At 70.0% G+C, this 91,494-nt stretch carries 72 protein-coding genes and 6 pseudogenes; 39 read left to right on the top strand and 39 right to left on the bottom strand.

Going from position 1 to position 91,494, the window contains the following annotated elements; genetic code table 11:
- Positions 1-164: 164 nt before the first annotated feature.
- Positions 165-455 (top strand): annotated as a pseudogene (locus ABIA33_RS32805) (transposase); the annotation flags it as partial.
- A 133-nt stretch (positions 456-588) separates the two neighbouring features.
- On the opposite strand, the gene ABIA33_RS32800 reads toward ABIA33_RS32805, so the two are convergent.
- From ABIA33_RS32800 to ABIA33_RS32780, 5 genes are all read right to left on the bottom strand, one after another.
- On the bottom strand, positions 589-1,215 hold the full coding sequence (locus ABIA33_RS32800) for a hypothetical protein (RefSeq protein WP_370086763.1): 627 nt from the start codon (positions 1,213-1,215) through the stop codon (positions 589-591).
- A 179-nt stretch (positions 1,216-1,394) separates the two neighbouring features.
- A complete protein-coding gene (locus ABIA33_RS32795) occupies positions 1,395-2,489 on the bottom strand; it encodes a hypothetical protein (RefSeq protein WP_370086761.1) in 1,095 nt (364 codons plus the stop codon).
- Positions 2,486-3,130, bottom strand: a complete 645-nt coding sequence (locus tag ABIA33_RS32790; RefSeq protein WP_370086759.1) for a plasmid partition protein — start codon at positions 3,128-3,130, stop codon at positions 2,486-2,488. The genes ABIA33_RS32795 and ABIA33_RS32790 overlap by 4 nt, the downstream gene beginning before the upstream one ends.
- A 65-nt stretch (positions 3,131-3,195) precedes the next feature.
- Complete coding sequence (locus ABIA33_RS32785; protein WP_370086757.1) at positions 3,196-3,783, bottom strand: helix-turn-helix domain-containing protein; 588 nt, start codon at positions 3,781-3,783, stop codon at positions 3,196-3,198.
- The gene (locus tag ABIA33_RS32780) at positions 3,780-5,309 is read right to left on the bottom strand and encodes a helix-turn-helix domain-containing protein (protein WP_370086755.1); all 1,530 of its coding nucleotides are present in this window, start codon (positions 5,307-5,309) and stop codon (positions 3,780-3,782) included. Before ABIA33_RS32780 ends, ABIA33_RS32785 begins: the two co-directional genes overlap by 4 nt.
- 836 nt (positions 5,310-6,145) lie before the next feature.
- Here ABIA33_RS32780 and ABIA33_RS32775 point away from each other — a divergent pair.
- Entirely contained in the window at positions 6,146-6,298 is a 153-nt protein-coding gene (locus ABIA33_RS32775) for a hypothetical protein (RefSeq protein WP_370086769.1), read from the top strand.
- Positions 6,299-6,682: 384 nt separating this feature from the next.
- Here ABIA33_RS32775 and ABIA33_RS32770 read toward each other — a convergent pair.
- From ABIA33_RS32770 to ABIA33_RS32760, 3 genes and pseudogenes are all read right to left on the bottom strand, one after another.
- Positions 6,683-6,838: pseudogene (locus tag ABIA33_RS32770) on the bottom strand (IS5/IS1182 family transposase); the annotation flags it as partial.
- A 55-nt stretch (positions 6,839-6,893) separates the two neighbouring features.
- Positions 6,894-6,947: pseudogene (locus ABIA33_RS32765) on the bottom strand (hypothetical protein); the annotation flags it as partial.
- A 351-nt stretch (positions 6,948-7,298) separates the two neighbouring features.
- A complete protein-coding gene (locus tag ABIA33_RS32760) occupies positions 7,299-8,180 on the bottom strand; it encodes an SDR family oxidoreductase (RefSeq protein WP_370086753.1) in 882 nt (293 codons plus the stop codon).
- Between the two features lie 161 nt (positions 8,181-8,341).
- Between ABIA33_RS32760 and ABIA33_RS32755 the strand changes: the two genes are divergently transcribed.
- Positions 8,342-8,935 (top strand): TetR family transcriptional regulator, encoded by a 594-nt coding sequence (locus ABIA33_RS32755; protein WP_370086751.1) that lies wholly within the window; start codon positions 8,342-8,344, stop codon positions 8,933-8,935.
- A 177-nt stretch (positions 8,936-9,112) separates the two neighbouring features.
- Here ABIA33_RS32755 and ABIA33_RS32750 read toward each other — a convergent pair whose 3' ends face one another.
- The gene (locus tag ABIA33_RS32750) at positions 9,113-10,807 is read right to left on the bottom strand and encodes an IS1182 family transposase (RefSeq protein ID WP_370086749.1); all 1,695 of its coding nucleotides are present in this window, start codon (positions 10,805-10,807) and stop codon (positions 9,113-9,115) included.
- Between the two features lie 55 nt (positions 10,808-10,862).
- On the bottom strand, positions 10,863-12,308 hold the full coding sequence (locus tag ABIA33_RS32745; protein ID WP_370086747.1) for a tyrosine-type recombinase/integrase: 1,446 nt from the start codon (positions 12,306-12,308) through the stop codon (positions 10,863-10,865).
- Between the two features lie 214 nt (positions 12,309-12,522).
- Between ABIA33_RS32745 and ABIA33_RS32740 the strand changes: the two genes are divergently transcribed.
- From ABIA33_RS32740 to ABIA33_RS32730, 3 genes are read left to right on the top strand one after another with little or no spacing between them, the layout of a single operon-like run.
- Positions 12,523-13,023, top strand: a complete 501-nt coding sequence (locus ABIA33_RS32740; RefSeq protein ID WP_370086745.1) for a transposase — start codon at positions 12,523-12,525, stop codon at positions 13,021-13,023.
- Positions 13,024-13,039: 16 nt separating this feature from the next.
- Positions 13,040-13,615: a transposase gene (locus tag ABIA33_RS32735; protein ID WP_370086767.1), complete on the top strand. Its 576-nt coding sequence runs from the start codon at positions 13,040-13,042 to the stop codon at positions 13,613-13,615.
- On the top strand, positions 13,534-14,961 hold the full coding sequence (locus tag ABIA33_RS32730; RefSeq protein ID WP_370086743.1) for an NAD(P)/FAD-dependent oxidoreductase: 1,428 nt from the start codon (positions 13,534-13,536) through the stop codon (positions 14,959-14,961). The genes ABIA33_RS32735 and ABIA33_RS32730 overlap by 82 nt, the downstream gene beginning before the upstream one ends.
- A 28-nt stretch (positions 14,962-14,989) precedes the next feature.
- Here ABIA33_RS32730 and ABIA33_RS32725 read toward each other — a convergent pair whose 3' ends face one another.
- Positions 14,990-15,868: an SDR family NAD(P)-dependent oxidoreductase gene (locus ABIA33_RS32725; protein ID WP_370086741.1), complete on the bottom strand. Its 879-nt coding sequence runs from the start codon at positions 15,866-15,868 to the stop codon at positions 14,990-14,992.
- Between the two features lie 86 nt (positions 15,869-15,954).
- Here ABIA33_RS32725 and ABIA33_RS32720 point away from each other — a divergent pair, with 86 nt between their 5' ends.
- Complete coding sequence (locus ABIA33_RS32720) at positions 15,955-16,443, top strand: MarR family winged helix-turn-helix transcriptional regulator (RefSeq protein WP_370086739.1); 489 nt, start codon at positions 15,955-15,957, stop codon at positions 16,441-16,443.
- A 178-nt stretch (positions 16,444-16,621) separates the two neighbouring features.
- On the opposite strand, the gene ABIA33_RS32715 is transcribed toward ABIA33_RS32720, so the two are convergent.
- The gene (locus tag ABIA33_RS32715; protein WP_370086737.1) at positions 16,622-17,350 is read right to left on the bottom strand and encodes a YoaK family protein; all 729 of its coding nucleotides are present in this window, start codon (positions 17,348-17,350) and stop codon (positions 16,622-16,624) included.
- A gap of 213 nt (positions 17,351-17,563) precedes the next feature.
- The gene (locus ABIA33_RS32710; RefSeq protein WP_370086765.1) at positions 17,564-19,441 is read right to left on the bottom strand and encodes an amidohydrolase; all 1,878 of its coding nucleotides are present in this window, start codon (positions 19,439-19,441) and stop codon (positions 17,564-17,566) included.
- 422 nt (positions 19,442-19,863) lie between these two features.
- Here ABIA33_RS32710 and ABIA33_RS32705 point away from each other — a divergent pair, with 422 nt between their 5' ends.
- The 6 genes from ABIA33_RS32705 (at position 19,864) to ABIA33_RS32680 (ending at position 26,101) form a co-directional block, all read left to right on the top strand.
- Positions 19,864-21,072, top strand: coding sequence for an MFS transporter (locus ABIA33_RS32705; RefSeq protein ID WP_370086734.1), 1,209 nt, complete (start codon positions 19,864-19,866; stop codon positions 21,070-21,072).
- Between the two features lie 231 nt (positions 21,073-21,303).
- On the top strand, positions 21,304-22,980 hold the full coding sequence (locus ABIA33_RS32700; protein ID WP_370086732.1) for an FAD-dependent oxidoreductase: 1,677 nt from the start codon (positions 21,304-21,306) through the stop codon (positions 22,978-22,980).
- Positions 22,977-24,449 carry an ATP-binding protein gene (locus tag ABIA33_RS32695; protein WP_370086730.1) on the top strand — a complete coding sequence of 491 codons (1,473 nt, stop codon included), beginning with the start codon at positions 22,977-22,979 and terminating at the stop codon, positions 24,447-24,449. The genes ABIA33_RS32700 and ABIA33_RS32695 overlap by 4 nt, the downstream gene beginning before the upstream one ends.
- Positions 24,446-24,802: a UBP-type zinc finger domain-containing protein gene (locus ABIA33_RS32690; protein WP_370086727.1), complete on the top strand. Its 357-nt coding sequence runs from the start codon at positions 24,446-24,448 to the stop codon at positions 24,800-24,802. The genes ABIA33_RS32695 and ABIA33_RS32690 overlap by 4 nt, the downstream gene beginning before the upstream one ends.
- 114 nt (positions 24,803-24,916) lie before the next feature.
- A complete protein-coding gene (locus tag ABIA33_RS32685) occupies positions 24,917-25,048 on the top strand; it encodes a hypothetical protein (protein WP_370086725.1) in 132 nt (43 codons plus the stop codon).
- 126 nt (positions 25,049-25,174) lie between these two features.
- Positions 25,175-26,101: an N-acetyltransferase family protein gene (locus ABIA33_RS32680; RefSeq protein WP_370086723.1), complete on the top strand. Its 927-nt coding sequence runs from the start codon at positions 25,175-25,177 to the stop codon at positions 26,099-26,101.
- A gap of 51 nt (positions 26,102-26,152) precedes the next feature.
- Here the strand turns inward: ABIA33_RS32680 and ABIA33_RS32675 are convergent, their stop codons facing one another.
- The 7 genes and pseudogenes from ABIA33_RS32675 to ABIA33_RS32645 all read right to left on the bottom strand — a co-directional run bounded on the left by ABIA33_RS32675 (position 26,153) and on the right by ABIA33_RS32645 (position 30,525).
- Positions 26,153-26,647, bottom strand: coding sequence for an OsmC family protein (locus tag ABIA33_RS32675; protein WP_370086721.1), 495 nt, complete (start codon positions 26,645-26,647; stop codon positions 26,153-26,155).
- Entirely contained in the window at positions 26,644-26,949 is a 306-nt protein-coding gene (locus ABIA33_RS32670) for a GNAT family N-acetyltransferase (RefSeq protein WP_370086719.1), read from the bottom strand. The genes ABIA33_RS32675 and ABIA33_RS32670 overlap by 4 nt, the downstream gene beginning before the upstream one ends.
- Before the next feature lie 385 nt (positions 26,950-27,334).
- Positions 27,335-27,536: pseudogene (locus tag ABIA33_RS32665) on the bottom strand (alpha/beta hydrolase fold domain-containing protein); the annotation flags it as partial.
- Positions 27,537-27,570: 34 nt separating this feature from the next.
- Positions 27,571-27,807 (bottom strand): annotated as a pseudogene (locus ABIA33_RS32660) (WhiB family transcriptional regulator); the annotation flags it as partial.
- 412 nt (positions 27,808-28,219) lie between these two features.
- Positions 28,220-28,483 carry a hypothetical protein gene (locus tag ABIA33_RS32655; RefSeq protein ID WP_370086717.1) on the bottom strand — a complete coding sequence of 88 codons (264 nt, stop codon included), beginning with the start codon at positions 28,481-28,483 and terminating at the stop codon, positions 28,220-28,222.
- Positions 28,484-28,728: 245 nt separating this feature from the next.
- A complete protein-coding gene (locus ABIA33_RS32650; RefSeq protein WP_370086715.1) occupies positions 28,729-29,379 on the bottom strand; it encodes an FMN reductase in 651 nt (216 codons plus the stop codon).
- A gap of 21 nt (positions 29,380-29,400) precedes the next feature.
- Positions 29,401-30,525 (bottom strand): LLM class flavin-dependent oxidoreductase, encoded by a 1,125-nt coding sequence (locus ABIA33_RS32645; protein WP_370086713.1) that lies wholly within the window; start codon positions 30,523-30,525, stop codon positions 29,401-29,403.
- 258 nt (positions 30,526-30,783) lie between these two features.
- Between ABIA33_RS32645 and ABIA33_RS32640 the strand changes: the two are divergent.
- The 6 genes and pseudogenes from ABIA33_RS32640 (at position 30,784) to ABIA33_RS32615 (ending at position 38,229) form a co-directional block, all read left to right on the top strand.
- Positions 30,784-31,447 (top strand): annotated as a pseudogene (locus ABIA33_RS32640) (hydrolase).
- 35 nt (positions 31,448-31,482) lie between these two features.
- Positions 31,483-31,965, top strand: a complete 483-nt coding sequence (locus tag ABIA33_RS32635; protein ID WP_370086711.1) for a DoxX family membrane protein — start codon at positions 31,483-31,485, stop codon at positions 31,963-31,965.
- 143 nt (positions 31,966-32,108) lie between these two features.
- Complete coding sequence (locus tag ABIA33_RS32630; RefSeq protein WP_370086709.1) at positions 32,109-33,479, top strand: cytochrome ubiquinol oxidase subunit I; 1,371 nt, start codon at positions 32,109-32,111, stop codon at positions 33,477-33,479.
- Complete coding sequence (locus tag ABIA33_RS32625) at positions 33,472-34,764, top strand: cytochrome d ubiquinol oxidase subunit II (RefSeq protein ID WP_370086707.1); 1,293 nt, start codon at positions 33,472-33,474, stop codon at positions 34,762-34,764. Before ABIA33_RS32630 ends, ABIA33_RS32625 begins: the two co-directional genes overlap by 8 nt.
- A gap of 67 nt (positions 34,765-34,831) precedes the next feature.
- Entirely contained in the window at positions 34,832-36,607 is a 1,776-nt protein-coding gene (locus tag ABIA33_RS32620) for an ABC transporter ATP-binding protein/permease (RefSeq protein ID WP_370086705.1), read from the top strand.
- Positions 36,604-38,229, top strand: a complete 1,626-nt coding sequence (locus tag ABIA33_RS32615) for an ATP-binding cassette domain-containing protein (protein ID WP_370086703.1) — start codon at positions 36,604-36,606, stop codon at positions 38,227-38,229. The genes ABIA33_RS32620 and ABIA33_RS32615 overlap by 4 nt, the downstream gene beginning before the upstream one ends.
- Before the next feature lie 42 nt (positions 38,230-38,271).
- Here the strand turns inward: ABIA33_RS32615 and ABIA33_RS32610 are convergent, their stop codons facing one another.
- The 14 genes from ABIA33_RS32610 to ABIA33_RS32545 all read right to left on the bottom strand — a co-directional run bounded on the left by ABIA33_RS32610 (position 38,272) and on the right by ABIA33_RS32545 (position 60,423).
- Positions 38,272-41,055, bottom strand: a complete 2,784-nt coding sequence (locus tag ABIA33_RS32610; RefSeq protein ID WP_370086701.1) for an AAA family ATPase — start codon at positions 41,053-41,055, stop codon at positions 38,272-38,274.
- 295 nt (positions 41,056-41,350) lie between these two features.
- Positions 41,351-42,310: an alpha/beta hydrolase gene (locus ABIA33_RS32605; RefSeq protein ID WP_370086699.1), complete on the bottom strand. Its 960-nt coding sequence runs from the start codon at positions 42,308-42,310 to the stop codon at positions 41,351-41,353.
- Positions 42,311-42,492: 182 nt separating this feature from the next.
- Positions 42,493-43,602: an alpha/beta hydrolase fold domain-containing protein gene (locus ABIA33_RS32600; RefSeq protein WP_370086697.1), complete on the bottom strand. Its 1,110-nt coding sequence runs from the start codon at positions 43,600-43,602 to the stop codon at positions 42,493-42,495.
- A 155-nt stretch (positions 43,603-43,757) separates the two neighbouring features.
- On the bottom strand, positions 43,758-44,705 hold the full coding sequence (locus tag ABIA33_RS32595) for an alpha/beta hydrolase (RefSeq protein ID WP_370086695.1): 948 nt from the start codon (positions 44,703-44,705) through the stop codon (positions 43,758-43,760).
- Between the two features lie 180 nt (positions 44,706-44,885).
- The gene (locus ABIA33_RS32590; RefSeq protein WP_370086693.1) at positions 44,886-47,792 is read right to left on the bottom strand and encodes an AAA family ATPase; all 2,907 of its coding nucleotides are present in this window, start codon (positions 47,790-47,792) and stop codon (positions 44,886-44,888) included.
- A gap of 146 nt (positions 47,793-47,938) precedes the next feature.
- Positions 47,939-48,754, bottom strand: a complete 816-nt coding sequence (locus ABIA33_RS32585) for a carbohydrate ABC transporter permease (protein ID WP_370086691.1) — start codon at positions 48,752-48,754, stop codon at positions 47,939-47,941.
- A 10-nt stretch (positions 48,755-48,764) separates the two neighbouring features.
- The gene (locus ABIA33_RS32580; RefSeq protein WP_370086689.1) at positions 48,765-49,679 is read right to left on the bottom strand and encodes a carbohydrate ABC transporter permease; all 915 of its coding nucleotides are present in this window, start codon (positions 49,677-49,679) and stop codon (positions 48,765-48,767) included.
- A gap of 19 nt (positions 49,680-49,698) precedes the next feature.
- Positions 49,699-50,961 carry an extracellular solute-binding protein gene (locus tag ABIA33_RS32575; protein ID WP_370086687.1) on the bottom strand — a complete coding sequence of 421 codons (1,263 nt, stop codon included), beginning with the start codon at positions 50,959-50,961 and terminating at the stop codon, positions 49,699-49,701.
- Between the two features lie 156 nt (positions 50,962-51,117).
- Entirely contained in the window at positions 51,118-53,865 is a 2,748-nt protein-coding gene (locus tag ABIA33_RS32570) for an AAA family ATPase (protein WP_370086685.1), read from the bottom strand.
- Positions 53,866-54,145: 280 nt separating this feature from the next.
- On the bottom strand, positions 54,146-54,862 hold the full coding sequence (locus ABIA33_RS32565; protein ID WP_370086683.1) for an alpha/beta fold hydrolase: 717 nt from the start codon (positions 54,860-54,862) through the stop codon (positions 54,146-54,148).
- A 121-nt stretch (positions 54,863-54,983) separates the two neighbouring features.
- Complete coding sequence (locus ABIA33_RS32560; protein WP_370086681.1) at positions 54,984-55,538, bottom strand: Dps family protein; 555 nt, start codon at positions 55,536-55,538, stop codon at positions 54,984-54,986.
- A gap of 123 nt (positions 55,539-55,661) precedes the next feature.
- The gene (locus tag ABIA33_RS32555) at positions 55,662-56,663 is read right to left on the bottom strand and encodes a helix-turn-helix domain-containing protein (protein WP_370086679.1); all 1,002 of its coding nucleotides are present in this window, start codon (positions 56,661-56,663) and stop codon (positions 55,662-55,664) included.
- A gap of 310 nt (positions 56,664-56,973) precedes the next feature.
- Complete coding sequence (locus ABIA33_RS32550) at positions 56,974-58,560, bottom strand: MFS transporter (protein ID WP_370086677.1); 1,587 nt, start codon at positions 58,558-58,560, stop codon at positions 56,974-56,976.
- Positions 58,561-58,671: 111 nt separating this feature from the next.
- Entirely contained in the window at positions 58,672-60,423 is a 1,752-nt protein-coding gene (locus ABIA33_RS32545) for a thiamine pyrophosphate-dependent enzyme (RefSeq protein WP_370086675.1), read from the bottom strand.
- A gap of 240 nt (positions 60,424-60,663) precedes the next feature.
- Between ABIA33_RS32545 and ABIA33_RS32540 the strand changes: the two genes are divergently transcribed.
- Positions 60,664-61,878, top strand: a complete 1,215-nt coding sequence (locus tag ABIA33_RS32540; RefSeq protein ID WP_370086673.1) for an IS110 family transposase — start codon at positions 60,664-60,666, stop codon at positions 61,876-61,878.
- A gap of 298 nt (positions 61,879-62,176) precedes the next feature.
- On the opposite strand, the gene ABIA33_RS32535 is transcribed toward ABIA33_RS32540, so the two are convergent.
- The gene (locus ABIA33_RS32535) at positions 62,177-62,395 is read right to left on the bottom strand and encodes a hypothetical protein (RefSeq protein ID WP_370086671.1); all 219 of its coding nucleotides are present in this window, start codon (positions 62,393-62,395) and stop codon (positions 62,177-62,179) included.
- Between the two features lie 77 nt (positions 62,396-62,472).
- Positions 62,473-63,777 carry a low temperature requirement protein A gene (locus tag ABIA33_RS32530; protein ID WP_370086669.1) on the bottom strand — a complete coding sequence of 435 codons (1,305 nt, stop codon included), beginning with the start codon at positions 63,775-63,777 and terminating at the stop codon, positions 62,473-62,475.
- Positions 63,778-63,932: 155 nt separating this feature from the next.
- Here ABIA33_RS32530 and ABIA33_RS32525 point away from each other — a divergent pair, with 155 nt between their 5' ends.
- Complete coding sequence (locus ABIA33_RS32525; RefSeq protein WP_370086667.1) at positions 63,933-64,298, top strand: nuclear transport factor 2 family protein; 366 nt, start codon at positions 63,933-63,935, stop codon at positions 64,296-64,298.
- On the opposite strand, the gene ABIA33_RS32520 is transcribed toward ABIA33_RS32525, so the two are convergent.
- A complete protein-coding gene (locus ABIA33_RS32520; RefSeq protein ID WP_370086665.1) occupies positions 64,299-65,129 on the bottom strand; it encodes a helix-turn-helix domain-containing protein in 831 nt (276 codons plus the stop codon).
- 29 nt (positions 65,130-65,158) lie between these two features.
- Between ABIA33_RS32520 and ABIA33_RS32515 the strand changes: the two genes are divergently transcribed.
- From ABIA33_RS32515 to ABIA33_RS32500, 4 genes are all read left to right on the top strand, one after another.
- A complete protein-coding gene (locus ABIA33_RS32515; protein WP_370086663.1) occupies positions 65,159-66,265 on the top strand; it encodes a DNA alkylation repair protein in 1,107 nt (368 codons plus the stop codon).
- 146 nt (positions 66,266-66,411) lie between these two features.
- Positions 66,412-66,867, top strand: coding sequence for a MerR family transcriptional regulator (locus tag ABIA33_RS32510; protein ID WP_370086661.1), 456 nt, complete (start codon positions 66,412-66,414; stop codon positions 66,865-66,867).
- Between the two features lie 13 nt (positions 66,868-66,880).
- On the top strand, positions 66,881-67,966 hold the full coding sequence (locus tag ABIA33_RS32505; RefSeq protein ID WP_370086659.1) for an NAD-dependent epimerase/dehydratase family protein: 1,086 nt from the start codon (positions 66,881-66,883) through the stop codon (positions 67,964-67,966).
- Positions 67,963-68,397, top strand: a complete 435-nt coding sequence (locus ABIA33_RS32500; RefSeq protein ID WP_370086657.1) for a PPOX class F420-dependent oxidoreductase — start codon at positions 67,963-67,965, stop codon at positions 68,395-68,397. Before ABIA33_RS32505 ends, ABIA33_RS32500 begins: the two co-directional genes overlap by 4 nt.
- An 8-nt stretch (positions 68,398-68,405) precedes the next feature.
- Here the strand turns inward: ABIA33_RS32500 and ABIA33_RS32495 are convergent, their stop codons facing one another.
- Complete coding sequence (locus tag ABIA33_RS32495) at positions 68,406-68,813, bottom strand: nuclear transport factor 2 family protein (protein ID WP_370086655.1); 408 nt, start codon at positions 68,811-68,813, stop codon at positions 68,406-68,408.
- A gap of 137 nt (positions 68,814-68,950) precedes the next feature.
- Between ABIA33_RS32495 and ABIA33_RS32490 the strand changes: the two genes are divergently transcribed.
- From ABIA33_RS32490 to ABIA33_RS32425, 14 genes are all read left to right on the top strand, one after another.
- Positions 68,951-69,892 carry a helix-turn-helix domain-containing protein gene (locus tag ABIA33_RS32490; protein WP_370086653.1) on the top strand — a complete coding sequence of 314 codons (942 nt, stop codon included), beginning with the start codon at positions 68,951-68,953 and terminating at the stop codon, positions 69,890-69,892.
- Between the two features lie 156 nt (positions 69,893-70,048).
- Positions 70,049-70,774 (top strand): DUF998 domain-containing protein, encoded by a 726-nt coding sequence (locus tag ABIA33_RS32485; protein ID WP_370086652.1) that lies wholly within the window; start codon positions 70,049-70,051, stop codon positions 70,772-70,774.
- Between the two features lie 91 nt (positions 70,775-70,865).
- Entirely contained in the window at positions 70,866-73,664 is a 2,799-nt protein-coding gene (locus ABIA33_RS32480; RefSeq protein ID WP_370086651.1) for an AAA family ATPase, read from the top strand.
- A 268-nt stretch (positions 73,665-73,932) separates the two neighbouring features.
- On the top strand, positions 73,933-74,541 hold the full coding sequence (locus ABIA33_RS32475) for a hypothetical protein (RefSeq protein ID WP_370086649.1): 609 nt from the start codon (positions 73,933-73,935) through the stop codon (positions 74,539-74,541).
- 41 nt (positions 74,542-74,582) lie between these two features.
- Positions 74,583-75,908: a carotenoid oxygenase family protein gene (locus tag ABIA33_RS32470; protein ID WP_370086647.1), complete on the top strand. Its 1,326-nt coding sequence runs from the start codon at positions 74,583-74,585 to the stop codon at positions 75,906-75,908.
- 109 nt (positions 75,909-76,017) lie between these two features.
- Complete coding sequence (locus tag ABIA33_RS32465; protein ID WP_370086645.1) at positions 76,018-78,180, top strand: MMPL family transporter; 2,163 nt, start codon at positions 76,018-76,020, stop codon at positions 78,178-78,180.
- 101 nt (positions 78,181-78,281) lie between these two features.
- Positions 78,282-78,596: a hypothetical protein gene (locus ABIA33_RS32460; RefSeq protein WP_370086643.1), complete on the top strand. Its 315-nt coding sequence runs from the start codon at positions 78,282-78,284 to the stop codon at positions 78,594-78,596.
- Positions 78,597-78,680: 84 nt separating this feature from the next.
- Positions 78,681-79,427, top strand: coding sequence for an SDR family oxidoreductase (locus ABIA33_RS32455; RefSeq protein ID WP_370086641.1), 747 nt, complete (start codon positions 78,681-78,683; stop codon positions 79,425-79,427).
- Between the two features lie 69 nt (positions 79,428-79,496).
- Entirely contained in the window at positions 79,497-80,942 is a 1,446-nt protein-coding gene (locus ABIA33_RS32450) for an aldehyde dehydrogenase family protein (RefSeq protein ID WP_370086639.1), read from the top strand.
- Between the two features lie 231 nt (positions 80,943-81,173).
- Positions 81,174-82,145 carry an alpha/beta hydrolase gene (locus ABIA33_RS32445; RefSeq protein ID WP_370086636.1) on the top strand — a complete coding sequence of 324 codons (972 nt, stop codon included), beginning with the start codon at positions 81,174-81,176 and terminating at the stop codon, positions 82,143-82,145.
- Positions 82,146-82,317: 172 nt separating this feature from the next.
- On the top strand, positions 82,318-83,160 hold the full coding sequence (locus tag ABIA33_RS32440) for a class I SAM-dependent methyltransferase (RefSeq protein WP_370086634.1): 843 nt from the start codon (positions 82,318-82,320) through the stop codon (positions 83,158-83,160).
- A gap of 56 nt (positions 83,161-83,216) precedes the next feature.
- The gene (locus tag ABIA33_RS32435) at positions 83,217-84,569 is read left to right on the top strand and encodes a helix-turn-helix domain-containing protein (RefSeq protein ID WP_370086632.1); all 1,353 of its coding nucleotides are present in this window, start codon (positions 83,217-83,219) and stop codon (positions 84,567-84,569) included.
- Between the two features lie 31 nt (positions 84,570-84,600).
- Positions 84,601-85,989, top strand: coding sequence for a tyrosine-type recombinase/integrase (locus tag ABIA33_RS32430; protein ID WP_370086630.1), 1,389 nt, complete (start codon positions 84,601-84,603; stop codon positions 85,987-85,989).
- A 733-nt stretch (positions 85,990-86,722) separates the two neighbouring features.
- Positions 86,723-89,776 (top strand): tetratricopeptide repeat protein, encoded by a 3,054-nt coding sequence (locus ABIA33_RS32425; protein WP_370086628.1) that lies wholly within the window; start codon positions 86,723-86,725, stop codon positions 89,774-89,776.
- 523 nt (positions 89,777-90,299) lie between these two features.
- Here ABIA33_RS32425 and ABIA33_RS32420 read toward each other — a convergent pair.
- Positions 90,300-91,076 (bottom strand): transposase family protein, encoded by a 777-nt coding sequence (locus ABIA33_RS32420; RefSeq protein ID WP_370086626.1) that lies wholly within the window; start codon positions 91,074-91,076, stop codon positions 90,300-90,302.
- Positions 91,077-91,494 lie beyond the last annotated feature (418 nt).

Genomic DNA, 91,494 nt, shown 5'->3' with positions numbered 1-91,494 from the left:
CACCACCTGGGACTTACTGTGCGCCGATCCATCCAGAACCTCACCTCCCAGCTATGCCTTTGGACCCGCCACAGCCTGCTGACCCGCACAGCACCAAACACCTACAAGATCACCCCGCCCGACACCTTGACACCACCCCACGGCCCTTAACTTCGCGGCATTGCGTCATCGCGGCCCACACCCAGCTCCGCCTCGCCCGCCCCCTCGCTGAGGACCTCCGCCGGCCCTGGGAGAAACCTGCGGCCCCGGGCCGGCTCACGCCGGCCCGCGTCCGCCGCGGGTTCAGGAACATCCGCCCGATCAGCGCACTTCCCGCCAGAGCGCCGAAACCCGGCAAACCCGGCCCGGGACGACCACCCGGCTCCAAAAACCGCACACCCGCACCCCGCCACGACGTCGGAAAGACCGTCAAACGCGACCTCACCATGACCGACCACCAAGATCGCCGAGGTTAAAGAACAAGCTGAGGGGGCGCCGCGAAGGAGACCTTGTCGCAGAACGGCACCGGGCCTGGGTCGGACGTTCGTCGATCTGATCTCGGTCCACCGTCGGGATCGCCGACGCAGTTACCGCTAGATTCGCCTGGCCTCACCACAGAGTGAGGGGTAGCCCGTTCTGCTCGGCTGCATGGATGCGCTCATCGATGAGTTCGCGGGTCTCGCCCAAGGCGAGCCCGGTGCGGACGGCGGCGGCGATGGCGCGGGTGCGCCCGGCAGCGCCGCGCAGGTCCGCGAGGGGGCCGCCGGGGTTGCGGTGCCGCTGAGCCCACTCAGCGCGGTTCTGCGCCGAGGTGCCCAGCCGAAGGTGCGCGGGATTGGTACAGCCGTGCGAGTCGCATGAATGGCACAGGACCGGGTCCTCGGTCCCGGACCACCCCAGGCGCGGTATCACTCCATTGGCGAGCTGGAAGGCGAAGAGGTGGGCGGGGACCGTTCCGCGTCGCGATGCTCCGGGGAGGCTGGCGGCGCGGAAGCTCCCATGACCTGTGTCGCTGACCGCGGCGAGCCACGGCCAGCACGGCTGGTGCTCGCGCTGGTAGCGCTTGGCCTCGAATCGCTCCACGATCTGCGGGTCTCCAAGCCATGCACGCCAGAGCTGGGCGGGCTGCCGGATTGGAACGGGCTGCCCCAGCAAGGAGAGCTGGATGCTGGCGTGCGCCGGCGGAGGTATCGGGGGACCGTCGACTCCGTCGAAAGCCAGCTGTTGCTCAGTCACGATGCCGCCCTCCCGCCCAGGGCGTACAGCTCCGTGGTGAGACAGGTAGGGCTAACAGCACAACGCTTCACAGAACTTCCTTGGGATAGGGCGCGCGGGCGCGGGTTGGCGTTCGGGCTAGTGGCGGCCGGGTGCACCGCAGTTGGCGACCCGGCCACCACATCGGTGTGTACGGCTGGTCAAGCGTCGTGTTCGAGGGCGTGCACCGCAGCGCGGAGTCGCTCGACGGCGTTGTCCGCCAGCTCGTTGAACTCCGCCGCCTCGCCCTCGGTGGTGGGGCCGATGGCCTCGGAGCCCAGGCACCGTTCGATGGCGCCGATGTGGTCGAGGATCTCCCGGAACAGGGCCACTGCCCGTGGCTGCGAAGCGGCTGGCGGTGCCATCTCCACCGGCGCGTGAGCGGCGTTGACGGTCGTCGGCGTGACGGCAGCCGTCACCGTGACCTGCTTGTGATCTCCTGCCAAATTTTGCAGGTCGGCATGGGATGCACCGACGGCCTGCTGCAGAAGCCCCAGGCCAGGATCCGGTGTCGTCGGCCTGGTGCTGCTGGCCAGGATCTCGGGAGCCCCATTTCGTGGTGCGGCTGACGAGATCGGCTGGGCTCGCTGTGGCGGGGGAGGCGACGGAGGTGACAGGGGAAGTGCCTGCGCCGTGATGAGTTGATGGGCGGTCTCTTTGAAGTGAACCGCCTCGGCCTGGCGTCCGGCGCTCTTGAGCACGGCCTTGACGACCTGGCTCGTCATCGCCGCGGTCAGGCGCACCTGTTCGGCCTGGGCGCGGGCCAGGAGCTGCTGGTACATCTCAGCGGCGGCGTCCAGGCCGAAGCGGTCGCCCACGGGCAGCAGAGCCCGGACGTGGGAGGCCGTGGCGGGCCTGCCGAGGACCTGATTGAGCTGCTCTGCCAGAGCCCATTCCTCGATCATGAGATAGGCGGCGCGCTCGCTGATGTCCCAGCGCTCGGTGACGTAGTCCTCGAAACGGGTGTGGGTGTGGCGGTAGAGCTTGGCGTCGCGGATGGCCTGCAGAGCTTTGCCCGCGAGCCAGGTGGCAGTGGTCAGGTTCGCCACGGCCTGCTCGCACAGTCCCAGTTCGTGCTGCTCGACCTCGCTGAGCGGTCCGCTCGCCCCGGTGACGGCGGGCGCCGGGACCATCTCGGAGGTGATCACCAGGTCGGCAGGCCGACCGGATGGCACCCGTGCGCTGGAGACCGCGACATCTGTCCGCCTGGCATTGCGGTTGCGCAGGGCGGCGCTGCGGTCGGGGGTGGGGCTCATCGCTGGTCTCCGATCTGGGGCAGGAGGCCGCGGTCGGTCATCTCGGTGACCAGTTCGTCGTAGGCGGAGCCCTTCGCGGCGACCGGGTGGAGCATCGACTGGGCATAGCGCTGGCGGCCGGGAATGGTGGTGGTGAAGACGTTCCACCTGTTGTCGGTCAGGTAGTCGCGGTAGTCGTTGGTGGCCTTGGCTCCGGCGACGGTACGGTTGAGCAGGACCCAGGTCGGTGGCGGGGTTCCGTCGGGCCGCAGGACGGCGATCTCCTCGATCAGGTCGCGCATCGGCAGGCGGTCGATGCGGTCTATGTCGGCTGTGGTGGGGGCGGTGTTGAGGATCGCCACGTCGGTCACGCGCAGCACCGACTGCACGATGGAGCGGTGGTCTTCGGCGTGGCCGCAGTCCACGATGCCGATCTGGCCGGGGGCCATGGTGGGGGGCACGTTCTTGTAGAACATGGGGGAGGCCTGCTGCTGGACGGGGAAGGGGAAGCCGCCGGCGCAGGCGTCCCACTCGGTGAGTTGTCGGCTGTAGTCCGCTTCGAAGGCGGTGACCGCATAGCCGCGCTCGTGCAGGGCGTGGGCGTGCCATCCGACCGAAGTGGTTTTGCCGCCCGTCCGGGGGCTGATGTGAGCGATGATCATGATCGTGATCCCTTGGATTGGTAGAACAGTTGCGGGGGAGGGCGTTGAACTGCTTCGGGGGGATGTCAGGGTGGCGCGGTGGCCTGGCTGCGGGTCGACCGGCCGCGAGGGCGCATCGCGGTCCCGGCACGGCGCAGGAGCCGGTAGAGGGTGCTGGTCGAGCAGTGGTGTTCGGCGGCGAGCGCGGGCACGTCTGCTCCGGCTTCGTAGCGGGAGCGCAGCTGGTCAATCCGCTCCTGCTGCAGGGCTTCGCGGCTGTTTCGCTGCAGCGCGCGGGTCTGGGCGCTGGAGCGCATCAGGGTCCCGGCTTCGCGCAGCAATCGCCGCACGGTGCGCACCGAGAGGCCCTGCCGGTCGGCCAGGACCATGACACTGGCCCCTGCCTGGTAGCCGGCACGCAATTGCTGTGCCTGCGCGGCGCGATCGGTGCCGTGGCGCAGGACACGGGTCTGCTCCTGGGTGCGCATGGGGGTGTCGACCATGCGGAGCCGACTTAGGACCGTGGCCGGGGCCAGTCCCTCTGCGGTGGCGAGTTCGCGCACGGTGGCGCCGTGGCGGTAGCGGGCGCTGAGGTCCAGGGCCTGCCGCTGGCGGGCGGCAGTCCACCGTGCACCCCGTGCGGCAGCCGACGTGGGTGTGGGTGTGGTGGTCATGCTGCTGACTCCCATTCGTGCAGGGCTTGGGTGTGGGCGGCGGCGAGCTCGGCGTAGGTGAGCTGGTCGCTGGGGCTGAGGAGGATCAGGTGTCCGTCGGTGGCGACCTGCCAGCCGGGCACGGGGAAGCCGGTGACCGGATCAAGGACGGCTCCGCCGGGGGCCTGCCAGTGCGCGGGAACCTCGTCGGCGCGCAGGGCGGGCACCAGCACGGTCCGCCCCTGCTGCACCTGGGTCTGGGCAGGACGGCGGCGCTCCGCCCACGCCTGCAGGGCGTCGCGGTAGGCCGCTCGCTCGGTGGCGTGCAGCGCCTCGCGGGCAGCCGCGATCCCGGCCGTGCCGTAGGCCAGGGCCAAAGCGCCCCAACCCGGTTGGTGGCCCGGTTCTTCGGGTGGTCCGGTAACAGCCTCCGGAAGGCTGTTACCGATGCCCTCCAGAGCGTGGGGTGTCAGGGCCCATCCGTCGCCGTCCGGTTGGACGAGCCCATGGCTGCGCAGGCGGTTCAGGGTGCGGTAGGCGGTGGCCCGGGACAGCGAGGCGGAGGTCACCAACTGGCTTGGGGTCTGGGCGGGGTGGGCGTGCAGGGCGCCGATGACCATCAGGGCGGAGCTGCCCAGGGCCCCGTGGGCGAAGGCGTCGTGCCCCATCAACAGGCCGATGACCCGGGAATCGACGTCAGCGTGGCTTTCCGTCTCAGGGGTGGACCACTCCCCAAGGTCCCCGTCGGGGGGGCACTGAATGGTCTGATCATGAGACAGGGCAGGGTCGGGGATGCCGTCGGAGAGGTACCAGGTCGAGCCCTCGGTGCCGTGGCCGACCCGCAACCGGCGCAGCCAGCCGCCGGGCTTCAGGACGTACCGGTAGGCCTGGCGCAGGGTCTGCCGGGAGACCCCCGCTGCCTCTGCTGCCTGTCGCTCGCTGGCGGCGTGCATCCGGCCGCCGGCGGCCTGCGCGAACGTCAGGTGCGCCTGCAGAACCCGCAACGCGGTCCGGCCACGCTCACCGCGCCACGGCGTGGTCTCGATCCGCTCCCGCAGCCAAGCCAGGCTCTCGAAGGCCCCGGGGCGCGAGTCGACCGCCGCGGTGGTGTCCACCAGGTTCAGGGCGCTGGCCCAGACCCGTTCGATGTAGCCCTGGGCGCGGGCCATCCCCGACCGCATCGCGATCGTCTGGGCATGGCGTCCGCCTTCGTGGTCCGGATGCAGCAGCATCCGGGCAAGGGCCTCCACGGTGCCGCCGGCGCGGGCGACGTGGCAGGCGATGGCCGCCGTGACCCGGTGGCCGTGCTCGGCCGCGCCCTGGCGCTGCTCGCGGGTGCTGAGGGTGCCGGTGGAGCTGAGGCGGGTGTAACTGCCGCTGGCGTAGCGGCCGGTGAGGTCGCCCAGCAGGATCAGGTCGGCGGCGGCGCGGGGAATCTGCTGCAGGCCGAGGGCCGGGAGGTGACTGCCTCTGACTGCCTCTGAGTGGTTTGTCCTGGGCGCAGAATCGTGCCCGGGGGAGTGCAGGGAGGGGTTGGAATGTGGCATTCTGGGGCTGTCTCGCAAAGACGAGGACACCACCACTGAGGCCGTCAAAACCGCGGGTGGTGTCCGGAGCCGACCTCCAATCGGTGCCAGCGAAGCCTCCAGGACTCCACTCCTGGGGGCTTTCGTATGTCCGGCTACGGTGGAGGCAGGTCTGCGCTCACAGCATTGACCCGGGGCCAAACGGGGGCCGGCAACCGGGGCCAATCGGGGGCCAAACAGAGTGACTGCCTCTGACTGCCTCTGATTGCCTCTGACTGCCTTCCCCGCAGGTCACAACCGGCGGGCTACCCAATAGGTGCAGGTCAGAGAGGTGGGGCGGAAATACCCGGCGTACAGGCCGACTCGTCCGCCGCCTGTATTTCCGCAGGTCACAGCCTTAATGTGTATAAAAAATGACTCTATGCAATGGCTCAGTTACGGCCCCGAAGCGGTACCGCCTTGTTGTCGCCGTTGTAGGGGCGGGGAGGAAACCGAGGTGCGGTTCGGTCGGCTGGCGAATATGGGCTGGTCAGAGGGATAGTTTGCGGAACCTCGAGTGCGTGGGGGCGACGTGGATGACTTGGGGCGGACGGCTCACACGGTCAGCACGAGTTTTGTCTTCCTTCGTCCGCCGTTCCACGTGGGTGTAGTCAGCTCCCGTCGGGTTCGCTGTCAGCGTTTCGTCCGTCCGGTGGTGAGGTGCGATGCCGCTGCGGACAGTGGTGGCCACTGGCGGAGTCCTAAGAAGCCGTTGTCGTACCGAACTTGATCGGCATGTTCTCGCAGCTCAGGCATGATGCCGGGGCTGGCGAGGCAGGCTGTGGCCGTCGGGTTGGCTCGTCGGTGGAGGTGCGGGGATGGCGTCGGTCGTGGGTCTGCTGGAGGAGCGAGAGTTGGCCGCGCGGGGGCGCGTGGAGGTCCTGCGGGAGGAGGCGGACCGGATGCTGGCCGAACTCGCAGGCGGAGACGGAGTGGCAGGAGTGGCTGATCGCGCGGCAGCGCGTAGGTGAGGTCCTGTCGGTGCCGCGAATCCGCGGGGCCTACGCGGCCGACCCGGCGTCGGCGGAGGAGCCCTCCGGGCCCGAGAGGGAAGCCGGGCCGCTTGCGCACGCGCCCGCAGCGGAGTCTGTCTCTGGGGCTGCGCGGTCGGGCTCGACCGTCCCGATGTGGCGGCCCGCGCTGACGGCGGACGTGCTCGCCGTGGACTACCGGCGCATTCTTTTCGCGCTGGCGGAACACCATTCGGATTGGGGCAGGGTGATGACGTGCCAGGAAATCACTGTCGTGCTCGGGCTGGAGCTGTGCCCGGCCGGCGTGGAGGGCGTGCAGTCGAAGATGAAGCGGCTCGCGGCTCGCGGACCGCGGCTGGGCGACGGAGCCGGCCCCGGGCCGGTTCACGCTCGCCGACGGGCCAGCCTGCGGCTCATGAGCATCGTCATCGACCACAGCAGCATCCGCTCGTGGACGGCGGGCAGCGTTTCGTAGTCGCGGACCAACCGGCGCGAGCGGAACAGCCAGGCGAAGGTGCGCTCCACGCACCAGCGCCTCGGGAAAGTCGCCCGGCATCGCCCGCCACGTGATGCCGCCCGCGACCAGGTAGCGCACGGCGTGCAACATCTGCCGGTGGCAGCCCGCCGGCTGACCGCCCTTGCCGTTCATCCACGCCGGGACCGGCATCGCCTCCCGCACGACCGCCCACTCCGCGTCCGACATGTCCGAGGGGTACCGAGGCTCGCGGTGGGGATGGTCGCCCGCATTGTCGAACCGGTGAGCGAGGCAATCACACGACGGGGGAGCCGAGTTGGACTCCACAAGCTCTGAACCGCAAGACGGCGACACAAGGGCCTCCCGGCCAGCTCGTTCGGACTTCGACAATCCCGAGCTGGACGGGAGGCCCCGCCTTCATGCACGTTGGAGCCGGAGATCACGCGACCGAGTCACCGCACTCGAACTGGCGCCTAAATGGATCGCTGCGGAAGACGGCTTCTCGCGCCTGCTGTCTGTAGTTGGTCACAGGAAGTAGTGGCCTTGTTCGATATCCTCGATGAGGCCGGGGTGGGTGGGCTTCCATCCCAGGAGTTGCTGGGTGATGGTGCTGGAGGCGGGCATGTCGGTGCTGAGGAGGCGCACGAGCATCCCGCTGAACTCCTCGGCGGGCAGGGAGTGTGCGGGTAGGTCAAGGTGTCGGCCGACGGCCTCGGCGATCTCGCGGACCGGCACGCCGTCGTCGCCGACGGCGTTGAGGACGGAGCCGGCGGGTGCCTGCTCGACGGCAAGGCGGTAGAGGGTCGCGGCGTCCTTGACGTGGACGGCGGGCCAGCGGCTGGTGCCGTCGCCGATGTAGCCGCAGACGCCCTTGGCCCGGGCTGCGGCGATGAGCTGGGGGACGAAGCCGTGACGCTCCCCCTCGCCGTGGACCGAGCGGGGCAGCATGACCAGGGAGGTGCGCACGCCCGATTCTGCTGCTGCGAGCGCTGCCCGCATGTTGGCGATGCGGGCGGCGACGGGTCCTGCCGCGACGAGTTCGTCGTGCTCGGTCGCGGGCCGGCCGGGTGTCACGAGTGTGGCGCCGGAGATCACCAGGGGCCTGCCGGAGCCGGCGAGGGCGGCGGCGAACGTCTCGATGGCCTTGGCGTCCGTCCGCGTCGCGGCCTCGCTCATGCTGGGAGTGACGAAGGCCAGGTGGATGACGCCGTCGCTGCCCAGAGCGCCGGCGCGCAGCACGTCGGTGTCGTTCAGGTCGCCGCGCAGCACCTCCGCTCCCATCGCGGCGACCGCGTGCGCGGAGGCGTCCGAGCGGGCCAGCCCGAGGACCTGGTGCCCGGTGTTGATGAGTTCGGGGACGACGGCTGAGCCGATCCAGCCGGAAGCACCGGTGACGAAGATACGCATGAGAGGGACTCCTTGGTGACGGCGCGGTCGAGGACGCGCAGCTCAGATTCGCTCGCGGGAGACTGATGCGACCCTGTTGCATCAACGGTACCGCAGCCATGCGACTAAGTCGCATCATTCGCAGGATGATGCGACCTGGTCGCTTCGGATAGACTGCGTCGGTGAGCAGATGGGCACCGGACGCACGTGAGCGCCTGGAGAGCGCGGCGTTGGACCTGTTCGTGGAGAACGGGTTCGACGAGACGACCGTCGCGCAGATCGCGGATCGCGCCGGCTTGAACCGGGCCACGTTCTTCCGCCACTTCAGCGACAAGCGCGAGGTCCTGTTCGGCGGCGAGGACGTACTGGCCGGCCTGTTCGCCGACGGCATCCGCGCCGCTGCTGCGAACGCGACGCTCGCGCAGTGCCTGCGGGCGGCGTTCGCGGCCACCGACCCGGTCATGACCCCGCAGCGGCGGGCCAAGGCCGTCCAGCGCAGGCGGGTGGTCGCGGCCAACAGCGACCTGCAGGAGCGGGGACTGCTCAAGCACACCCGGATCGCCGCGTCGATTAGTACCGCCCTGCGCGAACGCGGCACGGACGAGCTGACCGCCCGACTGGGCGCGGAGGTGGCGATGCTCGCCTTCGCCATCGCCGCCGAGCGCTGGATGAAGGCGGACGACGAGGAACCGTTCCCGCCCCTCGCCCAAGCAGCCCTGAGCGACCTTCAGGTGCGCGCCGCCGAGCTCGACGCCCGACCCCGCCCCTCCACCTGACGCGAGAATCTGGCGCACACCGTCCCGCGCATCACAATGGACAGCAGACCCTGCCTTCATGCACGCCGAAGCCAAAGATCACGCGACCGAGTCACCACGCTCGAACTCGCGTCCAACAAGATCGGTACGACAACGGCTTCTAAGCTTGACTCTGTCGGGGATCTTGGTCGGTCGGGGTCAAGTGCCGAGGGTGCGCCAGGACTTCGATCGGGGAATCGCCTGCTGGTCCAGGAAGGTCTGGAAGGCGGTGGGCGGTCTCGAGGAGGAGGTTTTCTCGGCCTCTGACCGGCTGAGCCGTTCGATGTTCACGGCGATGGCTGTGAGTACGTGTTGCAGGTGGGCTTTGGGTTGCCCTCGGTAGCGGCAGCGGCGCATGCCGTGTCCGTGGGCGAACTCGTTGACGGTGCCCTCCACTCCGGAGCGGACCGCGTAGCGGGCCTTCCATTCGGACGTCTGCTGCTCGGTGCGGACGCGGACTTGCAGGTCGCGGAGTTCTCGCGGCGGGAAGCCCACGTTGCGGGCGCCCTCGCGGGAGTTGGTGCAACGGGGGCGGTCTGGACAGGGCTGACACTGGCCTTTGGTGAACCGGGCCACGATCAGGGGTGCCGCGGTGGGCGAGGAGGTCGGGTAGGGGCCGTGCCAGCCCGCGCTGACCTGGCCCTGGGGGCAGGTGACCTGGCGGCGGTCGAAGTCGATGTGGAAGTCGTCCCGGTCGAAGCCCTCGTTATTGCGGTGCTGGCCGGTGGGGTTGCCCGGGAGTGGACCGGTGACGGTGACCTGGTGTTCGCGGGCGGCTCGTTCCAGGTGGACCAGGGAGGTGTAGCCGCCGTCGACCAGGTGCTCGGCGGGCAGCAGCCCGCGGCGCGCCAGGCGGGTGTGGATGCCGGGCAGGGCCTGGCCGTCGTTAGTGGCAGCCGAGGTCGTGGCCACGTCCGTGATCACATTGGTGCTGTCAGGGGCACAGGTCTCGGTGAGATAGGCGGCGAACCCCTTCCAGCAGATGATGTGTCCGTGACGCACGTAGCGCGCCGTGGTGTCGTAGGGGGAGACGATCGCTAAGGACGACGGTGGCAGTCCGCCGTCGTCGGCGGTGCGCCAGTTCAGACGCCCCGCCGCGTCGCGGTAGTAGTTCTGCACCACGATCTGCCGAAGTGCCCCGGCCGCTGGGCCGGGCCGGTAGCCCGGCCCGTGCTGGTGGAGGCGCTCCAGAAGCTGGCAGGCGTCGTTGCCGGCGGCCAGGATCCTGGTCTTGGGCCGGGTGGGGTTCTTGCCCAACCGGACCGGGCGGCCGTAGCGGCGCCCCCATTCTTCGCCGACCAGGCCGACCAGCAGATGTCCGGCTGTACGGGCGACTTCTTCGAGCGCGGCACGGACTGCTTCGGTGACCAGTTCGAGCCGGGTCAGGTCGCGCACCACCGCCAGGATGTGGGTGGAGTCGGTGCGCTGCGTGGTGCGCTCGCCCACGAGGCCTGCCTCTTTCAGGCGGGCGGGCGCCAGGTCCAGGAGTCGGTCGGCCCGGTCGTCCTGGACCAGGCGCTCGCGGAAGCCGGCCAGCACGCTGTGGTGGAAGCCGGGATCGTCCAGCTCCATGGCCATGGCGTACTTGAAGTCGATGCGGCAGCGGACCGCTTCCGCGGCCTGCCGGTCCGACAGGCCGAGCAGGAACTGCAGCACACAGACGGTGGCCAGTTGGGCGGGCGAGAGCCCAGGGCGCCCGTCGCGCGGGTACCAGTCGGCGAAGTCCTCGTCGCACCACAGCCCGTCCAACCGGTCCCTGATCCACATCGCCGTCGTACCGTCCGGGTTGCTCGCTCGGGCGATCTGCGCGGTCAGGGACGGGACTTGCTCACCGGAACGGGGATGGAGGGACAACGAACACCTCGGCAGCTGGATCGGTCTACGAAACAGCCCCGAGCATGCCCGCTGATCAAGCAGGCGCACCGGAGAACTCCAAGATCCCCGACAGAGTCAAGCTAAGGGATTGGAAGGCGCTGCGGAACGCGGTCACCGTGATGCCTTCGATGGCCAGGGGCGGGTGGGCGTAGGTGTCCCAGGTCTGGGAGAAGTCCGCATGCCGCGAGAGGGCTTGCACGGTCTTGGGGTCGTGCTGGCCGGATGCGCTTAGCCGCGTCGTGTAGAAATGCTTGAGGTCGTGGAAGCGCGTGTCCTTGGGGAGGCCAGCGAGTTGGAGCGCGTCGTGCCACTTGTTGTTGAGGTCGCTTCGCTGGATCGGTCGCCCGTACCTGTTGGTGGTCAGTAGTCCTTCACTGGAAGTGCCTGACCGGTCCGGGGGCAGCGGTTCGGATGAGGCATCCATGCCCCTGTCGGCAGGCGGATTGAAGCGGAGGGTGTGCTCTCGCAGGCGCTCGATCAGGAAGCCGTCCACGGGCAGGGTCGCGTAGCTCGCCTTGGTCTTCAGCTTTGCGGGCCGTCCGCGCTGTCGCTGCTCGGCGATCTCCAGCAGCGCGTTGGACCAGTCGATCCGGCTGGTCTTGAGCCCGAGGGCCTCACCGGTGCGCAGTCCTGCGCATGCGCCGAGCCACACCAGGACTTCAAAGCGGGGCTCCACTTGGTGCATCGCTGCCGCCAGCTTCACGACCTGCGCTGGTGTGAGGGGCGTGGTAATGCGCGCGTCGACGTCGGGCAATTCGATGCGCGAGACGATGTTGGCCGGCAGGGGGACGTCTTCGTTGAGCATATGGGCGATCAGAACCTTCCAGGTCTTGAAGATCTGGATGACGGTGCGAGGGGAGCTGATGCCCGGCTTGTCGAGGAGGTGGTCCACGAGCGCTGTGGAGTCGATGCGGCGCAGCATGTGGGCGGTGCGTGTTCCGGCAAACGGCACGATGTGGTTGCGCAGGTGGCTTTCGTAGGTGTCGATGGTGTTGGGGTTCTTGTTGCGCTTGCGCCTTCGCTCGATCATCTGGGCGGCGAAGTACGCGACGTTGCGACTGCCGACGTCCAGGTAGCTCCAGGTGCCATCGCGGATGGCTTCGTGGACACGCTCCAGGCACTCGCGGGCGTCGTCATAGCTGGCGAAGCCAGGGCGACGCCGGCGTCCCGTGGGGTCGGTGTAGCGGGCTTGCCAGCGTCGGCCGCGCCCGTGATCTGTAGATGGCAACAGGCCCGGGTCGTAGCTGTCGCAGCCGCAGAAGTCCTTGTCGTGCCCGAGTGGCGGGCGCTTTCGGTGCCACCGGTCAAAAGGCGCGCTGGTCTGGTCGCTCCTGGGAGAAGTCGCTGCTGCGTTGTCGTCGCTCGGTGATTCGGATGTGAGGGGACTCAACTGATGTGATTCGTTCTGCACGGCTGAGGCATATCCATTACGCAGCGTGATTATGTAAAGCTGTTCATGGTGGGTGCCGGGAACGATCAAGTCGCAGTGTGCCCTCCGCGAGCTCCGACCTCCCCGATCCCCAGTTGCTCGCCATCGGTCTGCAGAGCCGCCGCCTGTGGGTGGAGAGTGGGTACAGCCTTGAACAGCACAGCCACGGCAGCTGTAGATCGTGACCTGGTGGGTGTCGGTGCTGGTCAGCGATACCGGAAGGCGTCTGTGGGTGTGACAGTGACCGCCGCGATCATGACGAGATGTGACTCACGATCAGTCCGCGGCGGCCGCGGCAACGGTAGCGCACGAGCGGCACCTGGAGTGCCTTGAGGACCTGATGGGCCGGTTGGCCTGCTGCTTTCCTCGGCGGGAGACGCGCGGGACGTTCCGTGAGCTGGCCGAGGGCCTGCTGATGGAGCTGGAGGACGTGAACTGCTGGACCCTGGCCGAGGCGATCGGGCATCCGGGGCCGCACCGGCTCCAGCACCTGCTCTCCCGCGCCCGCTGGGACGACCGGGCGGTCCTCGGCCAGGCGGCGGCGTGGGCGGTGGAACTCCTGGACGACGGCGACGGTGTGCTGATCGCGGACGAGACCGGCGACGCGAAGTCCTCCACCGACGCAGTCGGCGCAGGCAACCAGTACTCCGGCTCGCTGGGCGGGATCGGTCTGTGCCAGGTCGCGGTCCACCTCGCCTTCGCAAGCACCCTCGGGCACACGGTGATCGACCGGGCCCTGTACCTGCCCCCGGGACTGGGCCGGTGACGAGGAACGCCGGGAACTGACCGGTGTCCCCGACGACCTGCTCTTCGCCACCAAGCCCGCCCTGGCCGCCGCCATGCTCACCAAGGCAGTGGCCGACGGGATCCGCGCCGCCTTCTTCGCGGCCGACGAGGTCTACGGCAGCCGCGAACTGCGCTCCACCTGCCGCACCCTGGGACTCGGCTACGCGATCGCGGTCCGCTCCAACCACAGGATCACCACCCCGGGCGGGGCCATGACCTGCAACAAAGAAGCACTGAAGCTGATACCGGGGCAGGGCTGGCAGCGGATGCGCACCGGCACCGGCTCCAAGGGCGCCCGCGACTACGACCGCTCCACCCGCCATCACCTCCATTCTTCCGGCGCACTGAGGTCCGGCTGTGCTTGCCGTGCACCGCAATTGCCCGGCAGCGCACCGTGTTTCCGCTGCCGGTGTGTCGCCGCTGGACGCCATCGGAACGCCACGGGAAGGATGGCGCGGGCTGGCGGTTCGGAGAATTGGAGGGATGGCTTGTGGACGAGTTCGATGTTGTGGTGCTGGGGGCGGGGCCGACGGGGGAGAACCTGGCGGACCGTGTGCGCGCGGACGGGCTGAGTGTCGCCGTGGTCGAGCACGAGCTCGTGGGCGGGGAGTGCTCCTACTGGGCGTGCATGCCTAGTAAGGCGCTGCTGCGTCCGGCCGCCGCGCTGGCCGACGCGCGGCGCGTGGCGGGTGCGCGGGAGGCCGTGGCCGGGCGCCTCGACGCGGAAGCGGTGCTCCGCCGTCGGGACGACTTCGCGTCGCACTGGAAGGACGACGGCCAGGTGCGGTGGCTCAACGGCGCTGGGATCACGCTCGTGCGGGGCCACGGGCGGCTCGACGGGGAGAAGCGCGTCGTCGTGGAGACGCCCGAGGGCAGACAGCGGATGCTGGTGGCACGGCATGCGGTGGCGTTGTGCACGGGGACCCGGGCGGCGCTGCCCGACCTGCCGGGGCTGGCTGAGCTGCGTCCGTGGACCAGCCGTGAGGCGACCAGCTCGCGAGCTGTGCCGGGGCGGCTGGCGGTGGTCGGCGGGGGAGTGGTGGCGGTCGAGATGGCCACGGCGTGGCGGGCGCTGGGCAGTGAGGTGGTGCTGCTGGTGCGTGGTTCACGGCTGCTGCCGAGGGTCGAACCGTTCGCGGGGGAGCTGGTGGCGGAGAGCCTCGCCGAGGCGGGGGTCGAGGTGCGCTTCGGTGCCTCGGTCGCGGGTGTCCGTCGCGACGGCGCGGTGGAGCTCACCCTCGACGGCGGCGAGGTGCTGACGGCGGACGAAGTGCTCTTCGCCACCGGTCGGATTCCGGCCACCACCGACCTGGGCCTGGAGTGCGTCGGGCTGTCCGCGGGCAAGCCGGTGGAGGTGGATGATACTGGGCTCGCGGCCGGTGTCCCGGGCGATTGGCTGTACGCAGCGGGTGACGTCAACGGCCGGGTCCTGATGACGCACCAGGGCAAGTACCAGGGACGGGTGTTCGGCGCGGCGATCGTCGACCGCGCGGCGGGCCGGGAGCTGGACCTGGCGCCCTGGGGCCGCAGCGTGGCCACTGCGGACACGCTGGCGGTGCCGCAGGTGGTCTTCACCGACCCGGAGGTCGCGGCCGTCGGCCTCACCCTCGACGAGGCCCTGAACGCCGGACGCCGGGCGCGCGCGGTGGACTACGACCTCGGCAGCGTCGCGGGCGCCTCGCTCTTCGCCGACGGCTACCGCGGCTGGGTTCGCGCCGTGGTGGACCTGGACCGCGAGACGCTGCTCGGCGTCACCTTCGTCGGCCCCGGCGTGGCGGAGCTCCTGCATGCGGCGACCGTCGCTGTCACCGGCGAGGTCCCGATCGCCCGTCTGTGGCACGCAGTCCCGGCGTACCCGACCATCAGCGAGGTCTGGCTGCGCCTGCTGGAGACCTACCGCGACCAGGGCACCGACTGATCTTCGACAACCGACCTGTTGCCGCTGTTCATTGCCAGGTGCTGCGGATGTCGTGCAGGAAGTCGGCGGTAGCCTGCCACAGTTCGTGCTGGACTTCCTCGTCGTGGCCCGCAGGCGGGCAGGTGAGGGGCCTGGCACCCCTGGCGGCGAAGTAGCCACCGGTGATTTCGGCGAATGCGGGATCGGTCGCGAGCTGGACGATGATGTCGGCGCCGTGCTGCGGGTTCCCGATCCTCAGCCCCTTGAGGACCTTCTCCAGCGCGCCGGCCCCCGCGAGGTCGCGACCGAGCCCGGTGACGTTGAATCCGGGGCAGCAGCAGGTGACCGCGATGCCGGTGTCCTGCAGTTGGCGTCCCAGCTCCTGGGTGAACATGATGTCGAGCAGCTTGGTCCAGCCGTAGCGCTGAGAGGACTCGCGGCGGGAGTAGGGCGCGGTGTCGCCCAGGTCCCGGATCGGACCCAGGCCACCGGCGTGCTTCGAGGCGCGGGATGCGACCGTGACGATCCTCGCCGGGGAGGACGTCTTGAGGCGCTCACGCAGCAGGTCCGTCAGCAGCCAGGGGGCGAGATAGTTCACGACGGTCATCTCGGACAGCCCCTCGGTCGTGACCCGCTGGGAGAACGCGTGCACGCCCGCATTGTTGATCAGTACATCGATCCTCGGGAAGCGGGCGGCGATCTGTCGACCCACCTGGTCGACGTCGGCGAGCAGTGACAGGTCCGCCAGGAAAAACTCAACCTCGGCTCCTGGTGCGGTCTGCTCGAGCTCCCGTGCCAGTGCGTCTGCCTTCTGCCGGCTGCGCGCGACCAGGACCAGGTGCGCGCCCTTGCGGGCCAGGTCGAGGGAGGCGAGCCTGCCCAACCCATTGGTCGCGCCGGTCATCACGATGACGGGTGGAGTCTTCATCGAACTGCCTCTCGCAACTTTTAATGAGGTACCTCATTAAAGTAGCATTGGTGAGGTACCTCAGCAAGTGGCAGGAAGGGAGGGCGATGAGCGACCGGCCAGATCCCGTCGACGTCGGGATGCACTACCTCGCGGTGGGCCACGGTCTCCGTAAGGTGGTCGACGACACCATGACAGCAGGCGGTCTCTCGCTCGCCCGCACCAAAGTCCTGGAAGTCCTCGCGCGTCGTAGCCCCTTGCAGCAGTCGGCGCTGGCTGATGCTCTCGGCCACGCTCCCCGCTCGGTCACCCAGTCCGTTGAGGCGTTGGAGCGCGAGGGTCTGATCGAGCGGACGCCGTCCGCCGAGGACCGGCGCTCCAAGCTCGTCACCCTCACCGCGGAAGGGGCCAACGCCCTGGCGGCGGGTACCTCGGCGGGCGAGGACGTCCTGCGCGAGATCTTCGGCGGGCTGCCGGACGGCGAACTGGCCCTCCTCGACAAGCTGCTCGACGCCATCGACAACGCCATGTCCGCCTCGCGTGGCAAGCCGAACGGCCAAGGGGCGCAGGGCACGGGTCAGCACGCGTTGCCGTGACCGGCCGGAGGGCGGTGCCCGCGGGTCGCCGTCAGCGGCGTCGTGGCGGGCGAGGAGGCATGCGGCGAGTGGGGGGTGTCCGTGGCCTGGCGCGGCAGGGGAGGGCGGTGCCAGGCCACGAGGTCTCAACGCCGGTGCAGGACCAGGCGCGTGAGTCCAGCACGGCCGATTCGACGGTCTACGGCCTGGTCCAGGCCGCACTCGTGGCCGACAGGCGGTGCGTGGTGACGGCGGTGACCACGAGGATCACCAAGGCCACTTGGAGCACCGTGCCGATCCCGGTGTGCCGGAGGAGTTCAGCCCCGATGAGGGCCCCGAGGAACATGGCCAGGACGGACAGCAGGCGGCGGCCCGGTCGTGGTGCCGTCCCGCCGGCGGGTGTCGAGTCTGCGGCAAGCCCCGTCAGCGTGAGAGTCAGGACGGTCGTGGTCAGATCCGGGACGCCCAGGCGTCTTGCGACCGCGTTCTGCAGACCCATGCCGAGAGCGAGCAGGATGATCAAGGTGTACTTGCCCACGGCTGTGGTTCCGTCAGCAAGCGCGCTGGTGACCACGGCCGCGGCCATCAGGAGGCTCTGAGTCGCCGTGGAGATGCTGAGCAGTCTCCCTCGGTGCTCTGCCAGCCGGACACCGAGGCGTCCACCGGCAAGCGCGCCCGCGAGGAACGCGGCCAAGGAGGCAACCGAGGCAAGGGCTGACAGACCGGGGCCACCCGCCAGGGCGAAGCCGAGGAAGACGATGTTGCCCGTCATGTTGGCGACGAAGACATGCCCGAGTCCCAGGTAGCTCACTGCGTCGATCAGACCGGTTACCACTGTCAGCGCCAGCAGCAGTGGTGGCAGCGGGCCGTGCCGGTCCGCCTTGGGCGGGACGAGGGTCTGGACCGCGTCGGTCAGCAGTCTGCGCATACCGGCACCGCGGGGTTCTCGGGGGTGAGTAGAGCGGGGGTGAGCGGCGCGTGGCTGGGAATCGCGGCGACCTCGGTGGCGGCGACCATAGTGGATCCTCTCCAGAAGTGGCGTGGTGGACGGCTGTTGGCACGGTCGGGACGCACCATCCGGCGGACGGCGAGGAACTGAAGGTGGTGTTCCGGAGGGTCCGACCCGCTCCCGCGCAGGACGTCACATCTCGAAGCAGGGGTCGAGTACCTCGGTCCGCGCATCAGGGGTGTGTCCGCGCTGGGCGCGCCACTGACGGTGCTGCTCCGATTCGGTGACGGCCTGGCCGATGAGGTCCGCCTGCCGAGCACCCGAGGTGCTCGGCCTGGGGGAGGCCTGGTAGCCGCCGAAATGTGCGACGGGGCTCCACGCCGGCTTGAGGGCGGGGAGTTCCTCGTCGAGGCCCTCGTACTCGGCCGCCGCGTAGACGATCCGGCCGCCGGTGACCGTCAGCAGGGATTCGATGTGCGGGATGTCGCTCTCCGGCACCGTGAAGTAGTCGTCGGAAAGGACAGCCAGATCGCCGTAGTAGCCCGCCCGCAGCATGCCCTTGACGGCTTCCTCGCCGGTCAGTGCGGCGCCGGACCGGGTGAACATGGTCAAGGCGGTCTCCCGGTCGACCCGGTTCGCCGGCGGATGGATGGCCATACCTCCGACCGTGCGACCGGACACGAGCCAGTGCAGGGCGACCCAGGGATTGTAGGAGGAAACCCTGGTCGCGTCGGTGCCGGCTCCCACTGTCAGACCCAGGTCGAGCATGGCTCGGATGGGAGGGGCGTCTGCGGCGGCTCCCGGTCCGTACCGGCGGACGAACGCCTCGCCCTGGAAGGACAGGCGGTTCTGTACGGACATCGCGCCGCCGAGTGCCGCGATGCGGTCCAGGCTGCTCCTGGAGACTGTTTCCGCGTGGTCGAAGAGCCATCTGTTGCCGGCCGGGAAGAGGCCCTCGGCGGCGAGCTTCTCGAATACGGCGAGGTCGCGTCGTATGGTCTCGTCGTACGTGGCGTGCAGTCGGAATCCCCAGCCGTTCTCCATCAGCAGCCGCACGGCCTTCTCGAAGTCGGTGTCAGCGCCGCCGAGTTCCGGGCGGGGTTGGGCGAAGTTCTCGAAGTCGGCGGACGCCCAGGTCAGGTTCTCGCCCGCGCCGTTGAGGCGTAGCCATTCGTCCCCGTCCTGCGGGCTGACCATCTCCATCCAGCGCGTCAGGTCGTCGAGCTCCTGGCCTCCGGTCTGCGGGAACAGGTGGTAGGCGATGCGCAGCGAGAGCTGACCCGCGGCGGCCAGCTCGACGACGGCTGCGTAGTTGTCGGGGAAGCTCTGGAAGCCTCCGGCGGCGTCGATGGCCGACGTCAGTCCGAATCTGTTCAGCTCGCGGAAGTAGTGGCGAGTGGAGGTCTTCCTGTCTTCGCCCTCCAGGGTTGGTGCTTTGGCGAGGATCGAGTAGAGGATCAGGGCGCTGGGAGCGGCCAGCAGTACGCCTGTGGGCTCACCGTTCCTGCCTCTGACGATCTGGCCCCCCTTGGGGTCGGGGGTGTCCCGGGTGTATCCCACGACCTTGAGCGCGGCCCGGTTGAGGATGGCCGACTGGTACAGGTGAAGGACAAACACCGGTGTGTCCGGCGCCGCGGCGTTCAGTTCCGCGACGGTCGGCAGCCGCCGTTCGGCGAACTGCTCGGCCGAGAACCCTCCCACCACGCGCACCCACTGGCCCTTCGGCGTGCGCGCCGCCTGCTCGCGCAGCATGGCCAGGGCCTGACGCAAGGACGTCACCCCGTCCCAGCGAAGTTCGAGTACGTAGTTGAGTCCCCCTCGGATGACGTGCACGTGGGAGTCGTTGAGACCGGGGATCATCCGGCGCCCCAGAGCGTCGACGACCTTCGTCTCCTCACCGAGGTGCGGTGCCATGTCCTTGTCGTCACCGACGACCATGATCACACCGTTGCGGATGGCGAGCGCCTCGGCCTGTGGACGGCCCGGATCTCCGGTGTGAATCTTCGCGTTGCGGACGACCAGGTCCGCAGCATCGTCGGCGGTCCTTCGAACCAACCCGCCGACCGGCATGGTAGGCACCTGAATTCCTCCAATGGGCTCTCTGCAGAGGTGACTTGGACAGGCTTCGACAGCGGGGCAGGGAGATGCTGCGAGCGCAGACCTCCCCGGGCTCTTCGCGTCGAACAGCGTTGGAATCAACCGTGCTTGCGGGACTCCGCTGCTTCGGCCAAAAGCTAGTCCAGCCCGGTTCTCGCAGATGGTCCGAGAGTGCCGAGCATCTGCTCCGTCTGCGCACTGGACAGCGACTCTCGGGGACCCGTATCCGATGGCGATGACGCCCAGGCCACCGAGTGAGCGCCGGTCGCCGACGGGCCGGGTTCCTCCGGTGCGCTGGCGGGCATCACCTCGTGCACCTTTCGACAATTGGTGCTGCAGAGCAGCGCCTAGCGTCGCCTCCGGTAACGCAGAGGCAGGCGAATAGGAAGCGGACCGTGACCACCATCCAGGCATTGCCCCGTCATTCACCAACTCGCCACCACACGGGCTTCTGGGTGATCGCGGCGGTCTTCACTCTCATCATGGCCTTCTCCACCGTGCCGACCCCGCTCTACCCCATGTACGAGAGGGCGGACGGATTCGGGCCGTTCATGGTCACGATTGTCTTCGGCACCTACGCGCTCGGCGTACTGGTGGCGCTCTTCCTTGTAGGACATCTGTCGGACTGGTTCGGCCGACGTACGACGCTGCTTCCCGCCATCGCGCTCAGTATTGTCTCCGCACTCGTCTTCGCGAGTTTCACTTCGGTTCCCGCGCTGCTCGCGGCACGGTTGCTGTCGGGATTGAGCGTGGGCCTACTGACCGCGACAGCCACGGCATACCTGGACGACCTGCGTCAGCGTGCCCGACCCGGCATCTCGTCGCGACGCCACGCCAACGTGGTGGCCACGAGCGCCAATCTCGGTGGGCTGGGAATCGGCCCGCTGGTCTCGGGACAGTTCGCCGAACATGCCGGGGCGCCGCTACGCACCCCCTATCTGGTCTTTCTCGCTCTGCTGGTCCTCGGGGCGGCAGCCGTGCTGGTGGCCCCGGAGACAGTGGACCGACCGGAGGCGAGGCCCCGCTATCGCCCCCAGCGCTTGAGTGTTCCCGAGGATGCGCGCCGTGAGTTCTACGCAGCGTCCACTGCAGCCTTCGTCACCTTCGCGGTCTTCGGGCTCTTCACGTCCCTGACACCGGTGGTCCTGCTGAGCCTGCACATCACTTCACCGGCGACCACCGGGTTCGCAGCCTTCCTGGTCTTCGGCTCCGCCGCACTGGCACACATACTGCTCGACCGACTGAGCTCCCGCACCCAGCTGCTGTCGGGGCTGTCTCTTCTGGCGGCAGGCGTGGTCGTGGTGACGACTGCGGTCTGGGCGACCGACCTGCCACTGTTCCTCATCGGCGGCGCCGTCTCCGGCGCCGCCGCAGGCACGGCCTTCAAGGGCAGCGTCGCCACCGCGCTCTCGACGGCCGCGCCGGAACAGCGTGGGGAGGCTCTTGCCGGGCTGTTCCTGGCAGCCTACCTGGGACTGTCGATCCCGGTGCTGGGCCTCGGACTGGCAGCGCAAACGGTCCCGGTACGCGACGCGTTGCTCGTTTTCGCCGGCGCGATCGTGACCGTGACGGCACTGCTCGCACGCCGATTCGCCCGCAGCTGAGCCTCTGCGCCTGCCAGGGGCGGGCCACTCGATGCTGCAGCTGTCCCAGCGCGAGCGGACGGATGACCGCGCACGCACTGTTCTGTTCCGACAGCGCACGGCTCCGCCGCACCAGCGGGCCACTCCAGTGATCGATGAGCACAATGGACGGCGGGTGCCCGTGGCGGAAGGCCCGCCGGCCAGTTCTGAAACGAGTCCCGCAGTTCTGAAACGAGTCCCAGGTGGGGAGACATGGCAGAGCCGACCGAGAGAGTGCGGACCGTCATTCTGACCGTGGACGACGATCCCGCGGTGTCCCGCTCCGTCGCCCGGGACCTGCGTCGGCGCTACGGTGACTCGTACCGCGTCGTCCGGGCCGAGTCCGGCGAGTCGGCGCTCGACGCCCTGCGCGAGCTGAAGTTGCGGGGCTCCCTGGTCGCGGTGATCGTGGCCGACTACCGCATGCCGCAGATGGACGGCATCGAGTTCCTGGAGCAGGCCATCGACCTGTTCCCGGGGGCGCGACGGGTACTGCTCACCGCCTACGCCGACACCGACGCGGCGATCGACGCCATCAACGTCGTCGACCTCGACCACTACCTGCTCAAGCCGTGGGAGCCGCCGGAGGAGAAGCTCTACCCCGTGCTGGACGACCTGTTGGAGTCCTGGCGGGCCACCGACGGCCTGGAGGCGGGCACCACCAAGGTCGTCGGTCACCGCTGGTCGGCGCGGTCCTCGCAGATTCGGGAGTTCCTGGCCCGCAACCAGGTGCCCTACCGCTGGTACAACTCCGAGGAGCCGGAGGGCCGGAGGCTGCTCTCCGCCGCGGGGCAGGACGGGCTTCGGCTGCCGCTGGTGGTCACCCCGGACGGTACGGCGCTCGTCGAGCCGCAGGAGCGCGAGCTGGCCACGCGGGTGGGTCTTTCGACGACGCCGGCAGCCGACTTCTACGATCTCGTCATCGTCGGCGGCGGGCCTGCGGGCCTGGGCGCGGCCGTGTACGGGGCCTCGGAAGGGCTGCGGACGGTCCTGGTGGAGCGCTCGGCGACAGGAGGTCAGGCGGGCCAGAGCTCACGGATTGAGAACTACCTCGGTTTCCCCGACGGCGTCTCCGGAGCGCAGCTCACGGACCGGGCACGCCGACAGGCGGCGAAGTTCGGCGCCGAGATGCTGACGACGCGCCAGGTCACCGCCCTGGAGGTGAACGGCGCGGCGCGCACCCTGCGGTTCGCGGACGGTTCCACCATCTCGGCGCACTGCGTGATCCTGGCGACCGGTGTGTCGTACCGGCAGCTGGACGTGCCGGGCGCCGCCGAACTGACCGGGCGCGGGGTGTACTACGGCTCGGCGCTGACCGAGGCGCCTGCCTGCCAGGGCCAGGACGTGTATGTCGTGGGCGGGGCGAACTCCGCCGGCCAGGCCGCCATGTTCCTGGCCAGGGGTGCCAGGTCGGTCACCCTGCTGGTGCGCGGCCCGTCGGTGTCCGCCTCGATGTCGCACTACCTGCTGCAGCGCGTCGAAGAGGCCCCCACAGTCTCGGTACGCGCCGACGCGGTCGTGTCGGCCGTCCACGGCAAGGAGCATTTGGAGCGGCTGACCCTGCGCAACACCGTGAGCGGGGAGACCGAAGAGGTGGACGCACAGTGGATGTTCGTGTTCATCGGCGCGGCCCCCATGACCGACTGGCTGGACGGCACGGTGACCCGGGATCCGCACGGGTTCATCCCGACCGGCCCCGACCTGACCGCCAACGGGCGCCCGCCGGCCGGATGGGCCCTGGACCGGCCGCCGTACCACCTGGAGACGAACGTCCCCGGCGTGTTCGTGGCGGGGGACGCGCGCGCCGAGTCCGCCAAGCGGGTCGCCTCCGCGGTCGGCGAGGGCGCCATGGCCGTCATGCTCGTGCACCGCTATCTGGCGCAGTCGTGACCTGCCGCTCGGTTCGGTGCGAGGAGCACGAACTGCGTTCCCTGTTCCTGTTCGAGAAGCTGGGCTCCGACCAGCTCGCGCTGCTGTGCCGCGAGGGCCGCGTGTACTGGTTCGACCCCGGCACGGTCTACCGGGAAGGCGATCCGGCCGCGTGCCTGTTCGTCCTGTTCGAGGGGACGGTGATTCTCTCGCGCCGCGTCGGAGGCCAGGACGTCGACGTCAACCGGAGCTCCACCCGCGGTGTGTACGCCGGGGCCTTCCAGGCCTACCTGGGCGACCAGGTGCCGCAGGTGTACAACAACTCGATGCGGGTCACCGAGCCCTCACGGTTCTTCGTCCTCCCCGCAGACACGTTCGCGGAGATCATGCACGAGTGGTTCCCCATGGCCGTGCATCTGCTGGAGGGGCTGTTCTTCGGCACCAAGAACACCCAGCAGGCGATCGGCCAGCGGGAGCGACTGCTGGCCCTCGGGTCGCTGACCGCCGGGCTCACCCACGAGCTCAACAACCCGGCCGCCGCCGCGGCGCGGGCCGCCTCGGCCCTCAGGGAGCGGGTCGCCGGGATGCGCCGCGGGCTCGGCCAGATCGCGGCCGACCCCCACCAGCGCGCCAACCTGGACACCCTGACCGAGCTCCACGCGAACGCCGCCGAAACCATCTCCCAGCCCCCCGCGCTCAGCCCGCTGCAGGCCGCGGACCACGAGGACGCCGTCGTCGACTGGCTCGAGGAGCACGACATCGCGGACGGATGGCAGCTCGCGCCCGCATTCGTGCAGGCCGGTATCGGGGCCGACTGGCTCGACCGGATCGCCCGGGCCCTGCCCACAGACATGCTCGGCCCGGCCGTGCGCTGGCTCAACTGCACCGTCGAGACCGAACTGCTCATGAACGAGATCGAGGACTCGACCAGCCGCGTCTCCGCCCTGATCAACGCGGCCAAACAGTACGCGCAACTCGACCGCGCACCGCAGCGGAGAGCCGACGTCCACGAGCTGCTCGACAGCACGCTGGTGATGCTCTCCCAGAAGATCGGCCCGCACATCCGCGTCGTCAAGGACTACGACCGCACACTGCCCAGGATCCCCTGCTACCCCGGCGAGCTCAACCAGGTGTGGACCAACCTCATCGACAACGCCGTCTCCGCCCTTGATAAAGCCGCCCTCGACAGCTCGGACGCCGACGGCACCCTGACCGTACGCACCGCACGGGACGGCGACCGCCTGCTGGTCGAGATCCGCGACACCGGACCCGGAATCCCTCCCGGCATCCGCGACCGCGTCTTCGACCCGTTCTTCACCACCAAACCCGTCGGTGAGGGCACCGGACTGGGCCTGGACATCTCCTGGCGCATCGTCGTCAACCGCCACAGCGGCGACCTGAGAGTCGAGTCCGTGCCCGGCGACACACGCTTCCAGGTACGCCTCCCACTCACCCCTACCGACCCCGACACCCCGCAGGAGACGTCATGACCACACAGAACGCGATCGACCCCACGGTCCCGCCCAGCGGTACCGGCTGCCTCGAGTGCGACGCCACCGACGGATGGTGGCTGCATCTGCGCCGCTGCGCACTGTGCGGGCACATCGGCTGCTGCGACGACTCGCCGTCGAAGCACGCCACCGCTCATGCGAAAGCCACCGGACACCCGGTGATCCGCAGCTTCGAACCGGGAGAGACGTGGTTCTGGAGCCACGACACCTCGGAGATGTACGAGTCGGGTCCGCGACTGGCGCCGCCGGAAAGCCACCCCGCCCACCAGCCCGTCCCGGGCCCGGCCGGACGGGTGCCCGCCGACTGGGCCGAGCGCCTGGGCACCCCGTAGCCGGCAACTCGCCCTCTTCCTCGTCCCGTTGGGTCCCGAACCTGGCGGGCCGCGCTGTGCGGCCCGCCAGGCCATCGAGGGTCCCCGCACTCTGGGCCCGACCGCCGCCGGGTTTTGCGGCACGGCGACTTCTCCAGCCGCGATGATCTCATCGACAAGCTGGAGAGCTTCGTGGTCAACCACAACACCACCGCGAAACCGTACAAGTGGACCTACGACGGCACCGCGCTCAAGGTCGGCTGCTGAGGGCCCGGGCAGGGAGATCCTGGGGCGATACCTGTAAATCCGTTGCTGCTTCCGGGATGGAGCGGCTAATTTCTCCGGGCCGCCGGTCGCCCCGGCCGACGCCGTCGCCAGGGAGGTGTGCGGCACATGCGCACGAACAGTCAGCAGTCGACCCCAGGCCCTGACACCTTCCCCCTCGTTCGCATCACTGCGCTGACCGAACCCGACGGCACCCTGTCCAGCTACCGCCTGGCGTGGCTGGCATCCGACACCGACGGAATCCCCGTCGGGTCGGCGTTCCTGCGTCTTTTCACCAGGACCGGGCAGGAGCACCTCGCCGAATTGGACCTCCACGTCCATCCGGCCGAGCGGCGCAACGGTACTGGCTCCCGGCTCCTGGACGCGGCCATCGCCGCCGCACGCCAGCACGGCCGGCGCTGTGTCATCACCCAGGCCGAGGCCGGCTCGCCCGGCGACTGGTTCCTGCCGGCCCGGGGCTTCCGCAGGGTCCTGACCCTGACCTTCACCCGGCTGCCGTTGGCCGAGGCGGACATCCCCGCTCTCGCTGAGATCACCGAACACCCCCATCCCGGCTATCGGCTGGCGTCGTGGGAGGGCACGGTCCCTGACGGGCTCGCCGAGACGTTTGTCGCGTCGCGCCACGCCATGGACGACATGTCGATGGGCGGCACCGACTTCGGCACGGTGACCTGGGACCTGGACCGGGTCCGGGCCGCAGCGGCGGCCATCGAAAAGCGTGGCGACCTGCTGCACACCGTTGTTGCCATCGACGAGTCGGACGGCTCGATCGCCGGGTTCACCGAACTGGTCGTCCCCGGCGACGGCCAGGGCGATGGCCAGCACTACGGCACCGGCGTCCTGCCCGAGCACCGCGGGCACGGCCTCGGCCGCTGGATGAAGGCCGCCTCGATCCGACAAGCCCACGAGCGGCACCCGGACCTCGGCGGCCTGCTCACCGACACCGCCGACAACAATCCGCACATGCGGCACATCAACGACACGCTCGGCTATGCGCCGACGCACACGACATTCGAGTATCAACTCGATCTCTAGGAACGACGGGGGCCGGGCCATCGTCCTGACCCGACAGGCGGGTGGTCGGGCTTACTTATGGCCTGCGGGCTCCCATGGGACCGCTGTGTCGGCGGTGGTCGGCAGGTGCGGATCGACGGGCACGACGGGCGTCCCGCCGGTCACGGCCCGGGTGACCGGCGTCCGTTCGGCGATGTCCAGCAGCCGGGCGCGCTGGGCGTCGTCCAGGTCGCCGAGTAGGTCGATGTGTCGCGTGATGCGGGTCGCCTTGTCGGGGCCCTTCTCGTAGCCGAGGTGCACTCGGACGGTCTCCAGTGGCCATCCCTTGCGCTGCGCGTACATTCTCAGGGTGATCGCGGTGCAGGCACCGAGCGCGGAGAGGAGCAGGCCGATCGGCGTCGTGGCGCTGTCGGTGCCCCCGGCTGACTCCGGCTCATCGGCGGCCAGGCGGTGTCGGCCGGAGCGGATGTCCACGTGGTAGTCGTCGCTCGTACTGGTGGCGACGGCGGCGGCTGCCCGGACGAACCTCGGGGCGGCCGGGGCGCCTTCGGCCGGGGCGGTGGTCACAGGCCGAAACGGCTGTGCTGTGCCTGGGGCACCAGGTCGGCGTAGTCCGGGTGCTTGGTCATCCAGCTGCGGATGAAGGGGCAGTACGGGAGCACGGTCAGGCCCTGGTCCCGGGCGGCGTCGAGCGCGGCGCGAGCCAGCTGGCCGCCGAGGCCCCGGCCCTCGAAGGCCGGGTCGATCTCGGTGTGGATGAAGGCGATCTCGGTTTCGTACCGGTTGTACTCGGCGAATCCGGCGAGTGTGCCGTCGTCCGTGATCTCGAACCGGGACCGATCGGGGTTGTCCGCCACGCTGGTCGTCATCGTTCCTCCTGCTGTCGTACGACGGGCCGGTTGGCCCGGGCCTCGAATTTAATTTATCTTCAACAAGATTGCGATCAAGGAAGTGACTCCGCCGGGATCACCGGCGGTCGACGCCGGGTGCCGTCGACTCGACATGAACCGGAGGCACCGGCACACCTCCGGTCGGCGGGGCTTCCGTGTCCGTCGGTGTGCGGAGCTTCGAGCACCATGAGCAGGGTCGGGACGGGTGCACCGCGCGGCCTGGAGCCGGGCGGCCGTGGTCTACGACACGACCCGGCCCGGCCCTGCACGCTCGACCGGCCGACCAACCCGATCTGTTCCGCATGCCTGTCCCGCTGTCCTCTAAGGGCGATCGTCGCCCACCACTACATCTCGGTCCGCTACCTGCCTGCTGCACGTTTCCCTTGGCGGTGTGAGTGTCGCGCAGGGCATTGACCATGACGAAGTCGTGGATGATGCCGCTGATAGCGGACCACGGTGGCGGGCACGTCCACCTCGCGCAGCTTGTTCGCGTAGGTCTCGCCCTCGTCGCGCAGCACGTCGGTCCGAGCGGCGATGACCAGGGCCGGGGTGAGGCGGATCAGCTCCAGCGCAGAGGGGAATCCCGCACCGCGAGTGCGCTCAACCCGCGAGCGTCACGGCCCGCGACTGCTGGGTGATCTCTTCGCGTTCCGACTCGGTCAGCCCGCCCCACACGCCGTGCCGTTCCCCGAGCGCCAGGGCGAACTGCCGGCACTGTGCGCGGACCGGGCAGCCCAGGCACACGGCGCGAGCGCCGGCCTCACGCCGTCGCTGCTGGGCGCCGCGCTCGCCGGTGGGGGAGTAGAAGACGGAGATGTCCATGCCGCGGCACGCCGCCCGGCGCTGCCAGTCTCACAGGTCGGCGATTGGCCTCGGCGCTGTTCGTGCTCTCATCATGCTTCTCCGTTCTGTTCGGGATTGGGCCGCCTCAAGGCCGCGCTGTACAGGTTGTGGGTCGGAGGAAGCACGGGTCGTCGAGGGCGGACCCGTCTTGACCCGGCATCAGTTGCCGTCACGCCCGGTACCACTCGCGCCGCTCGTCCGAGGCCGCCGCCTCGACCACGAGGCCGGCTTGCCGGGCACCGGCGGAGTCGGGGCAGCTGCGGAAACGGGCGACCGGACTCCACAGCGGGACGGCCGCGGGTTGTATCGGGGCGAACCCGCGTGCTCCTGGATGCCTTGGCACTGCCGGGTCACTCGGCGATGAAGGCGAGGATCTCCTTGTTGACCTCCACGGCGTGCGTCCAGATCAGCCCATGCGGGGCGCTCTCGACCACGAGCAGGCCGCGCGCCTGCGGAAGCTCTGCGACAGCGAGAGCATCGGCAGGGTCGGGTCCGCGTCGCGGTGCGTGATCAGCACCGGGACGTTGATACGAGGCAGGTACTCGCGGCAGTCGGTGAGCCAGGCCGGGACAAAGTCCAGGGTGGCCTTGGGCGAGGCAGCGACGCCGACGGTCCAGCTGTACTGGACCGCCTGGTGGCTCACCCGCTCGCCGCCAAGTACGGGGATCACCCGGTAGCTGGCCGCGAGCAGATCCGCGACCTGCCTTCTCCCAGGATCCTCCGTTCAGGCGCCAGCCGTGGATCAGCACGACGGATCGGCCGGAACCGTGCTCCTTGTAGCAGAGCTCGATCGCGGCGGAGTTCTCCTCGCCGACCTCGATGGAGGGCATGCTGGTTCCTCCCTATTCAGGGGCGCTCCCGGCGGCCTCCTATCCGTGCCTGCACCGGGCTCTGTCCCGTGCTGGCGACGGCGCGTCAGCGCGGCTTCAGGGCCGCGAGTTGCTGCTCGAAGGGGATCACCTCCTGCTGTCGCGCGGCCCGGTGGCTGCCGTCTGTGGGGGCGGCGCCCGCGGGGTTGGCGTCCATGAGTGCGGCCAGCTCCTGGCCTGCCCGCTCGATGCGCAGGTCCAGCTCCTCGCTGCCGGCATCCCCTGCCGAGCCCCAGTCCTGCGACGCGGCGTAGACCGCGGTGGGGACGACCACCGCGCGCAGATAGGCGAACAGCGGGCGCAGGGCGTGTTCCAGGACGAGCGAGTGGCGCGGGGTCCCGCCGGTCGCCGCAATCAGCACCGGAGTGTCCCGGAGGGTGTCCTGTTCGAGCACGTCGAAGAACGACTTGAACAGGCCACTGTAGGAGGCGGCGAAGACAGGTGTGACAACGATCAGGCCGTCCGCCCGGGCGACCGCGGTGACGGTCTCGCGCAGGGTGCTTCCGGGGAATCCGGTGACCAGGTTGTCAGCGATCGCCCGGGCGTGCTCGCGGAGTTCCACCACCTCGACTGAAGATACGAGTTGACGCTCAGTCAGGTAAATGGACGTGGCATGGGTGAGCCGGTCCGCGAGCAGGCGGGTGGACGAGGGCACACTGAGGCCGGCGGTGACGACGACGAGGTTCAGGGGCTGCATCGGTTCTCCTCGTGTTCGGAGTCAGGAGCTCTGGGCCGTTGCGGTTTCGGCGAGTTGGACGACGCTCTGCGCCCCGTGTCGCTCGGCGAGCAGCGACGCGTGGGTGGGTGCGTCCGGGACCTCGGCCGGGCGGCCGATGGCGAACTCCCGGCGCAGCACCGGGACGACCTGTTCGCCGAGGATGTCGAGCTGCTCCAGGACGGTTTTGAGCGGCAGCCCGGCGTGGTCCATGAGGAAGAGCTGGCGCTGGTAGTCGCCGGCGTACTCGCGGAAGCTCAGGGTCTTCTCGATGACCTGTTGCGGGCTGCCGACGGTCAGCGGGGTCTCGGCGCTGAACTCCTCCAGGGAGGGGCCGTGTCCGTAGACGGGGGCGTTGTCGAAGTAGGGGCGGAACTCGCGCACCGCGTCCTGGGAGTTGGCGCGCATGAAGACCTGGCCGCCGAGGCCGACGATGGCCTGTTCCGGGGTGCCGTGGCCGTGGTGGGCGAAGCGATCGCGGTAGAGCCGGACCATCTTCTGGGTGTGCTCCTTGGGCCAGAAGATGTTGTTGTGGAAGAAGCCGTCGCCGTAGTAGGCGGCCTGTTCGGCGATCTCGGGGCTGCGGATGGAGCCGTGCCACACGAACGGCGGGATGTCGTCCAGCGGGCGGGGGGTGGAGGTGAAGGACTCCAGCGGGGTGCGGAACCGGCCGGCGAAGTTGACCACGTCCTCACGCCAGAGCTTGTGCAGCAGGGCGTAGTTCTCCACGGCCAAGGGGATGCCCTGGCGGATGTCCTTGCCGAACCAGGGGTAGACCGGGCCGGTGTTGCCGCGTCCCATGACCAGGTCGACCCGGCCGTCGGCGAGGTGCTGCAGCATCGCGAAGTCCTCGGCGATCTTCACCGGGTCATTGGTGGTGATCAGCGTGGTCGCGGTGGAGAGGATCAGCCGCTCGGTGCGGGCGGCGATCCAGCCGAGCATGGTGGTCGGCGAGGAGGGGACGAAGGGCGGGTTGTGGTGCTCGCCGGTGGCGAAGACGTCCAGCCCGACCTCCTCGGCCTTGAGCGCGATGGCGGTCATGGCCTTGAGGCGCTCGTGTTCGGAGACCGCGCGGCCGGTGGTCGGATCCGTGGTGAGATCACCCACGGTGAAGATGCCGAACTGCATAGGGGTGCCTTTCCGGCGTGCTGGAAGGTACAGGCGTCAGGTCCCGGACGCTACGCAGGAGCCGGGCGCATCGATGTCGTGCCAGCGCACAGGTCCTTGCTCCTGCACGCACTGGAGTGGAGTGCAGTGTGGGAACGGCCTTGGGCGCGCAGGGAGAAGAAAGGTCCGGGGGTTGCCCTCTAGCGTCGTGGACGTGACGGAGCGTGTGTGGCTCCATCTGGCCCCGTATCCCTGATGCACCCTCAAGAAAGAACGGTCATGGTCGACTTCGCCGACGTGCACGCCGCCCCCAGCTCCGATCTGCTGACGCCCGAGAACTCGATGATGCTGTTCGTCGATCACCAGCCGCAGATGTTCTTCGGCACCGCCAGCGGCGACCGCACCGCGATCATCAACGCCACGGTCGGCCTGGCCAGGACCGCCGTCGTCTTCGAGGTGCCGGTGGTGCTGACCACGGTGGCCGCCGAGTCCTTCTCCGGACCGATCCTGCCGCAGCTGAAGGCGGTCTTCCCCGATCACGAGGTCATCGACCGGACCACCATGAACGCGTGGGAGGACCCGGCCCTGGTCGCGGCGGTAAAGGCCACAGGCCGCAGCAAGATCATACTTTCCGGGCTGTGGACCGAGGTCTGCCTGGTACTGCCGGCCCTGTCCGCGCTGGGGCAGGGCTACGAGGTGTACGTGGTCGCGGACGCCTCCGGTGGTGTCACCCCCCCCGGCCCACGAGCACGGCCTGCAGCGGATGACCGCGGCCGGCGCCGTTCCGGTGACCTGGATCCAGGTGCTGCTGGAGCTGCAGCGTGACTGGGCCCGCAGCGAGACCTACCTGCCGGTCATGGACGTGGTCAAGGAGCACGGCGGCGCCTACGGCCTCGGCGTGGTCTACGCCCAGACCATGATCAGCGAGCACGCGGCCGGCTGACCCGCCAACCACGGATCCGAGAACGGGAGTTCACCATGAACGCAGGTCTCCTCCTGCTCCGGCTCGTCGTCGGCCTGCTGGTCGCGGGGCACGGTGTCCAGAAGATCAGCTTCCACCTGGGCGGCCGGGGACTGGCCGGCGGCACCGAGGAGTTCCGCGGGGACGGCTTCCGCGGCGGGAGGCTCACCGCGCTCACCGCGGGAGGCAGCCAGATCGGGGCAGGGCTGCTGCTCGCCCTCGGTCTGCTCACCCCGCTGGCAGCCGCCGGGACGATGGGCGTGATGTCCGTGGCGCTGACCGTCAAGTGGCCGCACGGCCTGTGGGTGCAGAACGACGGCTTCGAGTACCCCTTCGTGCTGATCACCAGCGGCGCCGTACTGTCCGCCACCGGTCCCGGGAACTGGTCCCTCGACGCCTCGCTGGGGCTGCTGCCCTGGCCCTCCTGGTGGCTGCCGGCCGCCGTGGTGGCCGGCGTCGGAGGCGGGTTCGCCACCCGTCTGGCCCTGCACCGGCGCTGAACAGACTGCCGACGGCCCCCCGCCGGCAGCCGACACGCCACCGCGTGCTCCGGCACGCCGCATACCGCTCGGGCCCCGACCTCTCCCCGTCGGGGCCCGAGCCTGACCGCCCATCACCCGCCCCCTTCCGCCCGGGAGTTCCCATGGCTTCGCCGGCCGCCGTCGAGCTGTCCCGCTGGCAGTTCGCCATCACCGCGATCTTCCACATGTCCTTCCCGGCCCTGACCGTCGGGCTGTCCGTGCTGCTGGCCGTCGTCTACACGGCGTACGTGCGCACCGGAAACCCCCTGTACCTGCAGATCTTCCGCTTCTGGAAGAAGATCTTCGCGGTCGGCTTTGGTCTCGGAGTCGTCGCGGGAACCGTGATGACCTTCGAGTTCGGACTCAACTGGGGCGTGTACGCCCATGCGGTGGGCCCGGTCATCGGAGTCACCATCGGCATGGAGGTGATCACCGCGTTCTTCCTGGAGGCCGGGTTCATCGGCGTCATGCTCTACGGCGACGGCCGGGTCCGCCCGCGCACCATGGCTCTGGCGAGCTGGATGGTCGCCTTCGGCACCCTGCTGTCCACCACCTGGATCCTCTCCGCCAACAGTTGGATGCAGGACCCCGTCGGCTACACCGAGGTCGCCGGCCAGTTCCATGCCACGGACTGGTGGCAGGTGCTGCTGAACCCGGCCTTCGCCTACCGGTTCCCGCACATGCTGCTGGCGGTCCTGATCAGCGCGAGCTGGTTCGTCGGCGGGATCTCCGCCTGGTACCTGGTCAAGCAGCGCGCCTTCGCCCTGCCCTTCGCCCGGCGCTGCCTGTCCATCGCCCTGGGCGTGCTCGCCGTGCTGATGCCCGTCCAGCTCTATCTGGGCGACGAAACCGCGATCTTCATGGCCCAGCACCAGCCGGCCAAGCTGGAGGCGTTCGAGGGCAACTGGAAGACCGACAACAACGGATACAACCTCGTCGTCATCCCGGACACCGGCAACGGCCGCGACAGCCTGCGCATCGAGATCCCGCACCTGGGCGCGGTGATCGGCCACGACCTCACCGGCCAGGCGCACGTGCCCGGCCTGCTGAACACCCCGCCCGACCAGCGCCCCAACATGTGGAGCGCCTTCTACGGCTTCCGGGCCATGTACCTCACCGCCCTGGCCATGTTCGCCACCGCCTTCGCCGGGCTGATACTGCGGCTGCGCGGCCGCCTGTTCACCTCTCGGCGCTTTCTGCGCTGGATGGTCTGGATGACTCCGGCAGGCATCGTCGCCATCACCGGAGGCTGGATCACCGCCGAGACCGGCCGCCAACCCTGGGTGGTCTACGGCAAGTTGCGCACCGCTGACGCGCTGTCCCAGCTGTCCACGGCCGAGGCCGCGTTCAGCCTGATCGGCTTCGTCGCCCTCTACGCCTCGCTGCTGGCCATCTGGGCCCGCTACATCGTCCGCACGGTCAAAGCCGGTCCCGAGGCGCTTGCGGGCGCCACCGGGACTCCGGCCCTCGCATCGGAGGCCCCCGTTGCTTGAGTACGCGAGCTACGCCTTGGTCCTGCTCTCGTTGGGCATGTACGTCGTCCTGGACGGCTACGACCTGGGCGTGGGCATGCTGAGCCTGTTCGCCGCCGTCGAGCGCCGCCGCGAGTACAGCGAGTTGATCGCCACGGCCTGGGACGCCAACGAGAGCTGGATCGTCCTGGCCGGCGTCGCCATGTGGGCCGCGCTGCCCGGCCTCTACGCCACCGTCCTGCCCGGCGTCTACCTGCCACTGATCGGCATGCTCTTCTCGATCATCCTGCGCGGCATGGGACTTGAGTTCCAGGGCGCGGCGTCGGAGTACCGGCGGGGCTGGGCGCTGCTGTTCGGCACCGCGTCGGCCACGGCGACGCTCTGCCAGGGCCTGGTGGTCGGCGCGGTGCTCTCCGGCCTGCGTCAAGCGGGCGGCGTGTTCCACGGCGGTGCCTTCGACTGGCTCACCCCCTACAGCGTGCTCTGCGGGCTCGGCCTGGTGGTGCTCTACCTGCTCGCCGGTGCCGCCTGGCTGCAGCTCAAGTCCGAGGGGGAGACCCGGGACCGGGCTGCCCGCGCCGGCCGGCCCCTGCTCGCCGGCACGGTCGCCGCCGCGCTGATCCTGGCCTTCGGTCTTGAGGTGGCCGACCCCCAGCAGTTCCGCTTCGACGAACCCCTCCGGGCGACGCTGTTCTGGCTGGCCGTGACCGCAGCCGTGGCGGCAGGGGCGTACGCCTGGCACGGCTTCGGCCGCCGACCGGACTGGCGGCCGTTCGCCGCCGTGGTGACCGCCGAGGTCCTCGGGCTGCTCGCGCTGGTCGCGGCAACCGTGCCGGTGCTGGTGCCAGCTGGACTGACGGTGCATCAAGCGTCGAGTCCGCACAGTTCCCAGCTCTTCCTGGTGCTCGGGGTGGGCCTGTGCATGCCGGTGGTGTTCGGATACAACGCCTATGCCTGGTGGGCGTTCCGCGGCAAGTTCAGGCAGCCGGCCGAGCCGCCCCTCCCGCCGGTGTCCCGCTCCCTGGCGGTCGCGCCGGAGCCCGCAACCGTACCGGACCGCGGCATCCTGGCCGTGACGGTCCGGCGGATCCTGCTCACGGTCCTGGGGATCGCCCTCGCTGCCGTGTCGCAGGACGTCTTCGGCGGCGTCGCCACCTGGATCGACCCTGTGGGCATCGCCCTGCTGTGCACCGTGGCACTAGCCGCGTGGATCACCGGCGACCGCCGCGACCAGCGCGACGGCGCGTTCGACCTGCCGACCGACCTGCCCGTCGACGTGCCGATCGACCCGGCGGCGGGCCGGTGACGGCGCGTCGCGCGGGCGCGGGCTATGCCCGGGGCGAGGGGCACAACGCGGTTTGTGGGGTGGCCGGGTGAGTACCTCCACAGGGCTGCTCTCCCAGCTCGCGGACGACCGGACGCCCGACGGCGACCCGCAGGGCGGCCCGGCCCGACTGCGTGCCTGGGCGGCCCTCGGACGCGCGGATCTGCGCCGCGCCGGCACACTGCGCGGCCTGGCCCAGCTCGGCACCGTCCTGTGGGCCGCAGGCCTGGCCTGGGCCGCCGAACGGGGGCTCGCCGCCGAGCATTCGCCGGCCGCGACCGTTACGGCGGTCCTCCCGGCGGCAGGGCTCGTGGCAATCGGGCTGGCGCTGCGCGCTGCTCTGCTCTCCGCCGGTGACTCCGTGGCGGCTCGCGGCGCCCGCACCGTCCGGCAGGAGCTGCAACGCCGGCTGCTGCGGGCGGCGTTGCCCACACGGGGTGTGCTGCGCAACCGGGGAGGAACCGGCACCGAGCTGAGCGACGCCGCTGTGGCCGAGGCCGCCGACGGCGAGATCACCCATCTCACGGACTGGCTCACCGGCTACGTCCCGGCCCGCACCACCATGCTGCTCGGCAGTTCCCTGGTGCTGACCGCGATCGCCTGCCGAAGCTGGTTCGTCGCCCTGATGCTGCTGGCGGCCACCCCGCTGCTGCCGGCCAACCTCAAGGTCATCGGCCTGGGCACGCAGGCGGCTGTGCACGCCCAGCTCACCGCCGTGCGGCAGCACAGCGCCCGGCTGCTGGACCAGCTCCGCGGACTGCCCACCCTGGTCGGGCTCGGCGCCCACGAGCAGGCGGCACGCGCACTGCGTGAGGACGACGAGGAACTTGCCCGGCGGACCCAGACCGTGCTGCGGGTCGCGTTCCTCTCCACCGCCTGGATCGAGCTGCTGATCACCGGCACCCTTGCCGTGGTGGCCACCTACTGCGGCCTGGTCCTGCTCGACTACCTGCACCTGCCGGGCGTGCCGGGGCGGATGAGCCTGGGCACTGCGCTGTTCGTGCTCACCCTCACCCCCGCGTACTTCGCCCCGGCCCGGGACCTGGCCCGCGGCTACCACGCCCGGGCCCAGGCGGCAGCGGCGGCGGAACTGATCGCCCAGGCGCTGGGACCGGAGAACCCCGGCCCCACTGCCGAAGGCCGGGCTGGACGGGCCATGGCCGTCGCACGCACCGGAGCCCCCGGACTGCACCTGGACCGGATTACCGTCCGCTACCCGCACCGCGACGCACCTGCCCTGGACGAGGTCGGCCTCGATCTGGTGGCCGGCCAGGTTCTGGCGGTCACCGGTCCCAGTGGCGCGGGAAAGTCCACCCTGCTCGCGATCGTCGCCGGACTGCTGGTACCCGACTCCGGCCGCTGCGCCCTCATCCGGGACGACGGGCCGCACGCCCCGACCCCCACGCTGGTGTCCTGGGTGGGCCAGCCCGCGCACCTGCTCCCCGGCACCGTACGCGACAACCTGCTCCTGGCCCGCCAGGACGCGACGGACGACGACCTGGTGGCCGCCTTCGTCGCGCTCGGCTTCCAGGACCTGCTGGCTGCTCTCCCGCAGGGCCTGGACACGCCGCTGGGCGAACGCGGCACGGGACTGTCCTCCGGCCAGTCCCAGCAGCTGGTGCTGATCCGCGCGCTGTTGCGGGACGCGCCACTGCTGTGCCTGGACGAGCCGACCGCCCATCTGGACCCGCAGGCCGAACGGCGCGTCGTCGCGGCGCTGCGCACCCTCGTCCGCGACCGCACCGTCGTGCTCGCTACCCACAGCCCCGCCCTGCTCCTGCTGGCGGACCAGATCCGGACCCTGGACGGAGGCAGGCTGCGATGAATCCCTGGCGTCTGCTCCGGAGCTCCGTCCGCCGCCGCGACCTGGCCGCCGGTATCGCGCTGGCCGCGGCGGCGGAACTCAGCGCCGCCGCGCTGCTCGGAATCTCCGGCTGGTTCCTGACGGCCTGTGCCCTGGTCACCCTTCAGGCCAACACCACCTGGTCCTGGATGTACCCCTCGGGCGCGGTTCGGGCACTGGCGCTGATGCGCACCGGCCTGCGCTACCTCGAACGGCTGGTCAGCCATCGCACCCTGCTGACCGCCACGGTCGACCTGCGCTCCCGCCTGGTGCGTGGCGCGGCCGCGCTCACTCCGCGCGAACTGCGCGGTGAACGTGACGGCGCGTTGCTCAGCCGGCTCACCACCGACGTGGAGGCCGTCGGCGCACTGCCCGCCCAGGTGCTCGCCCCACTCGCCGCCCAACTGGTGACGGCTGCCGTCGTGGAGATCCTACTGCTGCGCGCCAGCCTCCCGCTCGGTACGGCCGAACTCGCGGTGCTGGTCGCCGGCGTGGGCTGTGCCGTGGGTGCGCACCGGCGTGCCGAGCGCCGACTCGCCGCAGCGGCCCGGGCCCGCTCGCAAGCGCGCGCCGAACTGCTGGGCGCTCGTGGCGCCTTCGCGGAACTGCGCTGCCTGGACGCCGTCCCCCGGGCACGCCGAGCAGTGGCCTCGGCTCTCGGACGTGCCGAGGACGCCGAGCAGGCCGCAGCACGGACGGAGCGTCACGGCCGCCTGTCCATGCGGCTGATCGCCGCCCTCGGCCAGGGCTCCGCACTCGCGCTGGCGCTGGAGTTCGGCGGTACGCCCCAGCCCGTGGCCGTCGCTGTCGGCGAACTCCTGCTGCTCGCGGCGGGATGGGAGCTGCTGGAGGGCCTGCCGCAGCTCCTGCAGCACTTGGCGCGAGCCGCCGACGCCGCCGGACGCCTCGCCGCCCTCGCCCAGGGCGCCCGGCCCGGCACCCCCGTGGCGTCGGGACCGCTGCAGGTGTCCGACCTCCCGATCGGCAACGGCGCGCATCGGCTGTCACTGACCGTGCGGATCCCGGAGCTGGTCCTGGTCACCGGCCCCAACGGCAGCGGAAAGAGCACCCTGCTCGGCCAGTTGGCAGGCCGGTTGCCGGTCCCGCCCGGCAGCGTGCGGCTCGGCGCCACGCCGGTGCACGCGCTGGCGTCCGGCGCGGTGGCGGAGGTGCTCACCCTGGTCGAGGCCGACGACTGGCTCGCCGACGCGAGCGTGTCCGCGAACCTGCTCCAGGCCGCCCCGGACGCCGACACGGCCGTCCTGCGTGCCGCGCTGGCCGTGGTCGGCCTCGATGCCCTGCCCCTGGACGCACCGGTCGGCTCCGGTGGCGGCGCCCTGTCCCAAGGACAGCGACGACGCCTGGCCATCGCCCGCGCGGTGCTGCGCCAACCGCCCGTGCTGCTCCTGGACGAGCCCACGGCCGGTCTGGACCGTCCGACCGCGACTGCCCTGCTGCACGGCCTGCGCCGGGCGCTGCCCGACTCCGCGCTGGTCATCGCCCTGCAGGAGCAGGAGCTCGAACTCCTCCCCTGGCCCGCCGACGCGACGGTGCGGGTCGGCACGGCAGCGGAGTATCGCGAACGCGCCACAGCGGCCGGGTGACGGGGGGCCGGGTGACGGACGGTCAGGCGACGGCGGGATCGGTCACAGGTCGTCGAAGAAGTCGCGCAGCTGGTGGCGACTGCTGACCCCGAGCTTCGGATACACCTTGTAGAGATGCGCGCCGATGGTGCGGGGGGACACCATGAGCTGCTCGGCGATCTCCCGGTTGCGCAGTCCCTGCGCCGCCAACCGGACGATCCGCCGCTCGTGCGCGGTCAGCTCGGACAGCGGATCCGCGTCGGTGAGCGCGGAGCCGGGCGTCGAAGTGGCGAAGCCGGCCGCCCGCAGTTCGCCCCGCGCCTCCTCGAGCACGCCGACGGCGCCGAGCCTGGTGAACGTCTCCATCGCCGGCAGCAGTAGCTCCCGGGCCTCGGAGGGCCGTCGGCGGCGACGAAGCCACTGGGCGTAGTGCAGCCGGGCCTGGGCCCGGGCCAGCGGCCACTGTTCGGCCACGGGGTTCACCACGGCCGACCGGAAGTGCTGTTCGGCGTCGTCGGGCTCGCTGATCAGCGCGGCGGCGTGGTGGAGGAGCAGAGTCATCCGGGTCGTCGGCCGGGCCCCCACCGCCTCGCGCACGGCGGCGAGGACGGGCGCGACCTCCTGCTGCCGGCCTGTCCGTTGCGCGAGGGCGGCGAGGTCGGCGATCGACCGGTGCGACAGGAAGTAGTGCAGGGGTGCGCCCTCGCCGTCGAACAGTTGCCGGAAGTGGCGGTACGCGCCGTCGTAGTCGCCCGCGGCCGCGGCCGCCGTGCCCGCGGCCCGCAGCAGGGAGGCGTGTGTCGCCCGGTTCTCCTCCAGGCTGACAGCGGTCCACGAGGGATTCGCCGTCTCGCCGCCGTCGGTGTGGCCTCCGCGCAGAGCGTGCAGCAGCATCCGCAGCGCGTCCACGGCGACCTCGAGGTGGGTCAGCTTGTGGATGGCCGCGAGCGTCCACATCTCCGTCAGTAGTTCGTCGGCCTCGGCCCACCGCCCGGTGTCGATCAGCGTCAAGGCCATCGGCGCGAGCGCGTTCGCCCCGGTGCCCATCGCCCCGTACGCCCGGAGCAGGGCGAAGGTCTGCCGGAAGGCGTCGACGGACAGGTCCGACTCATCGGCGTAGAACGCGACGGCTCCGACGACCTGGAGCCGGGCCACGTCGGCGGGGCCGGGCAGCGGATCCAGCAGCGACGGCTGCCGGGTCGGGCTCAGCAGGGCGGGGGCATTGGCGACCGGGTCGATCCCGGCGAGAACCCCTGCCCGGACCGCGTCGACGGCCTCGGTGGGCAGCAACGCGGTGTGGGCGGGCTCCACGTTTTTGATCACGACGCTGTCGAGCATGGCCGGGACCGCACGTCGGATCTCCGACAGCCCCGACTGGTATCCGAGCGTGTGAACGATCGCGGCCACCGCGAGCATGGTCCTGCCGTCCTTCGGCGGCGCGTCCACCGCGCCCTTCAGAACCTGGAACGCCTCTCGCTGACGCCCGAAGAAGGACAGGGCCAGAGCCACCCCGCACGCCGACGCGCAGAGCAGGTCACGGTCCTCGGTCAGTGCCGCGACCTTGCCGTACAGATCGCGCACCCAGGACGGGTCGCCCGCGTTGATCGCGGCCCGGATCGCGTTGGCGTAGCGCCGCGCCCGGTCCGCATCGGCGAGGCTGAACTCGGCGGCGCGCTCCAGCGCCCTGGCTGCCGCGAACAGACCACCGCGCCGTTCGACGATGCCCGCAGTGTCCTCCAGCGCCGCCGCGACGGACTCGTCGGGGAAGGGGCACGCCTCGGCCAGATGCCAGGCCCGGCGTGCGGGATCCTCCTCCAGGACCGCTGCGAAGTCCCTGTGTGCCTGCTGCCGGAGGTGTGCCGGGGCTCCCTGGTAGGAGGCGGCGCGCACGAGCGGGTGACGGAACGCGACCCGGCCGCCGGCGATGGTGATCAGTCCGGCGTCCTCGGCCGGCCCCCATACCGCGAGGTCGGGGCCGACTCCGGCGGCGGCCACGACGGTGGCCAGGTCGGTGTGGTCCGAGGAGGCGGCCGCGTACAGGACCAGGCGTTGGGTGGCCGGGGGCAGGGCGCGCAGCCGGGCGGCGAACATCGCCTGGATCCGCAGCGTCTGCGGCATTCCGCCGCCGGGGAGCCCGGAGGAGGAGTCCTCGAGGGCGGCACGGGACAGTTCGATGATGGCCAGCGGATTGCCGTCGGCCTGTTCCAGCAGGTCGATTCGAGCCCGGCCGGCGGGGGTCCGGGGCTGGGCTTTCAGGAGGCGCGCTGCGGCCTGGCCGGTCAGCGGACCCAAGGTCAGGACGGGCAGGCCCGCGGCGATGCCGTCCGGTGGCGTCAGTCCTCGGGCGGCGAGCAGCGTCGCTATCGGTTCGGTGGCGAAGCGGCGCAGGACGAAGCTGATGACGTCGCGGGAATCGCGGTCGAAGAGCTGGGAGTCGTCGAGGACCAGCACCAGCGGCGTGTGCCGTGAGACGTCCGCCAGCAGGGTGAGCACCGCGACGCGCAGCAGCATGGAGTCGGCCGGCGTGGTGGTGGGGGTCAGGCCGAAGGCCGTCTCCAGGGCTTCGCGCAGGTGCGCCGGCAGGTCGGCGAGGGTGGGCAGGAGCGGGAGCAGCAGTTGGTGCAGGGCGGCGAAGGACTGCTCCTGCTCGCCCTCGCAGCCCTGGGACATCAGGACCCTCGTGCCGATCCCGCGTGCGTGCTCGGCCGCGAGGGCGAGCAGTGCGGACTTGCCGGTACCGGCATCACCGAGCACCAGCAGCGCCTGCGGGGCGCGGCGGCCCGCCTCTACGACGCCCAGGATCCGTTCGGTCTCCGCCTCCCGGCCGATCAGGCTCCGTTGGTCCATGGTGCGTCTCCCTGGTCCGTGCGTGGCACTCGTCGGCTGTCGATCCCGGACAGCGGGACGGTTGGACCGATTCTGCCAGCACGGACAAGAGCGCAGGTCGGCGGCCATCTCTGGCCGTGTCGACGGCGTGTCGACGGCGGGAGACCGGGCGGACGCCGAGGGCGCCCCCCGCCGGCTTCGCCGGTGCGGGAGGCGCCCATGGTGATACGCGCTGCGGGGACGGCCAGCGGCCCGGGCCGCGTCGCGGGAGCTCCGGGGGAGCGTGCCGGGACGCAGCCGGGGGCTGATGCGTCGGTCAGGGGTGGAGGACGTCGTGCAGGAACTCACCGCCCTGCCGGGTGGCGGCCAGGGCGGCCTGGGTCTCGCGCATCGCGTTGACCATCACGAAGTCGTGGATGATGCCCTCGTAGCGTACGGCCGTGGTCGGGACTCCCGCCGCGCGCAGCTTCGCCGCGTACGCCTCGCCCTCGTCGCGCAGCACGTCGGCCTCGCCCACGATGACCAGCGCCGGCGGCAGGCCGGTCAACTGCTCCAGGCTCGCCCGCAGCGGCGAGGCGGTGATCTGCGCGCGCTCCTCGGGGTCGGTGGTGTACTGGTCCCAGAACCAGTGCATGCCCTCGCGGCTGAGGAAGTAGCCCTCGGCGAACTGCTGGTAGGAGCCGGTGTCGAACGAGGCGTCGGTGACCGGGTAGAACAGCAACTGCCCCGCCAGGGCGGGGCCGCCGCGCTGCTTGGCGAGCAGGGTGATGGCCGCGGTCATGTTGCCGCCGACCGAGTCGCCTGCGACCGCGATGCGGCCGGCGTCCAGCCCCTCCTCGGCTCCGTGCTCGGCGATCCACAGCAGGGTGGCGTAGATCTCCTCGATCGCGGTGGGGTACTTCGCCTCCGGCGAGAGGCTGTAGTTGACGAACACTGTCGCGGACTGCGCCCGCACCGTGAGCTCCCGGACCAGTCGGTCATGGGTGTGGGCGTTGCCGAAGACCCAGCCCGCGCCGTGGGTGTACAGCACGACCGGGAGGGGGCCGCTGCTGCCGACCGGGGTGAGGATCCGGATGGAGACGGTGCCGGACGGCCCGACGGGGATGACCAGGTCCTTCACGTCGGCGTCGGGCACCGGAACGTCGCCGTCCTGGACGCTGTCGACGGCCTTACGGCCGTCGACCGGGCCGAGGTCGTAGAGGAACGGCGGCTTGCTGGTCGCGTCCGCGAAGGCCTGGGCGGCCGTTTCGAGGACGGGCTTGATCTCGGACATCATGCTCCTTGACGAGGTTTCCGATGAGCTTCGGACCGGGCCGTACGCACGCGGCCTGGTTTCACGATCGTTTGTCTGCGGCCGGGGCGCATCAGTCGGTTGACTGACGGGCTTGGCACTCGGCCGTTCCGGTCCGGGCGGCTCCAGGCCGCCGTGGGCCGGTAGGGTCCGCTGAAAGGCGGGGATCAGGAGCCGCTGTGCAGGACGCAGGAGAGGAAGCCGTCGGCCTGGCCCACGGCGGCCTGGGCCGCGTTGGTGTCGGCGAGCGCGTTGAGCATCACGAAGTCGTGGATGACACCCTCGTAGCGAACCGCGGTGACGTCGTCGCCGGCCGAGCGGAGCTTGGCGGCGTAGGCCTCGCCCTCGTCCCGCAGCACATCGGCTTCGTCCGTGATGACCAGGGCCTTGGGCAGCCCCTTGAGCTGGTCGAGGCTCGCGCGCAGCGGCGAGGCGAGGATCTGGTCGCGGGTCTGGAGGTTGGGCGCGTAGGCGTTCCAGAACCACTGCATCGCCTTGCGGGTGAGCCAGGGTCCCTCGGCGAACTGCTGGTAGGAGGCCGTGTTGAAGGCCGCGTCGGTGACGGGGTAGAAAAGCAGTTGTCCGGCCAGGTGGGGACCGTGGCGCTCCTTGTCCATGAGGGTGACCGCCGCGGTCATGTTGCCGCCGACGCTGTCGCCGGCGACGGCGATCCGCGAGCCGTCGACGTTGATCTCGCTGCCGTGCTGGGCCACCCAGGTGGTCGCGGCGTAGGCCTGCTCGATGGCGGTGGGGAATCGGGCTTCGGGCGACGGGGTGTAGTCGACGAAGATCACTGCCACGTGTGCGCCGTTCGCGATCTCGCGGACCAGCCGGTCGTGGGTGCTCTCGTCGCCGAGGACCCAGCCGCCGCCGTGGAAGTACATCACGACGGGAAGCTTGCCGGTCGCACCCTTGGGGCGCACGATCCGGACCGTGACCGTGCCGGTGGGACCCACCGGCAGGGTGCGGTGCGAGATGTCGGCGGGCTGGACCGCGACCGGCCCTGCCTGGACGCTGTCCAGGGCCTTGCGTGCGGCGGCGTACGACAGCGTGTAGATCGGCGGGTTCTTGGCCGCCGCGTCGGCGAAGACCTGGGCGTCGTGCTCCAGGACCACCGGACTCTGCGGGGCGGGGCGCGCGGCGAGGTCCGCCGGCGAGGAGGGGGCCGCGAGTGCGTCGACAGTCACGGCGGCGCCGAGAGTGACCGCGATGGCGGCGGTGATCGCCGTCCGGCCGGTGAGGCGTCGGATACGGCCTGTGGGCATGCGCGTGGACATGGAGGTCTCCAGGATCGGCAGGGTGGCGTAACGGCTCCATGCCTGGGGTCGCGCGGGGCAGGCCCCTGGCAGAGCGCTCTGACCTCAACGTACGAGCGGACCGGCCATCGACGACGCCCGAGAAGGCACACGCCCTGCTCCCAGGACGCACACGTTCAGCGCCGTTCGGTCAGGGCGTGCCTGAGGAAGCTGCCACCCTGCCGGACGGCGGCCAGGGTCGGAGGGCTGTCCCGCATCGGGTTCAGTGACGCGAAGTCATGGACGGTCCCGAGGTATCGGACCGCGGTCACGGCCACGCCCGCCTGCCGCAGCAGGCGGGCGTACTGTTCGGCCTCGTCCCGGACGACATCGGCCTCCGCCGAGACGACCATCGCGGGCGGGAGCCCCGCCAGGTCCGTCGGGGTGGCCCGCAAGGGCGCGGCGGTGGGTTCGGCGAGCTGGTGCTCGTCGTCGAGGTACTGCTGCCAGTACCAGTCGAGGGCGTCACTGGTGAGGAGGTATCCGGACGCGAACTGCTCCCGCGACTCCGCTTCGTGGTACGGGTCGGTCATCGGGTAGTACAGCAGCTGGGCGCGGATGCGGGGACCGCCCCGCTCTTTGGCCATCATGGTGAGGGCCGTCGCCATGGTCGCGCCGGCGCAGTCGCCGGCCACCGCGAGTCTGCGGCCGTTGAGTTCGAGGCTGCCGGCCTGCTCGATCAGCCAGGTCAGCACCGCGTAGCACTCCTCGAGGGCCACCGGATACCGGGCCTCGGGCGTGCGGGTGTATTCCGGGACCACGAACACCGCGCCGCTGACGGTTGCGAGTTCGGAGATCATCCGGGTGTGGGTGTGCGCATCGCCGAGCATCCAGCGGCCGCCGTGGAGGTAGAGGACGACGGGCAGGGGACCGGTCTGTCCGGTCGGCCGGAAGGTCCAGAAGCCGACGAGCCCGGACGGTCCGACGGGCGCGGCCAGGAAGTCGACCTCCAGACCGAAGTCGTCCAGCGTCAGGCCCTGCGTCTCCCGGAGCACCTGGCGGCCGTCGAACGGGCCGAGCTGGTGCAGGTACGGGGGCGCGGCCGAGGCGTCGACGAACCGTTGGATGACAGGGTCGAGGACCACGGCAGGCCGATGGGGACCGCCTCGGTCCCCATCCGGTACCAGTCCCATACCCTCACCTCGCGTTCATCCTAGCAATCCGGTGATCGACGCCCGAGGCCCGGTGACTTCGGTGTTCAGGCGCCTGCGCAAGCGGGGTGTGGTAGCGATGAGAAGGCATCGGCCCAACGGGGCGTGCGGCGGTCACAGATCGTCGAAGAAGTCCCGCAGTTGCTGGCGTCTGCTCACACCGAGTTTGGGATACACGTTGTACAGGTGCGAGCCGATGGTGCGGGGGGACACCATCAACTGCTCGGCGATCTCCCGGTTGCGCAGGCCCCGCGCCGCCAGACGGACGATCCGCTGCTCGTGGGCGGTCAGCTCGGACAGCGGATCAGGCGTTGTCGGCGCGGTGGCGACACCGGTCGCCCGCAGCTCGCACCGTGCCTCCTCGGCCAGGCCCGAGGCGCCGAGCCGGGTGAACGCCTCCAGCGCCGTGGCCAGCAGCTCACGGGCCTCGGACGGCCGTCGGCGGCGACGAAGCCACCGGGCGTAGTGCAGCCGGGCCTGGGCCCGGGCCAGCGGCCACTGTTCGGCCGCGGGGTTCACCACGGCCAGCCGGAAGTGTTGTTCGGTGTCGTTGGGGCTGCCGATCAAGGCGGTGGCGTGGTGCAGCAGCAGCGTCATCCGGGTCGTCGGCTGCGGACCCATCGCCTCGCGCACCGCCGCGAGGACCTTCGCGGCCTCCTGCTGACGGCCGGTCCGCTGGGCGGCTGCGGCCAGGTCGGCGATCGACCGGTGCGACAGGAAGTAGTGCAGGGGCGCGCCCTCGTCGTCGAACAACTGCCGGAAGTGCCGGTACGCGCCGTCCAGGTCGCCCGCGGCGGCGGCAGCGGCACCCGCCGCGCGGAGCAGCAGAGTGTGAGTGGCCCGGTTCTCCTCCGGGTTCACCGCCGTCCAGTCAAGCTCCGCCGACACGCCGCCGTCAGGCGCGTGCCCGCGCAGGGACCGCAGCGTCACGCGCAGCGATGCTACGTCGACCTCGACCTGACGCATCGTGTGGACGACCGCGAGCGTGGCCGCTTCCGCCAGGTGCTCGTCGGCCTCGGCCCACCGTCCGGTGTCGATGAGTGCCGAGACCATCGCCGCGAACGAGGACGCCCCGATGGCGATGGATCCGTAGGCGCGGAGCATGGCGAAGGCCTGCCGCAGGGAGTCGACGCACAGGTCGGACTCGTCTGCCCACCAGGCGATGGCACCGACCACGTGCACACGGGTCATCTCCGCGGCGCCGGTGACCGGCGTCAGGAGGCCCGGCCGTCGGGTCCGGCTCAGCAGGGCGGGCGCGTTCGCGGCGGGGTCGGCGACGGCCACGGCGAGGGCCCGCATCGCCTCGCAGGCCTCGACTGCCGCCAGTTCCGCGTACGGCGAGCCCACCCCCGCGACCTCTGCGGGGTCGATCCGGTCCGGAAGGACCGCCATGGTCTCCCTGACCTCGGGCAGCCCCGACTGGAACGCCACCGCGCTGAGCGGGCCGGCCAGTGCGAGGGCGGTCCGGCCGTCCGGGGGCGGGTCCATCTCGAGTGCCGTGGTCAGCACCCGGAATGCCTCCCGCTGCCGGCCGACGAGCGACAGCGTCATGCCGACACCGCACGCGGCCATGCCGAGCGCGTCAGGGTCCCGGGTCAGCGCCGTGACGTGGGTGTACATGTCGAGCACCCAGGTGATGTCACCAGCGTTGTTCGCGGCTCTGATCGCTTTGGCGTAGCGGCGTGCCCGGTCCGCCCGATCCGGACTGCACTCGGCGGCTCGTTCCAACGCGCGTGCAGCGGCGTGGTAGCCGCTGCGCAGTTCGACCAGGTCCGCTGTGTCCTCCAGCGCCGCCGCAACCGACTCGTCGCGGCCCGGGCACGCTGCGGCCAGATGCCAGGCCCGGCGCGCGGGATCGGTGGTCAGGGCCGTGGCGAGATCGGTGTGCGCCGCCTGTCTATGGTGCGCCGGAGCTCCGTGATAGCAGGCGGCGCGCACGAGCGGGTGCCGGAATCTGACCCGGCCGCCGGCGATGGTGATCAGGCCGGCGTCCTCGGCTGGTCCCCAGTTCGCGAGGTCGGTGCCGGCTCCCGCGGCGGCCATGACGGTGGCCAGATCGGTGTGGTCCGAGGACGCGGCTGCGTACAGGATCATGCGTTGGGTGGCCGGGGGCAGTGCGCGCAGCTGGGTGGCGAACATCTCCTGGATTCGCAGCGTCTGCGGTAGCCCCCCGGACTGCCCATGGGAAATGCCCGCTCGCGCACCGCGGCACAGTTCGATGATGGCCAGCGGATTGCCGTCGGCCAACTCCAGTGCGACCGTCCGGGCCCGCCCGGCCGGAGCCGGGTGCTGGGCCTCCAGGAGGCGTGCCGCAGCATGGTCGGTCAGTGGCCCCACGTGCAGCGCCGTCAGATCCGCGGCGATGCCGGCGGGCGCGGTCGCACCACGGGCGGCGAGCAGCACCGTCACCGGCTCGGCCGCGAATCGGCGCAGCACGAAGCTGAGCACGTCGCGGGAGTCGCGGTCGAAGTGCTGCACGTCATCGGTGACCAGCAGGACAGGCGCGTGCCGCGAGACGTCGGCCAGCAGGGTGAGTACCGCGACGCGCAACAGCATCGGGTCGGCCGGTCTGGTGGTGGCGGTCATGCCGAACGCCGTCTCCAGGGCTTCGCGCAGGTGCGTCGGCAGATCGACGATGCGGGGCAGGAACGGGAGCAGCAGTTGGTGCAGGGAGGCGAAGGACTGCTCCCGCTCGCCCTCGCAGCCCTGGGACGTCAGGACCCTCGTGCCGAGCCCGTGTGCGTGCTCCACCGCGAGGGCCAGCAGGGCGGACTTGCCGGTGCCCGCGTCACCGAGCACCAGCAGGGCCTGCGGGGCACTGCGGCCCGCGTCGACGACGCCCAGGATCCGATCGGTCTCCGTCTCCCGGCCGATCAGGGCCACCGCCGGACCGGGACGCCTTGCGGCACTTTGCTCGGCATCATGCGGCGCGTTGGTCCGGGTGAGCCGCTGAGCGCGTGCACCACTGATCAGGTTGCCCGCGAGCTGCGCGGGCTCCGGTCTCGGTGAATCCGGCGACATGATCTCCCCTTCGGCAGGTGTGGCTTCGGAACACCGTGCCAGCGGGCCTGGGTTGACACATCGCGTGAATCCGCTAGATCAGCGGGTGGGATGCCGTCGAACAGTGCCGGGGTCTGCGCGACGTCGGACGGAGACGGGAGCGGCCCTCACTTGATGGCCCCGCTGGTGGCGCCGGCGGCGAAATAGCGCTGAGCTACGACGAGCAGTACGGCCGCCGGGACGGAGGCCAGAACGGCGGTGGCCATGACGGCGTTCCACTGGTGTGTCTGAGCGCCGATGTACTGGTAGATGCCCACGGTGACCGGCCGTACGGTCTCCGTGGTGGTCAGGGTGAGGGCGAAAAGGAAGTCGCTCCAGGTGAAGAGGAAGGTGAAGAGGGCGGCGGTGATCAGTGCGTTCGCGCTCATCGGGAGCACCACGGCTCGGAAGACGCGCAGTCTCCCGGCGCCGTCCACGCGCGCGGCCTCGGTGATCTCCCCGGGAATGCTCTGCATGAACGAGCGCAGGACGATGATCGCGAAGGGGACCCCTGCGGTGGAGTCGGCGAGGATCAGTCCGAGGTAGGAGTTCAGGAGTCCCAGGTCGTTGTAGGCGCTGTAGAGCGCGTTGGCCACGACGATACTCGGCACCATCTGTGTGATCAGGATGCCGAAAAGCACGAGGTTGGATCCTCGGATGGGGAACTGCGCCAGCGCGTAGGCCGCCGGGGCGGCGAGCCCGAGGCTGAGCGTCACACTGCCGAGGGCTATGACAAGGCTGGTGACGAGGTTGCGTCCCTGATCGCGCAGTGCGGTGAGGTACCCGCTGAAGTCCGGATGGCGGGGGAACCAGCCTCCCTGCAGTGGGTTGCCCGTCGGTTGGAGGGAGGTATTCACCATCCAGTAGACGGGGAAGAGCATCAGCGCGAGCAGGATGATCCCGACGATCGTGGACGGCCAGCCACGGTTGGGTGCGCGCTTCACGGATCGCCTCTCAGGCGTTCTGGGCGCGACGGTTGGCGCGCAGATAGACCATGGCGGAGGCGAGCGAGATGACGAAGAGTACGTTGCTCATCGCGGCACCGCGCCCGAATTCGAACTGCTGAAACGACAGTTCGTAGGACTGGGTGGCGACGGTCTCCGTGGCGTCGGCCGGTCCTCCGCCTGTCACGACGAGGATGATGTCCAGCACCTTGACCGTGTAGACCGTGCCCAGCACCAGCACGACGCTTACCACGGGCCGCAGCAGTGGCCAGGTGACATGGCGGAACGTCGTCACCGGGCCGGCGCCGTCCAGCTTCGCCGCCTCGTAAAGATGCGTCGGGATGTCCTGGAGGCCGCCGTACAGGATCGTGGTGGTGAAGGGGATTCCGACCCAGATGTTGATGAGGGTCACCGATACGAGTGCCTGTGAGGTGCCGGTGAGCCAGGGCACGCCGGACGGCAGGAGGTGGAGGACGCGCAGCGCGGCGTTGACGACTCCGGTGTCGCTGTCAAGCATCCATCGCCACGTCGTTCCGGAGGCGACCAGCGGCAGCAGCCACGGCAGCAGGAGGAGCGACCGCAGAACCTGGCCGAGTGGGAAGCTGCGCTGGAAGAACAGGGCGAAGGCCAGGCCGAGCACGAACTGCCCGACTATCGAGCCGGCGGTGAACAGCACCGTGGTCAGCAGGGCCTTGGAGAACAGGTCCGACGACAGGATCGTCGAGTAGTTCTGCAGCCCCACGAACGGCGGGGCACCGGTGTAGAACGTCGTGATCGTGTACTGCTGGAAACTCATCACGATGTTTTTGACGATCGGGTAACCGAAGAACAGCAGCAGGTACACCGCGGCGGGCGCGATGAACAACCATCGGGCGAGCGACTCGCGGAAGCGTGCCCGGGCCACGGCCCGGTGCCCGGTGCTCATTCGGGGGGTCCGGGACAGGTCAGGGACTGGTCGCGATCTGCTGCGCATGCTGGAGTGCTTCCTCCGGCGTCTGCTCGCCCGTCAGCGCGTACTGGATCGCGGTGTATATGCCGGTCGCCGCTTGGGGCCACTTGACGCCGAGTTCGCCGGTACGGGCCCGAGCCGCTTCGACGCTCTGGACGAAGGCAGCCATCGACGGGACCTGCTCGGCGTACTGGGCGGCCACCGCGGAGCGGGAGGGCACGGTGAAGTGCTGCTTGGCCAGGGCGAGCATGTTCGCGGAGTCGTTCAGGCAGGCGAGGACCTGGGCGGCCTTCTCCTGCCGGGCCTTGGAAGCGCTCTGCGGGACCGTCCACACCTCACCGCCGAGCGGTGTGACAGGGTTCTGCCCCGCCTGCGGGACCGGGATCGGGGCCACCCCCCAGTGCAGGTTCTTCGCCTCGTTCAGGGCGGAGATCCGCCAGGGGCCGTTGATCATCATGGCTGTCCTGCCGGCGACGAACTGATCGCTGACGTCGGACTGCGTCCAGTTCAGCACCGACTTCGACATGGATCCGCTCTTCACCAGGTCGACCCAGAGCTGGAGTGCCTGCGCGGCCTGCGGGGTGGCCAACTGCTTCTCGTCCCCGCCGTTGGACCACAGGAAGGGCAGGAACTGCCAGGTGCCCTCGAAGGTGGCGTTTGCGTCGACCGCCATGCCATAACGCCCCGGGCGGGTAAGCCTGGCGGCCCCGGCCTTCAGTTCCGCCCAGGTCCTTGGCACGGCGACACCGGCCTTGGCGAGCATGTCCTTGTTGTAGAAGAGGGCGATCGTGTTGACGTCGGGCGCCAGCCCGTACAGCTTCCCGTCGTAGGTGCTCGCCGACAGGATGCCCTTGGCGAAGCCGCTGGAGTCGATGCCGTACTGGTCCAGCGGCGTCAGCGCGCCGGTCTGCGCGATCTGCTGCAGGTCGGGGTTGTCCAGCATCAACAGGTCGGGAAGGGTCCGCGACGACGCCTGCTGAAGGACATTGGGGATCAGCGACGCCCCCGGAACGCTGGTCTGCTCGACCGTTACGCCCACGGTCCCGCCGCAGGCGGCGAGCAACTCGCCCCACTGGGCGTGTTCGGTTTGGTCGGTGTAGTAGTCGAGCGCGGTGATGGAGGTGACCTTGCCGGGGGCGGACCCGGCACCGGCTCCGCCACCACCGCCGCACCCGGTGGCAACCAGTGCCAGGGTGGCGATTCCGGCCCCCAGGCGGGCGGCGCTGCGACGCGCCGGCGGTCTGGCTGGTGTGATCATGGTGCTGCCTTACCGAGTGTCGTGGGCGGCCGGAGTGCCGGTGCAGGTAGGAGAGGGGATCCGCATCTCCCGTGGGGACCCGATCAGCGTAGGCCCGCGGGAAAAGGCCAGGCGTCTGGGGGTCGCCCCATCGCGCGAACGTACCGACAGGTCCGCTCAGTCGTCGGGCAAGGCGATGACCAGGTTGGCGAGCTGAACCCGGGAGTTGATCGACAGCTTGCGGAAGACGGAGGTCAGGTGAGTATTGACCGTGTGCGGGGAGACGATGAGCAGGTCCGCGACCGACCGGTTTGTACGGCCCTCGGCGATGAGGCGCGCGACCTTCTTCTCCGAGGCGGTGAGGGCCCCCCATCCCTGCACAGGGCGCTGCATGATCGCTGCCCTATGGCTGCCGGCTCCCGCGCCGTCCAGATCGCGCTGTGCGCGTGCCGCTGCCGCGTGGGCGCCTGACTCGGCGAACGTGCCCTGGGCATGAGTCAGGGCGGCCGCTGCCTGAGGTCTCCGGCCCGCTGCCAGGAGTGCCCGTCCGAGATCGGCGTAGGCGGCGGCCCGGACCAGCGGGCGTGGGCTTGCCTTGAGCAGTGTCACGGAGCGTTCCAGCATGTCGAGATCGTTTTTCACGAGCCCGAAGGCCTGCGCCGCGATGCCCGTGGCGGTGGGCACGGCCGGGTTGCGTTCGGCGTGGGCTTCGGCCTGTGCGGCCAGGTCCTCGGCGAGCTCGCGGTCCGCGCCTCGCAGCGCCATGCGTATCGCGGAATCGATCCGGTTGCGCAACAGCCGCCAGCGCATGAAGAAACCCTCCTGCTGCACCTGCCGAATCTTGTCGACGGCAAGCCCGATGTCCCCATCGGCCTCGGCGTGGACCGCTTCCAGGAAGCGCACCGCGGCCGTGTTGCCCGGGTTCGGTTTGGTCGCCAGTCTCTCCTGCGCTGCGGCCAGGTGCTGCCGCGCCGCTTCCCGATCGCCGCACAGAAGGGCGATCTGTGAGCGGATCACGCGAGCGTTCACCTGCTGGACGGGTACCTGTACGTCGTCTTCCAGGCGCTCCATCGTCGCGAAGTCGGCGTCGGCGTCGGCGAGCTTGCCAAGCGCCAGATGGTGCTGGCCTTGTCCCCACAACAGCATTGCCTGACGGGGCGATCCGGCACGCTCTGCTGCCCGCAGGAGCAGTCGTTCGCTGGACCCGAAGTCGTCCATGTGCTGGTGCGCGACGATCTCTTCGGGAAGGAAAGCAGAATCGACGGCGCTGAGCGTCGCGAATTGCTCCAGTGCGAAGGCGTTCTCGCCCGCGTTGAGCGCGATCTCGCCGAGCCCGCACAGGGCCAGGACGTGTGCCTCCCGGTCACCGCTCGCGGTGGCGGCACGCAGCGCGGTCTCGCCGGCCTCGCGCGCCGCGACGAGATCATCGTCGCGGGACAGAGCCAGCGCACGCAGGGCCGCCAGCCTTGCCGCGACCTCCGGGGTGGCGCCCCCGATTGCCAGGGCTGTTTCGGCCCGGCGGCGCAACTCACCGGCGAGATCCATGTTCCACAGCGTCCCGCCGAGGGCAGCCTGCAGCCGACTGAACGACTCCAGTGGCGGTCGGCAGTCCAGCAGCCGGTCGCCGGTCAACAGCGCCTCTTGATTCCTGCCGGCCCGGGTCAAGCAGACGATCGCCTGCTCACCTACTACAAACCTCAACGGCCGCGCTGACGGCACCAATTCCAGGGCGTGCGCTATCAGGTCGGCCGCGAGACCCGGCGCGACCGGCAGCACGTCGTCAGCGGCTCGCCGCAGCAACGCCACGGCTTCCTCGTCTCCGGGCAGGGCGCCCCTGACGATGTGCGGCACCGCGTCGATCGGCTGGCGGCCTGCGGAGACAAGGTGGTTGGCAGCCTCGCGGTGCAGTGCCTTCCGGGCTGACGGCGGGATGTCGACGTAGACCGCCTGGCGCAGCAGATCATGCCGGAAGACCAGATGATCGCCGTTGTCGTCCAGGAGTCCGGCGCGCACCGCCTCCTCGAGCGCCGCGATCAACGTGGTGGACGGTTGGCCGCAGAGCGCGGTGGCGTCGTGGAAGCTGAACCGGCGTCCCAACACTGCACCCATCTGAAGCAAGCGCAGTGTGCTGGGATGCAGGGACCTGAGTCTGCCGCGCACACCCACCACGAGCCCTGGGGGCACGAGTTCACCCGAGTCCTCCGCGGTCCGCAGTCCCGCGAGCATCTCGACCGCCAGAAACGGATTCCCGCCGGCTCCGTCGAGCAAGTCGCGTACCCGCTCGTCAACGGCTGTACCCAGTGTGTCGCCGGCCAGTTGGCCGATGGCCGCGCCGGACAGTGGCCCCAATGGCACGGTAAGCGTCGGGAGTGTGTCCGTTGCGGCTGCGACGACCTCTTCTGCTGGACCGGCGGGCTCCAGTCGCCCGGCCAGCATCCACAGAACCGGCGAGGTCCACAAGCGTGTCGGAAGCTGCTTCAGAGCAAACCGGCTCAGCGGGTCGGCCCACTGCACGTCGTCCAGGGCGATCAGTACTGGCAGGCTGCCGGCTCTGGCTTCGATCGCCTCCGCTATGCGCTCAACCAGCCAGATCCGCTGATCGTGATTGCGGGCAAGATCGGCGAAGGCATCGCCCGACAGCAGCGGTTGGTCGCCGTGCAGGATGCAGGCCGCCAACGACGAGAGCGGAACGATGCGATGCAGCTCATCGGCCTTGCCGACGCCGACCGAGAATCCCGCTGCCCTGGCCTTGGTGACGGCCTCGGCGAGCAGCGTGGTTTTGCCGATACCCGCTTCCCCTCGGATCAGGGCCAACCCCCCGCTTCCGGTGCGGGCCACCGAGGCGATCAGTGTCTGCAGCTCTTCGAGCTCCGCTTCTCGACCACGCAGACCGCAACGGGACAGCGATCCACCTGACCCCGCCACTCACACACCCTTCGTGTCCGTACTCGCCTGCCGAAGCCGGGTAAGCGCCGGAAGGCGCGCCGAGTGTGTCCATTATCCAAGGAATGGCAGCTCAGGGCGGTCCACGGGGCGAGTGACTCCAGCCACAGTGCTGTAGGAACGGGTTGGACAGTGGGCGGAAACGACGGAGGGCGGAGCGCGGGCCGGAGTTGGCTCGGCGCTCCGCCGCCAGTGGGCGTCGTCGCAGTGCTGTACGAGTCCGACGTTGGGCTGTGTCAGTCCGACGTTGGGCCCGTCAGGGTCAGGAGTTGGTGGAGTGGATGGCGTCGCGGATCAGGGCGGCGACCTGCTTGGGGTGCGAGAGCATCACCAGGTGCGAGGAGTCGATCTCGATGCTCTTCACACCGGCACGCTCGTATCCGAACCGCTCGACATCCGGGTTGATGGTCCGGTCGGCCGTGGACACCGAGCCCCAGGCCGGCTTCGTCTTCCACGCCGCCGCCGAGGCGGGTTCGCCAAACGCGGCGGCCGCCAACGGCCGCTGCGACACGGCCAGGACCTTCGCCAGCTCCGGCTCGACGTCCGCAGCGAAGATCGCGGGGAACTGCTGGACGTCGACGGACACGTCGGTCCCCGTCTCGGTGCTCCCCGCGATCGGATACGTCGTCTGTACGAGCGCGGCCGCCAGCGAGGAGTCGGGGAAGCGGCCCTGCAACTCGCCCAGGCTCTCGCCCTCCTCCAGGGCGTACCCGGCCAGGTAGACCAGTGCGGTCACGTTCTGCTCGGTGCCCGCGACGGTGATCACCGCGCCACCGTAGGAGTGTCCGACCAGCACGACCGGGCCCGGAATCTGGCGGACGACGGAGGCGATGTATGCGGCGTCGCCGCTGAGGCTGCGGTTGGGGACGGCCGGTGCCACGACGGGGATCCCGTCGGCCAGCAGTTCGGGGATCAGGCGGGCGAAGCTGGAGGCGTCGGCGAAGGCGCCGTGCACGAGCACGACCGTGGGCTTGGTCATCAGGGGATCTCCGGTGTTCGGGAAGGCGGCGGGAACGCCGCAGGATCGGGCCGGTCGGATCTGGCCGCTCCGATCCAGGAGCAGCGGGGCGCGGTCCCGCAGTCGTGTGTGGCGGCGGGGTTCAGGTGCGGACGAGCGGGGTGTCGACCAGGTGCTCGGCCAGGAACCAGACGTGGGCTTCTCCGGTGCGGATCACCTGGGAGACCAGGAGGTCGTTGGTTCCGTCGTCGCCGAGGGCGGTGGTGCGTGCTGCGGCGTCGTGGGCGTCGGTCAGGATGGTTTCGTGTGCCGTGAGGAGCCGGGACAGCATGGCGGGGACTTCCTCCACGCCGTCCGGGGGCCGGGGGATGGCGGTGATCTCGGCGGCGTGCCGGGGATCGCCCACCGCGACGCCACCCAGGCTCTGCACGCGCTCGGCCAGGTCGTCGACCAGGGCGAGTTGCTGCTCGGCGTGCTTGTCCAGGAGCAGGTGCAGGGGGTAGAAGGTGGCGCCGCGCATGAGCCAGTGGTGCTTCTTGTAGAGCGCGTACAGGAACTGGGTGTCCGCCAGGACCTGGTTGAGCCGTTGGCAGGAGTACATCCGGGCGTCGTAGGACAACCCGATCGGGAACTGCTTGACGGTTCCGAACTCCTGGATCTGCTGGCTCTTCTGATGCAGTAGCGGCTGACTGGCCATGGATGTCTCCTGGTCGGTTGCGGGGATGCTGCCCGGGCTGTTCCGGGCAGCAGAAGGTGCGGAAGGGTGACACCTGCGGAGTGGAGCCCTACGGCGTGCGCTTCGCACTCGTCGCGCGGGTTGTCATCGATCCGCCGGAACAGGGGTGCTGGCACCCGGGGACGGGGCCGTGGTGAGTGTCGCGGTACGCCATTCGCGGGGCGACATGCCGTACGCGGTTCGGAAGACGCGGCTGAAGTGGGCGGGGTTGACGAATCCCCAGCGCCGGGCGACCGAGGACACGGTCGGGCTGGTCCGGCCGCGGCGTGTGAGTTCGCGGCTGCACTCCTCCAGTCGGCGCTGCTGGATCCACCTGCTGATCGAGGTCCCCTCGCTCTCGAAGAGTTTGTGCAGGTAGCGGACCGAGATGTGGTGGTGCGCGGCGATCGTTTGCGGGGAGAGATCGGGATCCGTCAGGTGCTGGTTGACGTAGCCGCGCACGCGCAGTGCCATGGCGCGTACGGCATCGCCGTGGTCGGTCGGCTCGTGTCCTGCGGCCTGCTCGCTGATCAGTGTGGCCAGCAGGTCGCTGACGGTGCCCGCCAATTGTTCGCCCACGCTGGGGCTGCACTGCGCGGCGGTGGCGGCCAGCGCGGTCAGGAACGGTGCGAGCATGCCCGCCACGCCCGCGTCCGGGGGCAGTGCCGTCGCGGTGACGCGGTGGACGTCGGCCTCGGGCATTGCCAGGACGCGGTGGGGCAGTTGGAAGACGTGCATGCGGAACGGCACGGGCTGGTCGAGCGTATAGGGGCGGGTGGTGTCGTAGACCACGAGCTCACCGGGCTCCAGGTGGGCGGTGCGCCCGTCCTGGGCCAGAGTGCCGTGCCCGGAGCTCTGCACACCGACGGACACGAACTTCCCGTCGGATTGGGCGGTGTGCCGGTGGGTCCGGCTGATCCGCTGCGGGTCCGCCTCGATGGTGGAGACCTGGAGGTAACCCAGGCGATGTGAGGTGATCCGGCCCGAGAACGGCTCCCTTCCGCGGGGCGTGACCGCCTGCGGGACGAGCGTGCGGGTCAGGGCCTTGTTCCAGTAGTCGAGCTTGTCGTCGTCCGGTACGCAAGCCGTGGTCAGTACGACACTCATGTGAATTCCCTTGAGAACGGGCGGGCTTGCGGACACCCGATGGATCCGCGCCCGGCGAGGCGCGGGTGCGCGACGCCGGCTCGGTAGCCCCACTCCCAGGTGGGAGGATTGCGATGTCGGGCTCCGCAGAACTCAGCCTGGTAGGAAAAGGTGCTGGACGCGTAGGTCAAACGACTGCCCACAGCCGCCGCCGCACACAAAATGCCGCCGCACACGATGCCGCCCGTCACAGCCTGGGCGTGGGATCACAGCCCTGTCGCAGCCACGGCACCGTTGCGCGCAGCCAAGGGCGACCGCGGCGGAATCGGGTTCAGGCCGGGGGCGGCAACAGGTGGCGGACGACGGGCGGATCCGAGGCAAGAGCGAGGGCACTGTCGAGGAACGCGGCGTCGGTGACCGTGGTGCGGCCGCTGTGCTGCCGCAGGTGCTCGGACCAGGACGGGACCTGGAAGACCTCGATGTAGTGGCCCGGCTTCGCGGCGTCGTGGTAGACCGCCCAGCGCTCGGCGCCGGTGCGTCGGCGGGTCAGTCCGACCGGGCGCATGGCGGCCAGGAATGCCTGTGCGTTCTCGGCGTTGACGACGTAGCCCACTTCGACCAGGACCGGCCCGTCGTTGGGGTCGGGCTCCAGGTCGAGCACGGGTTCGGGCCAGGTCGAGGTGATGGTGCGGTCCATACCGGCCTCGTGGGAGTGCATCGGCCAGAAGGGCAGCGTCGCCGCTCCGGCGACCAGCAGGCCCCCCGCCGCGAGAAGTGCCGCCGTGAGGCCGAGGCTGCCGGCGGCGAGCCCCCAGACGAGTGCACCGATGCCCTGGCCGCCCATGAAGACCACCAGGTATAGAGCCAGCCCCCGGGCACGTACCCAGGCGGGAAGGAGGAGCTGCAGGGCGGTGTTGAGCGACGAGAGGACGACCAACCAGGCGGCGCCGGTGGGCACCAGCAGCAGAGCGACCGGTACCACGCTGTGCAGCGTCGCGCAGGCGACCGTGCCGGTGGCGAAGACGAGGGTGGCGGCGGCCAGCAGGGCGTTGACGTCGGCCACGGCTCGCAGCGGCCTGATGACCAGCGCTCCGACGACCGCGCCCAGCCCCAGCGCGGCGAGCAGTAGTCCGTAGCCTCCGGCCCCGAGGTGCAGGGTGCTGCTGGCGACCACCGGCAGCAGTGCCCACAGCGCGGACGCGGGGACCACGAACAGGGCCGCGCGGAGCAGGATCCGCCGCACCCCGGGGGCATTGCGCACGTAGCGGGTTCCCGAGCGCAGGGCGGGCAGCAGGTGCTCGGCGGTGGCTTGGTCGCCCGCGGGTCGGCGCCAGACCAGGACGGCGAGTGTGACCACGGCGAAACTGGCCGCGTTGGTGCTGAACACCACGAAGGGTCCGGTGGCCGCGATCAGCAGTCCGGCCAGGGCCGGCCCCACGGCGCGGGCGATGTTGACGGTCAGGCTGTTCAGCGCGGCGGCGGCCGGGATCAGCTCACGGGGCACCAGTTCGGGTTGGATCGCCTGCCAGGCGGGATTGACCAGGGCCTGACCGCAGCCCATCAGGAAGGTGAGGGTGAGCAGCACGGTGGGGGTGGTCAGGCCGGCCCGGGTCAGCGCGGCCAGGGTGCCCGCGAGCGCGGCCATCAGCAGGGACAGCACGAGCAGGATCCGTCGGCGGTCCAGCACATCGGCCAGCACGCCCGCGGGCAGCGACACGAAGAGCACCGGCAGGAGACTGGCGGCCTGCACCGCCGAGGTCAGGGCTGCCGCATCGGGCTGGTGTACGAGCATCCACTGCGCGCCGACGGTCTGCATCCAACTGCCGATGTTGGAGGCGGTCTGGGCGCACCACAGGATGCGGAAGATCGGGATCGCCATGGGTGCCATGGCGGTGCCCTTACGCGGTGCTGCGCTCACGTGCTTCCCCTGTCGATGCGTCAGTGTGCCGCCGTGGCCCGGATCGAACGGCGGGCGGCCGCGGTGGGGATCCGGGCTCAGGCGGTGAGCTCGGGCGGCGGCTGGGGCCGGTCACGGCCGCGGAATGTTCCGAATGTTCAGTCGGGCCAGGTTGACGATCTCGCCGACACCGCCGCCGAGGACGACTTTCCCGAGGCCGAGGGCGAAGCCGCGGGCCTGCTCGACGGTGAGGTGCGACGGCACCTCCAGCGCGTCCGGCGTCGTCACGACGTCGAGGAGGGCCGGGCCGTCGTGGCTGAGGACGGCTTGAGCGGCCTCGCGGAGATCTGCCGGATCGACGACCCGCCGGGTGAAGAATCCGGCTCCGGCCGCGATCGCCGCGAAGTCGACGGGGTCGTGGTCGGTCTCGAACGGTGGATCCCCGGCGACCAGCATCTCCAGACGGACCATGCCCAGGCTTGAGTTGTTGAAGACGACCACCTTCACCGGCAGGTGATGCGTCTTCACGGTGAGCAGCTCGCCGAGCAGCATGGCCAGGCCGCCGTCGCCGGACAGCGAGACCACCTGGCGCCCGGGGTGCGAGACCTGGGCGCCGAAGGCCATCGGCAGCGCGTTGGCCATCGAGCCGTGGACGAACGACCCCAGCAGACGGCGGTGGCCGTTCGGGGTGAGGTAGCGCGCGCTCCAGGTGCAGCACATGCCGGTGTCGGCGGTGAACACGGCGTCGTCGTCGGCGAGTTCGTCGATGACGGAGGCCAGGTGCTCGGGATGGATCGGTCGGTGCGTGCTGATGTGGGTGCTGTAGGTGTTGATGCTCTTCTCGACGGCCCGGTGGTGCGCGTGCAGCATCCGGTCCAGGAACCGCCGGTCGCCGCGCTGTTCGATCCTGTCGAGAAGTGCGGTGAGGGTGAGGCCGACATCGGCGGCGACGCCCTGGGCGATGGGCGCGCGACGGCCCAGACGAGCCGGGTCGATGTCCACCTGCACGTTGTTCTTCGTGGGCAGGAAGTCGTCGTAGGGGAAGTCGGTGCCGAGCATCAGGACCAGATCGGCCTCGTGGAGTGCCCGGTAGCAGGCCCCGTATCCCAGCAGGCCGGTCATGCCGACGTCGTACGGGTTGTCGAACTGCAGGATGTCCTTGCCGCGCAGGCTGTGCCCGACGGGCGCGTTCAGGCGCTTCGCCAGCTCCAGTACTTCGCTGCGGGCGTCCGCGCAGCCGATTCCGGCGAAGATGGCAATCCGTTCGGCTTCGCCGATCCGCCGGGCCAGCTCGGCGACTGCGTCCGCGTCCGGCGCGGGCAGCGGGCGAGTGGTGAGCGTGGTGCTGTGGGGCACGCCGCCGCTGGAATCCTCCGCGAGGATGTCCCCCGGTAGTACCAGCACGGCCGCGCCGCGCTTGCCCACGGCGCTCTGGATCGCTCCGCGGGCGAGTCGGACGACCTGGTCGGCGTGGGCGACGGTCTCGCAGAAGTGGCTGGCCTGGGCGAACAGCGCCTCGGGCTTGGTCTCCTGGAAGTACCCGGTGCCGATCTGCCGGCTGGGGATGTGCGAGGCCAGCGCGAGGATGGGCGCCCCGGAGCGGTGCGCGTCCATGACGCCCTGGATGAGGTGGGTGTTGCCCGGTCCGCAGCTGCCGGCGCAGACGGCGAGGCGTCCGGTCAACTGCGCTTCAGCTGACGCGGCGAACGCAGCGGCCTCCTCGTTGTGGACGTGGATCCAATCGATGCCGCCCGCCGCCGAACCCCCGCTGCGGCGCACGGAGTCGCTGAAGGCGTTGAGGCTGTCGCCGACGAGACCGTAGATCCGTCGCACACCCGCCTGGACGAGGACGTCGAGCAGGTCGTCGGCCACCACGTGGCTCATGAGGTGTCCATACCTTTCTTAGTGGGTTGATTCGGGTCACTCGTAAGATCGGGACACCCAGGGGTGCTGGGTGTGGCTGGCATGAGGGAGCCGTTGCGATGGCTCAAGGAGATTGGCCGCCCAGCGCCCTGCGACGACTCGACCGCTAATTGGGATACGCGAAGTGAATCGCTCGTATGGACACGTCGGCGAGGTCGTCTGCTGGGACCGAAAACAGGCACGTCGACGTAGGAGGACCTGGTGCCCGAACTGTGGGCCGGGACGGATGCGGGCAAGGCCGAGCACCACTGCACGACGATCGACACGGACGGGAAGACTCTGCTCTCCCGGCGTGTGCCGAACAACGAGACCGAGCTTCTGGAACTGCTCAACGATGTCCTGGAACTGGCCGACGATGGCCCGGTGACGTGGGCGGTCGACCTGAACGCGGGCGGGGCCGCGCTGTGGATCGCGCTCCTGGTCAGCCACGGGCAAAAGCTGCTGTACATCCCCGGCCGGACCGTGCACCACGCCTCGGCCGCCTACCGGGGCAGCGGGAAGACAGACGCGAAGGACGCCTTCGTCATCGCTGACACCGCCCGCATGCGCCGCGACCTGCAGCCGCTGCAGCAGACCGGAGAGATCGCGGTGGACCTGCGAATCCTGACCGCTCGCCGCATGGACCTGTCGGCCGACCGCACCAGGGCGATCAACCGGCTCCGCGCCCAGCTGCTGGAGTACTTCCCCGCCGTGGAACGCGCCTTCGACTACAGCGTCTCCAAGAGCGCGCTGGTCCTCCTGACGGGCTACCAGACCCCGGCCGCACTGCGGCGGATCGGCCGCAGCCGGCTGGCGACCTGGTTGAAGAACCACGGAGTACGCACCGTCGCCGCGGCGAAGAACACGGCCGATGCAGCGGTCACCGCCGCCGAGGCCCAGTACACCGTCGTCCCCGGGGAGAAGACCGCCGCGAAGATGGTCCACACCCTGGCCAGGGAGGTGATGACCCTCGACCAGGAGATCGCCGAACTCGAAGCCTTGATCGAGGCTCGGTTTCGCGAGCATCCCGACGCCGAAGTGATCACCAGCATGCCCGGCATCGGCGGCATGCTCGGGGCCGAGTTCATCGCCGCCACCGGCGGCGACATGGGCGCCTTCGGCAGCCCCGACCGCCTTGCCGGCGTCGCAGGACTCGCTCCCGTTCCCCGCGACTCCGGCAAGATCAGCGGCAACCTGAAGCGACCCCGCCGCTACAGCCGCAGACTCCTGCGAATGTTCTACCTCTCGGCCCAGGTCGCCGCCATGCACTGCCCTGTCTCGAAGGCGTTCTACCAACGCAAGCGCAGCGAGGGGAAGTCCCACAAGCAGGCGATCCTGGCCCTCGCCAGGCGCCGCCTGAGTGTGCTCTGGGCCCTCATACGCGACGGCCGACCCTTCGAGGCCCAACTGCCCCGGCCCGCTGCCGTTGCGGCGTGAGACAGCCTCCAAGAGGCTCACGCGGCAGCTTGACAGCATCATTGGGAATCTCCTTGAGGGCATCGGATCGGACATCCGCGCTGCTGCACGCCCTCATGAACAATAGGATTCCAGAACCCGGGCATTCATTGCCTTCCCTGCACACCCCTGTGCTCTGCGTGCACCGATTCGCGCCCTGGAGCCTGACTCGTGGATCGCGCGCATCTCCTGAGAGGGCGCCCGTCGAGGGTGCGAGGGCGTGGCGGCCGGGCTCCTCGGAGGTTGACGAGCCCGGCCGCCACAACGATCTGCACGAAGGTCAGGCGTCGTGTTCCAGGGAGTGGGCCGCGCCGTGAAGCCGCTTGACGATGTCGTCCGCGAGGTGGTTGAACTCGGCTTCCTCGTCTGCGGATGTCGGCCCGATGGCTTCGGACCGGAGGCATCGCTCGATCGCGCTGATATGGCCGAGGATTTCGAGGAAGAGGGCAACGGCTCGTGGCTGTGGACTGATGTCCAGCGCGGTGGCTTCCCCGGCCACGGGCACAGGGGCGGCGAGAGGTGCTGTGGCAGCAACTGCCACCGTTATCGGCTCGCTCCCGAATCGGGCATCTCTTCCTACAATGCGTCGCCCGCCTCAAGGAGTTGCCGAGCCGGTGTCGAAAGGATGTTTGCCCCGGCAGTTGTGAGGCAGAGGGTCGTGGCCAGGGCGATAGAGGCCAAGGGTGGTAGTGCCGCGAGGGCGGGGATCAGCAGGGCGCTGATGGGCGCGATGAAGAGTTGGCGGGCGGCGGTGCGTCCTGCGACTCGTGAGCCGTACAGGGTGAGGGCGGCGTGATTGAGGGTGAGGCCGCCGCCGAGGGCGGCAGCGCCGAACAGCCCGAGTGCGTGGGTGCTGCTGGCGTGGTGCATGGCAGTTCCCAGGCCCAGGGCGGTGAGGAGGATGCCGCCGACGATGCCCAGGTGCAGGTAGGTGCCGGTGGTGGCGGCCTTGGCGCGGCGAGTGCCGGTGAGTTCGCTGAGGGCTCGTTGGGCGGAGTCGGCCAGGTGGTGGAAGTAGTTCCACCAGATCGCGAGGGCGAGTGTGATCGACAGGACGGCGCCGGTGACGGTGGCCGGGCTGAGGGGGTGTCCTGCGGCGCCGGTTCCGATGGAGACGACGGACTCGCCCAGTGCGAGGATCACGACCAGTTGGTGGCGTTCGCCGTAGTGCGCGGCGGAGGGCAGTCGCCATTCGCCGTCGCGTGAGGTGAGCCAGACGGCGGTGCCTTGGACGGCGACCGCTGCCAGCCACAGGAGGATCTGGAGGCGGCCACCCAGGAGTGCTCCGGTGACCAGGGCGGGGGTGACGAGCAGGAGGGTGGCGCCCATGGTTCGCAGGACTTGGCCGCGCAGACGCGGGTGCCCGGCTGCAGCGATGAGGGTAACTGCGGTGTAGGCCACGCAGACGCCCACGTATCCGACCGCGAACACCAAGGACGCCGCCGCAGGGCCGGGGTGGGCGTGGAACGCCCCTGGAATCGCCAGCGACAGGACGAAGACCAGGGCGATGGCGCTGAGGATGGCGACGGCGCCGATGCCGCGCTGGGCGTGGACCTGGTTCGCGAGCCAGGCGTAGGAGGCCCAGGACCACCACAGCAGGCCGAACACGGCAGCGCCCTGCAGCACTCCGACCAGGTTGCCCTGACTGGCCATCAGGTGGGTGACCTGGGTGAACGCGAAGACGTACACGACGTCGAAGAAGAGCTCCAGGGGGGTAGCCCGGTGGCTCTCGCCGGTCGGGGCCGCACGCAGGAGCCGCCCGTGGCGCGGGTTCGTCGCTTGCGGCTGAGCAGGCAGCGGTTCGTCGTCCCGGGCCGGCGCGGGGGTCCCGGGCTGACGGCTGCTCGGGTGCGCGCTGGCGTGCAGGGTGCTGCCTGACACAGGGGCTCCTGGGGGTAATGGTGGTGGCGACGGGCCGTCGCCGTGCCCAGCTTGGAACCGTTCGGGCGTCCGCAGAAGGCCAGGGCTTCCTAGGTGTGCCGCACCCAGGAAGACACGGCCTTCTGCCCGCGCCGGCGGCGCGGCAGGGTGGAGGCATGACAGAGCGAATCACGGAGCAGCAGGTCAAGGACTGGGTCGCCGGCTATGTGGCGGCGTGGCGGAGCGGGGAGCGCGCGGACGTCGAGGCGTTGTTCGCCAAGGATGCGGAGTCCTACGAGTGGCCGTACGAAACCGCGTGGGTGGGCCGCAAGGCGATCGTGGAGGGCTGGCGGGAGCGGGCCCCGTGGCAGGCTGGCGGCTGGACGTTCGACTGGACGCTGCTGGCGATCAACGGTGACACGTTCGCGGTGCAGGGCACCGGGGTCTACACCGAGCTGGGCGTCTTCGACAACCTGTGGGTGGTCACTCTGGGCGGGGACGGGCGGGCGACACGGTTCCGGATGTGGAACAACGAGGCGTGATCACACCGAGGCGTACAGCGAGCCCAGGTAGGTCAGGGCCTGGGCGCTGCGGGAGCCGGGCTGCGCGGTGCCGACCAGAAGCTGCTGGCCGGGGGCGTCGCGGACGTCGAAGGTCTGGTAGGTGAGTTCGATGCGTCCGGCGTCCGGGTGCACGAACACCTTGTAGGCCCGTGCCAGACCACCCACGCTCTGGTCCTGCCACAGTGCCCGGAACTGCGGGGAGTCCGCCAGCAGTTCCTCCACCAGGGCGCTGATGTCGGGGTCACCTGGGTAGAGACCGGCGTTCAGGCGCAGCGCGTGCACGGTGGCGGACGCCACGGTGGGCCAATCGACGAAGACCTCGCGGGCGCGGGGGTGGCCGAACAGGACGCGCAGCATGTTGCGGGTGCCGTCGAAGGGCGACAGCAGGGCGTCGGCGAGGTCATTGACGGCCAGGATGTCGAACACCGGGCTGAGGACATAGGCCGCAGCGGCAGGAAATGAGTCGAGCAGTTGCAGCAGGGCGGGGTGGACCAGGTCCCGGCTGCTGCCCGGGGCGAGGTTGGGGTTCATGCCGGACACGCGGTACAGGTGGCCGCGCGCGTCGGCGTCCATCTTCAGGGCGCGGGCAATGGCATCCAGGACCTGGGCGGAGGGGTTGCGTTCGCGGCCCTGTTCCAGGCGGGCGTAGTAGTCGGCGCTGACCCCGGCGAGCACGGCGACCTCCTCGCGGCGCAGTCCCGCGACCCGGCGGGTGCCCCCGCCGCCGAACAGGCCCGCTTCCTTGGGCTCGATCCGGGCGCGCTGGGCCCGCAGGAACTCCCCGAGCGGACCCGCCGGTGCACTTCCCACGATGACCACCTTGAATGTTGGAGACGACCATGCCTTTTGCAGACGACCTTATCGGGGACCACACGGCGAAGCTGCTGGTCAACGCGATCCACGCGGCAGCCCCCGAGGCTTCTCTGACCCTGCTGCGGTCGGCGGCGCGGAACTTGGCGGGGCGGTCGCTGCGCGAACGCAGCGATCTGCTGCGCGACGCCCTGCTGGCCGACCTGCCCGGCGACTACCAGCGGTTCGCTGCCACGATCCGCGCCGCGCAGCACGGGGCGCCACCCTTCACCGGCTGGCTGATCTGGCCGGTCACCAGCGCGGTCGCGGCCAAGGCGATCACCGACGGGGGCGCCGCGGCCTTCGAAGACGCCCTGGCGCTGCTGGCCGAGCTGACGGCGCGGCTGACCTCGGAGTTCGCCATCCGGGTGCTGCTGGCGCACGACCTGGACCGGGCCCTGAAGATCGTGGAGACCTGGACCGGTTCGCCCGACGAGCACGTGCGCCGCCTGGCCAGCGAGGGGACGAGGCCGTTCCTGCCGTGGGCGACCCGGGTCCCGGCCCTGCTGGAGCGGCCGCGTGCGACGCTGCCGGTCATCGGCGCCCTGTACCGGGACGAGAGCGAGTACGTGCGCCGCTCGGTTGCCAACCACCTCAACGACCTCAGCCGCCACCACCCGGACCTGGTCGTGGAGACCGCCACCGACTGGCTGGCCGCCGCGGACGAGAACACCCCCAGGCTGGTGCGCCACGCCCTGCGCACGGTCCTGAAGCAGGGGCACCCCGGGGCACTGGCCCTGATCGGCTTCGCGCCGGCCACCGTCCAGGTCACCGGCCCGGCGCTGGACACCACCGAGGTTCCCTCCGGCGGCGACCTGCTCTTCACCGCGACGATCACCAACAGCGGCAGTGAACCGGCGACCTTGATGATCGACTACATCGTGCACCACGTGAAGGCCAACGGACAGCAGACGCCCAAGGCGTTCAAGCTCACCACTACCGTCCTGGCACCGGGCCAGAGCCTGGAGGTGTCCAGGCGCCATTCCTTCCGGCCGATCACCACCCGCCGCTACCACCCTGGGGTGCATGCCGTCGAACTCCAGGTCAACGGGCTCCGCCACGGCCGCAGCGACTTCACCCTGCTCCCCGCCTGCTGACCGCGTCCGGAAGGCGTGACCGCCGCCCGAGCTCACCTCGCGCTACGGGCCTTCGGGCCTTGCCTCGCGGCGTTTCACTGACAGGCGGCACGTCGCCCCATGGGAGAACTTGACTTCAAGCGCTTCAAGTATCGGAGGCTCCTCCTATGGCAGCAGTGACCGAAGAGCAGGCAGTGGACCTGACCGTCCAGGAGATGGCACGACGGTCGGGTTTCAGTGAGCCCACGCTGCGCTACTACGAGAAGATCGGCCTGCTCGGCGCGGTGGGCCGGGACGAGTCCAGCGGCCACCGCCGGTACGGGCCGCAGACCGTGGCCCGCGTCGAGGCGCTGTCGTGCCTGCGCTCGTCGGGGATGACGGTGAGCGGGATGCGCCGCTACCTGGACCTGCTCGCGCAAGGCGACTCGGCTGCCGCCGGGCAGCGGGACCTGTTCGCCGCCCAGGCCCACAAGCTGGCCGCCGACATCGAGCAGCTACAGCTGCGCCTGGTCTACCTGCAGCGAAAAGCAGACCTGTGGGACGCCCGCGTCCGCGAGGACACCACAGCCGAGGACCGCGCGGTCCAAGAGATCCTGCGCGTCGTAAACGAATTCACCCACTGAAGGACTGAACACCATGAACGCTGACAATTCAACTGCCCATGCCACTGCCCCTCAGAGCACAACGGTGCTGGTCACCGGCGGCTCCGGCTTCCTCGGCGGCCACTCGGTCGCCCGGCTGCTGAGTGAGGGCTGCCGGACCAGGGTGACGGTCCGCGAGACCGGGCAGCAGGCCGGGGTCCTGACGGCGCTACATCACGCCGGGGTCGATCCGGCCGGGCGCCTTGAGTTCGCCGTCGCCGACCTGAACGCCGACGCCGGCTGGGCGCAGGCCATGGACGGGGTCGGCCACGTCCTGCACCACGCCTCGCCGTTCCCGTTCACCCCGCCCGAGACGGAGGACGAACTGATCCGGCCCGCCCGCGACGGCGCGCTGCGGGTCATCGCCGCCGCCCGCGGGGCCGGGGTGCGGCGGGTCGTGATGACCTCCTCCTACGCGGCGGTCGGCTACACGCTCAAGCCCGACAACCACTACACGGAGGCGGACTGGACCGACCCGGACACCGAGGGACTGCCCGCCTACCACAAGTCCAAGGTCCTGGCCGAGCGCGCGGCCTGGGACGAGGTCCGCACCCACGGCGGCATCGAGCTGGCCGTGGTCAACCCCACCGGGATCTTCGGCCCCCAGCTGGGGGACCGGCCCTCCGGTTCGGTCGGCCTGGTGGCAGGGATGCTGACCGGGAAGATGCCCGCGGTGCCGGTGATGTACTTCGGGGTCGTGGACGTGCGCGACGTGGTGGACCTGCACCTGCGCGCGATGCTGCACCCCGAGGCGGCGGGCGAGCGCTTCATCGCGGTCAGCGGAGCTGCGGTCAGCTTCTTCGGCATGGCCCAGATCCTGCGCGAGCACTTCCCTACAGCAGCCGCGCTGCTGCCCTCCGTCGAGCTGACCATTGAGCAGGTCCGCGAGGCCGCGAAGACCCAGCCGGCCCTGCGGGACGCCGTGACGCTGCAGGGCCGGATCCCGGTGATCAGCAATGACAAGGCCCGCTCGGTGCTGGGCTGGGAACCCCGCGACGTCACCGAAACGATCGTGGCAACTGCTGAGAGCCAGATCCGTCGCGGCCTGACGCTGCCGGCGGGCACAGGCGCACGCTCATGAACGCACGCCACAAGGCCCTCTCGCCGGTGACGGGTAGCGGTGGCGTGCCGCAAGCGGGTGTGCTCGACCTGCTTTCCCGCGCCCGCACGGTCAGCCTGACGACCTACCGCGCGGACGGCAGCGCGGTCCCCACCCCGGTCTGGCATGTGGTGCAGGATGGCGAGCTGTACCTGTGGACGGATCCGGGGACCGGGAAGGTTCGCCGGATCCGCCGGGACGCCCGGGTGCAGGTCACCGCGTGCAGCCACCGGGGCACGATCCGACCCGGTGCGCCGACCTTGGAGGGACAGGCGACGCTGCTGGACCCGCAGGACACCGACCGGGTACGACGCCTGCTGGGAGGGAAGTACCTGGCGGTGCGGGTCGCTGACTGGTTCGGCCGGTCCCGACGCCCCGCCATCGCCATCGCCGTGACCTTCCCCACGCACTGATCCCCTCTTCAGAACTGGTTCCTCCACACCCGCAGCACCCTGGCGCGGCCGTGGTCGTCCAAGGTGACGACCATGAGGCTGAGGAAGGTGCCGAGCCCGGCATCGACGCGGACTTCCCGGATCGCCGCCGTGTCACCGTTGACCAGCAGGACCTCCCAGTCGAAGGATCTGCCGCCCTGCTGGACGGTGGCGCTGTCCTGCCATCCCTCGACGATGGCCGCACGTCCGATCCAGTCGGCCGGGTGGGGCCACTGGTGGTACTCGGCGTCCGGGGCGAACAGGGCCCCGATGTCCGCGGCGTGGCCGGTGCGCCAGGCGTAGACGTAGGCGCCGACCCAGCGGGTCACCTGGACCTGGGTGAGCATGTCGGTCCTCTCCTCGACGGAGCCCGACAGCAGGGCTCCTTCCTCAGCCATTGGACGTCCCGCACCTGGTCGCGGGACACGACAGGAGGTGCAGAACCGACGGCGATTCCTGCTGCCGCTGCGGCGCTGGAGGGTGTTCACCTGCGCGGGTTAGGATCATCGGACCGTACCCGGGGAGGCCGAGCGCTGTGCAGGTCTACGAGTCGCACTCGGCCGAGGAACTGGAGCAGTACGCGGCCTCCTCGTTCGCGCCGTCACTCGCTGCGGTACCCGAGGACTTCCACTGCCGCACCACCTTGGCGGACCTGGGCGGCGGCATCGCGGCCGGGACGTTCCAGACCCGTCCGCTGCGTATCCAGGCCACCCGCAAGGGCATCGCCCGCGGCGACGGTGTGGACACCCTGATGCTGTGCATCCACCTGTCCGCTGTGGGAACGCTGGAACAGCACGGGCGCGAGGCGACCATCTCGCCGGGGGTGGCGGTGCTCTTCGAGTCCGGCACCCCCTTCGACCTGCGCTACCCGCAGACGGTGGAGAGCCTGACCCTGCAGATCCCCCGGGATCTGCTGCCGCTGCGCGGCAACGAGGTCTCCCGGGGACTGGCCCAGTCCATCCCGCTGGACTCCCCGTCCCTGCAGTTGCTGCGCCTGTACCTGGACCAGCTCCACAAGGTCGCGGGGAGCTTCACCGCCCCGCAGCGCGGCGATGCCGCCCGTGCGGCCATCGACCTGCTCGCCATGACGCTGCGCGGGATGGCGCCCTCGGTGCAGGCCGATGACGTCCTGGTGGAGGTCCTGCGCGACCACATCCGGGCGAGCCTGGGCGATCCGGCCCTGACGGTGGCCGAACTCGCGCGGCGCCACCACATCTCGGTGCGCCAGGTGCACGCAGTCTTCGCCAAGGCGGGCTCCACTCCGGCGGACTTCATTCGCACCGAGCGCCTGATCGCTGCCCGGCGCCTGCTGGCCGACCCCGCCCAGCCCAGTCGCACCGTGGCTGCGGTCGCCGCCTCGGTCGGCTTCTCCGAGCTGCGGACCTTCGAGCGCGCGTTCCGCCGCGAACACGGACTGACGCCCTCCCAGTGGCGCAACGACCTGCCTCGTCCCGACGTCACCAAGGCACACACGTAGCACTGGGCTGCAGTTGGCGGTGAGCTCGCGCAGGAATTGTCGTGTGCCCTGCCGATCAGGTCGTGTCGGCCGTACTGCGCCGCGCAGTCCAATGATGATGTCCCGCCGAGGTGGCGGGGACCCGGCCCCCGCCGCACATCGCAAGGACGCCCCCTCATGGCCCGATCACCACTTTCCTCAGCCCGGCTCCGCTGGGGCGCCGCCGCGTGGATCCTGGGCGTACTGCAGTACTTCATCTGTCAGATCGTCGTCGCAGCCCAGTGGAACACCCCCTACAGCTGGACGCGGAACTTCATCAGCGACCTGGGCAACACCGCCTGCGGCCCCTTCTCCACCCCGCACGGGCAAGTGGCCTACGTGTGCTCACCGGCCCACACCACGATGAACGTCTCGTTCATCGTCTCCGGCATCCTGGCCGGCGTCGGGATCGTGCTGCTGCGCCCGTTGTGGACCGAGCGGCGCAGCGTCACTGTCGCCACTTGGCTGTGGATCGCCTCGGCGGCCGGGAAGGCCCTGGTGGGCCTGGCCCCGGAGAACACCAGCATCGCCTTGCACACCCTGGGCGCGCTGAACATCCCCTGCGGCGGGGTGGCGGTCCTGCTGCTGAGCCGTCGCGGCGGGGGACTGGGCTGCCCCTGGGAGCGCGCCGGCCTGGCGCTGGGCCGGATCGGGCTGGTCGGTGCGACCTTGTCGATCACCGGGCAGTTCACCACCCACCTGCCGCTGGGAGCGGGCCTGGCCGAGCGCCTGGCCTCCTACCCGGCCAACGGCTGGATGGTCCTGATCGGCGTTCTCGCGCTGATCCGCGCCCGCGCCGACACACCCGGCGCGGCCGAACCCCTCACCGCGGCATGGACGCCCCGGACTGAGCCTGTTCGCTGACGCGCTCGCTGTGGCACATACGCATGTGCCTTGCGTGCCGTCGATCCTGCTGTGCTCGAACCCCTCCTGCCCGAAGGGCTGTATCCCCGCCATGGACGAGACCGTGAACGCGCACAGCCTGCGCGCCCAGGAGGTCCTGCTGGGTCGGGAGCGGGAGCTGCGGGACATCGGTTCCTTCCTGGACCGTGCCGTGGAGGAGGGCCATTCGCTGCTGCTGACCGCCGATGCCGGGATGGGTAAGACCGCGCTGCTCGACGCCGCTGTCCGCGAGGCGGCCGGGCGCGGGATGCGGGTGCTGCGGCTGGCGGGCCTGGAGTTCGAGGCCGACCTGGGCTTTTCCGGACTCAACCAGCTGCTGCTGCCGCTGCGCGAGGTGCTGCCGGAGCTGGACCAGGAGTACCAGCAGGCGCTGCAGGTCGCACTCGGTCTGCGGGAGGGGCCCTCGGTCAACCGCCTGCTGATCTTCAATGCCGTGCGCGAGCTCCTGACCCGCAGCGCCGGCCCCGGGCGGCTCCTGCTGGTCGTCGACGACGTGCAGTGGCTGGACGAACCCAGCACCGCAGCCCTGGGATTCCTCATCCGGCGTCTGACCACCGGCCACGTCTCGGTGCTCGCCGCCGCTCGCACCGGACACGAGGAGGTCATCGACCGCCTCGGAGCACCCGTGATCACCGTACGACCGTTGAGCGAGGAGGCGTGCGGACAGTTCCTGCGCCGCCACTTCCCCGACCTGGCCGAAGCGGTGTACGCGCGCCTGACCGAGGAAGCCCACGGCAACCCGCTCGCGCTGCGCGAACTGCCCACCGCGCTCACCGGCCCGCAACGCGCCGCCCTGGCCGCCCTGCCCCCGGTCCTGCCCCTGACCCGCCGACTGCTGGCCCTGTACTCCTCCCGCATCGGCCCGCTGTCGCCGCGCACCCGCGAACTGCTGCTGCTCGCCGTCCTGGACGGCACCGGAGAGCCCGGCATCCTGGACCCCGACCACAGCACCACCCTGCTGCAGGACCTCGCCCCGGCCGAGGCAGCGGGATTGCTGCGCACCGACCCGCACACCCTGCAGCTGACCTTCCCCCACCCCCTGGTCACCGCCGCCATCGTGGAGATGGCCAGCAGCGAAGAACGCCGCCGAGCCCACCAGCGCCTGGCCCAGGCCCGCGCCGCCTTCCCCGACCAGCACGCCTGGCACCTGGCCCAGGCCACTCTGGGCCCTGACGAGGACATTGCCGTCCTGCTGGAAGCCTCCGCGCACCGCCTGCTGCGCCGCGGCGACGCGGTCGGGGCGGTCACCGCCCTGTCCCGGGCTGCGGACCTCAGCCCCGAACCCGCGGGCCGGGCCCGGCGCCTGGTCGAAGCCGCCTACCTCGGCGCTGACGTCACCGGCCAACTCCACCAGACCTCCCGCATGCTGCAGGAAGCCCGACGCATCGACCCGGGCGTGGACCGCTCCTGGCAGGCCGCCGTCGCCACCGCCCACGTCCTGTTCTACCGCGACGGCGATATCACCACCGCCCACCACCTGCTCACCGACGCCCTCGACACCCTGCCCGACCCCCTGCGCGCCGACGACGAACTCCTCCTGGGCGCCCTGCACACCCTGCTGATGCTCTGCTGGACCGGCGGACGCCCCGAACTGTGGCCACCCTTCCACCGGACCCTGGCCCGGCTGCGCCCGGAGCCGCCCGCCGTCCTGACCGCCTGCAGCTACACCGTCTCGGACCCGGTCCGTACCCCCGACGCGGTCCTGGCGCACCTGGAGGCGCTGATCCGCCACCTGCCCCGGGAGCAGGAGTCGACCCGGGTCATCCGCGTGGGCCTGGCCGCGATCAACCTGCACCGCACCGCCTACTGCCGCGAGGCATACCAGCAGGTCCAGCGCGACGCCCGCGCCGGCGGCGCCATCACCTCCGGCATCAAGTCGATGGCCATCATGTCCACCGAGGACGTGTGGACCGGACGCTGGGCAGACGCCGAACAGCAGGCCAAGGACGCGCTCGCGTTCTGCGACAGCCACGGCTACAACTTCCTGGCCCACACCGCCCGCTACACCCTGGCACTGCTCGCCGCAGCACAAGGCCGCCACCGCGAGGCCATCGACCTCGCCGAGGGCCTCAGCGCCTGGGCCGTGCCCCGCGACGCCCGCGCGATCACCCGCCACGCCCTCCACGTCCGCCTCCAGGTCGCCGTCAACGAAGGCGACTTCGAACAAGCGTGGGAGCACGCCACCGCCATCTGCCCGCCCGGCGAACTGCCCTCCCACGTGCCCCATGCCGTCCTGGTCACCGTCGACCTGGTCGAAGCAGCGATGCGCACAGGCCGCCAACACCTGGCCACCGCCCACGTCCGCGCCCTGCACCAGGCGAACCTGGCCCGGCTGTCCCCGCGCACCGACCTGTTCGTGCGCACCGCCGCCGCCCTGGCCGACCCCGACGACGGGGACCGCCTGTTCACCGCCGCCATCAGCGTCCCCGGCGCCGAGCACTGGCCGCTGGACCTGGCCAGAACCCGGCTCCTGTACGGCGAATGGCTGCGCCGCAACCGCGCCACCACCCGCGCTCGAACCCAGCTCACCGAGGCCCTGGACGTATTCCGCGCCCTGGGGGCCCAGCCCTGGGCGGCCCGCGCGGAGGCGGAACTGCGTGCCGCCGGACGCCCCTCGATCGCGCGTCCCGACGGGGATCCGCTGACCGCGCGCGAACGCGACGTGGCGGACCTGGCCGCGCAGGGGCTCAGCAACCGGCAGATCGGCGAGCGCCTGAACCTCTCGCCCCGCACCGTCGGCTACTACCTGGGCCTGGTCTATCCCAAGCTCGGCGTCACCTCCCGGGCCGCCCTGCGCGACGCTCTCCAGGACACCGACCCCGGCTCAGACCCGACCGGCGACAAGGTCTGACGACGTCCTGGGTTCCCAACCCGGACCGGAGGCAGCCACCCATCTCCGTTGGTCAACCACGCCCGCGCGCGGACCTGTCGGATGACAGGGGTCCTGGACCGGACCCTGTCACCGTCGCTCTCCAAGGGTCGTATTGGAGCGGGTGAGCTCCGGTCGAATGCCCGGTTCCGGGCGTCATGACAGTGGCGGCAGGCTCGAAGGGAGCCGGCGGGACAGTCCGCCGACCTGGGCCGCGGCCCGGTTCCGTCGCTGACGTGAGGACCCTCCCATGCACTATCTGCGTGGCTTCATTCCCTGGATCGTGTTCGCCGCCGTCGCCGGTCTGGGCTGGCAGTGGGGCGCGCTCAGCGCGCTGGTGATCGGCGTGTGGCTGATCATCGGCTCCCGCTCGGCGGGCGTTGCCGGTGACGCCCTGATCCTGGAGGGCAGCACGGTGGTCTACTTCGCCGCCGTCACCGCCCTGGCCTTCACCTTTCCGCACAGCGGCCTGCACCCCTGGACCGGCGTGCTCTCGTTCTGCTGGCTGGCCGCCACCGCCTGGGCCACCCTGGCCATCGGGCGGCCCTTCACCCTGGGCATCGCCCGCCGCAGCACCCCGCGCGAAGTCTGGGACACCCCGCAGTTCCTGCACGTCAACGTCGTCATCACCCGGGTCTGGGCCGCCGCGTTCACCCTGACCGCCGCAGCGCAGGCCCTGTGCCGCCTGGCCCACGCCGGGTCCGTGGCCACCACGGCCTGCCAGGTCCTCGGGTTCCTGGTCCCGGTCCTGTTCACCAGCCGCTACCCCAAGGTCATGCAGGCCCGCTGGGCCGCGGCGATGGCCGCCCAGCGCCTCCCGGCCCCGGATGCGCCGGTCCAGATGCCCGCCCACCGCTGACCCCCGTGACCTCCACAGCCCGGAACGGATCCTGATCGCCGATGACCACCACCGCACCGCACCTGCTGGGCAACTTCGCGCCCGTCGCCGACGAGGCCACCCTGACCGACCTGCCCGTCACCGGAACCATCCCGCCCGACCTGACCGGCTGGTACCTGCGCAACGGTCCCAACCCCCAGCAGGCTTCCTCCGCGCACTGGTTCCTGGGCGACGGCATGGTCCACGGCATCCGCCTGGAATCCGGCCGGGCCACCGCCTACCGCAACCGCTGGGTGCGCACCGAGAGCCTGCGCACCGGGGCCCGGCTCCACGACAGCCACGGGAACCTGGACCTGACCGCCGGCGCGGCGAACACCCACGTGGTCCGGCATGCCGGGCGCACCCTGGCGCTGGTCGAGTCCTCCTACCCCTACCAGCTCGACATGGCCCCGGGCTGCGAACTGGACACCCTGGGGGTCTACGACTTCGGGGGCCGGCTGCGCACCCCGATGACCGCCCACCCCAAGACCTGCCCCACCACCGGAGAGCTCCACTTCTTCGGCTACGGTGCGCCCGACGCCCCGTTCCTGACCTACCACCGAGCCGACGCGGCCGGGCAGCTGACGGTCAGTCGGCCGGTCGAGGTGGGCGCGCCGACGATGATGCACGACTTCCACCTCACCTCCGGCCACGTCGTGTTCATGGACCTGCCCTTGGTCTTCGACCTGCCCAAGGCCCTGTCCGGAGAACCCGGCCTGCCCTACACCTGGGATCCCGGCTACGGCGCGCGCCTGGGCGTCCTGGACCGTACCGACCCCTACAGCCCGGTGCGCTGGTTCGAGATCGACCCCTGCTACGTCTTCCACACCCTCAACGCCCACGAGGAAGGCGAACGCCTGGTCCTGCACGCGATCCGCTACGACCGGCTCGGCGACGGTGTCCAGGTCGACGCCCACGGAACGCTGTGGCGCTGGACCGTGAACCTGGCCACCTGCACCGTGCGCGAAGAGCAACTGGACGACCGCCCGGCCGAGTTCCCCCGTATCGACGACCGCCTGGCCGGCCTGCCCTCGCGCTACGGCCACGCCAGCGCCACCCGCACCCCCGGCAGCGAACAGCGCCAAGGTGCGGTACTGCGCTACGACCTGCACACCGGGGCCGTCACCAGTCGCCTCATGGGTCCCGGGCGCACCCCGGGAGAGGCCGTCTTCGCCCCGGCCGACACCCACGCCGGTGGCCCCGGCTACCTGATGGCGTTCATCCACGCCGCCACCGACCGCAGCGACCTGGAAATCCTCGACGCCGAACACCTCCACACCCTGGCCACCGTCCACCTGCCGCGCCGCGTCCCGGCCGGCTTCCACGGCAACTGGCTCCCCGACCACTGACCGCACCGCAGCCGCTGACCAGCTCCGCCTGCGGGCCTACTGCCCAGCCGCGCGGCAGCTGCAGCACGCCCCCCGCCCACCGTCCCGTTCGAAAGCAGGCCCCATCACCTTGCTGTACCGCTACGGCACCTTCATCCACCGACGCGCCAGACTCGTCCTGGTCCTGGCCGCACTGGCCCTCACCCTTTGCACCGCCCTGGGCATCGGGGCGTTCGGCCAGCTCAAGGGCGGCGGCTTCAACGACCCCCATGCCGAGGCCACCCGCGCCGAACAGGTCATCGACACCCAGTTCGGCGGCCGGACCAACCTGGTGTTCCTCCTGCACGCCACCACCGGAACCGTCGACACCCCCGCCGCAGCCGCCACCGGACGCACCCTGGCCCAACACCTGAGCGGTGAGCCGGGCGTGGACGCGGTCGTGTCCTACTGGACGAGCAACGCACCGGCGCTGCGCTCCCACGACGACACCCAGGCCATCGTCGCCGTGCACGTCACCGGCGACGACGACCAGTCGACCACCCGCGCCAAGCAACTCATCGTCCGCTACGCCGTCCCCAGCGCCGCCGCCACGATCCAGGCCGGAGGCGGCGCAGCGGCCTCGGTCGACATCAACGACCAGGTCACCACCAGCCTGCTGCGCGCCGAGGCCATCGCGGTCCCGCTGACCACGATCCTGCTGCTGTTCGTCTTCGGCAGCCTGGTCGCAGCACTGCTGCCGCTCCTGGTCGGCACCATCGCGATCATGGGCACCTTCGCCGAGCTGTACCTGGTCGGCTCGGTGACCAGCGTGTCCGAGTTCTCCATCAACATGACCACCGCGCTGGGCCTGGGACTGGGCATCGACTACTCCCTGCTGCTGGTCAGCCGCTTCCGCGAACAACTCGCCCAGGGCCAGCCCGTCCCCGAGGCCCTGGCCGCCACCGTCGCCAGCGCCGGGCGCACCGTGCTGTTCGCCGCCGCCACCGTCGCCAGCGCCCTGACCTCACTGCTGGTGTTCCCGCAGTACTTCCTGCGCTCCTTCGCCTACGCGGGCATCGGCGTCGTCCTGATCTCCGCCGCCACCGCCCTGCTTGTCCTGCCCGCGCTGCTCTCCGTGCTGGGCACCCGGGTCAACAAGGGCAAGATCCCCTGGTCGGCCGCCGCCACCCGCGGTGGCGAGTCCCGGATCTGGCGCCGCACCACCACCGCCGTCCAGCGCCGACCCGCCCGCTACGCGGTCCCGGCCGTGTTGCTGCTGCTGTTCCTGGCCTTGCCGCTCACCCATGCCCAGCTGGGGACGCCCGACCAGGGCGTGCTGCCCAAGGACACGTCCAGCCGGCAGGTCAGCGACCGCCTCGCGGCTGACTTCAGCGGGCAGGGCGACCAGGTCGACGTGGTCACCACCACCGCCGTCCCGCCGACCGCACTGGGCGCCTACGCCCGCAGCCTGTCCCAGCTGCCCGGGGTGCTGGCCGTGGACAGCAGCACCGGAAGCTTCCGCGACGGGACACCCACCACCCCCTCCCTGGACCCCACCACACTGGGGCGCCCGCACGCCCAGCGTCTGGTGCTCTCCACGTCCCTTGCGGCCAAGTCCCCGGCGGCTCAGGATCTGGTGGCGAAGGTGCGCGCGGTATCGGGGCCGGCCGGGGTCGATCGCTTGGTCGGGGGACCGGACGCGGATCTGGTCGACACGAGTGCCTCCATCGGCGCGCACCTGCCTTACGCCGCCTTGATCATCATCGCCAGCACCCTGCTGCTGCTGTTCGCATTCACCGGCAGCTTGCTGCAGCCCCTTCGGGCGCTGCTGTTCAACGCGCTGACGCTGTCGGGCACCGCCGGGGTGCTGGTGTGGATGTTCCAGGATGGCCACGGCGGAGGAGCGCTGGCGTTCACGGCCCGCCCCATGGACATGTCGATGCTGATCCTGTTCCTGTGCATCGCCTTCGGCCTGTCGATGGACTACGAGGTCTTCCTGATCAGCCGGATCAAGGAACTGCACGACCGCGGCATGCCCACCGCGGAAGCGGTCACCACTGGCCTGGCCCGCACCGGACGCATCGTCTCCGCCGCGGCCGCCTTGCTGGCGGTCAGCCTGCTGGCCTTCGCCGCCGGAACCGTGAGTTTCCTGCAGATGTTCGGCATCGGCGCCGGACTGGCCATCGTGCTCGACGCCACCCTGGTGCGCGCTGTCCTGCTGCCGGCCGCCCTGCGGATCCTGGGCGACGCCAACTGGTACTGCCCGGCCCCCCTGCGCCGACTCCACCGACGCATCGCCCTCGCCGAAGCATGACCCCCCGCCGCATCCGGGCCACCCGGGCCGGGACTGCCGCACGCACGGTGACCGGCACCAGCAACCACCCGCCCGCACACCAGAAAGCAGAGGAACCACTCATGCCCGACGTGCTTGAAGTATCCACCCTGCGGCCCGCGCCCGGACTGACCGCGCAGGACTTCATCACCGCCAACGCCGACATCAACGACTACCTGCGCAACCAGCCCGGCTTCCAGTGGCGGCGCATCGCCGTGACCCAGGACGGCACCGTCATCGACATCGTGGCCTACGACACCATGGCCCACGCCCGCGCCGGCGCCGCCGGAATCACCGGCGTCATGGGCGACTCGCCCGTGCACGCCACTATCGACCAGGGCAGCGTCGACTGGCAGCTCACCGACGTCCTGCAGCACATCGAACAGCCCGGCGGCTGACCCGCTGCCAGGGGCAGACACCCCGCCCCCCGCCGCCGCGGACGCCGCTCCACCACCCACCGCCGTACCGAACCGGAGAACCCAATGACTTCCACCACCACCGCTTCCGCCCGCAAGATCGTCCTGGTGACCGGTGCCTCCAGCGGCATCGGCGAGGCCACCGCCCGCCACCTTGCCGCCGCCGGACACCACGTCGTCCTCGGCGCCCGCCGCGTTGACCGCCTCACCCTGCTGGTCAAGGAGCTCACCGAAGCCGGGCACAGCGCCGAGTACGCCGAACTCGACGTCACCCGCCTGGACAGCGTCACCGCGTTCGCCGACGGTGCACTGGCCCGCCACGGCCGCATCGACGTCCTGGTCAACAACGCCGGGGTGATGCCGCTGTCCCCGCTGGACGCCCTCCACATCCAGGAGTGGAACCAGATGATCGACGTCAACCTGCGCGGAGTCCTGCACGGCATCGCCGCCGTCCTGCCCGCCATGAAGACCCAGGGCACCGGCCACATCATCAACATCGCCTCCACCGCCGCCTACCGCGTCGACCCCACCGCCGCCGTCTACTGCGCCACCAAGTTCGCCGTCCGAGCCCTGTCCGAGGGCCTGCGCCAGGAGAACACCGCAGTACGCGTCACCGTCGTCAGCCCCGGCTTCACCCAGTCCGAACTCGCCGACCAGGGCGGCGACGCCCAGGCCCAGGGCGCCGCACGCGCCGCCACCGCACAGATCGGCCTGCCCGCCTCCGCCATCGCCGAGGCCATCGGCTACGCCATCGCCCAGCCCCACGCCGTGGACGTCAGCGAGATCGTCGTCCGCCCCACCGTCCAGAACTGACCCCACCCCCGACCGCGCCACGTACAGCGACACAGCGGCCCGCCTCGCCGGGCCGTGACCAGGAGAACCGTGCACATCCCCGCATCCGACCAGACGTTCACCATGACCATCGACGGTCGGCCCGTCGCAGGCGCCACCGAATTCAACGTCACCAACCCCGTCACCGGCACGTTCCTGGCGCTTGCCCCGCACTGCTCCGACGAGCAGCTCGACCAGGCCGTCGCCGCCGCCCGCGCCGCCTTCCCCGCCTGGGCCGCCCTCGCGCTGGAAGATCGCCGCCAGTACCTGCGAACGATGGCCGACACCATCGAGGCCCACACCGAACTGCTCGCCGACCTGGTCGTCCAGGAGCAGGGCAAGCCCCGCCCCGTCGCCCGCGCCGAGGTCGCCGGCCTGGCCTACTGGCTGCGCGCCACCGCCGACATCCCCTTGGTCGAAACCGTCAACCAGGACGACTCCGAGCGCCGGTCGATCACACGGCACGTGCCGCTGGGGGTCGTGGCGGCCATCACGCCGTGGAACTACCCGCTAGGGCAGGCGTCGTTCAAACTCGGCCCGGCGCTGCTGGCGGGCAACACCGTGATCCTCAAGCCGTCGGCGTTCACCCCGCTGGCCAACCTCAAGCTCGGCGAGGTCCTGCGCGAGGTACTGCCCCCCGGCGTCCTGAACGTGATCACCGGAACCGGCGGCCTGGGCTCGCGCGTCACCAGCCACCCCGGCTTCGACAAGATCAGCTTCACCGGGTCCACCACGACCGGGCGCACCGTCATGGCCAGCGCCGCCGCCAACCTGGCCCGGGTCACCCTGGAACTGGGCGGCAACGACGCGGCCATCGTGCTGCCGGACGTGGACGTCAAGCAGGTCGCCCCCCAGCTGTTCTGGGCCGCGTTCGCCAACACCGGCCAGATCTGCCTGGCCACCAAGCGCCTGTACATACACGCCGACATCTACGACGCCCTGGCCCGCGAACTGGCCCACCTCGTCGCCACCGTCACCCTCGGCGACCCCGCCCAGGACGAGAACGTCGAACTGGGCCCGGTGTCCAACCTGCGCCAGTACCAGACCGTCGTGGACCTGCTGAACGACTGCCGCGACCAAGGCTACCCCTTCCTCAGCGGCGGCCTGCCCGACCCCGACAGCGCCGGATACTTCATCAGGCCCACGCTGGTCGACAACCCCCCGGACAGCGCCCGCATCGTGCGCGAGGAGCAGTTCGGACCCGTCCTGCCCCTGCTGAAGTACACCGACACCGCCGACGCCGTCACCCGCGCCAACGACAGCGAATTCGGCCTCGGCGCCTCGGTCTGGGGCGCCGACACCGAAGCCGCCTACGCCGTCGCCCAGCAGCTCCAGGCCGGAACCGTGTGGGTCAACGAGTCGATGCACCTGCACCCCCAGGTCCCCTTCGGCGGCCACAAGCAATCCGGCATCGGCGTCGAAAGCGGCCAAGCCGGCGTCCTGGCCTTCACCAACGCCCAGACCCTGACCATCAAGCACACCTCGACCGCGGCATAGCCGCACCGCTCTGATCACGTCGCCTCAGCGTGAGCTGGGGTGACGTGGTCAGCGGCCGGCTCAGGCGCACACCCTCCCCGGGGTTGGGCTCCGCCGACCACGCCGAGGGCGGTGGCCCTTCTGGCGCCCTCGGCGCGGCGACCCGCGCAAAGCACACCCGCCATTCAAGCTGCCCGCCCCGGACCTGGCCCAGGTCCGGAACGAGCTGTTCGAGCAAGAGGAGACACCCCCGTGGACTACGTCCTGGACAGCGAACTCGCCGCCGTCGCAACCTTCATCCCGAAGGTCGACTTCGGGGACGTGACGGCAGCGCGCGAACTCGCCCGCCAGTTCTCCGGCCAAGCCGCCGCCTACGAATCCACCAGGCCGCTTACCGTCCAGGACATCGCGATCCCCGGCGAGCAGGGAGCACCACCGGTAGCCGCACGCCTCTACCTGCCCGCCGACCGCTGCGGCCCGGTCCCCGGGCTGCTGTACCTGCAAGGCGGCGCCTACGTCCTGGGCGACCTGGACGGTGGCGACGGTCCAGCGCGCCGTATCGCCGACCAGACCGGCACTGCCGTCCTGAACGTGCAGTACCGCCTGGCTCCCGAGGACCCGTACCCCGCAGCCCTGGACGACTGCTACGCGGCTCTGCGATGGATGGCAGGCAGCGCCGGCCACGAGCACGGAATCGACGCGAACCGGATCGGCGTGCTCGGCGAGAGCTCGGGCGGCGGTCTGGCCGCAGCGCTGTGCCTGCGCAGCAGGGACCACGGCGGGCCGGCCCTGGCCGCCCAGTTCCTGGACGCCCCCACGGTGGATGACCGGCTGCGGACCCACTCCATGCGCCACCTGCCCGACACACCCACCTGGCAGGCATCGAACTCACCCCTCAGCTGGCAGCACTACCTGCGCGGCACCGCGCGACCGGGAGACACCGACGTACCGCTGTACGCCGCCCCCGGTCGGGCCCAGCTCACCGACCTGGTCGCCCTGCCGCCCGCCTACGTCACCGCCTACCAGGTCGATCCCACCCGTGATGAAGGGCTGGACTATGCCCGCCTGCTGATCCAGGCCGGTGTCCCGACCGAGCTGCACCACTACAGCGGCGCCTTCCACGTGGCCCACGCCATCCCCGGGACCGCTATCGGTGCCCGCATTACCGCCGACCGCATGAACGCCATCAGCCGGCTCCTGCACGGCCCGAACCCTCCCGCCTGACCGCTCGAACAGCTGTCAGGAACCCCACTTCCGCTGCGTGCGCCTGGGACGAACGCCGGAAGCCAAGGGCACAGACAGACCTGCCTCCTACCCCGCCGATCGCGGATGCCCGACGGGCCCGCGCGACCACAGCGGCGGGTCCGCGCTACCTATGACAAGGAGTTGGAATCCGATGGACAAGGTCGAGACGATCGTCAGTGCCATGGCCGCAGGAGCCGGACACCCGATGGTCCAGCGAACCCAGACACGCTTCCGGATGGACCTGGTGGAGGGCTGGGGCATCCCCGCCGGCGCGTCGGTCCTGGAGATCGGCTGCGGCCAGGGCGACATGACCGCGGTACTCGCGGACGCGGTCGGAGCGGGCGGCCAGGTGGTCGCGGTCGACATCGCCGATCCGTCCTATGGCGCCCCGGTCACCCTGGGGGAGTCCGCCGCGTTCCTGAAGGCATCGCCGCTGGGGTCGCGGATGGACATCCGCTTCGGCGTGAACGTCCTCGACGAGGCGACGCAGTTTCCGGACGACGCGTTCGATTACGTCGTGCTGTCGCACTGCTCGTGGTACTTCGCCTCCCTGGAGCAGCTCCGCCGTACCCTGGACCGCGCCCGGCCCTGGGCCCGGCGGCTGTGCTTCTCGGAGTGGTCCCTGCAGCCACAATGCGCCGCACAGCTGCCCCATCTCCTCGCCGTCCTGATTCAAGGCCAGGTAGAGGCCCAGGGGGCACGCGGGAATGGCAACGTACGCACACCCTTCTCATACGAGTCCCTGGCCCGGTCCCTTGACGCTGCCGGATGGCGGCCCACTGCGAGGCGGGACGTCGACACGTTGTCCATGCAGGACGCCGACTGGGAGGTTGACGCCTGCCTGAGGATGATCGACTCTTCCGAACGGCTCGAAGAACTCCCCAGGCTGGCCCGCGACTTCCTGGCCAGCCAAGCAGACGTGCTTCGCGCTGCGGCCAACCGACACGGAAACCAGCCGCTGCCCTCCTACGCACTGCTCGCGGAACGTGCCTGACCGATCCCCGACAGCATCGGCCGACGCCCAACTGGGGACTGCGTTAGCTTGTGGGGATGCTATTTCGCTCTCGTAGGATCGAAGGCCTCTTCGGTGGACTGCTCGATGCAGCCTCCTACCAGGACATTGCCGACCTGATAGGTAATCAGGATGCCGCGGAGGCTGAAGACCTGGACTACAAGGCGGCCCACTACACCCCCGACGACAAGGGACGAGAGGAACTGGCCAAGGATGTGACCGCCCTGGCGAACCACATCGGCGGGGTCCTGGTACTGGGCATGGCCGAGGTCGCCTGCGTCCCCTCCAAGCCGCGCGACGTCGACCTCGACGATCGCCATCTGCGTCACATGCAACAGGTCCTGTCCAGCAACACGGCCCCGCCGGTGCGCTACGAGATCTTGCGCAAGGAGAACCCTCGATCCCCTGGCCAGGGATTCCTGCTGCTGACGGTGCCCCGCAGCCCCTACGGACCGCATGCCATTACTGTCCCGCCGACCAAGCCCAGCCGCGATGTCCTGCGCTACCCGCGCCGTTCCGGCAGCAAGACCGACTGGCTCTCCGAGGCGACGGTCGCCACCGCCTACCGCGAGCGGTTCATGCAAGCCGGGGCCCGTGACCACCGACTGGCCGAGGTCGAACGCGACCTCGTCGTGGCCGTCCGACGGCGGGTTACCCCGAACCTCCTGGTGGTCATCACCCCGGAATCCCCGGGCGACATGACCATCAACCAGGAAGCCTTCGCCCGGCACCGCAGTGAACTCCTGCAGGCACGCCCCTACCTCGGAACCCTGGACACCCCTTTCGGAGCTGTCCATGTCGGCCCTCGGCGCCTGATCGTTGACCAGCCCGAATATCACGGCAAGGGCGTCTACATGCAGCTGCACCGTGACGGTTCCGGTGCTGCGGCCGTGCCGCTGACCTGTCACACCGAGTTCGACCACAAGATCCAGACTGTGCAGGCCGACGAGTTGGTCCACGGCCTGCTCTCCGCCTTGGCCTTCCTCGCCCAGCATGCCCGCGACCGAGCGGGAGCCGCCGGTACCGTCTTGCTCAAGGCGTCATTGGTCGATGAACTACCCAGCCACCCCAGCTCACCGCCCATCGCCCGGGAACGGACCCAGTACATGTTGGGCATCCAGGCTCCCGGCGGCCCCCTGACGCGAGGAACGCTCTACTGCCCCTGCGCTCAGGCCTCCGTGACCGCTCTGCTGGACGACCTGGCCGACACCGGAGGGCCACTCGTGCAGGCAGCCTCCCTGCTGGCGGACGAACTCGTCCAGGCCTACGGATTGCCCGAGGCCCACCCTCTGACCGCGGCCGGTGAGATCCGCCTGTCCGGCTGGTCTGCGAAGCTCAACCCGGCCATCACGACCTGGGCCGCGGCGAACCACGTGACCTGCCTGGAATGACCGGAAGCGCGCCCCGCGCCCAGGGCAGCTCATGATCACCATGCGCTGCCCGAATCGGCGCCCGCCGAGCTCCGCACGCCGAAGCATCAGCTACGCATCATTGCGGTGCACCCGTCCTGGGTACCCCCTCCCTGAAGACCCGCGGCGGATGGATGCACTGTTGCCTCGACAGACCACTGAACCCTATGTCCACGACCTGTGGCACCTGAAGCATCCGCCGGCCCGAGCGAAGACATGTCCGCAGCACGGCCTGGTCGCCTCCGCTGCCCACGACAAGGGCGGCCGCTGGCAGGTCCGCGGCTACATCGAGGGACACCAGATCCCCGCGCAGTCCTACGCGGATCGCTTCGACGCCGATGCCCGGGTGCTGCTCCTGCGGGGGCGGCTTCGAGACGGTGCGGCGCTGTACGGGCCGCTGGGCCCGGACATCACCCTCGGACAGTTGGTCGAACGCTTCCTGCGGGACAGCACCTTGAACCTGCGCACCTTGGAGGGGTACGGCAACAAGCTGCGTACACACGTGCTGGGGCATTTCGGTGCCGCCCGCAAAGTTCGTACGATTCGCCGCAAGGACATCGTCGGGTTCCGGACCTGGCTGAAGGAGCACAGCGGCCTGCGAACCAACTCGCAGGTGAGTGTCTTCGCCGTGCTGTCCGCGGTGCTGACAGCCGCCATCGACGTCTACGAGGCCCATGAGGGCCCCAACCCCTGTCTGCGCCTGCGTCCGCGCAGCCACAAGCGCAAGCCGGTCCTGCTGACGTGGGAGGAACTGGAGCGCTTGGCTGCCGCGATAACCCCCCGCTACGCGATCCTGATCTGGATCGTTGCCCTCGCCGGCCTGCGACCTGCCGAGGCATTCGGGCTGACTATCGACCGGGTGCGGTTTCTGGAGGGGGCATTGTGGATCGAACAGCAGGTTCAAAACGGAGTGGAGGATGAGACGCTCAAGACCAAGTCCTCGTACGCAGACCTACCGGTGGACCGACTTCTGCTGGACAAGATCGCCGCGCACTGGTCCCGCTGGCACGTTCCGGTGTCCGCTGCGACGGCTGCCCGCCGGGTGCGGCGCGGGATGCAGCCGCCCCCTGCGTCCAGGTTGCTGGTGCTGAACCGGTGCGGGCGTCCGGTGCAACGCAACGACTTCCATGCCCAGTTCCGGCTAGCCGCTGATGCGGCAGGGTTGGACCCACGGCTTCACTTTCACGACCTCAAGCACTTCTACACCTCAGCGCTCGCGGCATCAGGCCACTTCGACCCCAAGACCGTACAGGCCCTGTCACGCCACCGCCGCTTCTCGATCACCTGGGACACCTACGCCCATCCGCCCGTCGTGGCGGAAGGCGTGCGGGTTACCGCATTCACCGCGCTTGCCCGGCAGGCGGAGGACGGGGTTGAAGCCGACTGCGAGGGTGTCGGCTGATGCGGAGACGACCGCGAGGACTGCCCCTCCCAGAGCGGGCGTCGCGGACCGCCGTGCGCGGGTTCGACTGCGCGCCCTGTGGCTGGCGGCGCCGCGCTGGTCTGCAAGGGGCTTCGGCATTTCGGTGGCGCTGGATTCACTGAAGTGCTGCCTGCGCGCCCTGTCCGAATGCGCAGCGGACAAGCAGCCTGGTCGAATTGGCGTAAGGGACCGTCACCGCGACGCGATCATTGGGATACTGACGATAGGTCAGGGCCGCTGGGAGGCAGCATTGTGCGCAGAGGCCGTTCAAGGGGATTTCAACTGGGGGAACAATGCGCCGCTCGGCTAGATGGTCAGTGGCAGTACTAACAACGATGGTCGTCTTTGGTGTGGCACTCTGGGCTGTACGGCTCGCGGGCTTCTCCTGGATGCCGCATGTGGAGGCTGACCGCTGGGTTGTTGCTGCGGCGTTTGCCACGGTGGCCGCCAGCGCTGCAGGTGCTGCGACCGGGTGGTGGGCTGCGCGTGAGGAAGACACCCCGCCTCAAGTGCGCACGACGGTCACCCAGCGCGTGGCCGCCTCTGATCAAGCGCAAGTCGATCAGGTCGGGGGCAGCCGAGGGGCGGTGACGCCTGGGCATCAGGAGGGTACAGGGGAGGGGATGTACGTCGCCCAGGAGGCGGAGGCATCGGGGCGATCACATGTCACCCAGACCGGCGGCGACCAGTTCTCCGACGCAGACTGATGACGATGGGCGAGGACCAGGGCCCGGTTCGTGTTGAGCAACACGCGGAGGCGTCTGGCCATGCAATCGTCAATCAGGCTGGCCGGGATCAGTACATCACCCAGCAGGCTCCACCACCGCGCCCCGAGTCGTGGCCTCAACAGGTCGGTGTACTGCCCAGGGAAGCAGACTGCTTCCAAAGTCGCGACGAAGTGGCCCTACTGGATGGAGCCCTGGTCGTTGGAGGATCCGCTGTCCTGGTCGGAACCGGGGGTGTGGGCAAGAGCCAGCTCGCAGCGCACTACGCCCGCGCGGTCTGGAACGCGAACGATGTCGACCTCTTGGTGTGGATCACCGCCTCAAGTCGGGAGGCGATCATCGCGGGCTACGGGAGGGCGGGCGTAGAGGTGGCAGACGCCACCCCGGGGGCCCCGGAGGAAGCCGCGTCGCGCTTCCTGACCTGGACCCAGATCTGTGAGCGCCGATGGCTCATTGTGCTGGATGATGTCGCCGATCCGGCCGATCTGCGTGGGCTATGGCCGCCTGAACGTCCGGAAGGCAGGGTGGTGGTGTCTACGCGGCGACGCGACTCAAGTCTCGTCGGGTCCAAGCGGCACCGCATCGAGGTCGGCCTCTTTGCTCCTGCCGAGGCCAGCGCCTATCTGAGCACCAAACTCGAAGCCTTCGGTCGTCAAGATTCTGCGTCGCAGATCGCAGGTCTGGCGCAGGATCTGGGTTACCTGCCGCTCGCCCTGTCCCAGGCTGCCGCGTACGTGCTCGATGACGGCCTGAACGTTGCTGAGTATCGAAAGCTGCTGGCCGACCGAGTAGTTGCTCTGGCCGACGTGCTCCCCGAGCAGGACGCATTGCCCGATGACCAGTCGGCCACCGTGGCCGCGGCCTGGTCGCTGTCCGTAGAGCGCGCGGACCAGCTCCGCCCCGTCGGACTGGCCCGCCCCATGCTTGAACTTGCTGCTGTCCTCAATCCGAACGCTATCCCGGCCGAAGTCCTTTTCAGCGTACCCGTGCTGACATACCTGACTATCCGGCGTACTCGTTGGACGCCCGGTGACGACTGGACGGAGGACGTGCAGTTGCTTGTCACTGCCGACGAGGCGTACCGAGCGCTTCGGGTGCTCCATCGGCTAACGCTCATCGACCACATCCCTGGCACTCTGCAACAGACTGTGCGCATCCACCAACTCGTCCAACGGGCTGTTCGCGACCCGCTGACACCGGGACACCGGGATTGGCTTGCCCGCGTCGTGGCTGACAGCCTCCTCGTGACGTGGCCCGAGGTGGCACGAGATAGCGTTTTGGCAGAGTCCCTGCGAGCCAACGTCATGGCCTTGACTCGCCATGCAGGGGACGCGCTCTTCCGGCCTGGCGTTCACGATGTGCTTCACCGCGCCGGCCAGAGCATGGGAGAGACCGGTCAGGTCACGTCCGCCACCACCTACCTGCGGGATCTCGCCGAGACCGCTGAGCACCTCATGGGGCCATGGCACCTCGACACACTGAGTGCCCGGCTTCACCTGGCCGTCTGGCAGGGCCATGCCGGGGATGTCAGTGGAGCCGCGACCGCGCTGACACTCCTGGTCCAAGACCTGGCGCGGATAGTGGGGCCAGGGCACCCCCTCACACTCACGGCCCGGATCAACCTTGCCCAACGGCGTGGGCAGATGGGTGACATCGGCCAGGCGGTCGCCGATTATGAACAGTTCCTGCCGGCACTGGAGGTGGCACTAGGTCCCAGCCATCCCGCCACCCTGGTAGCGCGAAGCTCGCTGGCAATATGGCAGGGGCAGGCAGGGGATATCGCGAGGTCTGTAACCGCTACAGAAGAACTCCTTGAGGACCTGGCGCGTGCAGTGGGTTCCGACCATCCGGAGACACTGGTGGCCCGTGGCAACCTGGCTTTTCTGCGGGGCCAGGCGGGAAAGACCATCGAGGCGGTTGCCGATTATGAACAGCTCCTGCCAGCTACGGAGCTGGCACTGGGGCCGGACCACCCTGTAACTCTCGCGATGAGGAACGGGCTTGCCTACTGGCAGGGGCAGTCAGGGGATATTGAGAGCACGGTCATCGTCTCTGAACAGGTCCTGGAGGACCGGTTGCGAGTGATGGACCCTGACCACCCCGAAACTCTGGTAGCCCGAGCGCATCTCGCAGTGTGGAGAGGCGAGGCCGGGGACATCGCCGAAGCCGCCTCCGGGCTGGGGCAATTGCTGCCGGATCTGATGAGGGTGCTCGGCCCGGATCACCCCATGACTCTCGGAGCCCGAGCGGGCCTGGCCAATTGGCAGGGGCAGGCCGGTGATATCGCTGGGGCGATCTCTGCTTTCGATCACCTAATGCCGGACCTGGAGCGAGCACTCGGGGCGAGTCATCCTGACTCTTTGAATGCTCGCGCTGTCCTCATCCACTGGCGCCGCCAAGGCGGAGACGTCGCTTGGGCAGAAGAGGCGATGCAGCAGTTGGTGTCGGACATGCTTCGCGCTATGGGCCCAGACGCGGTGGGCGCCGTTACTTCCCAAAGTGCTCTCTCGATTATGCGCGGGGAGGCCATGGACGCCAGCGATCTCAGGCAACGGCTCCATCTCTTCGCTCCCGTGCTCGGGCTCGACCGGCTCGGCACGCTGGCGGCCCGGGGCGACCTCTCCGCCCTCATGCTCCCCTCGCAGGAACCTACGGACCTCGACCTGCTGTTGAGGGGTCTGGCCCAGTTGGTGGACCCCGAATCCTTGGCAGGAGTCATCCGGGATTTTGCGCGCGAGCTGGACCCGGATCGGTTGATCGCCCTGGCTATCCAGGCCAGGACCGTCTTCGGATCGAGTCTCACTGGCGGTGCCCCGACATTGCTAGAGGGGCTGCTGGAGCTGCTGCAAGGACTGGGGCCTGAGGTTTTCGAAATGGCGGTATTTCAGCAGCCCATCGTGCCGCATCCATCCGGGGAGGGAGAGGATGGCGCGGCTATCCAGGACATGGTGCCAGAAATAGCACGGCTGCTAGGCGTGGATTCATTGGATTCCATTATGGCTCGGATACTGGAGATGATGGGTGGCGCAGGTGGTGAGTGATAGAGACGACAGCATCGTGATTACTTTGGATCTGATTGGGAGTCAAATTGATTTGGTTTCCCTGAATGGAAACGCGAGCGAATCGGGCGCTATTCTTGAGAGCGGGTCGAAGATCAACCTGGCACCTCTTCGACCCGCTCCGGCGATGTGCCCCGCGCGGCAGTCAGCGGCGGGTCGTCCATAGATGGATCACGTCATCCATCGACTGACGGCGGCCGCCTGGAGGGCCAATCAAGCCGGGCGCCAAAGGGAATCGCAGAGTCGGCCCGCGTTGCGTCAGGTCCAGCTTGTCCAGCGACAGATGCGAATCCGGGTGCCCGATGACTACCCGCTCGCAAGCATCGGCGAGGTCCGCATTGCACTTCGCCACGCGAATTGGCTTCACCTCTGCCACGGCGGTGCCCGAACCGCGGGTGAGAACCAACTGTTGGTGCGGGCTGAGAGGAAACCTGATCTGGTCGGCATCCAGGAAGGCTATTCAGAACTCTGCCGATCATGAGGTTCGCGTTGGCGTGATCTTGGGTCAGGCGGGTTCGTAGGTCCGCAGGAGTTCGAGTTGGACGACGGTTTCGAGGGTTTCGGGGAAGCGGTCGAGGGGGCCGCGGTAGCAGCCGCCGAGGATCTTCCAGTTCTCCAGGTGCCCGATGCAGCGTTCGACGGCGGAGCGGATCTGGGAGTGCGCGCGGTTGCTCGCCTTCTCCACGTCGGTCAGCTTGCGGTGCGGCGGCTTCTTGTAGGGGGTGAGCAGGTCGCTGCCCTGGTAGCCCTTGTCGCCGAGCCGGTGACGGTACTTCTGGATCTTGGCGTTGATGCCCGAGGCGACGTAGGCGTAGGCGTCGTGGCGGGCCCCCGGCAGCGGCGCCCCGACCTCCCGCAGCCGGCCCCGGGTGTCCGAGACGACCTGGACGTTGCGCCCGGACCGCCTGTGCTTCTTGGAGAACAGCTGTTCAGCGGCCTTCCAGTCCCAGCACTCGGCGAGGAATCCGTCCACCGGGACCGGCTCGTCCCGGGGTAGCCGGGCGAGCCCGAACCCCAACTCCTTGATCGCGTCGCGCACCACAGGGCGTAACCGGGTGCTGTAGCGCGAGACCGTGGGCTGGGAGATCTCGAACAGTTCGGCGGCCAGGACCTGCGCGTTGTTGTGACGCAGGAGGAAGCAGAGCACGACCACCGCCTTCCACAGCGGCAGCGCGTGCGGACGGCCCGTCGGCTTGTCCCAGTCGGGGACCGCCCGCTCCACGCAGGAGAGCAGGACGTCCAGCTGATGTGGGCTCAGGCCGGTTGTACGGTGGAAGCGCATCGGTCCCCCCGCGCGCTCGTGCTGATGGGTGTCACGTCGTACGCTACGCCGAGGGGACCGGTCACGTCCGCGCCACCGCCAGCCCCCGCGAACCGGTCCAGACCACCTCACAGCGGTTCAGACCACCGCGAAGGGTTCTGAATAGCCTTCCAGGAGGCCGAAGCCTCTGTAGTCATCCTCCTTGGAAGGAGGCCTCCACAGGACAAGCGGGGCGTCAGAAGTGAGGAACGGGACGGTACGCGAGATCTCCAGTCGCCAATGCCGATTCCGAAAGTACGGGACGTAGTCCGCGACCGGGTTCATGGTGGCGGAGATCGCATCGTTCTTACGGCGTGGTGTGCGGTAGCCAGTGGTCGTAGTCTCGGCTGATCGGGAGTCGAGCCCGTGGATGGTGGCCAACGGCCGCGGGGGGTATTTG

The sequence above is a fragment of the Streptacidiphilus sp. MAP12-16 genome (assembly GCF_041262165.1).
Classification (GTDB): domain Bacteria; phylum Actinomycetota; class Actinomycetes; order Streptomycetales; family Streptomycetaceae; genus Streptacidiphilus.
Note: the sequence above shows the minus strand (reverse complement) of the source record. Positions and strands in the feature narration are given on the sequence as shown.

What these genes read in the sequence shown, in the direction of transcription:
- ABIA33_RS32795 (WP_370086761.1), bottom strand. Translation starts at nt 2,489, where the DNA reads ATGAGCCCCACCCCCGACCGCAGCGCCGCCCTGCGCAACCGCAATGCC.
- ABIA33_RS32790 (WP_370086759.1), bottom strand. Translation starts at nt 3,130, where the DNA reads ATGATCATCGCTCACATCAGCCCCCGGACGGGCGGCAAAACCACTTCG.
- ABIA33_RS32785 (WP_370086757.1), bottom strand. Translation starts at nt 3,783, where the DNA reads ATGACCACCACACCCACACCCACGTCGGCTGCCGCACGGGGTGCACGG.
- ABIA33_RS32780 (WP_370086755.1), bottom strand. Translation starts at nt 5,309, where the DNA reads ATGCCACATTCCAACCCCTCCCTGCACTCCCCCGGGCACGATTCTGCG.
- ABIA33_RS32775 (WP_370086769.1), top strand. Translation starts at nt 6,146, where the DNA reads ATGGCGTCGGTCGTGGGTCTGCTGGAGGAGCGAGAGTTGGCCGCGCGG.
- ABIA33_RS32760 (WP_370086753.1), bottom strand. Translation starts at nt 8,180, where the DNA reads ATGCGTATCTTCGTCACCGGTGCTTCCGGCTGGATCGGCTCAGCCGTC.
- ABIA33_RS32725 (WP_370086741.1), bottom strand. Translation starts at nt 15,868, where the DNA reads ATGAAGACTCCACCCGTCATCGTGATGACCGGCGCGACCAATGGGTTG.
- ABIA33_RS32720 (WP_370086739.1), top strand. Translation starts at nt 15,955, where the DNA reads ATGAGCGACCGGCCAGATCCCGTCGACGTCGGGATGCACTACCTCGCG.
- ABIA33_RS32715 (WP_370086737.1), bottom strand. Translation starts at nt 17,350, where the DNA reads ATGCGCAGACTGCTGACCGACGCGGTCCAGACCCTCGTCCCGCCCAAG.
- ABIA33_RS32710 (WP_370086765.1), bottom strand. Translation starts at nt 19,441, where the DNA reads ATGCCGGTCGGCGGGTTGGTTCGAAGGACCGCCGACGATGCTGCGGAC.
- ABIA33_RS32700 (WP_370086732.1), top strand. Translation starts at nt 21,304, where the DNA reads ATGGCAGAGCCGACCGAGAGAGTGCGGACCGTCATTCTGACCGTGGAC.
- ABIA33_RS32690 (WP_370086727.1), top strand. Translation starts at nt 24,446, where the DNA reads ATGACCACACAGAACGCGATCGACCCCACGGTCCCGCCCAGCGGTACC.
- ABIA33_RS32680 (WP_370086723.1), top strand. Translation starts at nt 25,175, where the DNA reads ATGCGCACGAACAGTCAGCAGTCGACCCCAGGCCCTGACACCTTCCCC.
- ABIA33_RS32670 (WP_370086719.1), bottom strand. Translation starts at nt 26,949, where the DNA reads ATGACGACCAGCGTGGCGGACAACCCCGATCGGTCCCGGTTCGAGATC.
- ABIA33_RS32650 (WP_370086715.1), bottom strand. Translation starts at nt 29,379, where the DNA reads ATGCAGCCCCTGAACCTCGTCGTCGTCACCGCCGGCCTCAGTGTGCCC.
- ABIA33_RS32645 (WP_370086713.1), bottom strand. Translation starts at nt 30,525, where the DNA reads ATGCAGTTCGGCATCTTCACCGTGGGTGATCTCACCACGGATCCGACC.
- ABIA33_RS32635 (WP_370086711.1), top strand. Translation starts at nt 31,483, where the DNA reads ATGAACGCAGGTCTCCTCCTGCTCCGGCTCGTCGTCGGCCTGCTGGTC.
- ABIA33_RS32630 (WP_370086709.1), top strand. Translation starts at nt 32,109, where the DNA reads ATGGCTTCGCCGGCCGCCGTCGAGCTGTCCCGCTGGCAGTTCGCCATC.
- ABIA33_RS32615 (WP_370086703.1), top strand. Translation starts at nt 36,604, where the DNA reads ATGAATCCCTGGCGTCTGCTCCGGAGCTCCGTCCGCCGCCGCGACCTG.
- ABIA33_RS32610 (WP_370086701.1), bottom strand. Translation starts at nt 41,055, where the DNA reads ATGGACCAACGGAGCCTGATCGGCCGGGAGGCGGAGACCGAACGGATC.
- ABIA33_RS32605 (WP_370086699.1), bottom strand. Translation starts at nt 42,310, where the DNA reads ATGATGTCCGAGATCAAGCCCGTCCTCGAAACGGCCGCCCAGGCCTTC.
- ABIA33_RS32600 (WP_370086697.1), bottom strand. Translation starts at nt 43,602, where the DNA reads ATGTCCACGCGCATGCCCACAGGCCGTATCCGACGCCTCACCGGCCGG.
- ABIA33_RS32590 (WP_370086693.1), bottom strand. Translation starts at nt 47,792, where the DNA reads ATGTCGCCGGATTCACCGAGACCGGAGCCCGCGCAGCTCGCGGGCAAC.
- ABIA33_RS32580 (WP_370086689.1), bottom strand. Translation starts at nt 49,679, where the DNA reads ATGAGCACCGGGCACCGGGCCGTGGCCCGGGCACGCTTCCGCGAGTCG.
- ABIA33_RS32575 (WP_370086687.1), bottom strand. Translation starts at nt 50,961, where the DNA reads ATGATCACACCAGCCAGACCGCCGGCGCGTCGCAGCGCCGCCCGCCTG.
- ABIA33_RS32565 (WP_370086683.1), bottom strand. Translation starts at nt 54,862, where the DNA reads ATGACCAAGCCCACGGTCGTGCTCGTGCACGGCGCCTTCGCCGACGCC.
- ABIA33_RS32560 (WP_370086681.1), bottom strand. Translation starts at nt 55,538, where the DNA reads ATGGCCAGTCAGCCGCTACTGCATCAGAAGAGCCAGCAGATCCAGGAG.
- ABIA33_RS32555 (WP_370086679.1), bottom strand. Translation starts at nt 56,663, where the DNA reads ATGAGTGTCGTACTGACCACGGCTTGCGTACCGGACGACGACAAGCTC.
- ABIA33_RS32545 (WP_370086675.1), bottom strand. Translation starts at nt 60,423, where the DNA reads ATGAGCCACGTGGTGGCCGACGACCTGCTCGACGTCCTCGTCCAGGCG.
- ABIA33_RS32525 (WP_370086667.1), top strand. Translation starts at nt 63,933, where the DNA reads ATGACAGAGCGAATCACGGAGCAGCAGGTCAAGGACTGGGTCGCCGGC.
- ABIA33_RS32515 (WP_370086663.1), top strand. Translation starts at nt 65,159, where the DNA reads ATGCCTTTTGCAGACGACCTTATCGGGGACCACACGGCGAAGCTGCTG.
- ABIA33_RS32510 (WP_370086661.1), top strand. Translation starts at nt 66,412, where the DNA reads ATGGCAGCAGTGACCGAAGAGCAGGCAGTGGACCTGACCGTCCAGGAG.
- ABIA33_RS32505 (WP_370086659.1), top strand. Translation starts at nt 66,881, where the DNA reads ATGAACGCTGACAATTCAACTGCCCATGCCACTGCCCCTCAGAGCACA.
- ABIA33_RS32500 (WP_370086657.1), top strand. Translation starts at nt 67,963, where the DNA reads ATGAACGCACGCCACAAGGCCCTCTCGCCGGTGACGGGTAGCGGTGGC.
- ABIA33_RS32495 (WP_370086655.1), bottom strand. Translation starts at nt 68,813, where the DNA reads ATGGCTGAGGAAGGAGCCCTGCTGTCGGGCTCCGTCGAGGAGAGGACC.
- ABIA33_RS32485 (WP_370086652.1), top strand. Translation starts at nt 70,049, where the DNA reads ATGGCCCGATCACCACTTTCCTCAGCCCGGCTCCGCTGGGGCGCCGCC.
- ABIA33_RS32480 (WP_370086651.1), top strand. Translation starts at nt 70,866, where the DNA reads ATGGACGAGACCGTGAACGCGCACAGCCTGCGCGCCCAGGAGGTCCTG.
- ABIA33_RS32475 (WP_370086649.1), top strand. Translation starts at nt 73,933, where the DNA reads ATGCACTATCTGCGTGGCTTCATTCCCTGGATCGTGTTCGCCGCCGTC.
- ABIA33_RS32470 (WP_370086647.1), top strand. Translation starts at nt 74,583, where the DNA reads ATGACCACCACCGCACCGCACCTGCTGGGCAACTTCGCGCCCGTCGCC.
- ABIA33_RS32460 (WP_370086643.1), top strand. Translation starts at nt 78,282, where the DNA reads ATGCCCGACGTGCTTGAAGTATCCACCCTGCGGCCCGCGCCCGGACTG.
- ABIA33_RS32455 (WP_370086641.1), top strand. Translation starts at nt 78,681, where the DNA reads ATGACTTCCACCACCACCGCTTCCGCCCGCAAGATCGTCCTGGTGACC.
- ABIA33_RS32440 (WP_370086634.1), top strand. Translation starts at nt 82,318, where the DNA reads ATGGACAAGGTCGAGACGATCGTCAGTGCCATGGCCGCAGGAGCCGGA.
- ABIA33_RS32435 (WP_370086632.1), top strand. Translation starts at nt 83,217, where the DNA reads ATGCTATTTCGCTCTCGTAGGATCGAAGGCCTCTTCGGTGGACTGCTC.
- ABIA33_RS32430 (WP_370086630.1), top strand. Translation starts at nt 84,601, where the DNA reads ATGATCACCATGCGCTGCCCGAATCGGCGCCCGCCGAGCTCCGCACGC.
- ABIA33_RS32425 (WP_370086628.1), top strand. Translation starts at nt 86,723, where the DNA reads ATGGGCGAGGACCAGGGCCCGGTTCGTGTTGAGCAACACGCGGAGGCG.
- ABIA33_RS32420 (WP_370086626.1), bottom strand. Translation starts at nt 91,076, where the DNA reads ATGCGCTTCCACCGTACAACCGGCCTGAGCCCACATCAGCTGGACGTC.